The organism is Desulfovibrio sp. GTC20076 (genome assembly GCF_055385905.1).
This window is the reverse complement of the sequence record NZ_AP039366.1, coordinates 2247371-2362713: the sequence shown is the minus strand read 5'-3', so window position 1 is coordinate 2362713 and position 115343 is coordinate 2247371. Positions and strand designations below refer to the sequence as shown.

The window sequence follows — 115343 nt, the reverse complement described above, 5'->3', positions numbered from 1 at the left end:
AAACTGTTTAATCCCGGCAGCGACAGCCCTGTTTTGCAGGGTGAATACGGCCGCCTGACCATTGATCAGGCCACCGGCGAATACAGATATGAGCGCACGGCTGACCTGACGACTCTTGCCGAAGGCAAGACGGTTACTGACGTTTTTTACGTGCGCGTCAAGGATGCCGACGGCGCATATTCTGAAATCAAACCCATTGAGATTACCATCCACGGCAAGGATAACGCGGGTGTGCTCACCAACAACAGCCTGACCGTCACGGAAGACGGCGTTGCCGGCAACGTGCAGGGCATCCTCAACTGGAAGGGTGGTGCGGAAAAGCTGGGCGCTAATGAGGACGTGAGCGGCGGCAGCAGCATGAGCGGCAAGCTCGGCTGGCACGATGTTGATCAGGGCGATACGTATAAGGCCGATGGCTATACCTACGGCAATGCCGCCGTATCGGCAGGCGGCACCGGGGCAATTCCGGAAATGCCGGAAGTGGAGCGGAGCGGCAACACGTATGCCGTCAAGGGCTACGGCACAATTACCGTGGACGCAAACGGCAACTATGCCTTCACCAAAAGCGAAACGGACAATGGCGCTTTTGATGCCCTGCAGGCCGGGCAGTCCATCACCATCACCATTCCCGTAACGCTCGGAAAAGACACTGCCGGCGCTGATATCACGCAGAATCTTGTGATCACCATCAAGGGTACCAACGATGCTCCGGTGGTGACTGATCTGCCTGAAATCAAAGCGGGAGTTGATATCAGCGATATTGACTGGACATCTTCAGTCCTTGTGGATTTTATTCAGAAAGAAGCCCAGAACCAGCTTGAATACCAGAAGGCGCATGGCGGCGGCTGGGGCAATTTTGATCCGAACAGCTGGCTCATCAAGGCTATTACGGCCATGAACGCCGAGCATCCTCCCTACTGGCTTGTGGCAGGGTACAGCAAGGGTGATGCCGGTGAACTGATCAACAGAACGTGGTATAGCGAGGCCAGGGCTGAAAAAATACTGGATGCGATTCAGCAGGATTCTCACGCTTCCGATGCCCTGAAAGACAGCATGGCAGACTATAACACTGCCGTGGCCACCGATGTCAGCAAGACAGACTGGACGTCATCCGCTTTCGAGCAGTTCATCAAGCAGGAAGTCCAGAATCAGCTTGATTATCAGAAAGCACATGGCGGCGGCTGGAATACCTTTGACCCGAATAGCTGGCTCATAAAGGCCATCGGGAGCGATCTGTGGCTTGTTGAAAAATACAATGACCTTGGCATGGACGCCTGGTTGGCTACTGGAACCTGGTTTAATGCGGATATGGCGGAAAAAATGCTGCATGCCATTGCTGATAATCAGGCTGCCACCGATGCCCTGAAAAAACTTATTGCTGACAAGGTTTCAGACACTGTCATAGGTGAAGGCATTGCCGATACCGCCACCGTACTTGATCCCGCCACGGGCGATGTTTCTTCGTATGCCACTGACGTGGACGACGCTGCCGATTCGCTCAAGTTCTTCTTTGTGGATAAGGACGGCAACGTGGTGCAGAGCCACGAGGGCAAGTACGGCACATTGGTTGTTCAGCCCAACGGCCAGTACACCTATGTGCTGAATGATAATGTCGCTGAGCGTGTAACAGAAACCTTTGAAATCTATGTGCGTGACCCCCACAATGCCGTGGCCGACAAGACTATTCCCGTGGTTATTACCGCCAAGCCCATTCCGGGCGGCGGTTCGGGCGAAGGCCCGGGGGGCGGCACGGGCCATGACGGTATGGCGCTTACCCCCGGCGCGGCAGAAGTGCAGGAAGATGGGGTGCTCCACGTTTCCGGCGATATGGGTGACGGCACTGATCTGGCTCTGCGTCTGACGGGCTATACGTCCGCGGGGGCCGATGACAGCGCTTCGGGCCTCAGCGCCAGAACCATAGTCACCGATTACGGCACCATTACCCTGCTGCCTGATGGCACATATACCTATACCCTTAATAACGACAGCAGGGCCGTGCAGGAACTGACTGCTCACGACACGATCGAGCAGACGTTTACAGTCAGGAACGGTAAGGGCGAAGAGTCCACCATCACCATCACCATCAAGGGCGCCAATGACGCTCCGTATGTGGTTTCACAGGGCGATACGGTGGCCTTGAAGGAAGAAGATGGCGGCTGGACGCATACCGACCCCACAGGTTCCTTCACGGTGGCGGATATTGACGCGGGCGAAACGGAAAGCCTCACGCCAAGTGCCGGTAAAAGCTTCACTGACAATGGTGATGGCACATACACCGTTGAGGGCGAAAAGGGCGGTATCTTCACCATTACCAAGGGGGCAGACGGCCAGTTCACCTATACCTACAAGGCCGCCGAAGGCAACGACAGCACCAATTACAGGGGCATCGTCGAAGACACGGCAAAGCTGACCATTTCCAATGGTGATGGTGCGGAGAACCGGGTTACTGTCGACCTGAAAGCCAGGCTCGATTATGCCAATGATGCTCCCACGCTTACGGGCGAAGACGGCAAAATCCTGCTGGCGGAAGGCTCGGAACATGTGGTCATCGAGGACGGCGGCGCAAAAATGGTCGCCACGGGCAAGGTGCAGGCGACAGATCCTGATGTGGACAGTTCCGGCAGGCCGGACACGCTCACCTATGCCATCAAGGACAGCCCCACGGGCATGCTTGACTATATGGAAGGTGGCGAAAAGCTCGGCACCCTCATCCTGGGCAAGGACGGCACGTATGAGTTCCATCTCAATACCAGCAGTGAAGCCGTACAGTCCCTCGGTGCTGGTGAGACCAAGGACATCTCCTTTACCGTTGTAGTCAGTGATGGTCACGGCGGTACGGCTACGGCGCAACTGCCCATTACCATTACGGGAACCAATGACGCCCCGGTCATCAGCCTGCACAATGTGGACGGTAGCGGCGCTGCCGGGTCCGGTGGGCTGCGCGACCTCACCCACGGCGACTTTGATAAAGATTACACCGTGGGCGGCGAACTGAAGTTCAGGGATGTGGATGCCAAGGACACGGTGCAGCTCTCCCTTGGCGGCAAGATTGACGGGCATGACCTGCGGGGGGATGATGATACAGATCCCACCCATCTGGATGTCTGGGCCGTCAAGGACGGCAGCGGCTGGCAGCAGTGCGCTCCCGGCACTGAAGGCGCGATAAAGATGGGGCATATGGAGCTGGACAGTGCGGGTGGTTCAGGCAGCGGCAGCACGGGCTACAGGTTTGTGGGTGACAAGGCTGCCCTGGCCCTGATCAACAAGGGCGAAAAACTGGATGTCACCGTGAGCATCAACGCTGATGACGGCAATGGCGGCGAGACTTCCGCCGACTTTGCAGTCTCCATCACGGGCACCAATACCATCCCCACCATCACGACCGAACCTGTGGACGTGAACATCACAGACGACGGCAGCACCTATACGGCCAGCGGTTCGATCGTTGCCGCTGATGCCGATGGCGACACGCTGACGTACTCCGTTGAAAAGGACGGCACGGTGCTTGTGGCCGATGCTGAAGGCAAGTATGTGCTGGATGGTTACGGCACGCTGACCCTTGGCAGTGACGGCAACTACGTGTTCACGCTCAATGATGCAGGCAAAGAAAAGCTGGAAAAACTGGGCCTGAAGAATGATGGTACACCGGAAACAGAGCATATCGGCACATTCACCATCGTGGTGCAGGATCAGTACGGCGCAAGGGCCGAACAGACCCTGACGCTGGGCCTTACCGGCAGAAACGACGCGCCTGTGGCCGCCGCTGTTGCTACCGTAGGCCTGACTCTGGACAGCAGCCTTATCCCCGATGCTGACTGGGGTACGGGCAGCCATGCCTTTGAACTCGCTACGGATGCGGATGCAAATGACACGCTCGCCTATGCCCATGCCGGGACGAACGCTGTCATTGAAGCAGGCACAAGCATCTCGGGCAACTTTGGTACGTTGACCTTCAGCGATAACGCCGGACATCTCGCCTATGAATACAAGCTGGATACAAGTCATGACAATCTGGTCAGACTGGCTGAGGCGCATGCTGCCGGTCAGGAACTGAAAGACAGTTTTGGCTACACGGTGAGTGACAACCGAGGCGGTAACGACAGCAGCAGCATTGATGTCGGCATCACCTTCACTGCCGGGTCCGGTAATGCCGATGCCACAGAGAATCAGTTGATTTTCGGCAACAATGGCGGTGGTGCGGGCAACGACATCCTTTCCGGCGGCGCAGGTGACGATCATCTGTACGGCGGCGCAGGTGACGATTACCTCTTCGGCGGTGCGGGCAACGACTTCCTGGACGGCGGCGAGGGCAATAATCACCTGTACGGTGGCGACGGCAATGACGTGCTGGTCTTCCACCAGGGAGACACTATCGACGGTGGCGCGGGAACGGACATTCTGCTGGTCAGTGATAAAGAGGGCGAAGGTTTGAGCATTGATGACCTCTTTACGAATACAAGCGGCATTGAAGTTGTCGTGACCGGAACGGACGTGAACAGTCTGACCAACATGGGCAGCCTGGCTGACAAGGGCATCACGTTTAATGCAGATAACCAGGTGGTTCTTGACCATGCCAAGGGCTGGCACGTGGACACCACCGCCAGCTCCGGCGGCCATGATGTCTGGACAAATGATGCTGGTCTTGTTGTGACTGTAAAGCACGAAGATGAAGGCGATGCGGCTAAAAATGCCATGGTAACGCTTACGGCGTAACCGTCAATCGCTGACAGTATAGTGAGAGGGCCGTGCGCATTCCTGAATGCGGGCGGCCCTCTCGGTGTTTATGCCAGTGGATGCACCACAAAAAAATGTGCTGTTGCACCTCGCGTGGCTATCAATTTTTCGTATTTTGCGGTTCCGCACGCCTGCCCGCATGCCACAGTGGGCAATATGCACATGGGCGATAGCGTACCCGCCATGCACAACGGGCCGTACTCGCAAAAGAGTGCGGCCCGTTGTCGGCCACGGCGCAGGGCAGCGCCATTGCTGCAACAGATGGAAACAGGAATAAACGTTTTAGGGGGAGGGACCTTTTATAAAGATGCCCCTCCCCCCACAAAATATTTCAGGCGCCCATAACGCTAACGGCTCAGGCCAAGGTCGCGGAGCAGGTTGTCCACGGCCATACGCCCCATGGTCTCTGTGGCTCCGGCAGTGGAAGAAGAGCAATGGGACCCCATGACCAGATTGTCCAGCGCATACCAGGCCGGGTCCGCCGGGGGGTCCTGCTCAAAAACATCAAGGCCCGCGCCATAGATGCGGCCTTCCTGCAGGGCGGTCAGCAGGGCCGTTTCATCAATAAGGCCGCCGCGAGCGGTATTGATGATAACCGCGGTTTTTTTCATCATGGCTATCCGCCCGGCACTGATGCAGTTGCGGGTTTCGTCCGTCAGCACTGTATGCAGGGTAATAAAATCTGCTTCGCGGCAGATGCGGTCCATGTCTGCGCGCTCAACGCCTTCGGCACTGGCCCAGGCTTCGTCCCATGCGATGTCATGGCCGAGAATTTTCATGCCGAAGCCCTGCGCCCGTTTGACAACGCAGCGGCCGATGGCTCCAAGGCCTACGATGCCCAGGGTTTTGCCATACAGGTCAATACTGGTGATTTTGCCCCAGTCCTTTTCACGGCAGCGGCGGTCAATAAGCCCGGCCTTGCGCGCTACCATAAGCATGAGGGTCAGCGCATAGTCGGCCACAGCATTGCTGTTGGCCCCTACGGTGCGCGATACGGCAATGCCGCGCTGCTTGCAGGCCTCAAGGTCAATATTATCCAGGCCCACGCCGTACTTGGCGATGGCCCGAAGCTCCGGCGCGGCGGCCAGCACATCGGCGCTCATAGGGTCTACCCCCAGGATGACGCCCTGGCATCCGGCCAGTTTTTCACGCATCTGGTCGGCAGAAAGAATGCCGCCAGTATCGTTGCGCACTACTTCAAGACCGGCCTGCGTCAGGCGGTCAAACAGTTCGGGATTGGTTTTGCCAAAAGAACGGGGAGTAACAAGAATTTTCACAACAGTACCTCTTGGGGGCGGAGTGGGCGCAGGGCAGGGCAAAAGCCCGCAAAAATGCCGAGCGGCTGGCCTACAGGCTTACTCCAAGACCGTAAATTGTCAACGCGCCGTCATGCTGTGGCAGGGCAGCCCTGCCGCAAAACGCTTTGGGGGCCGCACACGACGCTTCGCGCAACCCTTACCGCGTGACAGCTAGCGCCGGGGATTGCGGTGGCGGCGATGGGGCGGAGTGCCCCTCAAAAACACGGCTTTTTATATGCATCTACCTGTCAGGGACCGTGTGGCGAATGCTTATGCAAAAGAGGCTCCGCTTCTGAAAAAGGAGCCTCTTTTGCAAAAGCGTTTTGCCGGAACGCTGCAATACGGCAATGGCCGGTATGGCGCAGATTGTGCCGCGCAATTTTTTGCAGAACCCGTATGGGATAGCCCGGCACGCCTGGCAGTGCACATTGCAGCCTTGCTCGGGGCAGCAGTAGCGTCCCACTGCTCCGGCAGGGCCGGACGTTATACTTCGATATTAAGCCTGTTGCCGATGCCCTGCGCTGCCAGACCGGCATTTTTATCCATGAGCGCCTGCATTTCCTGGCCTTTGCTGATGCTGCCGTTGATAACGGCGGCAGCCATGCTTGCCTGAAAATCCAGAGCCTCCCGGCTTATGCTCACGCTCATGCCCATTTGTACGTCATTCATGGCATGCTCCTTTGCGGGAAAATCCGCCCGCACTATTCTTATCGGATATAAAACCACAAGCCTTAGATATTTTTTGCCGGTAGTGATTTTGCCCTTTCACCGCGGGCAAAGCGCTGCCTGTATTGCGGCGGCGGGCGTGAACGTGTACAAGAGAAAAAACACAGGATATTGCTATGAGTGAATTGCGCGACCTCAAGGCCACGGCCATGCCCCTGCTTGACAGCGTGGTCGAGCGGCTCTGCCATCCGTCTTCTCTTGACGCGGTGTGGCATCGTCCAGCAGCGGGCGCGGCCATGCCGTCGCTGAAAGATCTTTCGGAAGTGATGGACAGGCTGCGGGCGGCCATTTTTCCCGGTTATTTCGGCCCCGCACGGGTATGGCGCGAGTCCATGCGTTATCACCTGTCGGCCAATCTCGACACCATTTACCGCATGCTGTGTGAACAGATCGTGCGGGGCTTCTGCTTTGGCTGCGAGGGTGAGGGCAATCCCTGCACGTCCTGCGAGACAGACGGCGAAAAAGCCGCCATCGCTTTTATGGACAGCCTGCCGGAGATCAGGCGTCTGCTGGCGGGCGACGCCAAAGCCGCCTACGAGGGCGACCCCGCGGCCACAAGCCCTGGCGAGACCATATTCTGCTATCCTTCCATGCAGGCCATGCTGCATCACCGCATCGCCCACGAGCTGTACAAACTCAACGTGCCGGTGATACCGCGCATCATTTCTGAAATGTCGCATTCGGCCACAGGCATTGACCTGCACCCCGGTGCGAGCATCGGTGAAGAATTTTTTATTGACCACGGCACTGGCGTGGTCATTGGCGAAACCTGCATTATCGGGCGCAACTGCCGTCTTTACCAGGGTGTGACTCTTGGGGCCTTGTCCTTTCCCAAGAATCCGGACGGCACGCTCACCAAGGGCATACCAAGGCACCCCATTCTTTGTGATAATGTCACGGTGTACGCCGGAGCCACCATTCTTGGTCGCGTGACCATCGGCAAAGGGGCCATTATCGGTGGTAATGTGTGGATTACCCAGGATGTGCCCGAGGGCGGACGCATCCTGCAGGAGCGGCCCCGTGGCTAACCTGTTACGCCTGATCACGAAACGCCGCGGCCTCTGCTGCCTTGTCTTGCTGTGCCTGCTGGCCGGATCGGCCTTGAGCGGCTGCGGGCAGGGCGTGCGTGTGCAGCCCAAGGGGCAGGCGCAGGTAGGTGTTGGCGTGGGCCGGTAGGCCGCGCTGCCGCCTTCACCAAGGGGGCGGGCGTTGCGCCTGATAATGTATGTTTTTCACTAATGATGCCCCGGCAGCAACGGCTGCCGGGGATTGTTTTTTCGGGCGATTCGTGCTCTGGCTTATATGGACATGGCCTGCGCTCTGTGGCATGCTGCCGCCTTCATCAAGAGGGCGGGCATTATCTGCGGCCCACTTTCCGCTTCATATCCGCGCTGCCGGACGAACCGGGCATGCCGGTATCTTTTTCCGGGCTGCCGCCCGAAAAGTGGCGGCAGACGTTTGGCATCAGGGCATTGCGACCGGCCGGACAGCGCCGGGTATATCGGGTATGTATCGCGTTTGTTTTACGGGCAGGGATGGTCTGGGTGTCCCATGCCCCGGTCGGCGTCGCACATAAGGAGGAAACGCCATGAGTGTGCTGGAAAAACTGTTTAATCCCGCTGCAAGGGGCAGCACGGTCAAAAGGGAAATGCTGGCAGGACTCACCAGCTTCATGGCCATGTGCTACCTTATTTTTGTGGTTCCCGGCATGCTGGCTGACGCGGGCATGCCCAAAGATTCCGCCGTGGCTTCCACCATATGGGTGACCATTATCGCCACCCTGGTTATGGGCCTGTGGGCCAGATTTCCTGTGGGGGTGGCTCCGGGACTCGGTATCACGGCATTTTTCGCCTACTATGTGTGTGGCCCGGCCGGATATTCCTGGCAGACGGGGCTGGGAGCCGTGTTTATTTCCGGTGTGGTTTTTCTGCTGCTCACGGTCACACGCATACGCCAGCTCATCATCAATGCCGTGCCTATGGATCTCAAATACGCCATTGTGGTGGGTATCGGGGCTTTTATCGCCTTTATCGGCATGAAAAGCTGCGGCATTGTGGCGGCTGACCCCGCCACCTTTGTGACGCTGGGCAATCTGGGCAATCCCGGAACCCTGCTTTCCATTGTGGGCATCTTTCTTATTGGCGGCCTGCTGGCCCTGCGCGTGCGCGGAGCCATGATCATAGGCATTCTGGTCATCACGGTGGCCGGCATAGCCCTTGGCGTGTCGCCCCTGCCCAAAGGGCCCATATTTTCTACCAGCCTGCCCATGCCCACTGAAACCTTCATGCAGATGGACATCAAGGGTGCGCTGCATCACGGGCTTATTTCCATTATCTTTACCCTGACGATGGTGGACCTTTTCGACAATATGGGCGTACTCATCGGGCTTTCGCAGAAGGCCGGGTTCATCCGCGAAGACGGCCATATCGAAAACCTCGACAAGGCCCTTATTACCGACTCTATGGCTACCATGGCCAGCGCCGTCATGGGCGCCACCACGGCCACGAGCTACCTCGAAAGCGCCGCCGGTGTTGCAGAGGGTGGCCGCACGGGGCTTACCGCCGTGACCATTGCCGTACTGTTTTTTCTGGCGCTCTTTTTCTCGCCTCTGGTGGGCATGGTTCCCGCCTACGCCACCGCGCCGGTGCTTATCATCGTGGGTGCCATGATGATGCAGGAAGTGGGGCGTATCTGCTTCAAGGACTTTACCGTGGCGCTGCCCGCGTTTTTGACCATCATCAGCATGCCGCTGACCTTCAACATTGCTACCGGCTTTGGTTTTGGCTTTGTGAGCTGGGTGGGCATCAAGGCCCTGGCCGGACGCTTCAAGGACCTGAACCTGGTCATGCTCTGCATTGCGCTGTGCTTCATCATCAACTTTGCCTTGCGCTTGCCGTAGGGACCAGTTACCGGAACTGCCGGCAGTATTGCCCCGGCGCCTGTGACACAGGCGCCGGGGCTGTTTGTTTGTCCGCCTGCCTGGCCTGCTTTATGAGCGTGACCTGTGTGATTCGCCTGTGGGAACGTACTGGGGGCCAGCATGTGTACCTTGCCTTTGGGCGCGCATCAGTGCATACTTTGCAACCGCGCATCACCGGGCCAAGGCAGCTTCGGGGCGGCCTTACGGGCTGTCGCCACACCGGGTACCTGTGGGTATTTTCCGGAAGGCGCACCTCAGCCATGACGGACCGCCAGACCTGCCAGAACTGGCGGTATCCGCACAGTGCAGCGTCCAGGAGAGTGGCGCGCGGGCTGAAAACAGCAGTAATACGCTGCCCCCGGCAGGCGTTTCAAGGTAAAATGCCCTCAACAAGGAACAGCACCTCATGACCACGCTTTTGAGATCGTCGCGCCCCAAGAAGCCCCTTTGGCGCGAATATGGCGAGGCCCTGCTTGTGGCCCTGCTGCTTGCCCTGGTTATCCGTACCTTTGTAGTACAGGCTTTTAAAATACCGTCTGAATCCATGCTGCAAACCCTGCTGGTGGGCGATCACCTGCTGGCAAGCAAGTTCGCCTATGGCATCAAGGTTCCCTTTACCAATCACTATATTTACAGGGGTGACGACCCGCAGCGCGGCGAAATCATCATCTTTGAATATCCCAATGATCCCAGTGTGGACTATATCAAGCGCATTGTGGGTGTTCCCGGCGATATCATCGAAGTGCGCGGCAAGCAGCTGTACCGCAATGGCGAAGCTGTCAAGGAAAGCTACACGCGTTTTACGCAGCCTGATCGTGTGGAGCCTGTACGCGACAATTTCGGACCGGTGACGGTTCCTGAAGGCAAGTACTTCGTCATGGGCGACAACCGCGACAACTCGCTGGATTCGCGCTTCTGGGGTTTTGTGGACCGCAGCGCCATACGGGCCAAGGCATGGCGCATCTACTGGTCCTGGGGCGGGCTTGACGACATGCGCTGGAACCGCATGGGCAAAAAAGTGGAATAGCCGCCCTGCGGCTCAAGCGTGGCAAGGAGGCCCTGTGGTGGTCCGGCTGAACAGCGGCGGCGTTGAAGGCGTTGATGCCTATCCCGTAGAACTGGAAGTGGACTATGTGCGCCAAGGGCTTCCGGGCTTCACTATGGTGGGCCTGGCGGAAACCGCCGTGCGCGAGGCCAAGGACCGCGTTTTTGCTGCCTTGCGGGCGGCAAACTTCAAGCTGCCCCCGGCGCGGGTAACCGTCAATCTTGCCCCTGCATGGCGGCGCAAGAGCGGGGCCAGCTATGACCTGCCGCTGGCAATGGGGCTTCTGGCCGCTTCCGGCGGCATTCCCGCCGAAGGTTTGCAGCGTTTTTTCATGGCCGGCGAGCTTTCGCTTTGCGGCGATCTGCGCCCGGTCAGCGGTATTCTGCCTCTGGCGCTGCTGGCGCGGCAGCGCGGCGCGGCTGGCATTATCGTGCCGCCGGGCAACGGGGCCGAGGCTGCCGTGGTACGCGGCCTGCCTGTGTATACCCCCCGTAATATTGCGCAGTGCGCCGCCTTTCTGGCAGGCGCGGAGCCTCTTGAGCCGGTAGCGGAACCGGAAGAGGCGGGTCTGCCGCCAGCGGAACATACCCTGGACTTTGCGGAGGTCAAAGGGCAGGAGGCTGCCAAGCGTGCCCTTGAGATCGCGGCGGCCGGAGGCCATAACGTGCTTTTGCTGGGGCCTCCGGGCAGCGGCAAGACCATGCTTGCCCAGCGCCTGCCTACCATCCTTCCTCCCCTTGATTTTGAAGAAGCTCTGGAAGTCACCAAGATTTACAGCGTGGCAAACAAGCTGCCCGGCCACGGGGGGCTTGTGCGCCAAAGGCCTTTTCGAGCGCCGCATCACACCATTTCGGACGTGGCCCTTGTGGGCGGCGGGGCCTGGCCCCGCCCGGGCGAAGTGAGCCTTGCCCATCGGGGGGTGCTTTTTCTTGATGAGCTGCCTGAATTTCAGAAGAGTGCGCTGGAATCACTGCGCCAGCCTCTGGAGGGCGGCACGGTGCATATAGCGCGTGCTTCGCACAGCGTGGTTTTTCCCGCTGCCTGCATGCTTGTGGCGGCCATGAATCCTTGCCCCTGCGGCTATTACGGCGACCCGACGCATGATTGCGTTTGCCGCCCGGACCAGCGGGCGCGGTATCAGGCCAGAATATCCGGCCCCATGCTGGACCGTATTGATGTGCATGTGGAGGTTCCCGCCGTGCCCTATGCTGATTTGCGCCAGAGCAGGGCCGGGGCCGGTTCGGCGGCCATGCGGGAACGGGTGCTGGCTGCCCGGGCCGTGCAGAAGCGCCGTTATGGTGCGGGCGGGCCGCGCTGCAATGCGGAACTTTCCGGCGCGCTGCTTGACGCCCACTGCGGCCTTGACGCCCCGGGGCATGACCTTATGGAGGCGGCGGTGAACCGCCTTGCCCTGTCGGCACGCGCCTGTGCGCGGGTGTTGCGCATGGCGCGCACCATTGCCGATCTGGCTGGCGCAAAAAGCATTGATGCCGCGCACCTTGCCGAGGCCGTATCCCTGCGGGTTCTGGACCGGGGGCAGGGCGGCATGGCCTGAGCAGGCCGGTTTTTTGTCCGCCTGGCCTGCGTTGGTCCCTGTTGCGTTTTACCCGCCGGGCTTCCGTTTTGATCTGGCCTGAATTCCGGTCCGGCTCACGCCCCGCCCAGAGCAATTAACGCTTCAAATGGTTGCTTGACGATCGGCAAAGCCGCCCTGCAATCATTTGGCGACAAGGAGTTGGAGACAAATCCCTGTAGAGCATTTCATACTTGAAAGACTCTAGCCGTACTGTAAAATGTTGTGCCTGAAATTTAAACTTCCGCCGGACAGATCTTGTCCGGCGGAAGTTTTTTGTTCGCATATGCGCAGATGTGGGATGCTGCGACATGACCACGTACAACAGGTTTTTTGTGCGGCAGCCTCTGCGGGGGAGCAATATTTTGCCAGCCCGGGGGAGTTGCCGCCGCCAGCCGTGCAGCGACCTGGCAGATACACAGTCCTTTAAGGCGCCTAGCCCGCCCGTCCAGAGCCGGATCTGGCTGCCTGGCCGGAATCGCGCTTTTGTCGCGCGGCCTTGTGGGCCTCTTTCTTTTTGGGCTTTGCTTTTGCCGTCTGCTTGGCCTGAGGGGCCTTGCCGGCCTTGGCCTTGCTCACGTTTTTGCGAGGTGCGGCATCGCTGCCTGCATACATACGCCGGGCCTCGCGGGCTGTCTTGCGCATGTCGGGGTTATAGCGTTCCGGGGGCAGGCAATCCAGGGCTGCCACCACCGATGCGGCATTGTTGCCGCATACCTGAAATCCGGCATCCAGCAGGCGAAACGCCTCAACCCCGCGCGTGCGCGAGTCGGGCGCGCCCAGAATGACGGCCAGCAGGCGTCTGGGCCCCTGGCTGGCCGTGAAGATAAGATTGTAGCCCGAGGCGTTGACCCAGCCTGTTTTAAGCCCGTCCGCGCCGGGGTACTGGCCCAGCAGGGGGTTCTTGTTCCAGGTGACGCGCCCTTTATGGCTGATGGTGTGGGTGTTGTGAAAACGCAGGGCCTGGGGATGGGCCTGCAGATAGGCCCGTGCCAGGGTGAGCATGTCGCGGGCCGTGGTGTACTGGCCTTTGGCGGGCAACCCGTGGGGATTGCGGAACTGGCTGTCGCGCATGCCCAGGGCCTGCGCTTTGGCATTCATCATGGCTACAAAAGCCGGAGTCGAACCGCCCACACATTCCGCCACAGCCATGCTGGCATCATTGCCCGAAGACACAGCCATGCCCATGAGCAGCTGTTCAAGGCTCACCACGTCATTTTCCCGCAGGCCCATGCGTGAACCGCCGGTTCCTGCGGCGGCACGGCTGACCGTTACGGTATTGTCCAGGCTCAGCTTGCCCTGATCCACGCTGTCCAGGGCCAGAAACATTGAAAGGACCTTGGTCAGTGATGCCGGGGCAATGCGCTGGTCGGCGTTTTGCTCAAAAAGAATGGCATCGTGGTCCAGATCGTACAGAATGGCGGAACTGGTTTCCAGAAAACCGTGTTCCGGAATGGGGGGGGCGGCCTGTCCGGGGCCGGGACGCAGCAGGCAGGCCAGCAGCAAAAACAGGAAAGGATACGCAAACACATTGAGGAAGCTGAACCTCTTGTGGCGGTAACGGCTGGGCATGGGGCATCCTTGGGCTAAGCCTGGCGAAAGGCAGGGCAGACCGCGCGGGCCGATCTGGATTGCGGGCCAGGCAGACATGTGAAGAAAAAGTTTAGAATTTTACTAAAATACTTCTGGCCTGTGTACTAAAGTTGCCCCGTCATGGCAAGAGATTGCGCATGTATGGGCAAAGCGGAGCAGGGGCAGTTTCTAAAAACATGTTGCCAGCGGCCAGACCAAAAAATTTTTCTGCCTGTGGCACAAATCCGGTTTAGAAACAGCCCCTGCACAGGACGATCTCCGCTACGATTCTTTAACTCCGTTCCAGCTGGTCGGTCAGGTTGTGGAGCGCGGCGGTCTGTCTGCCCAGTTCGTCCACAGCGGCGGTGGCCTCCTGCATGGCAGTCGCTGTTTCTTCAGAAATGCGGTTGATGTCCACGATGGAGGCATTGACCTCTTCCGTGGCGGCAGACTGCTGCTCGGCAGCTGTGGCGATGGCGCGGATCTGGTCGGTGGAATCCATAATCAGGGCCGAGATGCGGCGCAATATGTCTTCTGCCCCCTGCACATCCTGCATGGCCTGACCCAGAAGATTTTTTGTATTGTCCATGCTGACCAGGGTGCTTCCGGCAGCCTGCTGGATGTCTGTGATGGACTGCCCCACTTCCTTGGTGGCCGTCATGGTTTTTTCTGCCAGTTTGCGCACTTCGTCGGCTACCACAGCAAAGCCGCGTCCGGCGTCTCCGGCGCGGGCGGCTTCAATGGCGGCATTGAGGGCAAGCAGGTTGGTCTGGTCCGCAATGTCTTCAATGGTGCGGGCGATGGTTCCGATGGCATTGGCCTTGCCGCTCAGGTCGTCAACGGAGCCGTAGGCGGACTGAAAGTCGCGATGCACCGTGGTTACGTCACGCAGAACACGGTAGACCCGTTCCGTACCCTGTTCGGCTGCCGCGCGGGATTCTTCTGAAAGGTTGGCTGCCGTACCAGAATTATGCGAGATTTCCAGTACGGCGGCACTCAGCTGTTCCATGGCGGTAGCTGTTTCTGCCACGCGGCGGGACTGGCTTTCAGCCCGCTGGCTGGAGGCATTGACTTTTTGCGCAAGCTCCGCGGAGGCGCTTTCCGTCACGGCCACCACGGTGCGCAGGCTGCCCGCGGCTTGCCGCATGCCTTCGCTGCGGGCTTTTTGCGCCTGTGCAGTGGCTTCTTCCGCCGCGTGGCGTGAGGCTTCGGCATTCTGGGCGTTGACGCGTGCCTCTTCAGTGCGGCGTTCCGCCTCCTGCATCTTGTTTTTCAGGGTATCCAGCATGGCGACCATGGCGTTGCGCAGCACGGCGAATTCACTTTTATAGTTTTCGGCCACGGGTGTATCAAGCCTGCCCTCGGCCACCGAGCGTGAAAAGGCCGACAGGGACAGGATGGGGTTGATGATGATCCTGTTCAACGCAAGGCCAATGATGACAAAAAATATCAGCAAGGCCCCTGCCGCGCCCAGCGCGGTGTTGCGGTTGAACGCCGCCAGTGCGTGCACTTCGGCGTAAAGTTCCGCATCGGGAATGGCAATGCCAAGCCCCATACCTGTAGGGGAAACACTGTAAAAAATCGTGTTTGGTTGCCCGTTGATGCTTGCGGCAAAACGGATTTGCCCGTTGAGCGGCACAGAACCCAGCAGTTTTTGAGCATCACTGAAGGGCAGCTTTTCCATTGGCTTGAGCAGCAAGGCGTTGTCGGCGGGGTAGGCGGCGATCAGGCCGCTGCGCATGTCTACGGCGAAGGCGGTGGACGCCGGAGTGATTTTTATGCTGCCTACGGTCTTGCGCAGGTCTTCAATGCTTACGTCCAGGGTGGACATGCCGATGATACGCCCGTGCGGGCTGTACATGACGCCGCCCACGGTGATCATGAGCGTGTTTGAGGCCTCATCCAGATACGGGGCTGACCAGTATACCCGGTCGGGGCGTTGTTTGTTGCGGTCCCACTGGGCAGGGATAGCCTGGGTGTACCAGTCCTGTTTGTGGTAGTCGTAGTCAGCTTCGTTATATTCCATGGTCAGGGCCACTTTGCCGTTTTCCCAACGGGCATAGGAGCCGAAGTAGGCTTCACCGGGAGAAAAAACGTAGGGCTCGTACCACATGCCGCACCCCACGGCCTTGGGGTACCGGGCAATATTGAGCTTGAGGTAATCCTTGACGGCCTGGGCGGCCCCGGCCGTATCCTGCCCCCGCACCATCCACAGGGCCTCGCCGGCAATGGCAATACCCGCCGCGCCGTCCTGTGTGACAGTCATATAGGTATTGATTTTTTCAGCTTCTGTGGCGATGAGCCGTTCCACAGCAAGGCGTGTCTTGTCGCTGTAGCGTTCTTCCATATCATTCATGTTACGCAGCAGGATGGCATAGCTGATCAGCGCAATTATGATGGTAACACCGATCAGCAGTAACGCCTTGTAGCGGACTGACATATTCATGGGAACACTCCTGCAATGGTAATGATTATTGCTTTTGTTTTTGCAATGTGTCCTGTCTGTTATGGATGTGTTGTGTAGTTGCTATTGCCATCAGTACTATATAAAAAATGATAAAAAGAGAAGGGAAAAAATAATTAAGGTTATATTTTATATAGTTATGAGGAAAAACATTCTTGTATAGGGGAATGTTTATCGCATGTGTCATATTTAATACGCATTTTAATTTTGTAGCACCACACTGTTGCAGTATTTTTCCATACTGCATGTGTGCAGAAAAAAAGATACATAAAAAATCCGGCCCGTCTTTGTGTGGCAAAGGCGGGCCGGAGATACACGGACGCAGCAGGCAGGTTTATGGTGATTTTGTCTGGACTTGCCCTGCCGGGGGACGGGCGGTTCCGCGCCATCAGCGCATACACAGGGTAGTGGCGTGGCCAGCCGGCAATATGAATGTGGTGCGGCGCCGGAAATGCATGCCGCCAGCGTTACAATACCCTAGCTGTCATTGTCCATGCGGAAATCCACGCGGATCTTGAACAGCTTTGTGGCGGGCAGATTCAGAATGGGCACGCCCGTTGCCTGGGTGATGCCGTCAAGAATGGCCTGCGTTTCTTCCCGCGACGGGCTTATAAGGGTAAACCAGATATTGTAGTCGTGCTCGCGCAGGTAGTTGTGGGTAACGCCCGGTTTGGCGTTAACTTCGGCCACAAAGGCGTCCATTTTGTCCTGGGGTACCTTGGCCGCGCACAGGGTGGACACGAAACCCAGCTTGGCGGACTGAAAGTTGGCCCCGAGTCGCCTGATGATCTTGCGGGCCTTGAGACCGCGCACCCTGTCGAGCACTTCCTGCTCGTCCAGGCCCAGGCGCTGGCCGAGTTCGGCGTAGGGGCGGGGCGACAGGGGAAAGCCCGTCTGGATGATGTCCAGCAGTTGCCTGTCCATACTGTCCATGTCGGCAAGGGCGGCGTTATTTTGCTGTGTGGGGCTGCCGGTGGCGGCAGATGTTTGCGTGGTCATTATTTTTCCTCCCCGGACTTGCCGTCCCGGCCCTTTTTGCGCATTTTGGCCGGAATATAGGTGCACAGCGGTTCCTCGCCCATATGATCGCCGTCCATGCTGTGGGCGCGGGCGCGGCAGCCGCCGCAGACCTTGTGATACTCGCACTCGCCGCATTTGCCCGAATAGCAGGACTGGTCGCGGAACTGCAAGAAATGCTTGCTTTCGCGCCAGATTTTGGGAAAGGGCGTTTGGCGTACATTGCCGCAATCAAGTTCCAGATATCCGCAAGGCTGCACCTGCCCAACATGGCTGATAAAGCAGAAGCCCGTGCCGCCGAGGCAGCCTCGTGTGAGGGCATCCATGCCGAAGTTTTCGGGGGTGACGCTCACGCCTTCTTCTTTGGCCCGCTGGCGCATGATGCGGTAATAGTGCGGTGCACAGGTAGCCTTGAGGTGCATTTTGGTGGTTTTGCGGAAGTCGTACAGCCAGTGGAGCACGTCTTCGTATTCCTGGGCCGTGATCACCTGATCGGCCAGGCCCGCGGCCCGGCCCATGGGCACCAGAAGAAAGATGTGCCAGGCTGCCGCGCCGATACGCTCACACAGCTCAAATATCTTTTTAAAACTTGTGAGGTTGTTGCGTGTGACCGTGGTATTGATCTGAAACGGCACGCCCGCGGCCTTGAGGTATTCGATGCCGCGCATGGACGCTTCAAACGCGCCGGGAACACCGCGGAAGCTGTCGTGGCTGGCGGCATCTGCTCCATCAATGGAGATGGAGCAGCGGTTGACGCCCGCGTTTTTGATTTTTTGCGCGGTTTCCGGCGTGATAAGGGTGCCGTTGGGCGAAAAGGCGCAGGGCAGCCCCTTGCTGTGGGCGTAGGCCACCAGCTCATACACATCGGGCCGTATCATGGGATCGCCACCGGTGAAGATGATGATGGGCTTGCCCACCTCGGTGAAGGTGTCGATCAGGGCCTTGGCTTCGGCTGTGGACAGCTCACCGGGGTACGGTTCGGGGTGGGCCTCGGCGCGGCAGTGCTTGCAGGCCAGGTTACAGGAGCGCGTGACTTCCCAGGCGATGAGGCGGCAGGCGGGGCTGCCGTCTTCAAGGGTGCGCAGGGGTGCGCTCATGCCGTGCCCGCCCGGATGCCCGCGGTGCTTGCCGTCTTCTGCCTGGCCGGGATGACCGCTTATGGGGTTGCCCGCGCTGCCGGGCATACCGCCCGGGTGGCCTCCGGCGTGGTGCATGTGCTTGCTCATTATGCTTCCGCCCTACCTTGCCAGCTTTTCGCGCAGCAGGGTTTCTGTAAAGTAGGTGATGATCATGTCCGCCCCGGCACGCTTCAGCCCCATGAGGGATTCAAGCATGACGGCCCGTTCGTCTATCCAGCCGTTAAGCCCGGCAGCGCGTATCATCGAGTATTCGCCGCTGACCTGGTAGGCGCAGAGCGGCACGTCCACATGATCGCGCACAAGGCGGATGATGTCGGCATACGGTCCGGCAGGCTTGACGATAAGGGCGTCCGCGCCTTCTTCAAGGTCGGCATAGGCTTCACGCAGGGCTTCGCGCAGGTTGGCCGGGTCCATCTGGTAGGATTTTCGGTCGCCGCTGGAAGGCGCACTTTCGGCGGCTTCGCGGAAAGGTCCGTAATAGGCCGAGGCGTATTTGACCGCATAGGACATGAGCGGCAGCCGGGAAAAACCGGCCTGATCCAGCGCTTCGCGGATGGCGGCCACGCGTCCGTCCATCATGTCCGAGGGGGCCACCATGTCGGCTCCTGCCCTGGCGTGGCTCACGGCTGTCTGCGCCAGCAGGGGCAGGGTGGCGTCGTTGCGCACCACGCCCTCGGGCGTAAGGATGCCACAGTGACCGTGGCTCATGTATTCGCACAGGCATACGTCTGTCATGACAAAAAGTTTGGGCCAGCGGCGCTTGAGCAGCCGTACGGCCTCCTGCACGATGCCATCATCGGCGTAGGCGCCGCAGGCTTTTTCGTCCTTGGTGGCGGGAATGCCGAAAAGAATGACCGAATGCAGGCCTGTATCCACGGCCTGCTCCACCTGTTTTTCCAGCTGGCTGAGGCTCAGCTGGTACTGGCCGGGCATGGAGCCGATTTCTTTGCGAAAACCGGAGTCTTCGGTTTCAACCACAAAATAGGGCTGAACAAGGTCTTCCACGAGAAGGGGCGCAGTTTCGCGCACCAGGGTGCGAAGTTCGGGGGTGGCACGCAGACGGCGGCCGCGATGGAACGGAGTCATGGCTCTATCCTTGTTTTTCAGGCCAGGCTGCCTCTATCATAGCAATAACGCTTGTAAAATCTGGCAGAAAATGTAAAAGAGGCCCCTTTTTGAACAAGGGGCCTCCTCACAAAAGAAGCTACTTCAGGCCGATTTCTTCATCAGTCAGGTAGCAGGCCGGATCCTGCGCCCATATGTCATCATAATAGGCTTCGGCGCGGGCGCGGAAGTTGCCGCCACAGATGTTCAGGAACCGGCATTTGGCGCAGCGGCCCTTGACGTGGGCTTTCTTGTCCTTGAGCTTGTGCAGCAGTTCGATGGAGGGATCGTCCCATATCTGCGAGAACGGGCGCTCCAGCACATTGCCGAGCACATGGTTCCGCCAGAACTGGTCGGCATGCACCTTTCCGTCCCAGGAAATACAGCCTATGCCCCGGCCGGAACTGTTGCCTTCATTGTATTGAAGCAGCTCAAAAACTTCTTCCGCGCGTTTGGGGTCTTCGCGCTTGAGGCGCATCCACACATAGGGACCGTCGGCGTGGTTATCAACAGTAAGGATTTCCTTGCCCTTGCCCGCATCAAACAGGGCGCGGGTTTCATCCATGATGAGGTCCAGCACCTGACGGGTTTCCGCGTGGTCCAGGTCTTCCTTGATAAGTTCGGAACCTCGGCCGGAGTAGACAAGGTGGTAAAAACAGGCGCGGGGAATTTCCATGTCCTTGAGCAGACGGAAAATACCGGGAATTTCACCGGCATTGCGCTTGTTGATGGTGAGGCGCAGGCCCACCTTGAGACCTTCGGCCTGGCAGTTGGCGATGCCTTCCAGAGCCTTGCGGAACGCGCCGGGTACGGCGCGGAACTTGTCGTGTATTTCTTCCATGCCGTCCAGGGAGATGCCCACGTAAGAGAGGCCCACGGCCTTGAGTTCGCGCGCTTTTTCCTTGGTGATCAGGGTTCCGTTGGTGGAGATGACGGCCCGCATGCCCTTGGACGTGGCGTGGCTTGCCAGTTCAACCAGGTCTTTGCGCACCAGCGGCTCGCCGCCGGAGAAAAGCATGACCGGAGCGCCGTAGGCGGTCAGATCGTCGATCATGGCCTTGGCCTGCTGGGTATTGATGTCGTCCGTGCCGTCCACCTCAATGGCGTGGGCATAACAGTGCACGCATTTGAGGTTGCAGCGCTGGGTCATGTTCCAGACCACCACAGGCTTCTTGTCCTTGGAAAACTGCAGCAGGTGGGAGGGCAGCTTGCCCGACTCACGGCCATAACGCAGGGCGTCCGAAGGCTCCACCTGACCACAGTACAGCTTGGAAATGCCAATCATCACACAGTCCTTATTGTTCGATACATTTTTTCAGCGCGGCAAAGGCCTCGGCCAGCCCTTCAGGCTGGTTGCCGCCTGCCTGGGCCATGTCGGGCCTGCCGCCACCCGAGCCGCCGCAAGGCGCGGCCACGGTCTTGATAAGGGCGGGCGCCGTGAATCTGCCGTGCAGGTCCTTGGAAACATAAACAAGCATGCCGACCTTGCCTTCTTCCACCGTGGCAAGGCAGGCCACTGCATTTTCAGAAAGCCGCGAACGCACATCGTCCATAACTTCACGCAGCGCCTTGACCGGCACATTGTCCAGCCGGGCTGCCAACAGGCGCACACCGTTGACCTCAACTGCCCGCGCGACCAGTTCTGCGCCGGAGGCAGGGGCCGCAGCCGCTTTTTCCGACGCCTTGCGCAGTTTTTTCACTTCGCCGTGCAGGGTCTGCACGCGCTCGGCAAGCTGGCCGGGCTTGGACTTGAGCAGGGCCGCAAGGCAGCCCAGTTCGGCGCGCTGCTCCACGGCATGGCCGTAAGCGTTCCAGCCCGTGACGGCCTCAATGCGCCGCATGCCCGCGGCCACGCCGCTTTCGCTCACAATAAAGAAGGCCCCGGCTTCGCCCGTGCGGGCCAAATGTGTGCCGCCGCACAGTTCAACGGATTCAGGATCGCACATTTCTGCGCCTGCGACTGTGAGCACGCGCACAGTCGAGCCATATTTTTCGTTAAAAAGGGCAATGGCCCCGGCAGCCACGGCATCCGCCATGGGCATTTCCCTGGCGGAAACCTCAAGGTCGGCCAGAATGGCGGCATTGACCTGCCGCTCCACGGCGGCCAGTTCTTCAGGCGTGAGGGCTGCAATGTGGGAAAAGTCAAAGCGCAGGCGGCGGCCGTCAACCAGCGATCCGGCCTGTTTGACATGGGGACCGAGCACGCGGCGCAGGGCTGCGTGCAGCAGGTGGGTGCAGGTGTGGTTGCGGGCTGTGGCCTTGCGTTCGTCAGGGTCCACAGCCAGGCGCACTTCCTTGCCCTGGAGTATTTCGCCCCGGACGACTTCGATTTCATGCACCAGCAACTGGGGCGCAGGCTTATGGGTGGTAAGCACCCGGGCCTCGCCGGAGGTCGCGCTCATGAGGCCCGTATCGCCCGCCTGACCGCCGCCTTCGCCATAAAAAGGCGTGGCTTCGGTCACGGCATAGCCGCTTTCGCCTTCGCCGAGCACGTCCACAGGCTGGCCTGCAGCGTCCAGCAGAATGGTCACAGGGCTTTGGGCCGTAAGACCTTCATAGCCCACAAAGCGGCTTTCGGCGCCGCCGTCCGCCAGAGATTTGAAGGGGCTTTGTCCGTCTTCACCCTGACCCAGCAGGCCACCTTTTTTCTGGTGGTCGCGGGCGCGTTTGCGCTGCTCCTGCATATATTTTTCAAAGCCTTCGGCATCGGCGTGAAAGCCGCGCTTTTCGGCAACGTCGGTAACGATGTCCAGAGGAAAGCCGTACGTGTCGTACAGCTTGAAGCAGAAGTCGCCGGGAATCAGTGTGATGCCGCGCGCCTTGAGGGCGGCCAGTTCTTCTTCAAGCAGGTCCAGCCCCTTCTTGAGCGTGAGGGAGAAGCGCTGCTCTTCTTCAAACACGGCCCGGTCGATGAAGTCTGCGCTTTCTACCAGTTCGGGGTAGGCATCGCCCATAACTTCGGTGACCTTGCGGGCAACCTTGTGCATGAACGGCTCGTGCACGCCCATGAGCGTGGCAAAACGCAGGGCGCGGCGGATGAGGCGGCGCAGCACATAGCCGCGGTTTTCGTTGGAGGGCAGCACACCGCCTGCAACAAGAAAGGCCGCGGCGCGGCTGTGGTCGGCAATGACGCGCAGGGCCGTATCCACATCATTGGTGTCCGGGGCGCTGAAGCTGTACGTTACGCCCGCAAGCCCGGCCGCATACTGGATAATGTCCTGAAAAAGGTCGCAGTCAAAGTTGGAGCGCTTGCCCTGGGCCACGGCGGCCATGCGTTCAAGGCCCATGCCCGTGTCTATGTTGGGCCTGGCAAGCAGGGTGCGTGTGCCGTCGGCGCTCTGGTCAAACTGGGTGAACACGAGGTTCCATATTTCAAGGAAGCGGTCGCAGTCGCAGTTGCCGATGCCGCAGTCCGGGCCACAGGACATGTCTGCGCCCTGGTCCACGTAGATTTCGGAGCACGGCCCGCAGGGTCCGGTATCACCCATGGTCCAGAAATTGTCTTTTTCGCCCATGCGCACAATGCGTTCAGCGGGCAGCCCGGCAATTTCGGCCCACAGTACGGCGGCTTCGTCGTCCTCGCGAAAAACCGTGACCCACAGTTTTTCTTTGGGCAGTTCCAGTTCTTTGGTCACGAAATCCCAGGCCCATGTGATGGCTTCGCGCTTGAAATAGTCGCCAAAGGCAAAGTTGCCGAGCATTTCAAAAAACGTGTGGTGGCGCGCTGTGCGGCCGACGTTTTCAAGGTCGTTGTGCTTGCCCGAAACCCGCAGACATTTCTGGCAGGTGGTAGCGCGGCTGTAGGAGCGTTTTTCCTCGCCGAGAAAGAGTTTTTTGAATTGCACCATGCCGGAGTTGGCAAAGAGCAGCGAAGGGTCGTTGGGCGGGATGATCGGCCCGGAAGCGACAATTTCGTGCTGGTGGCGGTGAAAAAAGTCGAGATAGCGGCGGCGTATTTCTTTGGCGGTGAGCATACTGGCTCCTGATGAGGGCTGCGCGGTACGGGCCGTGCCTTCAGGCAGCGGCCTTTCTGGTCATTGCGATAACTGTTTACGGCACAGGCCCGGCAGCCGCATGCTTACGCAGCGGCTGCCGGGCCTGCCGGAAAACGTCAGTCTTCGAGAACGGGGTCTTGGCTTTCCGCAATATCTTCGGCGGTGGGGGTGAATTCCCGGGGGTGAAGGCCCAGAAATTCCACAACCTTGGCTTCGATCTGATTGCGCAGGTCGATGTTTTCGTCCAGCAGGGCACGCACCTTTTCGCGGCCCTGGCCCAGCTTTTCTGCGCCGAAGGCGAACCATGAGCCGCTCTGGTCGATGATTTTGGCCTCGATGCCGAGGTCAAGCAGTTCGCCCGCGCGTGAGATGCCCAGGCCGTACAGAATGTCGAAAACCGCGCTGCGGAAGGGCGGCGCGACCTTGTTTTTCACCACCTTGACCCTGGTGCGCGAGCCGAAGGATTCTTCCTTGTCCTTGAGGGTCTGTATGCGGCGGATGTCCAGGCGCACGGAAGAGTAGAACTTGAGCGCGTTGCCGCCCGTGGTGGTTTCGGGGCTGCCGTAGCCCGTGACGCCGATCTTCATGCGTATCTGGTTGATAAAGATGACCGAAGTGCGCGACTTGTGGATAGTGCCCGTGAGGCGGCGCATGGCGTGCGACATGAGGCGGGCGTGGCCGCCCACCTGGGTTTCGCCCATGTCGCCTTCCAGTTCGGCCTGGGGAATGAGTGCCGCCACAGAGTCCACCACCACAAGGTCCACAGCGCCGGAGCGGACCAGCATGTCCGCGATGTCCAGGGCCTGCTCGCCGTAGTCGGGCTGCGAGATCAGCAGTTCATCGGTGTTGACGCCCAGCCGTCTGGCGTAAGACACGTCCAGGGCGTGCTCGGCGTCCACAAAGGCGCAGGTGCCGCCCAGACGCTGGCATTCGGCAATGATGTGCAGGGTGAGGGTGGTTTTGCCCGATGATTCGGGACCAAAAATTTCAGATATGCGCCCGCGCGGAATGCCCCCCACGCCAAGGGCCAGGTCGAGGCCGATGGAACCGGTGGGGATAACAGGTATATTCACATGGGCATCGTCAGAAAGTTTCATGACGGCGCCCTTGCCGTATTTGCGTTCAATAGTGGCAAGGGCTGTGCCCAGGGCTTCAGCGCGTGCTTCTTCAGGGCTGAGGGCCGGTTTTCTGGCCATGATTTTATGCTCCGGGTAAAGATATCTTCAAGCGCATCATTATAGCAAAGGGCGTGGGGCAAGGCAAATGCGCGGGGCCTCGGTCCCTACCCCTGTGGACGTGATAGGGCTGCCATTGTTTTGCGCTGCGGGCAAAAGGCGGGTCCCATCCCGCAGCATGCGAAATTTTTTGTCGCAAGCGGATTTGTCGCCACTGCCGTGCTTCGCGCTCTGGCGTCCGCCCTGCGGGCGAACGTGCCTGGCCGCAGATATAATTTTCAATCAAAAATCCGCAAATATTGCGTGCCAGTGGTGTGCTTGTTGCCTTTTGTGGCATAATTCATTTTTGTATGCCTTTTGAATCTAATTACTGATAGGTGCTCTGGCAAGAAAATTCCCTTGTCCGCCCCTTGCGTAGTACGGCTTGTCTGGCATACAAGCGCGGCATGAGCACACCTGATATTATTGCGCTGTTTTCCGGCGGCCTGGACAGTATCCTGGCGGCCAAGGTTCTGGAGCGGCAAGGCCTTGCGGTGCGTTGCCTGCATTTTATCACGCCCTTTTTCGGTTCGGCCAAGGCAGTGCCCTACTGGCACAAGGTTTACGGGTTGGACATCGTAAGCCGTGACGTGAGCGAAGCCTTTGCGACCATGCTGCGGCAGCGTCCGGAGCATGGCTTCGGCAAGGTCATGAACCCCTGTGTGGACTGCAAGATCCTTCTGTTGCGCGAGGCGCGGAAATATATGGAATCCGTGGGCGCAGCGGGGCTTGCCACGGGCGAGGTCCTGGGCCAGCGGCCCATGTCGCAGCGGCGCGACACCCTGCATCTTATCATGCGTGATGCGGGCGTGGGTGGCATTCTGCTGCGTCCTCTTTCCGCCACCCATTTGCCGCCCACACAGATGGAAGAAAGCGGCCTTGTGGACCGCACCCGGCTTTTAAGCTTTTCAGGCAGGGGAAGGCGTGACCAGCTTGATCTGGCGGCGGAACTGGGTATTACGGAAATTCCCACTCCCGGAGGCGGCTGCCGCCTGACGGAAAAGGAAAATGCCCGTCGTTACTGGACGGTGCTGACCCTGCTGCCCGAAGCTTCGGGCGAGGATTTTGCCCTTGCCAATCTGGGGCGCCAGTTCTGGCATCATGAAGACGGGCGGCATTACTGGCTGTGCATCGGGCGCAACAGTGCGGATAATGACAGGCTGGCCGCCGCGGTTCGTCCTGGCGATCTGTTGTTGCGCCTGCGCGACCTGGCCGGGCCGATGGCACTGGCACGCTCCGGCACGGAATGGCCGCGCCCTGTGCTTGAAAGCGCTGCCGCGCATGTGGCTTCCTATGCGCCGAAGGCTATGGCCCACGGCGGGGCAGTTGCTGTGCGGGCGCGTCAGGGAATGGAAGATGAAGCCGCGCTTGATCTGGACGTGCTGCCGCAACGGCTGGGCGAAGCCTGGGGCGAAACGCCCTGGGACGATGTGAAGGCCGTCATCAGGGCAGAAGCCAGGGAAAGGTTTGCAGCAATGCCGCATGGGCGCGTAACAGACCGGGATGCTGTTGAAAATCAGGATCCTTCACAGATGTGACAGCTGTCGGCAAAGGTTGGGAGACGTCTTTACAAAGACTTCGCTTGAAGATATAGGGGTCCATTGCGTTAATAGTTTGTGTTTGCGCCCCCAGCGGCGTCCGCCGGAGGATTACATGGATCACAAGGATTTGGAATATTTCCGTAAACTTCTTTCAGGTATGCTTGAAGAAGCCCAGCAAAAGGGCGACAGCACCATTGAAGAGCTGACTGACAGTAACGAAGTGTTCGCTGACCCTGCCGACAGGGCCACTGCCGAATCCGATCGCGCTTTTACCCTGCGTATTCGTGACCGGGAGCGACGGCTTATCCGCAAGATTCAGGCCGCATTGACCCGTATAGATGATGGAACCTATGGCATCTGCGAGGATTGCGGCGATGATATCAGCATTCCGCGCCTCAAGGCCCGCCCTGTGACCAGGCTTTGCATCAACTGCAAGGCCAAGCAGGAAGAAGACGAACACCTCAGGGGAGACTAGGCACCCCGGGCGCAGGCCCGCCGCCCCCGTATCCGGTTTGTCCGGCGCCCTTCGGGGCGCCTCTCGCGGGGGTGCCGCCGCATGCGGCCTGCCGGTAACATGTCTTTGTCGGCTGTGTGTATTACTACCGCTTGCCTTCCGGGCCGCGCCACGAAAATGGCGCGGCCCGGATTGGCCCGGACAGGACTGCGCGCCGGACTGCGCGCGGCATTCACGTCAGGCCGGGGAGGCGCAGGGCCGCCCTTTGAGGCCGCACCCATTTACGTATTTATTTTTCCGCGTTACTTTTCCACTCTTTTTGTTCCGTTTGCGGCATGCGGCGCAGGGCCGTCCTTCCGTTCCGGACACAGCAACGCTCCCGCCCCAGGCGGGTTTTTTATATTATGGACGCTCATCTCTTTCGACGTTTTTGTGAGGACCTGACGCCCCGGCTCACCGGAGCGCGGATAGAAAAGCTGCAGGAGCCTTTTCCGGGTTTTCTTGTGCTTACCTGGTATGGTGGCGGCAGCAAGCGCCAGATATGCCTGCGGTACGCCCGTAAAGAACCATTCTGCTTTTCCGGCGCGAGTCGCATCAGCGCGGGCAAAGCCCCTTCAGCCCAGATCATGCGCCTGCGCAAATATGCGGCGGGCCGCCGCATCAATGCCTGCGTGGTCAGGTTTTGCGAGCGGCGGTTGTGGCTTTTGCTGGCCGGGGGCGAGGCCACGCAGGCCGATGGCCCGACAGAAAGTACGGGGCTGCCGGATGGCGTACCGCGCCTGACCTGGCTGCTGCTGGACCTGCGGGATGGTGCTTCGCTGCATTTTCTTGCCCACGATGAGGCACCGGAAGAGGAGGTCCCTGTCTGGCCGGAACCGGCGCAACTGGCCCAGGCACGGCAGAACTGGCGTGACTGGCCCGTGCTCACCCCGGCCTTGCGCCGTACATTGGCCTGCCTGGAAGAACCGGAGCAATGGGCCTTGCTTGAAGACCTGCGCGTCGGAGGCGGCGATGTGTTCTGCTACGGGACGGGCGCGCCGGAGTCTCCGAACGTGCCGGAATTGCTCCCTGCCTGCGACGCCCCATATATGCAGGAGGCTTCAGGCCGTGCCGTGCAGTCCATACGTGCCATCAGCGCATGGCCTCTGGCGTTGGAGCAGCAGGCAGCCCTGCTGAGCCTTGACGAACGGCATTCGGGTACGTCCATACTGGAAGAGTACAGCGCGGATGTGCTCCGCATGGTCGAGCGGGCCGGGCAGGACCTTGTGTTGTCGCGTCTTGCGGGCGACAAGGCCAGGGAAGCTGCCTTGCCTCTGGACAGGCGTGGGCGCAAGCTGGCGAAATTGCTGGATAAGCTCATTGAAGAGGAAAGGCGCCTCAGGGGCATGACCGAACTTCAGGCCGATGCTCTGGCCCTGCAGGCCCATCTGTGGCAATGGCCCGCTGAATACCGGGCGGCTTCCGTTCTGGTGGACGAAGGTCCCCATGGCCCGGCGCGCGAAATACGGCTGGACCCGCGCCGGAGCGTACGTGAGGAAATGGCGCGGTTTTTTCATACGGCCCGGCGCGGCTGGCGGGGGCTGGAGCATCTGGTTCAGCGGCGCAGGGCGCTTGAGGATGAACTGGCAGCCATACATCTTGCCCGGCGGGACAGCCTGCTGGGTATGGGGGCAACGCCTGGCGGCGAGGCCGGGGCCGCGAACGGCTTGCGCCCCGGAGGGGCGGCTGGCGGGGGCGTGTACGCGGCCCTGCCCAAAAATGTACAGCTTTTTATCAGCAGCGACGGCTTTGCCCTGTTGCGCGGGCGTGACGCCCGGGGAAACCTTGCGGTCCGTAAACTGGCAGCGCCGCATGATATCTGGCTGCATGCGGAAAACGGTCCCGGATCGCATGTTATTATACGTCGTGCTCACGGTGGGCAGGAGGTTCCGGCGCGCACCCTGGACGAAGCAGGTGCCCTGGCTGCCAATAAAAGCTGGCAAAAGGACGCGGCCCGGGCCGGAATCCAGTACGCGGAGGTGCGCCACGTCAAGCCTATGCGCAATGCGCCTGCGGGTACGGTGCGCATAGACAGGGTGCTGGCTTCGCGGGAGGTTCCGGTGGACGCCACGCTGGAAGAAAAACTGCTGCCGGAGTAGAGCGTGCCTGTGTATACGAACTGCGGTATCTGACGCATTTCAATTTTGCGAAGAGCTGTTTTCAAAGAAACACCGCTCGCTATGGAGTTTGATCGCGCAAATACGTTGTGCTTGCGCCTTGACGGCGGGCGGCGCTCACGCAGTCGCCAGATAACTGTAAAAGTTGCATTGCTCCAGGTGCTGCCCGGTAAAAACGGCGGCATGCTGCCGCCCGGTTCATATGACAGTAAGATGTAAAAACAGCCGCCCTTGGGCGGCCGTTTGCGTATGGTGTTTGCGCCATGCGTGCGGATTGGGGCAAAGCCCGCAACCATAGGCCTGGCAGAGCCGAAGCAGGTGCTTTCAGGCGGTCGTTTGCGTTTGTTTCGCTTGTCTGCGCTGGGGCGCAGGCGACAATGCCGTTACTTTTGTTTTTTCAAGACAAGGCAGGCCACAGCCCCGAAAACAAGCCCCCAGAAGGGCGCACCCAGGCCGAGCAGTTCCATGCCCGAGGCTGTGGCGAGAAAGGCTATGATTCCGGCCTCCATATTGTCACTATCCCTGAAAATGCCGTAAAAACCGGTGGTGAAGGCGCTCAGGAGGGCCAGTCCTGCCAGTATGGCGATGAATGCCGGGGGCAGGGCTGCGAAAAGCGAGGTAAGGGTGGTCCCGAACAGGCCGATGAGCACATACAGCCCGCCGCAGGCCAGTCCGGCCACATAACGCCGTGAGGGATGTTCATGCGATTCCTTGCCGGTGCAGATGGCCGCCGTCAGGGATGACAGGTTGATGGCGTGGGAGCCGAAAGGGGCGAACAGCAGTGAGGCCAGCCCGGTTACAGTCATGATGCCGTTGGACGCCACCGGATAACCCGAAGCATGCAAAACGGCCATGCCCGATATGTACTGGCCCGTCAGCGTTACCAGGGCCAGGGGCAGCCCGATGCTTATGATGGTTGCGCCGGACCATTGGGGCGCGGTGAATACCGGTTTTGCCAGTGAAAAATGGATGGCCTCAAAGTGCATCATGCCGGTGAGCGATGCAATGACAACGCCAAGCACCAGCACAGCGGCAACGGCATAGCGAGGGCACAGCCGCCTGAACAGGATGAAGCAGCACAGCATGGACAGGCCCAGCAGCGGGGAGGCCTGCACGGACGTGAAAATTTTGGCCCCGAAGCTGAACAGGATACCCGCGAACATGCCAGAACTGACGGCAACAGGGATGCGCCGCATGATGATGTCCAGCGATCCGGTCATGCCGATGACCGTTATGATGGCCGCACTTGCCAGATAGGCGCCCACGGCTTCGGCAAAAGGCACACTGGGCAGCATGGATACCAGCAGGGCCGCGCCCGGTGTTGACCATGCGGTAATGACGGGTATGCGCATCCTCCAGCTCAGTAGCAGTCCCGTAAGCCCGCTGCCTATGGATACTGCCCATATCCAGGAGGTGGTCATCTGTTCGGAAAGGCCCGCCAGATGCGCGGCCTGAAAAATAAGCACGGCGGAACCGGCGTATGACACCACTACCGCCAAAAAGCCCGCCACCACGGCTGTGGTGGAAAAATCTTTCTGTAACTGGCTCAACTCACTCTCCGGATGTGTGCGGCCATTGCCTGTCTTGTGATTTCAGAGCCTTTGTATACCGGCGATGTCCGGCAGGCAAACAAAAGGACGTTGTCCCCGGTCCGGCGCTGTGGGGCTGTCTGCATGGCCGCTTCGCGCATGGCCCGCGCTACTGCTGCCGGCGCAGGGAGAGAACGCCGTGGTTGGTCCGGCAGAAAAGCTGCGGGCAACAAACAGGCGCTGCGTGTGCAGTGTCGTCGGGGTGGGCGGACCTGAAAACCCTGCCCCTGCAGCAGCCCTGAACAGTTTTTTGTAACGCCCTGCACACAGAAGGCCGCTTCGTGGGAAGCGGCCTTCTGCATATTCCGGCGCGGATGCCGGCTACGGTGCGGCAGGCTTATTTGCCCAGCACTTCAACCGTGGCCATGGCGATCTGCAGTTCTTCATTGGTGGGAATGATCAGCACGGGTATGGAGCTGTCAGGTGTGGAGATGGCACGTGCACCGGCCTTGCGGGTGCCGTTTTCCTTGGCGTTGATTTTGATGCCGAGGTTTTCAAGCCCGGCGCACACTTCGGCACGCACGATGTCGTCATTTTCGCCGATGCCGGCGGTAAAGACCAGGGCATCCACCTTGCCGTCCAGCAGGAAGTAGTAAGAGCCAAGGGTTTTCTTGATGCTGCGGACCAGCATCTTGAGGGCCAGGGCGGCACGCTCGTTGCCTTTTTCCACTTCGGCATGCACGTCGCGCATATCGGTGTGGCCGCACAGGCCGAGCAACCCGGACTTCTTGTTCATCAGGGTATCCACCTGCTCGGGGGTGAGGCCCTTCTTTTCCATGACAAAAGGTACAATGGCGGGGTCGATGCTGCCGCAGCGCGTCCCCATGATGAGGCCTTCAAGAGGGGTCAGCCCCATGCTGGTGTCAAAGCACTTGCCGTTGCGCACGCAGCTCATGGATGAGCCGTTGCCAAGGTGCATGGTGATGGAGCGCAGATCGCTCAGGGGCTTGCCGAGGTACTTGGCAGTAGCGCCCGCAATGTACTTGTGCGACGTGCCGTGGAAGCCGTAGCGGCGGATGCGCAGGTCTTCATACAACTCGTAGGGCAGGGCGTACATGAAAGCTTCTTTGGGCATGCCCATGCCGAATTCCGTATCAAACACAGCCACGTTGGGCACGCCGGGGAAGAGCTTTTCAGCCACTTCAATGCCCATAAGGTTTGCGGGGTTGTGCAGGGGGCCAAGCACGGCGCATTCGCGCACAATGCCCTTCACGCGTTCGTCCACCAGCACGGGATCGCTGACGGCTTCGCCGCCGTGCAGCACGCGGTGGCCGATGCCCGCAATTTCGCTCTTGTCCTTGATGACGCCTTTTTCAGCATCGGTGAGCAGGGCGATGACCATTTCCATCGCCTGCACATGGGTGGGAAAGTGCGCGGTCTGGACGATTTTTTCTTCTTTGTCCGTATCAGGGGCGATCTTGTGGGTCAGACGGCCTTCGTCCTGTCCGATGCGTTCGGCAAGGCCGGAGCAGAGAACGGCGTGGGTGTCCATTTCCAGCAGTTGGTACTTGCAGGACGAAGAGCCCGCGTTGATGACCAGGATTTTCATGTGTCTTCCTTTCCTTGTTAACGAAATGTGGGGAGGGCCGTCCCCTCCCCTGGATAGCTGTTTTGCGGCTTCGGCCTGCGGGCGTCAGCCGTGGCGGCTTTCGAGCAGTTCAACTTTAAAAAAAGTTGGGATGCTCTGCGCGGATTTTTAAAAAATCCGCACCTCAAAATGGTTGCAGGCAAGCCGGCTTCGACCGTTATGACAAAACAGGTACGGACGAACGCAGCGAAGATCTGCCGTTACGCAACCATTTCAGGCGGTAAATGCTCTAGCGCCCGGCGGCTTTTTCTGCCGCGGCCTGAACAGCCGTGATGGCCACGGTGTTCACGATGTCGGGTACGGTGCAGCCGCGCGACAGGTCGTTGACGGGCTTGTTAAGTCCCTGAAGTACAGGCCCGATGGCTACGGCTCCGGCGGCCCGCTGTACGGCCTTGTACGTGTTGTTGCCCGTGTTCAGGTCAGGGAAGATGAAGACCGTGGCTTTGCCGGCCACCTTGCTGTCGGGCATTTTTGTCTTGGCCACGCTGGGGTCGATGGCGGCATCGTACTGCAGGGGACCTTCAAGGGCCAGGCCGGGGGCCATTTCTTTGGCGATCTTTGTGGCTTCCACAACAATGTCCACGTCCGCGCCCTTGCCGGACGTGCCGGTGGAGTACGAAAGCATGGCCACGCGCGGTTCAATGCCGAAAACTTCGGCTGTATGGGCCGAGGCAATGGCGATTTCCGCAAGCTGCTGGGCCGTGGGGTTGGGGTTGACGGCGCAGTCGCCGAAAACCAGCACACGGTCTTTGAGGCACATAAGAAATACCGAAGACACCACCGAGAAGCCGGGCTTGGTCTTCACAAATTCAAAGGCCGGGCGGATGGTGTGGGCCGTGGTGTTGACCGCGCCGGAAACCATGCCGTCGGCATCGTCCTGCTTGACCATCATAGTGGCGTAGTACGTCGAATCCGCCATGGTGTCGCGGGCCTGTTCGGGGGTAATGCCTTTCTTTTTGCGCAATTCGTAATAGGTATTGGCGTATTCGTCAAACTTGGGCGAATTGACCGGGTCGATAAGGGTGGCCTTTTCCAGATCCAGGCCGAGGGTGCTGGCCTTGGTGCGGATTTCATCCACATCGCCCAGCAGGGTGATATCGGCCACGCCACGGCGCAGCAGAATGTCGGTGGCGCGCAGGATGCGTTCTTCAGTGCCTTCGGCCAGCACGATACGCATCTTGTTGGCCTTGGCCCGTTCGATCAGCTCAAATTCAAACATCATGGGCGTAATGCGCGAACTGCGCTTGCTCACGATGCGGCTGGCAATATCCTTGCCGTTGACGTGCTGTTCAAAAAGGCCCAGCACGGTGTTGATCTTGCGCAGGTTGCCCGGCTCGATGGGAGCGATAAGTTCCTGCAGGGCCAGCATGGTATTGTAGGTGTGCCCCTTGGTCAGCAGGATGGGCAGAGGAGATGCCGTCCAGCCCTGAATGAATTCGCACACTTCCTTGGCGGGGCGGATGCCGCCGGTCAGCAGCACACCGGCGATGTCCGGCGTGGAGGAAGACAGGCGCGAGGCAATGGCGGCCAGCAGTACGTCGGCGCGGTCGCCGGGGGTGACGATAAGCTGGTCTTTGGCGATATAGTGCAGCACATTGTTCACGTGCATGGCCGCGATAAGGTAGTCGTCCACCAGGGCGTCCAGGCGGTCTTCGCCAAAAAGGACTTCGGCGTCCAGGCCTTTTTTCACGTCGCCCATGGTGGGCTGGCCGATGGTCGGCTCGTTGGGGACGGAGTAAATGAGGGCCTTGCGGTCTTCGGTGCTGAAATGGGTGCGCAGTTCGTCAAGCTCTGTCTGGGTGAGGTTGCGGCGGTTGATAATGGTTGCCACAACGTCCAGGGAATAGGGGGCCAGGCTGTCCATGGTGATCTGGAGAGATTCACGGATATCTTCGGCCGTGGACTTTTGCCCGCTGGTCACAAGAATGACGGGCGTACCCAGGTTGGCGGCGATTTCGGCGTTAAGCTCGAATTCAAACACCGGGTCCTTGCCTAGAAAATCCGTGCCCACGCACAGTACAAAGTCATAGGTTTCCAGCAGTTTTTTGTACTTCTGGATAATGTTTTCCATAAGCAGGTTGCGCGACCCCTGGTTGATGATCTGGCGCGCTTCACGCTGGGTGTAGGCGAAGGTGTCGGCGTAGTCGGAGTTGATCTTGAAGTACTCAAGCATCAGGTTGATGTCCGGGTCGCGGTCGTCCCATAGCGGTTCATTGATGATGGGACGGAAAAAAGCCACTTTGCGCATGCTGCGGCTGAGTAGCTGCATGGCTCCCAGGGCAATGGCGCTTTTGCCCGTCATGGGGCCGGTGGCCGTGATATAAAGTCCGTTGTACATAAGCTTCCCCTGATTTTTTCGGGCAGGCTGGCAGGATAACGCGAAAAGGGCGCAGGCCTTCACCCGCGCCCCGGCCTCAGTTTATGGCAACAACCGCGCCCGCCGCCTGAAGCCCCCCGGAGAGGAGGCTTGCCTGGTGGCGGGCGCGGTATTCATTCGTCAGGTCCCTACTTGGTTTCGTTGGCGTCCGGGTAGGGGAGGTCGGCCAGCTGCTTCAGCAGGGCGTAGCGTTCGGCGTAGGCATCAGCCAGTTCCGCGCGCAGCTGCTTGGAAGCTTCGGGATCGGTTTTTTCCAGCGAGGCAAAGCGGGTTTCGCCGCCCAGGAATTCCTGGATGTCCACTGTGGGGGCCTTGCTGTCGAGCTGGAAGGGATTTTTCTTTTCCTTGGCCAGCTCGGGATGGTAGCGGTACAGGGGCCAGTAGCCGGTCTGCACAGCCAGCTTGGATTCTTCCTGGCTCTTCCCCATGCCCTTGCGCAGACCCTGGTTGATGCAGGGAGCGTAGGCGATGATGAGCGAGGGGCCCTTGTAGGCTTCGGCTTCGCGGAAGGCCTTGAGGGTCTGCTGCTTGTCGGCACCCATCGAGATGGAGGCCACGTACACATAGCCGTAGGTCATGGCCATGCGACCGAGGTCTTTTTTGCCGGTGCGCTTGCCCGCAGCCGCGAACTGGGCCACAGCGCCAAGGGGCGTGGCCTTGGAGGACTGGCCGCCGGTGTTGGAGTACACTTCGGTGTCCATCAGCAGGATGTTGATGTCGTCGCCGGTGGCCAGCACGTGGTCCAGGCCGCCGTAACCGATGTCGTAGCCCCAGCCGTCGCCGCCGAATATCCACACGCTCTTCTTGGTGAAGAGGTCGTCCATGTGCCAGATTTCGTGAGCCAGCGGGCTTTCAAAGGAATCAAGGTTGGCAAGCACCATGTCGCCGTACTTGCGGGAGCCTTCGGCGTCGTCCTTGTTGGCGAGCCAGCCTTCCATGGCTTCCTTGAGTTCGGAAGAGATGCCTTCTTCTTTCAGGGCTTCTTCAATTTTCATGGCCAGCAGGTTGCGGCGCTGATCGTAGGCAAGGCCCATGCCGCAGCCGTATTCGGCGGCGTCTTCAAACAGGGAGTTGCCCCAGGCCGGACCAAAGCCGTCCTTGTTGGTGCAGTAAGGCGTGGTGGGCGAAGAAGCACCCCAGATGGAGGAGCAGCCCGTGGCGTTGGCCACGATCATGCGTTCGCCAAAGAGCTGGGTAAGCACCTTGACGTAGGGGGTTTCACCGCAGCCGGCGCAGGCGCCGGAGAACTCGTGCAGGGGCTGCTGCAGCTGCGAACCCTTCACGGTGTCGCGGGCCAGCAGCTTGTCCTTGAGGCTCACGTGGGCTTCGGCAAAGGCCAGGTTGGCCTTCTGGTCGTCCATCTGGGTTTCAAGGGGCTTCATGACCAGGGCCTTGTTCTTGGCCGGGCACACATCGGCGCAGGAGCCGCAGCCCAGGCAGTCTTCAGGGTAGACCTGGATGCGGAATTTGAGGCCCTTCAGTTCTTTGCCCATGGCGTCCTTGGTGGCAAAGGCGGCCGGAGCGCCTTCAAGCTCTTCTTCAGTCGCCAGCACGGGCCGGATGGCGGCGTGGGGGCAGACGAAGGAGCACTGGCAGCACTGAATGCAGTTTTCCACCTGCCATTCGGGAATGGCAATGGCCACGCCGCGCTTTTCGCAGGCGGCAGTGCCGAGCGGCATGAAGCCGGCCGGATCCATGGCCGACACGGGCAGCTTGTCGCCCTGCTGGGCCAGGATGGGACGCACCACGCTGCGGATGTAGTCATCGTCGTCGCAGTGGCACACTTCAGCGCCTTCGGTGGCATTGGCCCAGGTGGCGGGGTATTTGATTTCTTCCAGGGCGTCCATGCCCTTGTCCACGGCGGCAATGTTCATGTTGACGATTTTGTCGCCCTTGCTGCCGTAGGTTTTCTTGATGGATTCCTTGAGCAGGGCCACGGCCTTGTCAAAGTCAAGCACGTTGGCCAGCTTGAAGAAGGCGGTCTGCATGATCATGTTGATGCGGCCGCCAAGGCCCACTTCCTGGGCCACCTTCACGGCGTCCACGTTGTAGAACTTGAGCTTCTTGCGGGCGATGGTGCGCTTCATGGAGGCGGGCAGGTGCTTTTCAAGGTCGGCCAGCGACCAGTTGGAGTTCAGCACAAAGGTGCCGCCTTCCTTGATGCCTTCAAGAATGTCGTACTGGGTCACATAGGCCGACTTGTGACAGGCAACGTAGTCGGCACTGGTGATGAGGTAGGACGAAGTGATGGGGGCCTTGCCGAAGCGCAGGTGCGACACGGTGAAGCCGCCGGACTTTTTGGAGTCATAGGCAAAGTAGGCCTGGGCGTAGAGGTCGGTGTTGTCACCGATGATCTTGATGGCCTGCTTGTTGGCGCCCACGGTGCCGTCGGCGCCGAGGCCGAAGAACTTGCACTGCACGGTGCCGGCGGGCACGGTGTCGATTTCTTCTTCCACTTCAAGGGAAAGATTGGTCACGTCGTCGGTGATGCCCACGGTGAAGTGGTTCTTGGGCTGGAGGCCCAGCATGTTGTCGTACACGGCCTTGGCCATGCCCGGGGTGAAGTCCTTGGAGCCGAGACCGTAGCGGCCGGCCACGATGGTGGGAGCTTCGCCCTTTTCAAGGAAGGCGGTGCACACGTCCTGGTACAGGGGATCGCCCAGGGCGCCGCTTTCCTTGGTGCGGTCAAGCACGGTGATGCAGGTGGTGGTGGCGGGCAGGGCGCGCAGCAGGTGCTCGGCGGAGAACGGACGGTACAGACGTACCTTTACAAGGCCCACGCGCTGGCCCTGGCTGTTCAGGTAGTTGACCGTTTCTTCAGCCACTTCACAGGAGGAACCCATGGAAACAATAACGCGGTCGGCTTCGGGGTGGCCCACATAGTCGAACAGGCGGTACTTGCGACCGGTGATGGACTCCACCTTCTTCATGTTTTCAAGCACGATGCCGGGTACGGCGTCGTAGAAGAGGTTGGAGGCTTCGCGGTTCTGGAAGTAAATATCGGGGTTCTGGGCGGTGCCGCGAATGTGCGGATGCTCGGGATTCATTGCGGTGGCGCGGAATTCGTCCACCTTGTCCCAGTTCACCAGGCCACGGATGTCTTCGTAGTCGATGACTTCGATTTTCTGCACTTCATGCGAGGTGCGGAAGCCGTCGAAAAAGTGACAGAAAGGCAGGCTGGAGTCGATGGACGAAAGGTGGGCCACCAGGGCCAGGTCCATACATTCCTGCACAGAAGCCGAAGCGAGGAAGCAGAAGCCCGTCTGACGGGCGGCCATGACGTCCTGGTGGTCGCCAAAAATGGACAGGGCGTGAGAGGCCAGGGCGCGGGCAGACACGTGAAAAACGCCGGGGAGCAGTTCGCCGGCGATTTTGTACATGTTGGGGATCATCAGGAGCAGGCCCTGGGAAGCCGTATAGGTAGAGGTCAGTGCGCCGGCGGAAAGCATGCCGTGCACAGCGCCGGCGGCGCCGGCCTCGGACTGCATTTCACGCACGATCACTTTCTGCCCGAGCAGGTTTTTCATGCCCTTGGCAGCCATCTGGTCCATCACTTCGCCCATGACGGACGAGGGCGTAATGGGGTAAATGGCCGCCGTTTCCGACAGAGCGTAGGCAATGTGCGTAGTCGCGTTATTGCCGTCCATGGTTTTCATGTGAGCCATCTGTTCCTCCTTGGCGCCCTGGGGCGCACAAATAGTATTTCCAAATTTCTGCGTGGCCGGTCCGGCCGGGGTAGGTCCCGCACGAAAAAAGCGGTGCGGGCGCGACGTGTTCAGGGAACATAAGGTTTGCGCTGAAGAAAGCGTTTGGATTAAAAATACCGCATCAGGTCATGGGCGTCCATAAAAGAATACTGCTGTGGAGGCTCCGTGGGCGGCATCTGAAACCGCGATTTTTCGTTGCAGAGAGTCCTTACCATAAAGCTGGTTGTTTGAACAGTTAAATAAGGCATGGCTGCAAAATTTTTTCCGGCAGATCAGAGAAAATATTTTATCAGATATTCCCGGCACATCCCGTAATCTGGGAGCCGGGTGCATTTTTTACGCCGAAAAAATATGGAAAAGGCGGCAGCAAGCCCGCCGTTTTTTTGCTGCTCCGGCATGCAGGGCGTACCGGTGGATGGTGCCCGCCCGCTTTGCGGTACAGACTGTAACGCATATCCTTGTTTATTGCAGCCCCTGCGAACAGCTTTTTACGGCAATTGCCGGAAAGAACATAGGCGAAGCTGAATGATGGTATTTATTCCTTATGGTTATGAAGCATGCTGGAACAGCCGCGCGGCAAAAACATGACGCAATCAATACCAACTATGGGGTCTTTGTCGCTTGACAAGAGGCAGTCCTCCCCGTAGGGGTCATTTTACAAATAGTAACTGATGCGCCTGTGCAGCAACGCTGCGACGGGCAGAAGGGCAGCGCGCCATGCGCGTCGTGCTCGTGCTGGTGTGCCGGATTTTCCGGCGGCACGGTTTTGCCGCCAAAATTTCGGTAATGTGTTAAAAACAGGTTATATTTCCTGTAGTTATAGATAGCTAATATTTCCAGGAGGAATCATGTTCTGGAAAAATCTTTCCATCGGAAAGAAGTTGTGTTTTGGCTTCGGCATCAGCCTGGCAGGCATGATCTGTTTTGCCGTGGTGGCCTGGTATGCGTCCAACCTGGTCATGACCATGGCTGACAGCGCGTTGCAAAAACAGAGCAATGCCCTGGTTTTTGCCATGCGCGAGGCCGATCATCTGCACTGGAAAGAACGGGTCAGCAGTTTTGTCGCCATGCCGCCTGCGGACGGCAAGCTTGAAGTGCAGAAAGACGGCCACAAATGCCTTTTCGGCCAGTGGTTTTATAATGGTGGCCGTGAAGAGGTGGAAGCCATTCTGCCCGGCACGTCGAGCTATTTTAAAAGCATGGAGGCTGACCACCTGGACCTGCACCGCAGCGCTTCGGATATTGAGCGGCTTGTGCAGGCCGGTGACCTGCAGGGGGCCAGAGCGCATTTTAATGCCGTTACGCTGGCCAAGTCATCGGCGGTGGTGGAAACCCTCGCGCAGCTGCGTAAAATGATGTTGCATGCCGCCGAAGCTGACAGGGAAAGCTACAAGCAGATCATGGCCCGTGAGGAATATGTGGTTGTTGCCCTGCTGCTGGTCGTGCTGGCGGGCATGCTTGTTTCCGGCGTAGCCATTACGCGGTCTATCCGCAATCCGTTACGCGGGCTTGTGGACAAATCGGCCGAAGTGGTGGCGGGAAATCTGGATGTGGACCTGCGTTTGCGGCGTCAGGATGAAATCGGCGCGCTGTCGCGTGCCTTGGGCGCCTTGCTGGATAACCTCAAGCTCAAACTGGCCGAAAACGAGAAAAAGTCTGAAGAAGCGCAGGCCAGCGCTGAGCATACCCGCAATGCTCTTAAAGATGCAGAGGAAAAAGAAGCGCGCATTGCCAGCCTGCTGGGCGATATGAACGCCATCGCCACGCAGGCCGACGTTATTGCCGCCGACCTTGCCGACCACTCCGCCACCCTGGCCCAGCGCGTGGAAACTGTCTACCGGGGCAGCGAAGACCAGCATGATCTCATGCGCAGCAGCCTTGATGACCTGGAGCAGCTTGCCTCTGCCGCCGGCGAAATTGCCGTCAGCGCGGAGCATTCGGCCCACGGGGCGCGCAGTTCCAGGGAGCATGCCGGCAGCGGTGTGGATGTGGTGACCCGCTGCGCCCAGGCCATCAGCCGGGTCAACGATCTTGCGGCCAAGCAGAACGGGCAGGTTGCCGAACTGGGCGAAATGGCCCAGGGCATTACCGGCATTATGAGTGTTATTACCGATATTGCTGACCAGACCAACCTGCTGGCCCTGAACGCCGCCATTGAAGCAGCCCGGGCAGGTGAGGCCGGACGCGGTTTTTCCGTGGTTGCCGATGAGGTGAGAAAACTGGCAGAAAAAACGGTCACCGCTACTCAGGCCGTAGGTGCAAAAATCACCGGCATTCAGGAATCCATTCATGCCAGTGTGGCCTTTATGGGGCAGACCAGCGAGGCTGTGCATGAATCCAATGATCTTGCGCAGCAGTCCGGAGCGGCGCTTTCGCAGATTCTGGATCTGGCTGCCGCCAACGTGGACAGCGCCGCCGGCATGGCCGTGGCCGCACAGCAGCAAAGCGATACCGTGGTGCATGTGGCGCAGGGCATGAAAAATGTGCAGGACATTGCTGAGTCCAGCCGTGCAGCCATGAGTGAAGCCGACCGCCAGGTGCGGGCTGTGGCCAAGATGGCCGGCGAACTGCGGGAACTTATCGACAGGCTTAAAAGCAGGGCCTGATTTTACAGACGGCGTGCTTTTGTAAGCGCCCTGCCAGACGGAAAATGTTTTTCCGTCTGGCAGGGCGTTTTTGCCATATGCGGCTCCGCAAGCACGCGATGTAGCTGCAGCCGCTTTGCCTGCCGTGTCGTCGTGTGGCGTGCCGCCGTTTGCGGGGGAGGCGCATTTTTGCATCCTTTATGTGCGGCCTGCATGCACGAATATTTTTTTTGTGCCTCCTCGTCTGGCTGCTAAAGCTAACCGAATAAATTACCGAAAAGCTTTATGCGACCACTGATGTTGCGCGTGCGTTTGCGGCTGGAAAAAGAAACTGTTGCCCTGCTAACCAATGGAGTCTTTATGTTCGCCTGGTACCGATCCTTGCGCATGACGCCCAAGATTGTGATTCCCGTAGCCCTTGCTCTTGTTGTGTGTCTGGGGCTGCTGACCTGGCAGATTCAGACGCGCAGCAGCGCCGCTATTGAAGATATTGCCCGCCGTGAACTGGCCGCTCTCGGCGGGGCCGAGGGAAATTCCATGTCCCGGTTCCTGAACATGGCTGTTGACGAGGCGTCGGCCCTGGCTGCCGCCCTGGGGCAGAGTGTGGCCCAGAACGAAGCGCCCACCAGGCAGGGTGTCATTGCCATGATCAAGGGTATGCTTATGGGCAATGCCGATATTTTCGGGGTGGGCATTATCTGGGAGCCAGGCCTGTTCGATAACCGCGACATGCTGTATGCGGGTGCGCCGGGCAGTGACGGCAAAGGACGCTTCATGCCCTACCTTTCCAGAGGGGCCGAGCTTGTGGATCTTGGCGAGCAGGTCGACCAGCCTTACTATGTCATTCCCCGTAAAACCCGCCAGACCTACGTTTCCGACCCCATTCCCTTCAAGGTCAGCGGGCAGGACGTGCTTATGTCCACAGTGGCCTGCCCTATACTGCGCGGCAATGACCTTCTCGGTGTGGTGCTGGTGGATATTTCTCTTGCCCGGCTGCAACAGATGGTTGCGGCCGTCAGCCTGTATGGCAGCGGCTACGCTTCGCTTGTCAGTGAAAAGGGTGATATTCTGGCGCATCGCGAAGAATCCCTGGTCGGCAAGAGCATCTTCGACCTTGGCGTTGTCAGGCGCAAAGGGGCGGTTACAGAAGCGTTTACCGCCGGCAAGTCGTATATGGAAGACGTGAGCGACGCGCAGGGTGTGCTGCTGCGCTACTTTCATCCCGTTGATTTCAGGGGCGGCAGCCAGCACTGGTATCTCAGCGTGACCGTGCCGCAACGTGAAGTGCTGGCGCAAGCCAGGGATATCAGCCGCATTACCGTCATTATTTCGGCCATAACTCTGCTGGTGTTACTCGGCATAAGCTATCTTGTCATCCGCAGCGCGTTGCGCCCGGTGAACTATCTGGCGGAAACAGCCGGGATCATCGCCGGGGGCAAACTGGAGCAAAATATTGAAGACAGCCGCTTCGGCGGTGAAATGAAGGTGCTCAGCACGGCTTTGAAAAAAATGATCGCCTCTTTGCTGGAGGGCATAAGCAGGGCTGAAGCCCTTACCGGGGCGGCGCGTGAAGAATCGGAAAAGGCCCGCCTGGCCATGATGGAGGCCGAGGATGCCCGCCGGGCTGCTGAAAGCGCCCGCCGGGACGGCATGCTGGCTGCTGCGGGGCAGCTTGAAGAGGTGGTGTCGGTGCTTTCATCTGCTTCCACAGAGCTTTCGGCCCAGATCGAGCAGTCAGACCGGGGCGCTGCGGACTCCGCCCAGCGCCTTGCCGAGGCCGCTACGGCCATGAATGAAATGAACGCCACCGTGCAGGAGGTCGCCCGCAATGCCAGCCAGGCTTCAGAAGCCTCGGCGGAAACCAGAAGAAGAGCGCTGGCGGGCGCGCATATCGTGGAGCAGTCATTGCAGAGCATACGGCAGGTGCATGAGGTTTCGGGTGCGTTGCGGCAGGATATGGCGCTTCTGAACACGCATGCCCAGGACATCAGCCGGATCATGAGCGTCATCTCCGACATTGCTGACCAGACCAACCTTTTGGCACTCAATGCGGCCATTGAGGCGGCCCGTGCAGGAGACGCAGGGCGCGGATTTGCCGTGGTGGCCGATGAGGTGCGCAAGCTGGCGGAAAAAACCATGTCCTCCACCACCGATGTGGGCAATGCCATCAGGGCCATTCAGGAGAGCACCGCAAAAAGCATGGCCGGTATGGATGAAGCCGTGCGGCAGGTGGAGCAGGCTACGGATTATGCCGGTCAGTCCGGTCAGGCCCTGAGCGAGATCGTCGGCACGGTGGAGGCCACGGCGGACCAGGTAAACGCCATTGCCACGGCCAGCGAAGAGCAGTCTGCCGCCAGTGAAGAAATCAACCAGACCATAGTACAGATCAACAGCATGTCGCGGCAGACGGCCGAGGCCATGGCCGAGGCCGCCAGGGCTGTTACTGATCTTGCGGCTCAGGCTCAGGCGCTGGACAGCCTCATAGACAACATGAAGCGCGGTTGACGCGCCACGGCAGACGCCCGAACGGGCGGCTGCCCCATGCCGCCCGAAGGCCGTGTGCAGCCAGGGTCGGGCAGGCCTGCCCCTGAAACCCATCGTACCAATGGAACCGGCCGGATTTTCCGTATCTCGTCAGGAAAATCCGGCCGGTTGATTTTTGTCTAACATGGGAACAGGCACAGGCGAAAGGGCCACTGGTCCGGCTGCGGCATGCGCACGGCAGTGTTCCGGCCGGTAGCGCCGCAGGGGTGCCCATTTCGGCGGCAGCCACAGGCTGTATGTCTGATCGCTGTTCGGTCGTGCGGGCTTGCAGCCGCATCTGCCCCCGAAGCGTGGCCTATTGTGCTGCTCCGGTTCCGGCGGGGGCGGCCTGGTCAGCGTTTTTGTTGGCCGCGTGAATGGCGGTTCCGATTTCGCGGGCCAGAGTTTCTGTAAACAGGGTGGGTGCTCCGGCATCCATGCGTACCTGCCCGGGCAACAGCACGGCTATGCGCATCTGGCTGTTGGAAAGGGCATTACGGCTGGAGATGTTCTTGAGTTTGGCCCTGCTTGGCCTTTGGGCGCTGGGAACGCGGCGCTGCACCAGCAGCACGTCGGCCATGACCGTAGCGCCGCCGCTGCCCTTGAGCGCGGAAGGCGTGTCGTAGCCTGCGTCAACCATCTGCCGCAGATGTGCCGGATCTGTATTTCCGGCAGACAGCACCGTAAGCTGTACAATATATCCGGCCTCGCTGGGGTTGCCCACAATGGTGAATCCGCTGCGCTGCAGCCAGGATTCTGTCTGCGCGCGCAGACCGAAAACACGGTTGGTGTTGTCGCGCACGCTTACATAGACAGTATCCGCAATTGTATCATCGTCTTGTGCTTCCTGCAGCTTGCCCGAACGCAATACTTCCAGCTTGTCCGGGTCAGCGGCCTGACGCACGCAGGCCGCAAGCGGCACAAGGCTCAGGCAAAGCAGCAGTGCAATAAAACGTAGTCCTTTCAAAGTCATAAGAAAACCTCGGTCCTTGCCGCCAGAGGCGCGGCTGGTATTGAATGCGAAAGCGTAGGGCTTTCGCCATGCATGTTCCCGGCGGATGCATTTTTCGGGCCAGTGAACAAGTCTGTAAAAATATTTTCGTGCGCCAGGGCCGCTGTCCGCCCGGGCGCTGTCTGTTGTAAATCCTCGGAGTATGGTATGTTTCAGGAGGATTGAAGGTGGCTGCGGGCAGAGACGTCTCGCTGTCTGTTATATGTGTTGCAGGCAATTTTTCAGGGTATGCAGAATGACCGGCGTGTCTTGCCAGGCTGCAAGGCGTGGCTTCTGCCACAGCGCAGCCTGGTCATGTGGGGGAACGGTCTTTTCTCGTCCGGCAAGGGGGAACCGGCAGGCTTGGGGCTGTAACTGAAGCAAAAGGACTGTCCGCTGCGGCATCCTGACAGGGCGGCGGGCTTGTCAGGGCTTTACGGCCTTGACGATTTCACTGCTCAGCTTGTCCTCCAGGGCGGGAAGAATATCGTCGCGCCCCATGCCGGCGCCTTCGGCGCTGACGCTTACCGTATACATCTCCTGGGGCTGCTTGCCGTTACGGCCTGCGCCCACGCGGGCGCGCATGCCCCAGATGTTGCTTGTGCCGCCGTCAAGCATGCTGACGCCAAGGCCCAGCAACAGGCCGCCGCCAACGCCCCAGGCCGCGCCGCGGCCGCCGCCGGTAGCGCCGCCCACGAGCGCACCCAGCATGGCGCCGGTAGCGGTATGCCCCAAGGCTCTGCCCGCATCGGGCGGCGTACTGCGCGAACCCAGGGGGACTACCTCGTCCACCGCAACACGCAGCAGCAGGTCAGACCCCTTGGCCGAATCCGCGGGTACAAGCTCCCGCTCACTTTGCAGGTAAGCCGTCAGCATCGACTGAAGGTCGGCGTTAAATGTGGCGCTGCCGCCGCTCACGTCCACAAAGACGCTTTGCCCGGGGCTTGCCTTGATGGCGGGCAACGGTCCGGGCCTGGCTTCGGCCTGGTTGGAGCGCGGGTCAGCAGGCGAGCCGGGCGGAAAATCCGAACTGCCGGGCGCATCCGGGCCGGTATTATGGCGCGACGAGCAGCCCGCAGCCAGCAGGCAGAGCATCGTCAGGCAGATTGCCGCTACAAGGCGGTATGGTATTGGACATATGAGCATATATCCCTCATTTTGACTGGAAATTACTACTATACTACCGCAAGTGACGCACCCCTGTCCAGTTGGGTATGTCATGCTGCCATGCTTGTGGAATTGATGTGTCATCTGCCCAATAATCCAATATATTTTTCTTTTGCACCTGCCTGCCGGCCATGCGTTGCGCCGGGCATTTTTTTGCTCTTGCCGGTTCCGGGCAGCAACCCCGGCTTCACGGCCCGCACTTGACGCCTTCGGGTTTTATCGTATCTTGCCGTTACATAAAGGGCGCGCAGGACATTTTTGGCGCAGCCGGAAAGCCAATTGAGGGCAGCATGGGCAAACAGTTGATAATAGTGGAATCACCGGCCAAGGTTAAGACCATCAAGAAATTTCTGGGACCGGCTTATATGGTGCAGGCCAGTGTGGGCCATGTACGCGACTTGCCCGCCAAAACGCTTGGCGTGGACGAAGAGCATGACTTTGCGCCTCATTATGAAGTTATAGAAAATAAAAAAAATGTGGTCAGCGACCTGCGCGCCGCCGCATCCAAGGCCGAGACCGTATATCTGGCCCCCGACCCCGACCGCGAAGGTGAGGCCATTGCCTGGCATGTGGCCGAGCTGATCCGCGACAAGGCCAAGGATATCAAGCGTATCCAGTTCAACGAGATTACGGCCAAGGCCGTCAAGGAAGCGTTAGCGCACCCGCGCGAACTCAATGCCGACCTTTTTGACGCCCAGCAGGCCCGCCGTATCCTGGACAGGCTTGTGGGCTACAAGATTTCACCCCTGCTATGGAAAACCATCAAGCGCGGTATATCCGCAGGCCGTGTACAATCCGTGGCCCTGCGCCTTATTGTGGAGCGTGAGGAAGAGCGCGAGGTCTTCAGGCCAGAGGAATACTGGCTGTTCAAGGCCCTGCTTTCGGGCGAGGTGCCGCCTCCATTTAAGGCCGATCTGCTCAAGGTCAACGGCAAGAAGGCGGTCATCGGCAATGCCGAAGAGGCGCAGGCTCTTGAGGCCGCCCTCAAGGGGCAGCCCTTTGTGGTGGAAAATGTGGAACAGAAGGAGCGCGAGCGCGCGCCCCAGCCGCCGTTCATCACCTCCACGCTCCAGCAGGCGGCCAACCAGCGTCTTTCCTATTCGGCCAAGCGCACTATGAATATTGCCCAGCGCCTCTATGAAGGCGTGGAGCTGGGCGACCGCGGCCTTACCGCCCTTATCACCTATATGCGTACGGACTCCACGCGCATTGCCGATGAGGCCCGGGACGCGGCCAAGAAATTTATTGGCGAACACTTCGGCAAGGATTACCTGCCCAAGCGCGCCCGTGTGTACAAGACCAAGGGCAGCGCCCAGGACGCCCACGAAGCCATCCGCCCCGTGGATGTGTCCATCACGCCCGATGAGGTCAAGCAACACCTGCCCCCTGACCAGTACAATCTTTACCGGCTTATCTGGTCGCGCTTTGTGGCTTCGCAGATGGCCGGAGCGCGCTTTCACGACACCACTGTCACCATTGCCTGTGCTCACAGCCAGTGGCGCGCCAAGGGCGAACGTCTGCTTTTCCCCGGTTTTATGGCGGCCCTGCCCCGCGCCGGAGAAGACGCCGATTCCGATCTGCCGCCTGTGGAGGTCGGGCAGACCCTCAAGCTGGAAAAGATGGACAAGGAACAAAAGTTCACCCAGCCTCCGCCGCGCTACAGCGAGGCGAGCCTCGTGCGCGAGCTTGAAGAGCGCGGCATCGGGCGTCCTTCCACCTATGCGGCCATTATATCCACATTGCAGGACAGGGAATATGTGAGCCTGGCCGAAAGGCACTTTGTGCCTACAGATCTCGGGCGTGTGGTTTGCGGCCAACTGACCGAACATTTTTCGCGGTTGATGGACGTGGGCTTTACCGCCCAGATGGAAGAAGGGCTGGACAAGGTGGCCGAGGGCAAGGAGCACTGGGTAGAGCTTTTGCGTGCCTTTGCCGACGATTTCAATCCTACCCTTACGGCCGCTGCCAAAAACATGCAGAGCGTCAAGGGCGGCATCCCCGCCGATCTAGCCTGCCCGGAATGCGGCAAGCCGCTCATGATCAAGTTCGGCAAGGCCGGCGCTTTTCTGGCCTGCTCCGGCTACCCCGACTGCAATTTCACCAGCAACTTCTCCCGTAACGAGGAGGGCAAGGTGGAGGCCGTGGCCGCTGAAAAGCCGAAGTATGAAAAGGTGGGGCAGTGCCCCAAGTGCGGGCGCGACCTTGTCATCAAAAAAGCCCGCACAGGCAGCAGCTTTATCGCCTGCACGGGCTATCCCGAATGCAGGCATGCGGCCCCCCTGTCCACGGGCGTGCCCTGTCCGCGCTGCGAAAAGGGGCAGCTGGTGGAAAAAAGCACCAAGCGTGGCAAGATATTCTATTCTTGCGACCAGTACCCGCAGTGCGACTTTGCCCTGTGGGACAGGCCCGTACCCGGCCCCTGCCCGCGCTGTAACTCCCCCTATCTGGTGGAAAAGAAGAGCCGGGACGGCCTGAAGGTCATATGCCCGGTCAAGGGCTGCGGCTATGTGAAGGAGGAAGATCATGAGCAGGAGTGACGAACCTGGCGGCGGGGCCGTCAGTACCGGCCCTGCGGGGGCCTGTTCCGCTGACGCTGCCGGTTCCGGCGGCATGAGCGCCCCCTGGCCCGACACGCTGGAAGCCCGCGTGGCCCGGCTGCTGGGCGAAGGGGAAAGCGTGGTGCTGGTGACGGTTATCAGCCGCACAGGCTCGGCCCCCCGTGATGCCGGAACCCGTGCCCTGTATACGCAGGCCGGGCCGGAAGGCACGGTGGGCGGCGGCCTGCTCGAGGCCCGGGCCATGGAGGCCGCCGCCCAGAGTCTGTTCATGGGGCGTTCTGCCCGGGTCAGCTGCGATCTCAGCGGCTTTACTCCTGACAGCGACATGATCTGCGGCGGCGGCATGGAAGTACTGTGTGAAGTGCTGCTGCCGGAGCAGGCGGGCCTGTTCAGTCTGGCTGCTCTGGCCCTGAGCGAAGGCGTGGGCGGTGTGTGGGTGGTGGACGTGAGCCACGAAACGCCCTCGCGCAGCCTATGTCTCGACAGCCTGCCCCAGGGCGGAGAGCTGGCCGCCGGCGCGAGCCTGGACACGGCAGCAGCACGAGAGCTGGCCGCCCGGCGCAAGGGCCGTGCCGGACTGGTGGAAAAAGGGGAGTCCAGCGTTTATGTGGAACCTCTGGCTGCCCCGACGATCCTGCTGCTTTGCGGGGGCGGGCATGTTTCGCTTGAGGTGGCACGCCTGGCGCATGCCTGCGGCTTTGTTGTAGACGTCGCGGACGACAGGCCGGAGTTTTCCAATCCGCAGCGCTTTCCCATGGCGCGCCGTTGCTACGTGCTGCCGGAATACGAAAACCTGGTAAACGCCTGCGGCATCGGCCGTCACCATTATGTAGCCATCATCACGCGCGGACACGGCTTTGACCGTGAAACTCTGGCGCAGGCGCTGACCAGCCACGCCCAGTACATAGGTATGATCGGCAGCAGGACCAAGCGCGACCAGATTTATGCCCTGCTGCGCGCCCAGGGGGTTCCCGCCGCCGAACTGGCCGCCGTATGTTGTCCCATCGGCCTGACCATCGAGGCTGAAACTCCGCAGCAGATAGCGGTATCCATTGTTGCCGAACTGCTGGCCGCGCAGGCGGGCACGCTGAAGCGACTGCGCTTTGAGGAATAGAACTTCTTCGCGCCTCTGCCCGTAACGCAACTGTTCTTTTGCCGTATCCGGCGCGCCGCGTGTACAGGCATGCGGGTGCTGTTCCAGTCTTTTTCTGCTTGCCGCACTGTCAGGCGGCTCGCCTGGGTGGCAGGATTTTGCCTTCGGCCGGGTCGGTCTCCGGTTTTTTACAGGGTTTTCCACGTCAGGGGGCGCACTCTGCGTCCTTCCTTGACATTTTCTGACGCTCGAGACACTGTGAGCATGCGGAGGCGTGTTGTATGAGTTTTACCATTGTCGCCGCGCTCATTGTGTTTTTGGTCTTCATTTATGTGGATGCCAGGCGCAGAACAGCGCAACATCTTCAATGCATTGCCGAAGAAAAAAGCAGTGTCGCCACTGCTTCGGGCATGACGGCCAGTGTGGGCGTTTTTTATCCGGATGTGCGCACGGCTGTGGTCATGGGGGCTTCGGAAGATACCGGAGCCTGCTATTATAGAGTGTTGCGCGAAGGAAAGGTCATCAATCGCAGTAAAATCAATCTTGCCAATATTGTGCGGGTTGATCTGCTGCTCAACGGCTCTCCCCGGGATTTGCCGCTGGAGTCCCAGCAGGCCACCAGTTTTCTCAAGGCCACAGAAATCGCCGGTAAAGGCATCAGTACATTTTCCACAGCAGAATTGCGGGCGCTGCAAAAAGCAGCTCTGCGTCTGGTCTTTGTGGATGGAAACGGCGCAGAAAAAATGTTGGAAATCACCGTGTTGCGCATGGGCGATGAACGGCACAGGTTCAAGAGGCTGGAATTGCTCAAAGACGGCATCTGGTGGTATGCCTTTCTGAACAGTGCTGCCCGTAATGCCAGGCTGTGGCATGATGAGCACGAATTGGCGGAACACGACGGCAACATTGGGCAGGAATAGGGTATAATTTTTTATCTAATAAAATCAGTATGTTGCGAGAAAATAATACGGTGTTACAACATGCTGATTTCATTAAGTATTTTTGCAGTCTTGCTCTGACCCCCTTGCGGGGCGGCTCGATTGCTTTTTGCAATGAACTGTGTTTTTTACATTGATGCTTCGCCCGATTTTGTATGCCGGGCGGTTTTTTCAGCGTGCCGAGTCACGCGTCTTATGGAGTAGTTCATGACAAGCAGACAGCTGTTCTCTCTTCCTCTTGCCCTGGCGCTTTGCCTCGCGCTGGTCGCCTGCGATAGTGAAAAAAAAGCCCAGCAGGGGGCCATGCACCTGCCCGTGGCAATTTTTGATGTTGTAGCCCGCGATGAACCGTGGCCTGCCGAATATCAGGCGCAGGCATCCGGCTCGCGGGCTGTTGAAGTGCGCGCGCGGGTTGAAGCCATTATTGAAAAGCGGCTGTATGAAGAAGGCGATTATGTGGAGCAGGGCCAACTGCTTTTCCAGTTGGAACGCGACCATTACGAAGCGCTCATGCAGCAGGCTCAGGCCCAGTTCACCAATGCCGAACGGGAATGGCGGCGGGTGCGCCCGCTGTATGAAAAGAATGCCGTGTCGCAGAAAGAGCGCGACAATGCCCTGGCCGCCTATGAAAGCGCCAAGGCAGCCATGCGCCAAGCCAAGATCAATCTGGATTACTGTCAGGTGACGGCCCCGGTCTCCGGCTACAGCAGCAAGGAAAACTACACCCCGGGCAACCTCGTGGGCAACAATTCCCTGCTTACCTACGTGAACCAGACCGACCCGATGTACATCGATTTTTCCATTGCCGCTCCCGAGCGCATGACACGCCAGAACCTGGCCGCCGAAGGCCGCCTCGCGCTGCCTGCCGAAGGCCGTTACAAGGCGCGGCTGCGGCTGCTTGACGGCAGCATGTACAAGGGCGAGGGCGAAGTGACTTTTATTGACAGCCAAGTACAGCCAAGCACCGGCGTCATCAAGGCCCGTGCGGTTTTTGCCAATGCTGACCGCAGCATCATGCCCGGTCAGTATGTCCGGCTGTATATGGATGGCGATATCCTTAAAAACGCCGTGCTTGTTCCGCAAAAGTGCGTACTGCTGACCCAGAAGGGTTCGCTGGTTATGGGCGTGGACAAGGACGACAAGGTGTATCCCATTCCCGTGGTCGTTGGTGTGTCCGTTGGCGACAAATATCTTGTGCTTGAGGGTCTCAAGGGCGGCGAACGCATTATCAGCGAAGGCATCATCAAGGCCCGTCCCGGCACACAAGTGAGCATAATGCCCTCCGGGGGCGAACAGCCCCGGGATGGCGCGGCTAAGAAGTAGGTAAGTATGGCTGTTTCCACAAAGCCGAATTTCTTTTTACGCAGACCAATTCTTTCGGCGGTCATATCCATTGTCATCACTCTGGTGGGGGCGCTGGCCATGCGGGCATTGCCCGTGGCCCAGTACCCCGACCTGGTGCCTCCCACGGTCAACGTCAGCGTGGTGTATCCCGGTGCTTCCGCGGAGACCATCGCGTCTACCGTGCTGGCCCCTCTGGAAGTCAATATCAACGGCGTGGAAAACATGCTCTACATGACTTCCACGGCGGCTTCCGGCTCTGGCTCGGGCAGCATCAACGTCTACTTTTCGTTGGGTACAGACCCGGATATGGCCCTTGTCAACGTCAACAACAAGGTCAACCTGGCCCAGACGGTGCTGCCCGAAGCGGTGCGCCGCCAGGGCGTAAGCGTGCTCAAGCGTTCGCCGGCCATGCTGCTGGTGTTTTCGTATTTTTCGCCTGATGGCCGCTACGACCAGGTGTTCATCAACAACTGGGCGCAGATTAACGTGGTGGACGCGCTCAAGCGCGTGGAAGGCGTGGGTGACGTAACCATATTCGGCAGCATGGACTACGCCATGCGCATCTGGTTGCAGCCCGACAAGCTGGCGAAGTATGGCGTGTCCGTCAATGAAGTTGCCGCCGCCATTCAGGAGCAGAACTCGCAGTACGCTCCCGGACGCCTGGGCGAAATGCCCTCACCAGATTCCACACAGCTTACCTGGCAGATCGACACCCAGGGCCGTCTGGTCACGCCGGAAGAATTCGGCGAGATCATCGTGCGCAGCGGGCCTGACAGCGCCATGCTGCGCCTCAAGGATGTGGCCCGTGTGGAGCTGGGCGGCAAGGACTACAGCGTCACCTCGCGCTATAACGGCATGGTGGCGCGTATGGGCGCCGTCTATCTGCTGCCCGGGGCCAACGCCATCGCCACCGGCGACCGTGTGCTGGACAAGCTGGCCGAAATCGGCCTGACCATGCCTGACGGGCTTGATTACACCATTCTTGTGAACACCAACGACTTCGTGCTTGAATCCATCCGCGAAGTGGTCTCCACCCTGGTGGAAGCCATGATACTGGTGTTCATCGTTGTGTATGTGTTTCTGCAAAGCTGGCGCGCCACCATCATTCCCTGCGTGGCTGTGCCGGTCTCCATTATCGGTACGTTCGCCGGGCTGTACGCCTTTGGCTATACCATCAATACTCTTACGCTTTTTGCCATGGTGCTTTCCATCGGCATCGTGGTGGACGACGCCATCGTGGTGCTGGAAAACGTGGAGCGCATCATGACCACGGAGCACCTGCCGCCCAAGGAGGCCACGGCCAAGGCCATGAACGAGGTCACGGCCCCCATTGTGGCCATTGTGCTCGTGCTGTGCGCCGTGTTTATTCCCGTATCCTTTATGGGCGGCCTGGCAGGGCAGATGTACAAGCAGTTCGCCATCACCATTTCGGTGTCGGTGGTTCTGTCGGGCGTGGTGGCGCTGACGCTCACCCCCGCCCTCTGCGCCCTGCTGCTCAAGCCCCACGACCACAGCTACAAACCGCCCAAACCCTTTGTGTGGTTCAACAGGTTCTTTGACAGTGTAACTACAAACTATGTGAACATCGTTAACTACCTCAAGGCTTCCAGCCTGCGGGCCTTGTCGCTGTTTGCCGTCATGATCCTCATTTGCGTGTGGCTGTTCAGGGTCGTCCCCGGCGGCCTCGTGCCCAATGAAGACCAGGGGTATATCCTGGGTATGGCCATTCTGGACGACGGTGCCTCGCAGCACCGCACAACGGCCGTCAACAAGGTTCTCAACGACTTTCTGCTCAGCAACCCCGCTGTGCAGAGCATGGGTACCCTGTCCGGTCTGGACATCACGTCCATTTCGGTCAAGAGCAACTACGGCACCTTCTTTGCCCTGCTCAAGCCCTGGGGTGAACGTAAAAAACCCGAAATGTCGTCAGACGCCGTGTTGCAGACTGTGGGCGCGGTTACGCTCATGCAGCCCGAAGCGGTGGTTATGGGCTTTGCACCGCCGCCCATCAGCGGCATGAGCACCACGGGCGGCTTTGAAGGTTACATTCAGATGCGCGGCACCGGCAGCCTTCAGGACCTGGAAAATGAGACCAACCGTCTTGTACAGGAAGTTATGGCTGTGGATGCCGACGGCAAACGCAAATATCCGGCCATCGGCATGCTGCGTAACCTGTTTTCCACCGGTTCTCCCCAGTTGTACGCCAACCTCGACCGTGATCGCTGCAAGGATATGGGTGTTCAGATCAGCGACGTGTTCACGGCTATGGGCGGCACCTTTGGCGGCGCGTACGTGAACGACTTCAACTATATGGGCCGTACCTTCCAGGTTCGTCTGCAGTCCGAGGCCCAGTACAGGGTTCTGCCCGAAGACCTGGGCAACGTGTACGTGCCCAACAACAAGGGCGAGATGATCCCGCTGACCGCCGTCATGACCCTTGAACGTCGCACCGCCCCCCAGGTGGTGGAACGCTACAACGTCTTTCCTGCGGCCCACGTTATGGGTGCTCCCGCCCCGGGCTTTTCATCGGGGCAGGCTCTGGACCAGATGGAAGCCGCAGCCAAGGCCATTCTGCCCACAGACTACAGTCTGGGCTGGGTTGGTTCAGCCCTTCAGGAAAAGCTCGCCAGTACGGACACCACGGTGATCTTTGTTCTGGCTCTGGTCATGGTCTTCCTGATTCTGGCGGCGCAGTACGAGTCGTGGTCCCTGCCGCTTTCGGTGCTCACGGCCGTGCCCTTCGGCGTGTTCGGCGCTTTGCTGGCAACCTGGGCGCGCGGCCTTTCCAATGACGTGTACTTTCAGGTGGCTCTGGTCACACTGGTGGGTCTGGCAGCCAAAAATGCCATCCTTATCGTGGAATTCGCGGTAGAGGCGTGGCGCGGCGGCCGTAGCCTTGACGCGGCGGCGAGCTTTGCCTCGCGGCTGCGCTTCAGGCCCATTGTCATGACCTCTCTGGCTTTTATTCTTGGCTGCGTGCCTTTGGCAATCAGCACAGGCGCGGGCGCCAACAGCCGCCACGCCCTGGGTACGGCGGTCATTGGCGGTATGCTGGCGGCCACGTGCATAGCCACGCTTTTTGTGCCGTATTTCTTTAAGATAATCATGCAGATATCACTGAAAATACAGGGCAAGACAGATCCCAACGCCGGTAAGGACTTTACCGGGGATGGACAGGAGGATCTATGAGTTCCATCAGTAATGCCGGTCGCATGCGTCTGACGGGGGCAGTGTTTGTCCTGTCGGTATTCATGCTTTCGGCCTGCTCCCTTGCGCCGCGCTACGAACGGCCTGAAATGGATATGCCCGCCCAGTGGCGCACGGTGGATATGGGCGCCGCCCCGCTGAACACTGACTGGTGGAACCGCTTCAATGATCCGGTGCTTACCGCCCTGGTGGACGAGGCGCTGAAGAACAACCAGGATATTGCCGAATCCCTTGCCAAGATCGATTCAGCGGCCTCGCAGGTGGGTATAGCCACTGCGGATCTGCTGCCCTCGGTCAGCGGCTCGGCTTCGTCCATGGCTCAGGGGGCTTCGGAAAAAACGCCCAACACCATGCCCTTTGACAAGAGCGGTCTTTCCCGCACCACGGCCACCAATCAGGCCGCGCTCAGCGCCTCGTGGGAGTTGGACCTCTGGGGCAAGAACCGCAATAACTACACCATGCTCAGCGATGTGCTCATGAGCACGGTCATCGGGCATGAGGCCCTGCGTCTTTCGGTGGCAGGGCAGACGGCCCAGAGCTACTTTGCCCTGCTGGCCCTGGACATGCAGCTGGATACGGCCCGCCGTACGCTTAAAACCCGCGAAGATGCCTTCAGCATCTACAGCAGCCGTTACAAGCAGGGTGACATTACCGAGCTTGACTGGCAGCGCGCCCGTGCAGAGGTTGAAATCGCCCGTGCCCAGGTGCACACCAGCACCGTGGCCGTGGACAGGGCCGAAGCCGGACTGGCCGTGCTGCTCGGGCGTTCGCCCCGTGATATTATGGAACGCGGCATGCCGCGCGGGCAGGCCATCGGCATGCTGCCGTCGCCCCCCGTGCTGCCTGAAGGTCTGCCTTCCGACCTGCTGCAGCGCAGGCCGGACGTGCGTGCCGCCGAATTCATGCTCATGGCCAATAACGCAAATATCGGCGTGGCCCGTGCCCAGTTCTTCCCCTCGGTGTCCCTTACGGGTATGCTGGGTACGGTCAGTGCGGCCGTGGGCAGCCTGTTTACCGGCCCTGCCGGAGCCTGGAGCTACGGCGTCACCGGTTCCATGCCCCTGCTAGATTTCGGCCGCACCTGGTACAACGTCAAGGATGCCGAAGCACGTAAAAAGGCTTCTGTGGCCGTATACCGCAAAACCGTGCAGACGGCGTTTGAAGACATGCGCACATCGCTGACCGCCCAGCGCGAGGCCGACGCCATCGTGCGCAGCATGCAGATCCAGGTGGAAAGCCTGCGCCGTGCCACTACCATTGCCCGTCTGCAGTACGACAACGGCTATACGGACTACCTGACCGTTCTGGATGCGGAACGCCAGCTTTTTGCTGCCGAACTGCAACTGGCATCGGCCCTGCGTGACCGCCTGGACAACGTCGTGAGCGTTTGCATGGCCCTTGGCGGCGGCTGGAACGACCCCGGCGCCAGCCCGAGCTTTCCCGTGGTCAATACCGAAAAACTGCTGAATCAGGAAACAAGCGCCGGGGCATCCGGCAAGTCTTCGGGCAAGGCCGCGGCCGAATCCGCGTCTGCCGCGCCTGAGGCCAGACCACAGGGTGGCGTGAGCCTGTAGGGCTGCCTGGCAGACTGCGCTATGAATGTAATGCCCCCCGGCCAAAAGGCCGGGGGGCTTCGTTTTTTGCGTATTCACTTTTTGTTTTGAACCGGGCTGTTCGGCGGGTCGCCATATTTTCTGCAAGGCCGACAGCCCGGTGGGCTGCTTCGCCCTGTGCCGTTTCGGCCATTTTTTATAAAAAAATGTACCCCGCATTCTGGTTTGTATTTTTGGGTAAAAATATTTCCACAGTTTTGCGGTCAGCTTTACAAGCCTGGGGGACTATCGTAAGAGCAGGTATGGTCAAGCCGGTAATCACCATCATTTTTTTGTGCGGTGTCTTGTTGGCCGCCCCTTTGACGGCCTCTCGCGCTGCTGCCGCTTCCAATCAGGGGGCAAAATCCCAGGTGGCCGACAAGGCAAAACAGGGGGTTCCCTGTGTGGACAGGTCAAAGGCGCGTGCAGACCAGAACCGCACCGTTACCGTGAAAAAAAGAAAGGATGCCGTCCACGCCAGAGCCTGGACTTTTCGCGAGGGCAGCAGTCTTGATGCCTGGCAGGCCCAGGGCACGCCCGCAGACAATCTGCACAGCCGCGCGGTTGCCCCTGCCGGGGGAAAGGCCGTAGACACGGCCAAGGGGATTGACAGCGCCCTGAATGCGGCTTCCGGAGCACACAAAAATAAATCCGCCCTGGCCCTGAGCGTGGAAGACGAAAGTTCATCCTGGCGTGAGCCGGGACCGGGCTGCATTACCCCTGACGAAAACCTGAGCATGGAAAGCAGGCATGTGGTGCGGGCCTACGCCGATACCACCGTTGGGGATGACCTGAGCATCGGTCTGGGGCCGGAGCTTATCCTTAGAAACGAGCAGCGCGAACGGCCATCCAGCAACAAGCAGCCGGACTCCGCCCTGGGCTTGGGCATGCAGTTCAAGCTCGATTTCTAGTTTTTTCTCTTTCTTTCCCGTACCGTTCTCCGAGGTAGGCCTTTTGCCGTGTACGCAACGCGTGCCGAGGTTTTGCCTGCGTTTCCGGGGCATGCAAGGCTTGCCTTCTCTCTCATTGTCTTCATGTATCCCGTCGGGCTGCCCGCACGTGAAACCGGCTTTTCTGAACCGCGCGTGTCGGCATTCTGGCGCAATGCCTGCCGAATTGCGCCGTTTTTTCGGCTGCGCCGCGGGCCGGCTGCCTTACTGCGGATTCAACTCGCTGCAATGCCTTGGCTTTGGCGTCTTGGCACTGTACTTGCTGTCCCTTCTGTGTGGTATCAGATCAGCCGCTCAGGAGGAACACATGGCGCTTTCCAATTTTCTCATACGCCCCCCCAGCGAGGCCCAGCAGGGGCAGGCCGCCGGCCAGCGCCGCGCCGCGCCGGTCGCGGGCGGAGCCAGTTTTGCCGCAGTCATGCAGGGGCAGGCGCGTCAGGCTGAAGGGACAGCCCCGCTTCCGCAAGCCGTACAGGCCATGAGCGGCCAGGAATCCCCGGCACAGGTGCGACCTGCGGAACTTGCGGGCATGCAGGCTCCCGCGCGTAATCTCGTGCTTGCGGGGCGCAGCCCCAGCGACCTCATGCGAGCCCAGGTCTTTGGCAAGGCTCAGGCTGATCTGCGCCAGACGCAGGCTATTGAAGGCCTTATGCAAAGTGTTTCCGGCAACGGCTCGACCCTTGATCTGGCCCGCAGCATGGGGGCGGCGCGTCAGTTGCACTCGCTCACCAGCACTGTGGGGGAACGGCTTGGCGGTCTGAACGGCGGAGACTTCATTCATAGCCGTCCTGCAGCCCCGGGGCAGGGCAAGGCCCGGCAAAAACGGCAGCAGCCGGATGCAGCCGAGATGGAGCTGGGCAAGCTTTCCGCCCAGTTTGAATCCGGCCGCGATGGCATAGCGGCCATAGGCTATGATCGTAACGGCGGAACCTCATACGGCAAGTATCAGGTATCGTCACGCGCGGGCAGCCTTAATGATTTTCTTGCATTTCTGGATGGAGAAGCGCCGGATATCTCCAAGAGGCTGCGTTCGGCAGGGCCGGGCAATACCGGCAGCCGCAAGGGAGCGATGCCCGACATGTGGCGCGCCATTGCCGATGAGCAGCCGGAACGCTTTGAAGCGCTGCAGGAAGCCTATGTGCGCGAAAGCCATTACAAGCCTGCTGTGGAGGGCATAAGCCAGCGGACCTCTCTGGAGGCAGACAGCCTGTCGCCTGCCATGCGTGAGGTCATCTGGAGCACATCCGTGCAGCATGGCCCCACAGGAGCCACGCGCATTTTTGCCCGCGCAGAAGCCATGAGCGGTGACCCCGGCGACCCGGCCTATGAGCGCAGGCTTATCACCAATGTATACAAGGTGCGGTCCGGCCAGTTCGGCTCGTCCACCAGCGAGGTGCAGGCCGCTGTGCAAAACCGCTTCCGTCAGGAACGCACCCTGGCCCTCAATCTTCTGGATGGCGGACACAAGGCCAATCTGGCCTGACGGCCTGAGCGCTCATGAAGACAGAACCCTTCCACGCCCATATCCAGCAGCCACACGCTCTTGCGGCCGGCGAACATCCGGCAGGCGGGCGTGATGTTGTCATCATCAATCTGACCCGTTTTGGCGATCTGCTGCAAGGCCAGGCGCTCATACACGACCTGCACCATGCCGGGTTGCGCGTGGGGCTTGTCTGTCTGGAAAACTTCGCTTCGGCCCTGCCGTTGCTGCAACATGTGGATGTGACCTGGCCTCTGCCCGGCGCGCGCATCATGGCGGATGTGGAAGGCGACTGGCGGCGGGCCGCTCTGCGGCTGCTGTCTTTTGTGCGCGAAATCCGCAGAAGCATGCCCGATGCCCGGGTGATCAATCTTACTGCCACGCTGCCCGCACGTCTGCTGGCCCGCCTTGTGGCCTCGCACCCCGGCGATATCACCGGGTTCGGCATGGATGCCGAAGGTTTTGGCTTCAGCGGCGGCGTATGGGCCTCCTTTCTTGCGGGAACAGTGCTGCGGCGCCTGAACACGCCCTTCAACCTTGTGGACACGTTCCGTATGGTGGGGGCAAACGCCATGACAGGTACGGAAAAAGCGCGGCTTGCGGCAAATAGTACGATGCCCGGCAGCAGGCCAGGTTTGCAGCCGCCGCCCGAAGCGGAACGGGCATTTGCCCGCGGCCTGCTCGAAGAGGGCGCGCCGGCGGCAGGCATTACATCGGCCTGCAAAGGCTTTGTGGCCTTGCAGCTGGGGGCCAGCGAAGCAAAAAGGCAGTGGCCCGCCGCCTCCTTTGCCGCCCTGGGCGACAGGTTATGGCGCGAGGCAGGGCTTTGTCCGGTCTTGCTTGGCAGCAGGGCGGAACAAGCCCTTGCCGAAGAGTATGTGCAGGCAGCCCGCGGTCCCTGCATCTCTGCCGTGGGGCGCACCGATATCGCACAGCTGGCGGGCCTGCTCGCCCATTGCCGTCTTCTTGTCACCAACGACACCGGAACAATGCATCTGGCCGCGGGCCTGGGGGGGCCGTGTCTTGCCATATTTCTGGCCACGGCCCAGCCCTGGGATACCGGACCGTATTTGCCGGGTTGCTGCTGCCTTGAACCTGCCATGCCATGCCACCCCTGTCCCTACGGGCGCGCCTGCCCGCACGGGCATGCCTGCCTCGGGCGTATCAGCCCCGAGGGTGTGGGCGATCTTGTTTGCGGCTGGCTTGCAACCGGGCGGTGGAATGCGGCGCTTGAGAAAGGGGCGTCCTGCATCGGCCGTGAGGCCCGCGTGTGGCAGACGGAAACGGACAGTTACGGCTTTGCCGCCTTGCGTTGCCTTTCGAAGCACGGCAGTGAAGACCGCAGCCAGTGGCTTGATGCGCAGCGCTTTTTGTGGCGTCAGATGTTTGACAAACTGGGCGAGCGTGTGCCTTCAGACGGGCAGGGCCGTGCCATACCTGCAAAAATAGCTCTCAGCCCGTCATTTGCAGCAGCGGTGGGGGACGTTCTGCCCCAGGCGCTGCAACTGCTGGCCTTGCTGGAAGAGCAGGCAGGCCTGGTGGGTAAAAGCACCATGGCCGGGCAACTCTTTTTGCGTAATTGCGAGCGGTTGCAAAATCTGCTGGACGCCAGCCCGGCGTTTACCGCCCTGGGCGGATTCTGGCGCGAACTGCGGCAGCAGAGGGGCGGCGATATGGCAGACCTGACCCAACTGATACAGTGTTTACGCTCTGCCCTAATGGAATGGAAAAACAGTATATAAATAAAATGGCATACAGTTTGCTTTAACTGGTGCAGCCCTATGACGGCAAATTCTTCCCCGTGGGGACAGGAGGAACACTATGATAATCGTTGATGGTAATGAAAGCGTCAAAAGCATATCCGCCTTTGAAAACCTTGAGCAGGCGCTGACCAGCATCATGCGGGACGAGGAAATGGAAGGACGCGTGATTACCGACGTTCTGGTAAATGACGAAGCCTTTTCGGAAATTTATCCGCATCAGGCAGAAGACATCGCGTGCGACTCCATTTCGCGCCTTGAGGTGCGCTCTGTACCCAACGGCGAACTGGCCGTGGATATAGCCGGAGAAATGGGCAAGGTCACCCTGATGATGGAGCACGGCGCCCGCCAGGTTGCCCGTCTGTTTCGTGAAGCATCGGATACGGACGCCCTTGAGCTTTTGCAGGACCTGCTGGACGTTACCCGTGATTTCATGAATATGCTCGGCGACCTGCGCGGACGCTATGCCGAAGGCGACTCCGAAGCTTTTGCTGAAAAGACCGAAAAGCTTTCGAGCCTGATTTCAGAAATGAGCGATGGCCTGGAAAACGAAGACTGGATTCTGCTTTCCGACCTGCTTGAATACGAATTTTTGCCCATCTGCGCCGAATGGCGTGAAGTGAGTGAACAGCTGCGCCAGCAGATCATCCAGCGTGTCGCCCAGTAGGGCGCAAGGAGTTATTATGGCCCAGGGACTCAGCTTGCTGGATCAGGCCCTTGATCTCGCCCGGCAGGAAATGAACGCCCTTGAAGACGGGGCGTACGACAAAGCGGTGATTCTTGCAGAAAAACGCAACGAGGTCACCAGCATGGCCTGGTATATGCTTGAAGACGGGCGCGCCGAAGAATACCGCGGGCACCTTGTGGAGCTTGCCCGTGTGCAGGAACACCTGACTGGGCTTGCCACCAGAGCGCGGGATGCCCTGCGGCAGGATCTGCAGCGCTCCCGTCTTGAGCGGCAGCGGATGAACGGCTACCAGCAGTCCATAGGGCAGGCCCTGCAATAATATCCTGTTTCTGTCAGGGATGCTTGCGCATCATGCGCAGGGTAATCCGGGGCTGCGCGGGCGGACGCTTGGCGTAAGGTTGGCCGTCGTTGTGCTCTGTGTGGTAAAAAAGCCGGAATCAACGGGCAACTGCCCGTTCTCAAGGCTGCAATGTTTTCAAAGAACGCGTACCGGGACTGCCGGTGCGCGTTCTTTCATTAGAGCAATTGACGCTTCAAATGATTGCGTAACGGTCGGCAAAGCCGCCCTACAATCATTTGGCCACAAGGAGTTGGAGACAGATCACTGTGGGGCATTTCAAGTGTGAAATGCCCCAGTCTTGCGACTGCAGCAGGCATGTGCGCAGGCGGGCACAATGCCGGTTCGGGTATGGTTCGGGGTCTGCGCCGGGATGCCCCTTGCTTCAAGAAGAACTTGCGGAAAAATTTGTAATTGGGCAGCATCACTTTCGCGTGGACGGCAGGAAGTCGCGTCAGGGTGTGCATGCCTGCAAATTTTTGGCAAGGCCTGGGGCTGCCGCGCAAACCGGCCCACCGGGATTTCCGGTGGGGGGAGCGCCGCCTTTGCGCCTGCGAAGTTTACATAAAGAAACCACGCCATAAAAATGGAGAGTAGAGCATGAACCTGGTGTACCGTGGCAAAACCAAAGACGTGTATGACAACGGCGAAGACGGTTTGCGTTTGATTTTTTCAGACCGGGTGACAAAAAATGCTGCGGGAGAAATCGATCCCGGCGGAAATACGGTGGCGGAAAACACCGAGCCTGGTCAGGGAGAGGCCTGTCTGCTCATGGCTTCGGCCATATTTGAAGAGCTGGCTGAAAAAAACGGCGTCTCCACGCACATGATCGCATACGATCTGCCTTCACTGTCGATGGATGTGCGCAGAGGAACCATGTTCAATCCCGGTATCGAGTGGATTGCCCGCTGGGTTTGCACCGGGAGTTTTTTGCGCCGGTACGGCATGGTGCCGGGCGTGTATGACGGAATGCGTTTTGCCGATCCCGTGTTTGAGATAACCCTCAAGGATGATGCCGCCGGCGACCCGCTTGTTGTCCCTTCCGCCCTCGTGGCCCTGGGGGTTGTGGATGCCCGGACCATGACTGCCCTTCTGGACAGCAACGCAAAAGCCATGCAGGCCATACAAGCCATGTTTGCGGCGCGGGATCTGGATCTCTGGGATATCAAGATCGAGTGGGCACTTGATGCAAAGGGCGCGCCCATGCTGATTGACGAGGTTTCGCCCGGTTGCTGCAGGGCCTTTGACATGAAGACCAAAAAACGTGTTTCAGGTATAGCACTGGCAGAGCGCTTTCGTCGTTAAGCAGGCTTGCGTAAGGTAAGGGATGCTTTCCGGCAAGCCTGCCGGATGCGTTTTTGATGTTCCAGCCGCCTGAAATCCGGAATGCGAAAACCGGGCTTCAGGCGGCTGGCTGTTCAGGCAAAGTGTACAGGCAGATGACAATTGCCCGGCCGTACGCTTTTTACCGGTGTTTTTATGGCTGTTCACTCTTTTTATTGCCTGACCTGTTGCCGCGGCGGCGTGATGGATCAGGAAAAGAGTGAACAGCCTTTGCAGTTACTTGCCTAGCAGGTTGTCATTTCTCTTGCGGCGCTATCCGTGGCTTCCTGGCAGGAATCCATAACGCTGGGAATATCGCTGACTTCGCTGGCAGCGGCAGCAAGACCACCGGCTGCGGCGGCAGGGCCACTGGCTGCCTCAGGCCCGGCGAGGGGATTCTGGTCAAGAGCCGTACTCATGTCCGTCAGGCCCATGTCATGCAATGCATCACTTTCAAGGCCTGTTCCGGCCAGTTCTGTGTTTTGTTCGCCGGCGGCTGTGAACAGGCTGTCGAGACTTTCATCGCCGTATGTCAGGGTGATGGGGGCATGAAGCCCGGCAGAATTCCCGCTGTTTTCTCCTTCATTGCCAAGATAGCCGTTATGCAGGGCGTCATCTCCCCCTTCAAGGGGCATGCTTGCGGACGTATCTGTGGTATGGCCGTCCAGAAAGGCGAAAAGCGGCTGAACCTGTTCTTCGGCGTCTTCACTGAAGTGCGCCAAGGCTGTGGCGTCAGGCCCAGGCACATCCGTATGCGTTCCGGCATTGTCCGTCGGTGCATTGAAAGCGGTATTCAGGCCATCGTCCGTCAGGAGCGTCGGGCCATCGTGGGTAGCCAACGTTGCATCCTGCGCCGAGTCCTGCGCGGCATCATGCCCGGCGGCATGCTGCGTATCCTGCGTGTGATGCCCCGCATCGGTTTCCGCAAGCGTTGCGGCCAAAGGCGCGATAGTGGGCGCGGCGGGATCGTGCAACTGGTGGACAAGATCCGGCGGCTGAATATCGACGAGCTTATCCTTCAGGTACCAGAGAACGTCATTAAACACATCCAGGAAATCAGCCAGATCCGAGCCGTCCAGCCCTTCAAAATTGATGGCCTCCAGGCCACCGGAAAAAAGGACGCTGGCGCGGATGGCATCGAGCCATCCACCATACTGCGCGATAAAGCCTTGTGTGTCAGCGGCTTGCAGTATCAAGGTGTAGGTTCCGCCAGTAGCAAGGACATTCAGGCTGCCGGGCTGCACCAGCCCGTTGATGGTGAGGATATTGCTGCCGCCGCCCAGATTGATTTCATTAGGCGGTACCCGAAGTGCCGGTGGTTTGAGCGCTAATGTGTATGGAGCATTCTTTTCCGCCGAGGACAGAAGAGGAGGCCTGTCCACTGTTTTCATATGTGGCAAGTCCGTAGGCATTCCCGGTATTGTGCCGGGCTGTGATATTGACTGCTCCCGTTGCGGAAGCCGTGATGTCAATATCTGAATTCCATACGCCTATGTTGCCTGCGCCGCCCGCATCGGACCGGTCAATGTCCACCTGATTGTAGCGCGTGCCACCAAGGGGGACGTTCTCACCGTTCACGGTTCTGGCGTCAGAGGCGTACCATTCGTCCTTGAGATCGCCGCCAAGCTGGACTCGGTTTTCTTCAGCAGCCGCATCATAGCTTTGCCCCGCACTGCCGCAGAAACTGTGACGACCTGCCCCTGAACAGGGCGCGAAAGGGTAATAGCGGGCATGGAGCCTCCATGATGTACTGGATACGTTGATATAGCGGCAACGTTTTGCGCGTACCGAAAGGCATAGGAAGGAGAGAACGTAGGCGTATGCTTACTTCTCTGGGGTAAATTCCCCTCTGCCTCTATTAAGAGTGCATCTGCGGAAGTACATGGGTGAATCTGTGGGGGCTGTGATTCACGATCTGGGTTTGACCAATCAAGTTTTTGATAATGTCTATTTTATCAATTTCAATGGATGTAGTATCATGTAAATTGTGATGCTTTATGTCGTTTTTTATCTAAAATAAGATCTGATACATCATATATACGATCATTATATAGTTAATAAAACAAAATGTGTATCATATTGCCTTCAATATTCTGCTATCCTGCATATGGGACTGAAACCGCACGAAAAATTATATGGTTTTGCCCTGATTTGCGTGGGACAGCTCTTTTTTTATGACTGCCGGATACGGGCAACACAATTTTTATTTTGCTCAACACTTTGAAAATATGGAATGTTATCCGGCTGCCCCATATGGACCCCTGACGGGGCCTGCCCGTAATATAGATTGGCATTATGAACGTAAATATCTGAGGGCTTAACTGGCTTTGCCATACTGATCAGGAAATTTTTTTGCAGCAGCGGAAAAAATATCCCTGAGGATCCAAGGCCGGATATGCAGGCGGATATACAGGGCGTCAGGCGGCCATACCGCAGGGAGACGTGCGAGAAAGGCAGCGCGCCGTATATAAAGAAACGGCAAACACGCAGGCTTCCGAGGCGCCCTGCAAGACTGGCGGGAGAGGCGGGAAGAAGCAAAGAGAAAAGCCCTTACGAGTTATCGTAAGGGCTTGATTTCTATGGTGCCGAGGGACAGAATTGAACTGCCGACACGGGGATTTTCAGTCCTTCGGTACTTTCTTTTATTTCAACTAGTTATGTATTGTGCGCACCAAAACAATTGGTGCAACACAGTTTTACACCCCGTTTTGTCCCCCGACCTCCACCCACCTCCGCCCGTCCGGGCATCTCTTCCCTCACCACACGAAAAAGCCGCCCATTCCTGAGCGGCTATCAATTTATCGTCTTACTCCACGCTCGGCAGTTCCGGCCACGGCGTCAGTTCGCCGCCACCGTCCCACGGTGCGCCGGGTTGCGCAGGGAGATCGCGCAAGGCTTGAATGTAGGTCAGTAGCGCGGTGTATTGCTCCGGTGTGAGTGATGTTTCCTTGCCAAGTTCCAGTTCATCTGCGTGTCGTTCACGCATCCATCCCACAGACTGAATGCGGTTGTCGCGCACTGAGCGGAGGGCGTCGAAATTAGCTTTCGTTTCAAACGCAGCATAGGCGACGCATATATCCCCCCAAGATGGTTTGGTGCGTTCATCTTCCCATACAACAGCGTTCCAAGCGGATTCAGTGTTATCTGTAACACTCCCGCCAAATTTCCAACCTGTCCCCATTTGGTCGAGGGCGATGCGGATATCAATTACATTTTCCATATACGAAGCTCCGAATAAATTTCTGCCACGGTGCTTGGTGACGTATTGATTCCCATACCAGACGCATTTCCAGCCGACACCCACATCCGAAGTTCTAGAGTTGATGTTGTGCTCAGAGTTATTTCCCCCTCTATGGGCTGCAAACAAAAACCATATCCAGCGTTACTGGAAAAACATGACGGACTGTACATCAAGTATTTTGAGTGTGTACGGTCATACAATGCAGCCCGGCTATACACGCCAATATATACAGGGACAGACGCCCTGATATAGTATTTACCAGCAGGCAGAGTAACAGCATTACCGGATAAAGAAGCCCCTGCGATGTAGTTTTTTACTGTGGTGTTTAAATCGCGTGTTTGCCATGTTGCTGTAGACGTAGACCCTCCATCAGTCCCGGCCGCTTTTTCATCTCTAAAGTAAGCATAGATGCCAACAGCATTCCCGGTGACATTGCCCAAGCTGATATCGGCCTTGCCCGCTAACGACACCCACCCATCCAGCTTCCCACCCGCATCAGCCTGCGGCACAGCGTGCGCCGTGGGGGTGGTGGTGATCACGCCGCCCTTGACGTCCAGAAACGCCGGGCCATTCTCAATAATAGCGTCCGGCTCCATGTCAGCCAGCGTGGAAACCCGGCCAATGCCGCGCGAAGTGGTGGTGGCGGGTATGCCTACGCCTATCATGCCGTTCTCCTTTAAAAGGTTTAGGTCAGTGTACACCCCTTCCATCGCTGGGGTCAGCCTGTCGTCAAAGCCCTCTTGCACCGTGTCGCCGTCCGGAGTTGAATCGACGATGGTTGATGGGGCTTGGTAAAACTCCTCAGTCTCAGGATTGTAAGGCATCTCCTATACTCCGTGCTGCCGTTCCCCGATGCACGGTATGCCATGTTTTTCGCCGCCTTGATGGCTCAAGTTCCCGATGCGGCTTGCTCTGGTGAGCCAATAAATATATAGGTTTGGAAAGGAATATTTAAATGAGAATTGTTATTCTATTTTTTATTTTATTGCTGCCAGCGCAGGTTTTTGCGTGGCCAGCACAGATTATTTCTGTTCACGACGGTGACTCTCTGCACGTCGTAAAGTCGAGCACTGGTGAAAAGGTTAAAATCCGCGTCTTTGGCGTCGATTGTCCTGAGATAGGGCAGCCCTTTGGCGATCAGGCCCGTGACCTCACGCGCTCCATTGTCGAGGGGCATCAGATCGAAGTTGTGCCAACCGGGCAGCGCCAAAGCTACGGGCGGGAGGTGGCCGGCATTGTGGTGCCGGACAAGCTGATCGTACTACAGGCCGCATTAGTGTCCGCAGGATTGGCCTGGGTGGACGGGCGGTATTGCAAATCTGCGGTGTGCGACCAGTGGCGCGTTTATCAAGAGGACGCCAAGGCCGCACGCCGTGGGATGTGGCAAGATGATAACCCTGTTCCGCCGTGGACGTGGCGCAGAATGAAAAAGTGAGGGGAGAGTGAAAAAGCTGTTGGTCGCGTTGGTGGTGGTTGGTGCTAATAGTGTGGCGCTATTTTAACAGCACAGCATATATTTACGGAGAGAGACAATGGCAGACAAAAATGAGCAAAACGTCCATGATTTTAAGAAAAAATATGAAATGTTTGACCTTTCATACCTCTCATCCACAAGAAGGATGAAAACAACCGGACTTGTTGTGTTTTTTTATGCAGCATTAATATCATCAATATATTTCTTCATGTTGAACGAAAAAAGTGATTTAAATCTGCTCTTGGCTGGCGGTATTGGAATCAGTATTATGTCTATAATTGTTCTTTTTTTTATGAATAAAGGTATTTTTTTCTACGATGCTATAAAGGCGATAGCTTTTTCATACGGAATCGCAATAACATGGGCCATTTTTATAATTTTATGTTTTTTTCTGTTTGATTGGATGTCACCCTTTTGGGGAAGTGAATATAAAATAATTACAGTCACGGATAAATTCTTGATTGGCATTAGCGGGACATGCAAGGCGCTATTTTTTGGTGTAATAGCCTTCTATGTCTTAAAATACCCGTATATAATATGCAGAGATACTCAAAAAAAACACCAGGGCCTTGTAATGGCGTACAAGATGCAGAAAGAATATGAAACCAGAGGGAGAGGCGCAAAAAGCGTAGAAGAATATATATCTAACAACAGGCATATTTGGGACAATGATATTTGCATTTGACAAATTTATAGTTTTGTGGCGTTCTCTTTCTACGGAGCTTGAAAACTCCTCTGCGAGCGGATGCCTATCCCGAAAGTCAAGGCTTTTTTTATGCCCAATTTAGGGTATAATGCGCCATTAGTGGCCGGGAGTAGGCTAATAAAATACCCGAAAGGGGAATATGCTTGCCGCCTCGCAGCGGTTTTCAGCTCCCGGCTTTTGCTATCCTGCAAGAGCCAATGAAAAAATCTGCGAGGCTTTATCATGTCCCAGGCTCAACTTATCCCTACCGCGTCACCTTCTTCCCTTCCTCCCATCACCTACAAGGGCTTGCCAGTCGTCACCACAGAAATGCTGGCGAAGGCTTACGGCTGCCCGGTTGCTAACATCCGAGTTAACTTCAATAATAACCGTGAGCGGTTTGTTGAAGGCAAACACTTTTTCGTTTTAACCAACGGCGATTTAAGGCAATTTCGTGACTGCGTAAAAACTTTTGATGCAGTCGTTCCGGCTCGGACTCGCAATCTCACTCTTTGGCTTGAGCGTGGAGCAGCCCGCCATGCCAAGATGCTGAACACAGATCAGGCATGGGACGTGTTCGAGATGCTGGAAGAAACTTTCTTCCGCGTGGTGAAGCCGCAACCTACCGCCCTCACGCCCTCCACAGCCGACGACAGGAAGCCCCTGCGCTCATTAGTTGCCGCATGGGCGCAGGTCAGCGGCACTCCGCATCAAGCCTTGTGGCCGCAGGTTAAGGCGCACTTCCAGCTTGCGAGGATTGATGATCTGCCTGTGGAGTGGATTGGTGACGCGCTGGCCTTTGTGCAGGGGAAGATTGACGGGCAGCCCAAAGCCTTACCCGAGGCCAAGCCCGTTCACATCTTCCAGCGCATGAGCCTGACGCCGCTCGAAGAATTGCAAATGGGGTCGCCCATCAAGCGCATGTTCGACGGGCTGGACATGGACAAGATCGGCCCGCGCACGATGGAGGCTCTTGTTCTCAAGGCGAAGTATGTCAATGCCATTTCCGAGGTGTACAGGCTCAACCGCCATCTTTTGAAAGACATGGACAGGCTTATGCACGACATCAACGGCCCGGCCATGAAAGCTCTGAATAAAAGCGGCTGCTTTTCCGACCCTGTTGCCGACACGCTGCACGAACCACGCGAACGCCTCGACCGCATCAACGAAGAATATCGGGCGGCGGCACGGGCTGCCCTGAATGGTAGCATATGCCTGGCTATGATGGTTGGCGTGTAAACAAGCAACCATAATAGTTCCTACGCCGCTCCTTCGAGGGCGGCTTTTTTGTTGATGTATAGTCTCGGTCTTCGTTTTGGATACATAGTGACCCCATGATTTTTGAAAACCGAAGGGTAGCAGGGGGACGTTTTAAAATTGCTTTTAGTCCATAGATGCCTTATTTTCACTGTACGGGTAATGCCACTGAGGCTTGCATAAGCCCTGAAACATGTGAGGTGGGATATGCCTACAGCGAAAGACGTAGCCAACTATTTTCTCTCGAAAACTCGTGAAGAAATTGGCGATAATATTACACATTTGAAGCTTCAAAAGCTTGTTTACTATGCTCAGGGATTCCACCTCGCGGTGTATAAGACCCCTCTGTTTGATGAGCCAATTGAGGCGTGGGATCATGGCCCCGTAGTTCCTGCGCTCTACAAGGAATACAGGGTGTATGGATCAAGCCCTATCCCCGGCACAGTTGAGGCAGAAGCCGTTTTGCCTTTTACAGAAGAGCAACTTGCCCTTTTGGATGATGTGTATGAGGTGTACGGGCAATTCTCGGCTTGGAAGCTACGCGCCCTGACACACAGTGAACCGACGTGGGAAAAGGCTTATCCTAATGGCATCATTACGCATCAAGCAATGGAAAAGTTTTTTAAAACACAGATTGACGACTAGCGATGAAGATCAAAAAAACTCGCTACACAAAGAAGTCTGGCAAGATAAGTCCGTCTAACGTATCCAACACTCAATCCATAATGGACAAACGCCCCAAGTTTTCATTGAAATATCTTGGAGGACAGCACTGCTTGTCACGCTGCACCAAAGATGAGAAGGCGGCCTTTGCTGACCGCATACATCGGCTTTCTCAACAGACTTGGAGCCAAATATTCCAAGGTGACAGGCATGGCGGCGGCTTTGAAAAAATAAACGAACCCCTGCCGTGGATGCCGGACAAATTCTCTGAAAAGCAAATTATCGCTTTCCGTTTTGCTGGCATGAAGGCTATGCTTGGTTTCTCCGACAAAGAGATATTTTACGTCTTGGGTTTGGACAGGGATTTTACCAGCTACGGACATTAGTGCCACTTAACATGTTGCCCACCGGGCCGGGGATTTTCACCCCGGCCTTTTCTTTTCCTTTCCATCCCTATGCAATTGTCAAAGACCTGTGGGCTATTTGCCCAAGGTGATCTTAACGCCGTGCCTGCGCAGCATGTCGGCGTAGGACTCCTTGGCGCGTTCCCCAGCATACGCCCCAGCCGTGGCGGGCGGGTGTATCTCTGAAAACACTTGCTCCATGAGCTGTGCCGTTGGGCTGTTCATGGCGTTGCGTGCGGAGTCAAGGGCGAAGGCTGCGCGGGCCTTTGTGCCTGGCTGCCGACCTATTGCGCCAGCAGCAGCACCCAGTGCCGCGCCAGTTGGCCCACCCAATGCCCACCCAAGCCCACCACCCCCACCAAGCCCAGCAGAAAGCCCCATAACGTCCCAGTTACCACTTCTGGCAGCAGCCTTTTCAACCGGGTCAGCAAGTGCATTAAGCCGCGCCAACCGCTCGTTAATAGGCCCGACCTCTGGAACGTTCTGTTCGATTGCCACGCGCAATTGGTGGGCAATGCCCTTGTTTGCCTCCTGCGCAGGTGTGGTCATTGGCTCACCAAAGGCCTTTTGTGATTCAAGCTGCGCCCGCCGTTTGATCTGCTGCGCCGTAGCCGTATCCAGATTCCCTGCGCCCCAGTTATCCAGAAAGTTTGCGTATGCGGTGTCAGCACGTCCAAGCAGGCTTGCGCTATTCGGGCTATATCCGAGTTTGCTATCAGTATAGTCCATGGCTCCGCGCACGATGGATTCTGGATCTATGGTGCGAGGAACCGCGCCAGATGCTTCAAGCTGCGCCCGATCACTTATCAAGCTGCCAACATCGGAGCCGAGCTGCTGCTTGAGCACGTTTATTTGGTCGTTTCCTGCGGCATTGGGCAGGATTCGTTCTTGCAACCCCGTTTCAATGATTGCGGCTCGTTCTTCTGGTGAAAGCGTGGTTGAGGGCTTCAAGGCAGACCCATACAGTTTTTCAGGCGTAACCTTTAGCGCATCCGGCGTGATTGCGCTTACACCACGCCCAACAGCCCCAACGCCTTTTCCAGCAAGGGATATGGGGTCAGTCATGCTTGCCGCTGTTCCTGCCAATTCTGCGGCCCTACCAAGCCCTTCAGCCAATCCAGACTTCCCTGCGAGTTGCGCACCCTTGGCTATGCCCTTTGCCGCGCCTGCGCCCCCGGTGAACACTGTGGACATATCAGCCAGCACGCCTACCGGGTCATACGAAAGCGCCCGCTTGAATCCGTCCATGCTGCCGTATCTGTCAGAAAAATACTGGCCCACGGCATCAGCATATTTTTCGCTGTCCTGTTCGCCGGGTATCAACTTTTGGGCCGCACCAATGGCAACATTACCCATGGCCTTTGCCGTTTCGATAGGGCTGCTGAAAGCATCGACCATATCCCCGGCAAAGCGCTTTGCAGACGGAACAATATTGCGCATGGCATTGCCTGGAACGTCAGACCACGATGGCGACAGGTGCGAAGAAATAGCACCCTCCATAACATCGCGTGGCGTACCATCGGGGAACTGGGCAATACTTCCATCAGGGAGGCTTACTTCAATCATTCTAGCCTCCCGGTTTTGGGGTTGAAGGTGAAGCGTTTACTTGAAGCGCCAGCCAGAGATTGCGATTGGGCAGGCGCACCGGCTGGTTGAATCCCGCTGCCCGTCTGAATATCTGCTAGCGGCTTAATATCTCCGTACACAGACCGCCAGCTTGCGCTCTTTGTTGCAATATAATCTTTATATCCTTCAAGTTTTTTGCGAATAGTTGGCAGGTCGTCTGATGCCGTGGGAAGGAATCCTTCAAGTCTCACGCGCTCTTGATCTGATACTGCTGCGCCAGAAAGTGCGTTCATAATCACACTGGACATCTGAGAGATTGCAGAACGGAGGTTTGTGCCGCCGGGGTCTATGCGGTTCTGGATAGTTTGCGGAAGCATGCCAAGCAAAAGTCCTGTCCCGCCTGCACCACCGCTAGCCGCAAAGGCATCCAGTTGTTTCTCTACTCGCATCGCCTCGTCCCATTGGCTTCTCAGATCGAAAGCATCTTTTTTTGCCGCAGTGTCGATAGGCATATGGGTAGATTTGCCAGTTTTTTGTGCAGCCTCAAAGGCTCCCATGTCCATATTGTAGCGCTTGATGTTGGCTTCATCGCGGGACTTAAGCCAGTTAAAAATGGCTTGGCCTTGCTGTGACCCCAAAAGCTGTGGAGGGAAATTGTCTACTGTTATTTTTACACCATTGACGTCAAGACTTGCAGGCTCGGGCATTTGCGGCATTTCCGGCCCGGCAGAAGGGGAAGGCGCACTCTCGCCAGTAGTTGGTGTAGACTCTGCCTGTAACGGCGTTGCGTCAGGCTGCACTCCAAACATCGGCGCGAGACCGGACAAGACGCGGTCAGTTTCAGTTTGCTGGTTAAGAGGGACTCCAAGGCTCTGCTTCATGGCATTGAGCACAAGCCCCATTGTGGCGTTTTTGTCACCTTGGCTACCGGGGGTCGGGGCATGGCTCGATTTAAGCGGCCACAGTCCGGCGCGTTCCATCAATTCCCCGGTTGTAGGCTGTGGCTTCGGGGGCCACAGCCCGGCCTGCTCCAAAAGTTCCTGATCGGTTCGGCGGTTAAGATCAAGTGCAGAAGCATCGGCACGAACACTCACAGCATCGGGCAGGGATAGCATGTTGCCTGATTGACCACCCATTCCTTCTGATGACATTGGAGACCAGCCAGGGGAAAGCACTTCATCTGCCGCCCTACTGGCTGCCGCATCCAAGCCGGGTATACTGCCACCAGCGCCGCCAGATGCAGGAGAAGACATGCCATTGAGTAGATCGTTCAGCCTTTTGCGGGCGGCTCTTTCATCAGCATCTTTGGCGTAAGCCATGCCAAGCCGCTGCTTTTGCAACGCCAGTTGAGCCTCCTTCCACTTGTCCTCTTGCGCAAACCTGCGCTCCTGCATGGCGGTGTTTTCTTTCCACCGTCTGTCGTCGCGTGCGTTGGCGTCAGCCAGCCGCCGTTCCTGCATTCCGAGGCCCATCATCTGCATATTTTGCGCATTCTGCTGCTGCGTCATGGCAAGAGTGTGCTGGATGAAGTTGTTCGCCAGCTCCTGCATAGACTGTCCGGCCTGCTCAAGCCCGGTGGGCTGCCTACGGATATGGATGACGTTTGCCATTGGCTACCTCCAGCCGGGGAAAAGACCGTTCATAGCGGCCATTTCATCTTCCGTTGGCAGGTTGGCTGCCCCTGTTTTCATGCCAGGCAAAGAGGAGCCGAAGCCTATGACATTGGCAGTAGTGTTGAATGCTGGGAGGTTGCCACCGGCCTGTATGCCACCACCATCCGCTCCCCACATGCGTTCAAGCAATTTGGCCCATCGGTCGTTGTTTTCCTTCATCATGTTCATCTGCTGCCCGCCCATGTAGCCTGCGCCAAAGCCCGCCATGCCCTGACCGAGAGCGCCGAGGGTGTCTCCAAGCATATTCCGCTTGTTTTTCCTGATAACCTGCACACCAGCCATTACGCGGCCCTCCTTTCATTTTCGAGTTCTTCAACGCGGGCCGCAAGCTCCTGCACGGCCTTGAACAGCACGCCTGCCATGTCCATCAGACTGATTTTCTTATCACTGCCGCCGAATCGTGCCGAAAAATCTTCGGCATACGGTCCGATGTGTTCAGCCTCGTCAGCAATACCTTCCTTGTATTTCCAGCGCTCCACAGGCAGGCTTTGCACCTTTTCAAGCACGGATTCTGCGGGACGTTTGTTTTCCTTGAAGTCGCGCGATGACGCCGCAAGCATCATGCCGCCCATTTGCGCCGCACCGCCAAGAGCAGAACCCAGCCCACCCTTGCCGCCGCCGCCTTCATCCTGCACAACGGTCTGACCCTGCATGATCGACGGTATGGAAATGCCCATGCCGCCGAGCAGGTTGCTAATAATCTGCTGCTGCATGGTGTTGCCGTAGTTCAATTTGCCCAGAGCATTCTGGTTGTCCCAATTCTGCGCCAGTGAAGACAGGTTGTAGTCAAGCGCCTGCGCTGCCTGTGCCTTTTGCTGCGCGTCGGCCATTGATGTTGCGTAATTCCCTGCCGCGCTGGACATCGCACCAGACATAAGACCATTGCCAACGCTTCCATAAGTGCCCCTGGCCCCGAACAGATTCTTTGTGTCAGTCAATGCCTGATCGTATGCAGCCTTGGGGGCCGCACTGAAGCTCTTCAGGTAATCCTCTCCCGTGCCGCCGCCGAACAGGCTTTTGTACTCGCCGTAGGGGTTGGTCATGTCAGGGTAGGGGGAGTAGTTCTCCTGCCTGCCGAGAGCATTCTTGAACTTGCCCGCACTCCATTCGCCCAGGTCCATCAGCCACTCCGGAGTGGTATTGATTACCTCCGTACCGCCGCCGCCATCTTTTCCACCGCCGCCGCCCATATTACAACCTCCTGCCGCATGTGCGGCCAAGCTCATTCCACCCATATTTTGCCAGCGCCCGCACCCAGCCGGAGCGGCCAGAGCAGGTGATATATTCGCATCCGTTCGACACCGCGTAGGCTTCACACAGGGCTACAACATCGTCGATCATGGACATAAGGCCCTTGCCGCCGATTGCGTACACGATAGCCGTGCGGTTTGCGCTATTTTCGACACAGCCAAGCACCAGCCAAACAAAACTATTGCCGTCAACGCAGCGCAGCAGAATCTTTTTCCCCTGCGCAATAGACAGGCCCATGTCAGACAGTGGATAGTTTGAGTTGCCGCGCAAATTGGCCTTCTCAATCCATTTTGAGGCATGCGGCCATGCCTGTTCAAGTTTGTCAGGTGTTACGTTGATTACGCGCATATATTACCCCACCAGGGCCAGTAGGCCGTTTATATTGCCGATAACAACGCGACCACCGACTGTCCGCACTTGAAGCGACAGGGCAGAGCGGCGGACATTTGTTTTTACGTCGAAATACTGCGCAATCGGCTCACTGCCGCCTGATATTTTCCAGTTGGCGTTGGCTATTTTGTCGTGCGCGTCGTAAATTTTCTGCGAGCTACTGCCCGTTTCTGCGGTGTCCATCTCTGCTACCAGGTAGCGCCCGCCGCCTTCGTCCACCGCCTCAATGCGTACATTGGTTGGCAGAATGCGCCCCAATCCGAGCTTGACACCCTTCAAGATCACATCGCCGCCCATCTGCTCGTACTTCTTTGTGCGCAGCGTGGCGTAAATCGGCTTTCCGCCGTCTGCCGTCCAGTCTGTGCCTGTGGCTGAGAGCATATAGAGACGCCCATCATCGCCACCGATGTACACACGTTCGCCCACTTCACACAGGCTGCGCATGGCAATCGGAAAGTGCATTTCAGTCCAGGCGCCACCACCCTGCATAGGGTGATACAGAACTACCGTGGCAGCGGCTCCACTGCGACTTATCCACCAAAGCTGGCCGAGATTCCTGACCCACTGCACATTCCCGTGCGTCGCTTTGCGGGCAGAGGCGGCAATCATTGGGCGAATCTTCGGCCCCATCTTGGGATCAACGGCGATGTCACCATACGCACCTGCAGATGATGGTGAGAGGGATTGAGCGCCGTCAGAATCGAGAAAAAATACTTTGTCAGCCACGCCTGCCATACAGTCCAGCGCTACGGCTGCCGACGTCTGCGAAAGCTGTATGCCTTGCCATTCTGCGGGTGTGCCGGTGGTGGAAATCATGTGCAGGCGCTTTTGCGTCACTGCGCCTGTGGTGTCGTGATGCACTTTTGACACCACCAGATAGCCATACAGCGCCGCCATGGCGTTAATGATCATGCCCTCACCAAATCCTGCCGGGACGATCACCGCCGCACCGCCCTCAGTCACGCTCCACTTATCGTACTGTTCCGGCTCACTGAAAAACACTGCGTCAGGGCTGTCTAGACTGTTGCAAACAACGCGATCAGCAATGGTCGTCACAACCGTGGGGCGCGTTGGGCTGCCCTGAATCTCGTTGATTGTGGTTCCGTCCCACGCAACCAATCCACCGTTGCGGCCATCAGCAATGAGCAGTACGCCGTCAAACGACAGCAGGCCCGGTGCATTGCCGTTGTGTGTCTCAAGATCAAGAACCTTGGCCCAGGTTGGCGTAGGTCCGCTTTCATCTAGCCGATAAAGCGCGTCTGCGCTGGTATTTGTGCAGGTCGTTGCGAGTAAGTGCGCCGTTCCGTCAGCCATTACATGATAGTGCAGCTTCGATATGCCAGCCGGCAGGACAGGCGCTGCTGTCACGGCCAGGCCGTAGCGCGTAACCAGGCCATTTATGTTCGGCTCGTACCACATATTATAGGCCCGCGTGAGGGCGTTATCATGCAACGCAGCCGGGGAAGTGGACAGATCAAGGCCGCGATCCGGCACGCACTGCACGGCCTTCACCGTCTGCTGTTTACGAGAGCGCACAGGCATGGCTATAACCACCCTCGCGGCTGTATCACTGGCGGATTGCGCGAGATAGCCAGCACAAGCATGTTGTTTTCCAGGTCTTGCAAAAATTGCACGTCCTGTGTCACCGTCATTTCATCATAGTTCGCCAATCTCAGGCGCACATAGTCAGAGAGAGGGGCGTCAAAAACACCGTTCCACGGCATCTTTGATGCAGCGGTGGTAAGGGGAGCAGGGGCTTGCCAGTAGCGCAAGGTCAACACGGCCTCGCTCGATGGCGGGCGCTTTACAACGCCTTGGCTACCTTCAACGGCCCACACGGCCAGCGGAGAGGTGGCCGTTATGGTTTCAAGCTCTTCAATGCCCTTTAGCTGCACAAGCTTCCCGTCATGGTACAGGCCAACAACGCCGCGAAAATCATCAGGCAGGGCGAAAGTGCCCACATCGGCAGGCAGCAATACCGTAGCCCGGCCCATGCCGTAATCAAGCATATTTCGCTTGAAAATTGCCAACATACGCTCGGCGGCGCGGTTCAGTTCACTCAGAATAAACGTGTCGCTCCACCTGTTTTGCATCTGGTCGCCCAGGCCGCCGCGAATGGCATATATGACGTCATTGGCTACGCTCATGTCAGTTCACCCGTATTTGTGCGTTGCGCTGGTTCCCGCTGTCCAAGTACTGCACCGTGCGGTATTCGGGGTGTTCGCGCAGGTACTTTTGAATATCCTTGCCCGTCAGCACTTCGCCACGCTCTTCATAGGAGCGCATGAGGTCAAAATAAACCGCAGCTGGTATTTCACCCACAACGCGGTGGGTTCCCCCCTTGCTCATGCCGTTTCGTGACGCTGCCTTGACCTGCTGGGCGTACGTTGCAACGTCCATCACGATAGCGGCATCAGGCCCTGTGATTCTGCTCATGTTCTCCCCCAGGTTCGGCGGCCCCCGATGCCGCCTACACCGTATTGAATCGTTACGCGGCGGGCATGACGCGGGACAGGTTCACGATGGAACCAAGGCCCTTCTGCGTGCTGCATTTGAGCGTCATTTCAGCCACCAGCATGCGCTTTTCGCTGTCGCCGGTCTTGGCCAGGGTTTCTTCCTTCACCGGGCGCAGGGTCAGGCGCTTGAAAATGTCCTTCTTGTAGACAAGAAGCTTGTCGTACTTCGTGCCGGAAACGTCGGTCGGCTCAATGAACCGTTCAGCCAGTACAGCCACGGTTCCCATGTCGGTCTCGATGACGCGAACGGACATGGTGACCTTTTTGGCATCTGCATTCTGGTTGATTGTCAGTCGGCCCGCATCGGTGAACTTGCTGATCTTACGTTTCTGCGTCATGGGACACAGAACGGTGTCAGCCTCGACGCCCTGATCCCAGATACCCTGAAGCACACCCAGGAGGATGTTTTCAGTGATGTGGTTGGTGTCCGCAGGCGTGGCCGAAAAATCGTGGTAGCGACCGTCCGTAGCGCCATTCACGGTGTCAACCCACGCGAAAGCACCCTTGAGCTTGCGGGGGGTGCTGCCAGAGCCAGCATTTTGCACGCCGTTCAGGAGGTTCCATTCCATATCCCGGGCCAGCTCTTTGGTCTTAAGCATGCGCAGGCGACCAAGCTCAGAGGTGCGCCCGTACTTGGCAACCTTTTCAACGGTGGCACTGACTGAGAAGTCCTTCTCGAAAATCTGGCAGTAGTTGCCAGCCCTGGCCGGAGCGACGCCTTCGGTGGTCGTGACGTCAAAGCCTTCAACATGCGCGTTTTCTGCGGCAACAGCCAGTTCATCTTCCAGCCATTCCTCATAACGCTGAATGGCTTTTTCCTTGCTCATGTTCGCCATGAACGGGGTGTCAGTGGGGCTGAAAAGCCCGATATTGTCGTCTACCGAGGGCTTGAGCGAGTTGCTATAGCCTGTGGTGTAGGTATTGGTGACGACCGAAGCGAGGGAAGTAGACATAAACTGCCTTCCTTTGGGTTATTGGTTTTCAAAAAGGTCGTTAAAGGCTTCGGCGTCACCGCTCAAGGCCTTTGCCATTGCCTGTCGTGCGCGCTCCTCCTTGGCTGCGACAGCGGTTGCCGAGCCCTCAAGCCGTGGCGCATGGGGAACAGTTTTGACGGCCTGCGCGGGAGTATCGGCGGGAGGCTGCTTCGACTTCTGCAATGCCGTCTTAAATTTGCCAAACCACTGGCCGAACAGCTCGGGGTCTGCCCGCAACTTGGCGTCAATTTCCGCCGCCTGCTGCATGGTGATCGCGCCTTCGGCAACCTTGGCTTGAAGGTTCTGTGTCATGAGACTGCTGACGTCGCTGTAGTCAGGGTCAGACTGGTACTTGGCAAAAGCCTTTTCCCGGCGGGCCTCGGTAGCGAAGTTGTTCACGTCGTCGACGAAGGGTTTGTACTTTTCTTCAACCGCCTTCATGATCTGAGGGAGCAGGGAAGGTAGCGCTTGCGCAAGCACCTGCTGTTGGAGTAGAGACATCGCTTCTTCAGGCGTCCCAGGCTGAGGCATCTGTGCCTGCCCGGCGGTATTATGTCCCGCAATCTGCGGAAGGGGCTTGCCCTCGCTGTACGCCTGCAAGAGTCCCTGCAACTGCTGATCGCTCTGAACGGCCTGAAAAAGCTGCATGGCCTTTTCCACCTGCGGACGGTTCTGCATGAACTGGATGCCGGTTTCTGCGGCCTGGATAAGCTGATCAGCCGTCAGCTTCGCGGGCTGCCCGAACAGTGGAATTTCATAGGTGTCCGGCTGTTCATCGGCCTGCGGCTCTTCCGTCGGGGCTTCCTCCGGTGCGGCCTCTTCCTGCGGCTGTTCGGCAGGCTGCTGCTCACCCTCTGGCGCATCAGCATTGAGGGCTTCGCCGTCGGGTTCGTCGCCTTCCGCTTTGTCCGCATCCAGCATCGCCGAGAGCATGTCCTCGGTGAAGCCGTCCGCGTAAATATCCGGCTGTGCCTGCTCTGTGGGCGTAGCCTCATGTTGCTCAACAATCTGACTCATGGTTCCTCCCCGAAAGGTTGTTATTCGGACTCGCGCGGCGTGTACTCAAGATACCCAGCGCCGCCCTCTGGCAATTCGGTGCCAGAGATGGTTGCAATGTTGGCAGACAGCACGGAATATGCTTCCAGCGCATCGAGACGGGCCAGAATGCTTGCCATGTCTGCGTCATAATTCGTCTGTAGTACCCGGCTGTCAGCGTTGGCATTCGCAGCATCAATGGCATCTGCCGTACTCAACGCCTCCGCAGCGCCGATTGCTGCCGGGGTAATGGGGTCGCTGCCGTCAGTCGCATGTGTCGCGGCATGCGGCGCAGGGGGCATGCCAGCAACTCCAAACGGAATATCATTGACGTACAGCCATCCATCAGTTGCCACGCGGATATTCACCGGGTCGCCCGCCGCCGTGTACAGCACAAGGCACTGCGACCCGACGTCAAATGTCGTCCGGTTCTTATCGTCCGTGTACTGTTTCGGTGCGGTCAGGTTTCTCATGGCTATTTATCCCTGCTAGCTTCGCGTTCCTGGGCGGCCTTGCCCATATTAATATCGCGCGTGGGCATGCCCCTGATCTCGTTCAAAAGGTCAATCTCTGTGCACAGCTGCGCCAGCCGCGTCTCCTGACCTGTGTACAGGTTGAGCTTTTCCCACATGCGGGCATTAATCATGCGGTCAAGCACGCCCATCCAGTAGCCGCCGTCCTCACCGTGCTCGAATTCATTGGCTTCATGCCCGGTTTCGATCAGGGTATCGTTGCTCTGCGCCTCAGGCTTAGAGGGCAACGCCTGCTTCATCTCTTTCGTTTTGCGCGCCATTGATGGCCTCCACTGCTTTTATTTGCTGTTCACTGGCCGCCATTTCCTGCATCATTCTCTGTTGCTCTTGGGCCTGGGCGGCTTTTTGTTGCTGCATCTGCTGAATTTCTTCTTCGGAATAGTGGTAGCTTTCCAACTGAATGCCAGACAATTGCCCGATGCGGTCAATCATTTTCGCGACATGTCCAACGCTCATTAGTCCAGCCTGGATGCCGCCGCCCTGCGCCAGCGCCACCATTTCACGCAATACTGCTGCCTGCTGTGCCTTTTCCTGCGGGCCAATGCCTAGCTCGATGGTAACGGTGAAATCGTTGGCGTAATCCTGCGGATTGATCTCGTTCCCTTTGGAGACGAAATACTGGATATACGGCGGACCAAAAAGCTTGAAACACTCCACCACATCTTCCAGAACGTCTTTCCAGCACTCGGCAATCACGTTTGCCATGTATTTTTGGCGCTGTTGGGCGAGGGTTGCTATTGTAGCTATGCCAGTTGCCGTTTTATTCAGGCTGTTGGCGTCAATCCCCTGATTGTATCGCGTAACGCCAGATACTCGTTCTGAGCGACCTTCGAGCATCTCAATGGCCTTGAGTATCGACGGGTCAGGCTGTGCGCTGCGGGTGATTTCAAACTTTTTCTGATTCAGCGTGCCTGCACTGGCCATCATCACGTCACCGATCATGCGATTAGCCCAGCTTGTGGCCAGCACAGCATCATCGGTGATCAATCCGCCTTGCACAGAGTCGGCGCATGCATCGTTCCACAGGCGAGTCTGCTGTGTTAGTTCGATCTGAGACTGTTTCAGTGTTTCTGGGTATGGCACCCCCTCGAATTTCCACGGACTTTCAATAGCTCTGGCAACACGGAACGGCGGGCGCTTGTATGTGTTTTCCTGCACCGACAGAATCACATCACCGGCTGCCATGTGGATAACCACAGGTTCGAGCAGGCCGTCATTGTCGATATCAAGAGAGGTATAGACCTCCCACACTTCAACGGCGCGGCCTGGCTGTGCGACCCTGATAGCATCGCCGGGGTCGTCAGATTCTGGTGTGGGCAGATTGGCAACGTCATAGCGATACGACGAGTCCCCAAAGGAGTCAGAATTATCGCTGCCTGCCAGATTTTCTTGCACACGGGCATAGCTGCCCTTGCGGTATACCCCTGCGTCTTCACCCCTGCGAATGTCTTCCAGACGCTTACTGACCCGGTGAGCCACAACCCGGCACTTGTCGAGGTCGTCACTGTCGGGTGAGTAGTAAAAAGTCTCAGGGTCAACGGCGAGAATACGCGGGCCAATGAACGTAGGTGTCATTTTGACCGCTTTCACGCTTTCAAGGCCCGCCAGGTACGGTTCGGACACAGGCTGCCCGGACTCGTCCACCACCGGGAGCCCGGTAATGGGATCAACCACTGGCCGCTCTGCCACCACTTCCTTGTACTTCGTCAGCTCCCACCCGGCTGCAAGCACCTGCTCGGCCTGTTCCTGACTGAGCGCGTCAAACTCCTGTGTGTCTTCGCGGTATTCTTCGTCCCAAAACGTTTTTACGATGCCGTAGTGGTTCTTGAGGCAGCAATCCAGCCAGTAGCGAATCTGCCGCGCACCGTACTGCGCCTCAAATATGTTCCAGCGCACCAGCTTACGGATACGCTCCCCGGCGTCAGCGTCTTCGCCAACCTTGATGTCGAAAAAGTCCGGCGAGGTGAAAAGCTGGTCAAGCCCGACTTTCATTCCCTCTACAGACTCATAGACCAGCGGCGCGACAACCTGTGACCAGCCATCACGGTTCAGATGGGCAATACCGTCAGCGTCTTTGCTCATGGCGTAGAGCATCGCGTACTGCTCGCGCTGCGGTCGCAACTCGTCCTGCCACGCCTTTGCGCGGTCAAGGTCAGGCTTGACGATCTGCTTTATAATTTCATCGCTGATGCTTATTTTCTGTGGCATTGCGCCCATTCCTTGTTATTTTCCCCAGCGGCAGCCCCTCGGGGTGGGGTTTTCGGGGATCAGCCTAGCCGCTGGAAATTTATACGACCCTGCTTCGCTGCACTGGCCATCGTGCAGCCTGCGCCTCTTGCGGATGCTTCGCTACGTCAAGCCCGCTCATGCACAGGTAGCGCATGGCGTCGCAGCAGTGGTCGTCCTTCTTGACGATCCGGCCCTTTTCGTCTCGTACGTAGCCGCGCAACTCACGGAGCAGGTTAGTGCAGTTTGAAAAAATCTGTAGTTTGCCTGTGGAGAGCAGCGTCCATACCCGCATAATCCCGGCCTCAACAGAGTTGTCGGCGGGGGTCAGGTCAAGGCCAAGCGACTGATATTCTCCCAGCAGAGTTGTGCCGTCCTTCTGGTTCGCACCAGCGCTGGCCGGATCAATAACGCCGGGAATCCATGAGCCACGAGATTTGATGCCGTGCGAGTTTTCGAGCGGGGTTGCCTGTTTGGCGTAGTGCTCTGACCAGATCACCCAGCGGTCTTCCCTCTCGCTGTACGCACCGAACACGGCAGCCGTGCAGTTCCAGCCTACATCTAGTCCGTAGGCGCGTTTCCAATCATCGGTTAATGTAAACGGCTCGATCACATAGCGGGATTGCTCAACCGGGTAGATCACACCTGCGCCCATCTGCGGGAGTCCACGGCTACGGGCGAGGCGCATGAAGGGCGGATAGGTGGCAAGCATTTCCTGCTTTGCCTGCTCGGTCAGGTGTGGAGCATCGTCCCACCCGGCCATGACCACAAAACGCCCGTTGCTCTCGCCTTCCTCAATGTCGTTGTCGGGGAAGAAACTCAGCACCGTTTCGGACATGCCCTTGAGCGGGGTGAACGTGAGCATAATCATGCCCTCGTTGGTCATGGTTCGCGTCAGGCACTCGATATACACGTCAAGCGGCGGCTCTTCGTCGAGGAGGATCACGTCGACTTCCGTGCCTTGGAATGCCTCGCGCCCCTGGTCGTAGCTCTTAAAATGCAGCGTCGACAGGCCACCTGATGCGTGGCGCACTTTGACGCTCGAAAAACTGTCTGTAATAAATCCGGCAGCGGTGTGTTTAATCAGCGAGGGGTGAACCAGCGCCAGGGCTTCCAGCAGCTTTCCCTTCTCTCCGATCACCTTTTTTTGCAGAATATCGCGTGTGGTTTCGCGGGTATCGCCCGACGCCCAAGCAGTTATTGCCGTGTCAAACCGGCGGCCCTGCCACCAGTCTGGATAACGGCCGGTCAGGTGCAGGGCCAGCTCATAGCCGCCCGCGCCCTCCGTCTTGCCCACGCGGTTGCCAGCCATAAACAGGCGCTGGCGATACTTCGTTCCAGCCGCCATAAAAGCCATATGCTTGGCGTACCCGGCCCGCTCTTCCGCCGTCTGATACATCCTGTCGATAAGACAGGGCTGCCTGTCCAGCCGGATAGACTCCAGCAGGGCCAGCAGGGTATCAGGGGTGGCGGGCAGAGCGCTCACTAAAATTCAGCTCCAAGTTCTCTGGCCATGCGCAGGGCTTCGGCCATCTTCTCTTCAGGCGACATGGCCGCGATGCGCGCGTTCAGGTCGACATGCACCTCTTTGGGCAAAACTTTCCCGACCAGCGACATGAACGCGGTGGGGTTCTCTTTGGCCTGCTCAACGAGGTAGTCTTTCCCGCCAACGTCAGACAGGGCCGTTAAAATCATGCCCTTGAGATCGGCGTTTACCTTGTTAGGTACGCCTTTCTTGCGTCCGCCCGTCTTTGGTTGTCCCTTGCCTGCCACGTCTACTTCCCTCTGTTACAGACGTCCGATAACGCCACGGATGCGCTCTTCGATGGCACTCACCATGCACTGCATTCCATCGATTCGCCCGTACAGACCAGGGACACTGTTGCACTCGATGCCCTGCGAAGAATCACACGGGGTAAATTTGTCTGCTATGGCTTCCAAGTTTTTCACCGTATTCGACAGGCCAACGAGCCTCATCTCCAGTGCTTCAACCAACCTTTCAAGACTGGGACGCTCGTCATTGACTGGCATAGAGGTTGCTGTGCTACTCATGGAGTTTGTCAGTCCTTCCCTCGCATAGTCTGCAATGGTCTTCATAAGATTTCTCCTTGCCCACCATCGGGCACTCAATCTGTTCATTGCCGCACGCCACGGTGCAGCCGTTTGGCCCTAGCAGCGGGCAGCCAGTGGGGCAGTACGCTTCTCTTGCTTTTCTGCCCGCTTGCATCTCTCTTCCGCTGGGGTGCTCAGTGTCGTGTCGATGTCCCACGGCATTGTCCTTTGCTTACGTCTGGTAGGACGCTGGTGTCCTATCAGATGGGACACAGGTGTCCGCTCCACTATTCCACTATTCTTTCCACCCTCTACTGTATCGAGCGGGATCAGGATGGACGCTCGGCCCGTTACCTTCGATCTAAACAGTCCAGCGGCAACAAGGCCACTGACTGCACGTCTGATGCTTCGGGCAGATAGCCCGCACTCGTGCGCCAGTGTTTGCTGCCGAATACGGATCGTCATTGACAATACCGAAAGGTGCAGGGCAAGGGCCATGCCCACCAGCTTTTCGGTGGGCGTCAGGTCTGCGGCCAAAATGCGACGTTGTATGCTGTACGTGTCCATTCATCTTTTACTTTCCGCCTAGCGTGTCGAGCTGACGCTGAATGTGCTCACGGTGCGCGCGGCATGTTTCCTGTCGCACGTACTCTTTCATTTCCGCGCGTTGCGCACGGACCTCGCCCAAAATGAGCCGTGCGAAAAAACCGACAACCGCGATCAGGACGGGGGAAGCGATTTGAAGAATGTCCCAAATGTTGACCGTCACGGATTCATGCCCTCGACAATTTTCCCGGCCTTGTGCATCTGCTCGACCACATCATCAGTCACGGACGGATCACCCGTAAAAAGGGCGACCACGATCAGGATTGCGAACATCACGTAAAGAAAAACCTTGGCATAACCGAGCAGGTAGCGCGGGCTGACGCGGCCAGCCTTAAACGCTTCGGCCTCAATCTTTTTCGTTTCAGCCTCAGCCTTTTCAGCCTCGACATTGCGCGTAGACCAGGAGGAAAGCAGCTGGGCGATCAGCGGCCCAAGCACAGGTACAAAACCGATAACTTTTGGCAAGATAGCTCCGAGCCAGCCCATCACTTGCCCTCCCGCAGCCCTTCGAGGCACATTTGAGATTCGTAATTGCGACGGCGCACAAGTCCGGGCAGTTCTTTGCCCTTGGCCGTCTTGTAGATTTCGGCAATGCGCTCACAGCCCCGCTTGTAGTCCCCGGAATTAAAATATCGGGCTACGGAGGAACGGCAAAAAGCTCCGGGGCCTATGTTGTAGGCCATCGAAGCTGCGGCAGCTATCACCTTGTCGCTTTGATTGCGCAGAGACGGTACACAGCGCATGATAGGGGCTGACGTCTCATAGAGATGGTCGTTGAGCGACTTGACGCACTCATCAAAGGAGTAAGACTGTCCGGGCACAACGTCAGTGGTGTCGCCCCAACACTTTGTCCAAATCCCAACCGGGTCTTGGTAAGCCTCCGGAACGTAGCCCTCAAATTCGGCTACGGTGTCCATTGTGAGTTGGTGCGCGCCAAAACCAAGAAGCAGCGCGAGGGCAATGCCTGCAACTGCCTTCTTGGGAGGTGTCTTATAATTAATGCGCGCCATACCATGCCCCTTTTGGGATGTAGTATAGCGCAGATAACAAGCATTATCCTATATGAATCTCTGTCAGTTTCTGTGAATCTCTGTCAGCACATCTTTTGTGCGGCACAGATACACCTAATTCGTGATTGTCCAGTTCGCACGAGTAGGCGAACACAGAGCCGCCAATGCCCTGTTTGTGGATGGGGTATCCATGTGCAAGAATGGTGTTGCGTGACAGTCCAAGGTAGTTCTCGATCTGCCCCCACCCCCTCAGTCGTTTAACGCTGCCCATACCCACCTCCCGCGTCGTGTTTAACCCTGTCTTTCAGCTCCTTGAGCTTTGCGTTGTTCCAGCGGTCTATGGTCCCAACCAAATACCCGCAGATGCGCCTTGTCCGTTCAAACCCCACGCCCTTCCCGACTGTGCGAGTGGTCGTCAACTGATGGTTTACAGCCACTAGACTATCCTCCCCTCGCCGATCTTCAGTCCTTCGCGCTGGCTCATCACTCCACCTCCTGCACCAGCACGTAGCTAGGCGCTGTGGTTTTTGTGCCGGAGATGGTATCCACAGTTTTCCGTGTCGCCCTGCATTTTCCCTCTCTCACGGCCTGTTTGACGAGCTTGCGCACCTTATCCACGCCGCACCCCATGGCCTCGGCTATTTCAGTTGTCGTTGCGCCTTCTCCGGCCGACGCCGTACCCAGGCGCGAAAGGAGGGCGACAAAATCCACGGTTACCCCTGCACGGGAACCGGGCGCATCGAATTTATGTTGAGCAGATGTGCTTTCCATGAAAAACTCCCGTCCTCGTCTATGTCAAAGTGAATTAATCCGAAATCTACCACGCCAGAGCATTGTCGTATGCCATACGAACTTCCCGGTCCCTGTAGCGCTGGCGTCGTCATGGCGAGGTGCGTCGGATTGCCGCTGAATTCGTGATAGTGGACATGACTGCGAATGATAACGCGAGACAGTGGTGCCCAATCGCGCTCATGCCACAGCACATTCCACATGCGTTCCCGGCTGATGGCGGTGTGGCGCCCGTGCGGTACGCTGGAGCTTCCCACCTTGTGCTTGAAATCGAAAACGCAACCGTTGATGTCGAGCCATTCATGCCCGCCGAAGTGGGCGCCAAGACGCTCTGCAATGATGGCCTCCCACGCCTCGCCATCGGGGTCTGAATGGTATGGCGTACCACCAATGAGCAGATATTTACCGGCCCGGGCCTCTTCCAGAGCGGCAGTTGCCATGTCCGCCTGCTGGCTCAGGTCTGGCGTGATCAGCTCCACGCCGTTGTTTCGGCTGCCCCTGCCGTCAATGGCGTCGCCGTTGCACACCAGCCAATCAATGGGCTGTAGGGCGCGAAGCGTTGCGGCGTACCACTGCCACAATTCCCGCTGTAACTGCGCCCATGCCCTGCGCGACTCGCTGGCGTCCTGCAAGGCGTACTGATAGCCAGGGCAACACAGCCCGGCCCTGTGTCCGCAATGCAGGTCGGAAACGATTACAAGGCGCTTCATTCGGCCTGCTCTTCATTCATGTCTGCTGCCAGAGCGATATAGCCCGCCGCGTCAACCATGTTGTCCTTGCACCCAGCGCCGTTGATTTCCCGCCCGATCTTGAACAGCACCATCATGAGGGCAACGTCTTTGGGGTCAAGTTGCGACAAATACATCGGCTGCCCTTCTATACACCCAAGCGTAACGCCCTTCGCCCGCATGTACCCATTCCACAGCTCAGCAATCACCCCGTGCGTATCTTCGGGGTTGCCGTAGCTCTGCTGCCTGTCGCCGTTGATGATCTTGTGTGCATCAAGCAAAACCTGTCCGCGTTCCGTACTCATTCCGTCCGTCCTTTCCGCAGCCGTACGCTACGGGCTACTTGTATTCCTCGCCCAAGAACCGCACCAAAGTTGCAATCACGTCCAGCGCTTCATCCATTTGGCGCGATTCCGTCTCATGCTCCACGGCCTTCTCAAGTTCATGAAACTCTGAGCCGATAACTCCCAGGGCATGGTATGGCCCTTCGGCGTACAGCGGGTGCTTGTCTCGTGCCTGTTCCAGCCGCAGCGCAATGGCCTGCATTATCGCGCGGCCCTTGGCTTCGTTGCCGTTGCCGAAAGCCCGACGCATGCGGCGGTATGTTGCTTTGTCGAGATCGTTCATGCCGCCACCTGTTCGTCGGCACACACCGCAATCCAGCGCGCATCTGCCTCGTTGTCGTCACCGTCCCACCCGGGCCACTCACGCCGTGCCGCGTCCATCATGTCGGGCTTCCCGGCATTACCCTTGCCAGTTGCTCGCTTTTTGATGGTGCCCACAGGTATGCCAGTGTACGGCACATTTCGGCGCTCACACTCTTCTGTGACCACCGCGATAATTCCGCCGTAAATGTGGGCCGCGTCTACGCCCTGGTGGCGGCGAACCTCTTCAAACGCGACCAGTGCGGGTTTGGCTGTGTCGAGCAGTTCAGATATGTGCTGACGCATCCGAAGGAACCGCATGCCGCCACCCTCAAACCTGCCGCCTTTCAAGTTCCAAGTGCCGGAGTCAATACCGCCACCCGGGTGCCTGACGCACCAGCCGCACTTTGTGCCGGGGTCTATGCCGATTACTGCTGACATTTCCGTTCCTCCTTCATCGTCTTGATCGCCTCCTGCACACCGCCGATCAGCGCCCTCTGGTGCCCACGGCACAGCCAGAAATGGAACGGCGGGTCCCACCCATCGTCGGTGTAGTGCAGGGTGAAATGGTCAGCAGGCTCGCCGCAGATAACGCAGGGCAGGCTGGTCATCGGATGGCCTCGCGGGCGGCTTCAGCCGAGAGCACCGCTTCAAGGAACGCCACATTCCTGTTGGAGCCAGACATCCACATAGCGAAATCGCGACACTCCACGAACCACTCCAACGCCTCGCCCCTGTCCCTCAACCTGCGCACCTCGGCTACGAGCGCTGGGATGGCGCTTAATACTTCGCCAACGCAGTCAATGAATTCAGGTGGATATTCTAAAACTTGCAGAGCATGGTTTACTCCAGCCGCAAATATCCCTGCCTTGTCCAGCCTCGCCAGATCGGCGTCGGTCAGTTTCATTTCGCTCATATCCCTCTCCCTGCACACTGCACACGCGAGTTCGCCGGCCCATGACCCCGCGCAGTCGGTGCGGTTACACATTACAGGCCGTTGTCCTCAGTAGAAATTTTCAACTTTACCAGTGCGGGCCTTGTCTGTGAGATGTTTGCAATAGCACTCGATCTCATTGACAATTCTGTCCCGATCCTTTTTAGGGTAAAATGAAAAGCCACGTGTGAAGCCGATCCCATCGATTGGGCTATTGTCGTAGTAGTAGCCGTTTGTAAGCGTATAGAATTGCTCTTTGCCGTCTGGGTTCCTACCCTCAATAAAGTTCTTTGCCTTTGTGACCTTTACGCTGCCTACAATGCCGTTAGGCTTTCTTCCATGCGTAAACAGGGACAATCCAAGACGTGCTTTTTCCAGGGTGAACTCTCCACCACGGCCAAAAATCTCCCCGGTGCGCTTCTGGATTGCGATGAACGCAACCCCTGTTTTTAGGGCGTCGAAAATCTTTTTAATTTCACCACCAACCGCATAAAAATTGTCATGAACTTCAAGGAAGTCGATTACATTTATTCCGTCTGGATCTATGGCGTCAGCGTAGTTTGAGCTGCGCTCTATGAATTCGACTCCTTTCTCCCATTCCTCGCGGGGCGCGCCGAATGCATCAATGCGACTCTTGATTTCGTTTGGCGTCATTTCAGACGACAAATAGCGGAATTTATGTGTTTTTAGGTTCATAAACACAAGGTTAAAAAGAAGCCCTGTCTTGCCACTGTTCGTTTCGCCAGCCACAACAATGATATTTTTGGGCTGAATAATAACGTCACGGTGCAGATTGAACGGCAGCCACATGTCTATTTGGGGGGATTCAGGAGCGTTCAAGTCTATGCGTTCAATTGTCTTTTCAACCTTGCGGAACCACCCGGTGCGCTTCCCGCAACGCTCAATAACCCTCCGAGAAAGCAGGTCTTGTACGGTCTGCTGGCATGCGTTTTTGTCTTCTGGCTTCTGAATGCCCAAATCGCGGTAGATATCAGCAATTGTGAACTCTCCGCATGACAACTGCACCCACCTTTCAACGCCACCGCTGTTTATGGCTTGTGGGTTCCTGTGGGCGTGCGTCTTTGACATACTGTGAACAGTTGTCTCAATTTCCTTTTGAGCCAACGGGGGCTTGCAGAAAGCAGAATTCCATCCAATGGCAAAGGCCAAAACTTCATCTGAGCTACAGCCACGAGCGAACATGCGCCCGCAATGGCTCGTTAAAGCTTGATTCCTTTCGCCAGCGTGGGCCTCAAGCCTGTTGCTATGTCCTGTCGTCGCAGTGTCGTCGTATTCAGTCTTTCCGTCTGGCGTTCTTCTGAGCTTGACGTCCGGAACAGGGATCAAGGAAGCCACCCCGGTAAATCCGTCCAAACTTTTCAAAGCGTATTGTGCGCCAGATGGGTGGATTGATGGGGCAAAAACGACATAAGAGCCGTCCCCACGCACATCAATTTCATCCGTTATTCTTACCGCAGGCGGAATAACCACACTGCCCCTAGGGTGCTTATAAAACGCATGGAACTTGTGATTTGAGCTGGTGTACTGAAACCAGTTGGGCTTCGGCATGTTTTCTTTGAACCACGCCTGACCGTTTTTCCCGTCCACATCCACGGCCACAATTCCTGAAATTGCGCCACAAACCAGACCAATGTTTGCGCTAGGTTCAACCTCAAACCACCTACGAACCTCTTCCTCCGTAGCGATCCGTTTTGAAAATTCACCCCACGCACCTTTTGGCAATACTTTCGCCAGTGGGCGCTTATCCCTTGGTGCTAGCGGTATCACGCTGCACCCCTGATTTATGAGCCACAGGGCCATATCTTGGCATGTTTGCATATTACAACCCCGCCGCATCAAGTTCAGCGTTCATAGCCTTGTCCCTGGCCAAAGCATCTTCATGCGTGTCACCAGGTTGAGGCATGCCGAAGTTGTATTTTGCCATGATCTCATTACGCCTTTCATCTTCTGGCGTGTTTCTCGGCTCATCTGAACTCTCGCATCCGCCATCCTCCCATCCACGGCGATGCAGCCATGTGGACATATGCGGGATATAGCGCTCGTCGTCTGGATTCTTTATCCCGCGCTGCCAATCAGGCTCAAAGCAGCGGTTTTTAATGCGTTGCACCATGTCCTGGGGTATTTCGCCCAGCGCTTCCAACTCGTAGAATGCGCGCCATGCGTTAGCCTTTCCGCTGCGTCTGGGGTATGCCTTCCAGCACTCCTCAAACCATGCGGTGTAAGGCGGAAGGTCTGCACCCTTGACCCTGCGCTTAGAACGCTGCGCCCCTTTTCCAGTTGCGTCTGACTGCGAAGTTCCCTGAACACAATCGTGTTCGGCACTCGCTACGGAAAGGAGTGAGGACTCGCCCCCCTCAAGGGGGGTAAGGGGGGTATTAATAATATTATTACGAATACTAATATTATGGGTTTTTGGGTTATCGGTTGGGTTTTCAAAAAAAACCGTTGGGTTTTTGGGTTTTTCGCTCGGTTTTTCTGGGTTTATTTTGTCGTCTTCTACAGGCTTTGCTGGCCGTCCACCTTTTTTGCCATTCTCCCGATTTGCCGCCACTTTAGCTGCATATTTTTCTTGTGCTGCGACGATACGAGGGCGGATAAGAAGGAAGGCCATCTTGGTACTTGTGTCCATTTCAGGCATTGCGCATTGTCCAGTTGACGCGGAAAACATCGCCTGAAACAGCACACCTTTTTGCTCATTCGAGAGCATAGAAATCGCTTCCCACCACTCAGCGTAAACGACAAAATTTTGTGCGTTGCTATTTTTCATTGATTGCCGCCTCAATATCTTCCTCATGGTGGAACTTGCGCCAACTGGCCCACGCCCTGAAAAGTGACGACATATGCCCGTTGAGGTAGGTTTGGTTGTGATGAATTTGCTTGTGGCATGGGGTGCATACAACCAGGAGGTTGTAGGGTTTATCTTCGCCACCATCGCGGATAGGTTTGAGGTGGTGGGCTTCTAAGCTCTCACCGCACCCCTCAATAAAATCTCGTGAGCGGCGGCAAAGCTGGCACTCGTCAATGCCAAGACGTTTCGCCGTCCATTGTGTGCTGATAGCTCTTTCGCCATCTTTTGTTTTCAGGGGTTTTACCTTCCCACCCCAGGCTAGAAACATGCCGCACTCTGGACAAACAAGCTTGTGCCCATGAGTTTCATTGGGTTCACCTTGTGCGACAGGTTGACCTGCCCATTTGCACCTTTTACATTGGCGCTCGATAAAGGTTGTGTTGAACTCCATGCAAGCGGACATTGACCCTCCTTTATTTTGCCACGGTGGTGTTACAGCACCACTGTGGTTTTCTGTTTCGGCTGCCATTCCGGTAACTGGCACCTCGCCCTGAACCCCACCAGTTCGCCGGTGACCGAACACACCCCGCGCCACCATGAATGGTCCTTGGCGCGTTGCCAGCAGATGCAGTGGATGCAGCGGGGGCGATTCATGCCATCACCCCGTACATTTCATCAGCCGTGGGGCCGTCGCAGCTATCCCGATACGTAGCGCGACGTTTCGCCCAACACTCAGGGCAGCGGTAATCTGTCGTTGGCTGGCTACAGTCGTGGCAGAGCCGTGCGTTGTGGATTGTGGCCGGTCCGAGTGGTTCAGCACAGTTGCGAGGCTTTGAAATGCCGATGCGATTTGCCTTGTTTTCAACGCTGTCGATGGTGCGGCGCAGCTTTGTCGCGCACCACGCAGCGCCCATTGCAGCGTAGTTGTGGCGCAGCGTGGCAACGTCCTGTGCTCTCCATGGTCTACGCTTGTTCATGTCTGTCTCCCCTGCCCGTGATTTGCCCGCTAGCCAGCGGCTCCAATGCATCGCGCAGTTTTTTTAGGTGGCACATCATGCCGTCAATCATGGCTTGGCTGACGCGAGCTTCATCCTTGTCAATTCTGTTATCCTCAACCTGCTCTCGAACTGTTTCGCAAAACGTGCCGACACAGCCTGTGATCGACATCGCAGCATCCGTAAGGTCTTTTGCATTCAAAATGACTATTTCAGGAAACATTTCCTCAAGCTGTGCCACTTGCCAATCAACGAGGATGCTGTTTTCCAGAGCGCTGCATAGCGCAGGGATGTTGCACGGGCTTGGATAATATGCTTCGTATTCCTTGAAATATTTTGCTACGTTCGCTGGTGAGAGTCCCGACGCCTCGCATATCTCTGCATTTGTTTTGCCGGAGTGCATTTTTGCAGCAACTAGCGCCTGCTTGAATGTTATGTGCCGTAGATTTATGGGCAGCATTGTCTTATTTTTAGACTGCATTGGGCAAAACCTCTTGATAATAGTCCATTGTTGCTGTTCATCGCATTGGTATTATGTACCCATGCCCGATTGTGATTCTGTTCCAATCCAAACCGTCCGCGTCTACCTGAAGCGCCTTCCGTCCGGCGCTTACCGCGTTACCGTCCTATCGCCGTCTCTGCCTCGCCCTGTGTTCCGCTCGTACCCTGCTGGAACCAGCGAGGCGGATGCGGTGGCGCGTGCCGTTGGGCGGGCGTTAAGCCTCAGCAGTGCAGAGAAGGGCGATCAAAAAGACTGCGACGCAAATCCAGAAATCCATGTGCTAGCCCTCGCCTCTCATGAAGTCTTGAGCAAAAATCAACAGCCACATTGCGAGACAGAATCCATCACCCCATGTGGTGTTAACGATGCTGTAGTATGTGTAGACGCCAACCATCGTCAGCAGGAACGCAGCCCGCGCCTTGCGCCGCAAAATGTTGCGCCACAGCTTACGCAGCATCGCCGCCCCCCTCTTCGCTTGAGGGTGACGTGGCAGGGGCTGCTGTAGGCGGCCAGAGGTCAGGACGAAGCTCAGAGCGGGGGATGCCCAAAATCTGCTCGTAAAGGATGGCAGATGCTGGCCCTACGTTTCTGCTGCCATAGAAGTGCTTTTGAACAGTGGTCAACAATGCTCCCTTTTGGGCAACATCTGCCGGGGACAACCCACGCTCTTTAAGGGCAAGTTTGAATTTGTTCATGAGGGCATTGTACAAAAGTGCGTGATAAAAATCAAACTAAAACGCACAAAAGAGAGTATTGTCTTGAGCGCACAATTGTGCAAAAGGTAGATTATGGGAAAGAACCTTATTGAACAGGCGCTGGACATCCTCGCGAAGCACTTAGAAAAGGAATATGGCGGGAACAAGACTGCCATGTCTGAGGCGTTCGGGATGAATCCAAAAACAGGAATGCTTGGGAAGTGGCTTAACGGCACGCGAGTCCCTAGCATGTCAAGCCTTTCGCCAATCCTTGAAAAGATTGGCGTAACGCTAAATCAAAAGTCTAGTGAGGCAGACCGCGATGTCTGTTTCGTTAACGCGAAGGTCGTGCCAGCCGGTGAGCATATTCGCCCACCCCAGGCCGAGGATTATATAGCTGCCCCTCTGGTTGGCGAGGTGGGAGCAGGGCCGGGCTACGTGGCACAGGACGATGTAGAGAGCTGGTTTCTGGTGTACAAGCACGTTCCAGCAATCATGCACCGCAGAGACCTGATTGCCGTCGAGATCGGGCGGCACTCCACATCAATGTCACCGCTGCTGAACCCTGGTGATATCGTGCTGGTAGACAGAGACGACCACAGCGTAGAGCGGCCAGGTCACATTATGCTCGTGCGTGATCCTGACGGGTCTGGGATGATTAAGCGCGTTGCCATGAATAAGGATGGCGATGATTGGGTTATCCAGTTTTACAGCGACAACGCCGCCAAAAATCCGCCGATGATTTACAGGCTGAATGAGGATTTTGACGGCGATATAACCAAGGCTGTTGTGGGCCGCGTCATCTGGGCGTGGACGGACGTGCGGGGGAAGTGAGGGGAGCATGGGATTTGGAGAACAAGGGGGAGGTATGGTTGGACTTTTTAATCTTTGGGATCAAAAGACGCCTTCGTACAGGAAGGTTTTTCCGTCATATGACTGGGATGATGTGTGGTACGTCAACCAAATTATAAATCTCCCTGTCATCCTTGGAAGAGAAAGTGTTGGGTTTGTAAAGAATGTCCCAAACGAAGAAGTTAAAAAGAGTGATGCTGCTATAAAGGCGTGGATAGACCGCCATATGCATGGATGTTCGTGTTTGGTTTTATTCTGTGGTGAAAAAACCCATCAGAGTAAATGGGTTAAATATGAGCTTGAGAAAGCAAATCGTGATGGCATGGCAAGGTTGATCGTACGTCTTGACGGAATGTTTTCGCCAGTTGGGTCATTTTGCAGCGGGAGTGTAGACCCATATGCTCACCACGGCATGTATGGTGCTACGGCGTCTGGATATGTCATAAAACAGTATCGGTGGATTTCCGACAATGGGATACAAAACATCGGCTCATGGATTAATGATGCCTGTTTACGAGCAGGGAAATAGCAATAATAAATAAGCCACAATAGCAATAAGAATTGCGGATGGGTATATCATAAGAGAAAACGAGAACATAACTTTCAGTATGCAGTCTTTGCTATACTGCTTAGGATTGAAATTCCATTGTTCCAAAAAGCCAATTGATCCTGAAACAATCGCCATGTGATGCTTCCTGAATTGACGCTCAAGCTGAAGATATTTAGCGTCCATTGTCCAAAAAACGATGGCAATAGCCATGAATGCCAGCAAGAAATAGCAAGTTATCTGAGCCTGCTGTTTTCCCATAAGCGCTGCGACAATAGCGCACATAGCAAGAAAGAAGTTTTTGATTTTTTGTGAATTGTCTGCCATTCGCTTGATGATGTCTTGATTTATTTTTATGGCATCTATCTCATTTTGCTCAAGAATGGCATTTTTATCTCTTTGTATCATGGCTGTTCTCCATTTTTTTTATTCTATCTTCATGCCTCGATAAGCTCAATCGCTTGCAGCTTGTAATCCTATCTCAATATTTTTTGCCTTTATCTCTTAATTCCTCTCTAGATTCTCCGGTTTCTGAAAAGCCCCCTTTATCCCCCACCCATAAGTAGGAGATAATCGGCTTTTCAGGGTGTGTAACTCCTCTCTGAGTTCCCACGGCCCCTTTCATGTCCCCGGCTCCATTTAACGTCTGTCCGGTTTCCGCCCTAGACGATATTTCCCACCGTGCTTTCACGGGCTGGTGTCCGCCCCGTTATCGCGCCGTTTTCCCCGGCGTGATTTTTTTATATCAAAATGCGGACATTTGTGCAAGACGCCTATTGACTCGTCACGCACATTTGTGCATACTGACTTTGCGAACGGGGAATGGCGGCGAACAAAACCCACGGGTGGAAGTAGCCACGGAGCCAGGAACCGGGAGCAAGCCGCTGCTGAGTAGCGAGGGCCGGGAAGCGAGGCAGACCGTAAGCGATGCCGAACAAGTACGGACACCTAGACCGAACAGCACAAGGCGGTTGGAGCAGGACAACAGACACGGCAAGCCCGGCCATAAGAAGGGGTGCTCGAAAAACCACGGCGTGACGCGCCGGAGCCTGTGAAGGGCGAGAGGAACATTTTAAATGGTTACAGCAAATTTTGTTTCTGACCTGCCTTCGGTGACGGGGGCAGGGATTGGAGCAGAATTTACAACCACAACAAACCAAGGAATAGCAATGGATATCAATAACTTGACCATCGGACAGGCCAAAGAGCTTGCCGCCATGTTCGGAAGCCAGAAGGCCTTGGAAGGCATCAACAATTTCTGCATCGGAAGCACCGTCATTGTCCGCACCTATTCTGCTGGCGTGTGGTGCGGTACGCTGGATCATAAATCCGGCAACGAGGTAATTCTGACCAACGCCCGCCGCATGTGGCGCTGGTGGTGCAAAGAGAGCATTAGCCTGTCAGGTGTGGTGCGGTACGGCATTGACCGCAGCAAGAGTAAGATAGCCGCTCCTGTTGACAGTGTCTGGCTTGAGGCCATTGAAATCATGCCGATCGATGGCGAATCAGAAACCTCGATTATGGAGGCTGACATTGTCCAGGCTGAATAACGGCTTCGGCGACGGCTCCGGCTTCGGCGACGGCTCCGGCGACGGCTTCGGCGACGGCAACGGCTAAACGAATTTCTTTTGACCGCTGGCTACCATATTCCCAACGATGGGAAAATGGTTGTCGGCGGAATTGAAGAGGTTCAAATCAAGCACCACGGCTGGCAGTGGCTAAGGTGCGGGGGCCGTGGCGTTGGGCTGCGGCCTTTAAATTTGGTTGTGCCGGGCGGTGCTGAGAGCAGAAGCACCCGGCAGATTGACGTAAAGAGCCGCATGACGCGGAAATTCATCTGGGCCGTAAACGCGGAAGCCAGCGTAGCGCCTGGCCCCGGCACAGCCAATTCATTAACCCACCACTCCCGGCGCTCGTCGGGTTTTCATATACACAGGGCGGCTTCGGTCGCCCTTAACTTTTTGGGAGTTGTGATGAATGGCGGCGCGAGGAGCGGGCATCCTACATGCTGGCCACATGATGGATGAAATAGAGGTTCGGCACCTATCCGCCATTCATCACAAAGCCCAAAGGAGGCGCATATGACCGAATGGAAACTTTGGAGCGAAGAACGCCCCACGGACAATAAGGCATTGTACCGCTGGCGCGTTTCAGAACGTAAAATTTTAGGAATGATGCTGCGCCCTGAATGGAGCCAGAAGCTGGACCTGTGTGGCATGGGCTATGCTGACTCGGAATACTGGCCCATTTTTTCTGACTGGAACGGGTATCGGCGATCTGTAGACCAGTCTCTTGAGTGGCGTCTTGCCACACCACAAGAGACTGAAAAGGAAAAGGACACCTATTGGGGTGGGCTTGATCTTCTGCCTTGCCCGTTTACCGGAGTAATGCCCGTGGTCGTGTATATGGGCAAATTCATCGGCGCACCGCCGTATATACTTGAGTGGATGGGCATTAAGTCACATATGGTGAACAGCTTGGGATGGACGTCTGCCAAAGCAATGCGCACGGCATGGAACACCCGCCCATAAATAACAAAGGAGGCGCATATGTCTGACGAAATCACCAGCTTGAAGGCCGAAATTGCGGCATTGCGCCGCCGGATAGGCAGCCTTGAATTTGACCTTGAAGCGGCCCGCACTGCCCTGACAAACGCGGCGCTGGAAGGGGCAGGCTTTTACGTTTTCAGTGATGATGGCGAATACAACAGGTTTGACGGGCAGCACGAGGCGTATTTGTTCCAGCGTACCTTGCAGGATGAAGGAACCGGGTCAGTCCTTATGCGCATGCTGTCGCGTCTTGATGGCGTTGACGCAGACGTGGAAGGCGGAACCTACACGCCGCCCCCGCGCCCGTCACATGACCCGCAGGACGTGCGCAATGCTGCGTAGTCACAACATCATCTGGACAATCCGAGCCGTCTACATCGCACTGGTGTGGGCGGTTTTTCAATCTCTGGAGGTAGCGACATGGCCGTGATTCAGTTCAATCGGCAGAAGCGCCGCAAGCGTCCGATCAAGTGCATCTTCAAATTTCATCACCGCCCGTGCGTGGTTGCATATTGCTACACAACGGAAGAAATGATTGACGCATTCAGGGCGGCGGGGGGGGGGCGGCATGAACCGTCGTGAAGCACTCCGCACACAAAGGGCTGCGTATCACCGCCAGCGCTACGCCACACTACGCGAACACGGCCTATGTGTCCGCTGTAAGCGGCCCACGCAACACGGCATGGCCCTGTGCTGGTCGTGCCAACTGTACAACAACCAGCGCCGCAGTGGCGCACGGCAAGCGCCGAGGGGGTAGGATGAACGAAGCAGAACTTAGAGCAGAGAACGCCAGTCTGAAGCAGCAACTTGAAGCAGCATTGAATGTTAATATGTTGTCTCAAGCCGAGCTGATCGTAAGGGCAATGGACAATATCGCATCAAGCGTGATGGGTGATGATGGCCTTGCTAAGATTTCAATGGCCTGCACTTGCGTCAACTGTGGTGCGTCATTCCATAATGCCGAAGAAGCAATGGCCCATGACGAAGTATGCCCAAAACACCCGGCGGCGATACGGGCGACGAAGATGCAAGAAGCTCTTGCGGCAGCCGCAGAATATATTGGTGAAGAAAGCGCTGGCAGCATGGAGTTTTGGGAGCGGTATTACGAAGCCATCCCAAGAAAGCGCGGAGGATAGCCATGTGCCGCCACCTCGCGCTTTGCCCAACAGCAGCACCACGGTGCTGCAACGTAACGGTATGCCCCGATTCAGGGGCGTTTGTCGGCCCAGTGGAAGGGCCATTTTTGTTTCAACACAATGAGGACTTTTATCATGACACAGACAGCGGGGCAGCTTTCGGAGCAGGCCAGCCCACCCGCGCCGAAGTATGCGAACAACAAAGAATTTGAGGACACTTGGGGCTTTAACCCTAACCCTTTTTCTCTGGATAGCGTTGTGAGCAGCAAAAATTTCTCGCCGCAGAAAGTGGTTGTTTACGGCGTACCTGGCGTTGGAAAGACAACCTTCGCCGCAACATGGCCGAAGCCCATAATACTGCGTACGGAAGACGGCGCAGGGGCTTTGGATATACCAACGTTCCCACAGGTAGCCAAAACCACAGAAGAGATTCAGCAGGCCATTACAGCGCTGAAAAAGCCCGGACACGGCTTCAAAACACTTATTGTTGATAGCCTTGATTGGGCAGAGCCGCTTGTGTGGCGAAGGGTTTGCGAACAAGAGCAAAAGAAAAACATTGAAGATTTCGGCTTTGGCAAGGGGTACGTAAAAGTTGACGACAAGTGGCGCGGATTGCAACGCATGCTTGACGATCTGCGCGAAGCCGCAGGTATGCATGTTGTGTGCATTGCGCACGCTGTCCCGGTCATGTTTGACCCGCCGGACTCAGACTCATACCAGCGCTACACTCTCAAGCTGCATAAGCGGGCCGCAGCCCTGTGGACTGAATGGGCTGAAATGCTGCTGTTCATGAATTACAAGAGCCGCGTAGTTGAAGCCAAAGACAATGGAAAATCAAAGGCAAAGGGCAGTGGTGAGCGCGTTATATACACGCAAGAACGACCTGCATATCAAGCCAAAACGCGCTGGCCCCTGTCAGACGAGATATACATAGGCAACGACCCAACATGGGGCGCTTTCCACGAGGAACTTAGCACAGCAAGCGAAGGAGCTTACAGCAATGGCAATTGATTTCAGTCGCGAGGAAGCACAGAAAGAACGTAATTATGGCCCTGTGCCTGCTGGTAGCCGGGTGTTGGTAAAGCTGCACCTTGAACGTACCAAATATCCCAGCCGAGAAGACCCCGACATTGCCGAAGCTCAAAGCGGCCTTCTGCAACTGCCATGCAAGATCGAAGTTGTAGACGGGACATATGCAGGCTGCTCGTGGTTTGAAAATATCACGCTGCAAGTCGGCATGCAGAAAATCAGGCTTACAGAAGGGCAGGAAACGGCAGCAAAGCGCGGTGGCTCCATTCTCAAGGCTATAATTGAGTCTGTGCGCCGCATTGACCCTGCCGACACCAGCGCGCGGGCTGATTCACAGCGTCAGGTAAACAAATGGACAGACTTTGACGGCATGGTCTTCCCGGCCCGCCTTGGAATCAACAAAAAGGGCTATGTTGGCAAGGACGGCAAAACCTACTGGAACAACAGCCTTTCCCGTATCGTTGCCTGCACCGACAAAGAATACAATGATTTGATGCGCGGTGTCGAGTTTATCACTGACGGGCCCACGCGAGGTGAAGCCGCTGGAACCGATGCCCCAAGAGGTGGCAACGGACGGTTGCCGTATGACGACGCACCGCCTCACAACGATTCTGACGTTCCATTCTAGCTTAACACTCTCCTCCTCACCCCATACGACAGGCGGCATCTGGATGGTGTCGCCTGAAACTGTGTGGTGAATCACGGTAGCAACCCCCAACCCCTGCCCGTGGGGCGATACGCGGGCCATATTTGTGCAACCGCCGCCCACTGAGGCGGCTTTTTATTTCTCAGCCATACATCCTCAGGTGGGCCGCGCATACCGACAACGCGGGGAGTTTTTTATGAGTGATACGACAACCACGATCACGCCGGAAGAGCGGGCGGAAATACGCGCCGTGGCTGCGGGTGAGGGTGAGTGATGTGTCTTCGTACTACAACGAAATCGACCCATTCGCTGCCGCATGGCTGCGTGAGCTAATCAAAGCCGGGCATATCGCTCCAGGCGAAGTTGATGAAAGGAGCATTGCCGATGTTATGCCAAGCGACCTTGCCGGGTTTACACAGTGCCATTTTTTTGCGGGCATCGGTGTCTGGTCGTATGCCCTGCGCCAAGCCGGATGGCCCGATGATAGATCCGTCTGGACAGGAAGTTGTCCCTGCCAGCCGTTTAGCAGCGCAGGAAAGGGAAAAGGATTCAAAGACGAACGCCACCTGTGGCCTGACTTCTTCCGTCTCATCGACCAGTGCCGCCCTTCAGTCTGCTTTGGAGAACAGGTTGCGTCAAAAGACGGCCTCGCTTGGCTCGACCTTGTACAAGCTGACATGGAAAACGCGGGTTACGCCTTCGGGGCGATTGATACCTGCGCTGCGGGCTTCGGTGCGCCGCACATCAGGCAAAGATTATACTGGGTTGGAACTGACACACTGGGCGACACCTCGCTGTGGAGATGTGTCAGAGGAGAAGTGGGAAACGAAGCTGGCACGCAATGCCCGGCACTTGGAAGCAGGGAAAATGAAGGGTGTGGGCGGTATGACGCTTCCAATGATGGCGCATGCCTGCGGTTGGCCGACACCAACGACACGAGACCACAAGGACGGTGCAGAGTGTGTCAATGTACCACTAAACGCACTGCTTGGGAGAGTTATGTGGTTGGTGGGCTGGCCTACACCGACAACGCAGGACGACAACTGCTCACGCATGCCGAACCCGCAGGAATATGCAGAAAAACGCCTACAGAGGGCGAACAAATGCAGCAATTTGGCTCAGACAGCCCAAGCGCTTTCGGGTTGGCCCACGCCGATAGTGAACGATGCGTTGGGGAGCGGGTACTGCTACGGGAAAAAGAAGCCAGATGGAACGAGGAACATCTTTCTGAAGCTTCCGGGGGCAGCAGAGCTAGCCGTAGGCCCGGCCCGACTAACGGCTTCTGGCGCGATGCTGACTGGCTCTTGTGCAAAGATGGAAAGTGGCGGGCAACTCAATCCCTCGCTATCGAGATGGCTGATGGGCTTGCCCATCGGTTGGGATATAGCCGTTTTGGCGCTCTTTTCTCGCTTAACCCACTCAAAGAAACGGAAAAAGAAGACATGCGCGTAGGACGCCTGCGCGGTTACGGCAATGCAATCGTTGCCCCGCAAGCGGCGGCGTTCATAGAATCTTTTATGGAAATAATAAAGGAGCACCAGCCATGCCCGAACTGAAGCCCTGCCCGAACCCAAAGTGCATGGGCAAAGCACCCATAATAAAAGAAGGTGCGCGGATAGATATTGTCTGCCCTAACTGTCTGCTTGCCTTGCCAGCACCGTTGGGTAGCCTCGAATGGCTTGTTGATCAGTGGAACGCCCTGCCCAGCGCCCTTCGCTGGACGCACGAGCCGCCGAAGGTGGCGGGATGGTACTGGTGGCGGGACGTGTCTCACAAAGGCGAAGCGACAATTCAATACATGTCTCAATCCCAAGTTGAGCGCCTCAAGACCTATCCAGGCGAGGAATGGGCTGGCCCCATCCTCACACCGCGCGAATTGGAGGAATCATGACGACATCACCTATCCCCCATGCCATCCAGCACCGTGACACCCTGCTGGCGCTCACAGTTATGGAAGCGGCACTGGGTATCCTCCTCAGAATTGGCAAGCCTGGAAGCAAACTCGCTACACGATGCGCCACAGTGCGCCGCTGGATTGACGAATGTTCCCCGGCCCTGACGGTCAAGCGGCTGTCCTCTGGTGCGCAACGCGACCTCGATGCCGCGTGTGAATCCCTGGCCGCGCACATGCTGACCGAAGGAACCGGGCCGGAGTTGTTGCGCAACTGGTCGGCGCAATACTGGACGGGCTTCACAATGCTCCTTGACGCCCGGCGGCGCTGCACAGACTTCACCGTCGGCCGGCCGTGGGGCTGGCTTGAACGCACGGGATGGTCGTTGGGATACCTGCTGATGGAGATAGCACCCGGCTGCGATGAGGCCGGGACGGATGTATTTTTGGAGGTGGCGTAGTAATGACAGAATCCGAGCGCTTGGCAGAGGTCGCGGCGCTCCACCATGAGCGCAAGCGCAAAGCAGAAGAGTTGGCGGCTATAGATCGTCGCATTGAGCTGGTTCTATTCCCAGGGGAAGGCACAAGCCGCAAACAAAAACCTCGCTCTGGTAAGGAGTGGGAAAGGATAATGGATTCAGGCCATGAGTGTGTCCCAACGAGCCGACGGGCGCTGGCTGGTTAAGCACAGGCGCGAAGGTAAATGGGTACAAAAGTCTTTCCGTGATGAAAATACCGCACGGGCTTTTGACGCCGAGCAGGCCGAAGAAACGCAGGACAACCGCCCATCCATGATGGAACTGGCGGCTTCTTTTTTTCATTCTCATCCTGACTACCACCATGAAACGCGAAAGAAAATTTTGCATTTTATTAATGGATATACCTCTGCGAGAGGTGTGTGGGTTGATGGAATAGGGCAATTCATTCGCGACAAATATGCAGAAGACTTGACCAGGGCTGATCTTGAAATGATGCGCGAAGTTATGCGCAAGCGCGGCAGCGGAAATTCTACTATCAACAAGATGCAGGCATACATTCGCGCAATATTGGCATGGGGCGTTGACCAGCAGCTTATCAGGCTAAATCCGTGGCGAGACTACAAGCGGCTGCCAGTCAAGAGAATGGAGATCACAGCCACGCTGGACGATTTTCAGCACATCCTACAATTCTGCCCAGACTGGCTGCGATGGGCTTTAGCAACAGCATACGCACTGGCAATGCGCCCCGGTCATGTCGAGTTGTTCAGCCTGACATGGTCAGCCTTCAACTGGCGTCACGGCTACGTGCAGTATGCGCAGGGGAAGAGCGGACGGATCAAAAGAGTGGTTCCGCCTCCTGCTTATTGGATGGAAGCTCAGCGTAGGTTTGAAGAAGACAGCGCCGCAGGTATACCGTTGGTGTGTCATCGCCTTGGCAGGAGAGTCAACAACTACAGGTCAGCCTGGGAACGCGCCAAGAAGAATGCTGGTTTTGCTGGTCGCTGTATACGTCCATACGATATCAGGCATGCTGCTGCATCTGAAATGCTAGCAGCAGGGGCAGACCTCGCAGCGGTAGCTGCACAGATGGGCCACGCTAGTATTCAGACCACTGCAACGACATATGCCCACGTCACTCCTGGAGGCCAAAAACGCGCCGCAGGCTTGTTACCAAGCTTGGTGCAGTTTGGTGCAGAAAAAAGCCCCCACGATGACTCGTAAGGGCTTGATTTCTATGGTGCCGAGGGACAGAATTGAACTGCCGACACGGGGATTTTCAGTCCCCTGCTCTACCAACTGAGCTACCTCGGCTCGCGGCAGACGTGGTTTGTGTTCCACATCGCTGGAAAGGTCTTGTACCTATTTGCCGCGACCTTGGCAAGCTTTTTTTACAAATTTTATGCAATAACTTGAAAAGCCTCCCTGTTCCGGCCATACTGCCCATGCTGGCATCGGACACCGGGCAGGCGGCTTTTTAGTGCTGTAGACAAAAGCGGGCAACCATGCGTGTTCGGCCTGCTGTTATTCTGCCGCCGGTCTGTTGTCGGCCTGTCATTGTTTGGCCGTCGGCGTGTCGCGAGTCCGGCCCCGGCAGGGCGAACGCTTTTTTCCATCCCCGCGGCGGATACGTGGTTTTCGGCTGGCTCCATCAATGTGCGGCGCGTTTGTCCGGCCGCAGATTCTGCAAAAAATGCCTCGAATAAGGGTATGTTAGTGAAAACAGGCAATCCTTTTCTCCAGATCAAGCACGACGTTACAGAAATGGGTGTTTTCGGTCTGGGCAAGATTATTGTGCAGGCCCTGCTTGTGGGCAGCGCCACCGGGGCTGTGGTTGGCCTGTTCCGGCACCTGAATGACGCCATCACCCTCTGGCTTGTGGGGGCTGTGGGGCAGCGCGGTCTTGCAGATCACCTCATGGTGCTGGCCGTTTTTGGCGGTCTTTTGCTTTTGGCCGTCATTTCGGTGCTGCTTTTGCGCGCGGAGCCGCTCATCAGCGGCAGCGGCATCCCCCAGGTGGAGTTGATGGTCAAGGGCAAGCTGCGCATGAACTGGCTGCGCGTACTGCTGTGCAAGTTCGCCGGTGCGCTGGCCGCCCTTACGGGCGGCCTTTCTGTGGGACGCGAGGGGCCGTGCATCATGATGGGAGCCTCTCTGGGCGTTGGAGTGGGGACCCTGTGGAAGGACAGCACCGCTGCCAATAACCCCCGCTACCTCGTGGGGGGCAGTGCCGCCGGTCTTGCCGCCGCCTTTGGCGCGCCGCTGGCAGGCATGTGCTTTGCCTTTGAGGAAATGAAAACCCCCCTCAGGGCGCCCATGGTCATAACCTGCGCCATCACGGCCTTTGCGGCCATCTATGTGATGCAGGGCATTTTCGGCTTCGGGCTGGTCTTTCCCTTTGGGGTGCACTCCATGCTGCCGTGGCGCGAATGGTGGCTCGTGCCCGTTGCCGGTGTGGTTATGGGCGGGCTTGGCGTACTGTATAATACCGTGCTCATACGCATGACCCTCTGGGCGGATAAGACAAGGTTGCTGCCCTTGCATTTACGGGTAGTCATACCCTTTATGTGCGCCGGTCTGTTTTTGTATTTTTATCCCACAGTGCTGGCTGGCTTCGGCATAGGAGCGCTGGATCTGGCGCGCCTGTTCATCCCGCTGACCGCGCTTTTGCTGCTGCTGGGCGTCAAGATGCTTTTTTCCTGTGCCAGTTTTGCCACGGGCGTGGCAGGGGGGCTGCTCATGCCCATCCTGTTTATGGGCGGGATGGCCGGGGCCTGTCTTGCATCCACCATGCTGCTTTTTGACCTGGTAGCGCCGGACAGGGCCGCCACCATACTCATCCTGTGCATGGCAGGGCTGTTCGGCTCATCCGTGCGCGCCCCCCTTACAGGCGCTTTTCTTATGCTTGAAATGACAGACTCGTATCATAACATGGTCTTTGTTATCCTTGCGGCGTACATTGCGGCCTTTGTGGCCGACAAGCTCGGCAACGAGCCTGTGTATGACAGCCTGCGCCGCCGCTGTGTCATCCAGGGCGGGATCAGGATGCCCCGGCGCAAGCCCCGCCGCCCGCAAGGCCCGCAAGGGGGGGCAGGGGGCGCAATGGCGAAGCGGGCTTTTTCGCAACCTGGCACATAGCACAAAAGTGTGCTATAATATTTTGATATTATTAAACTTAATAAATAGTGCTTGCACTTTGCTGTGGGAGTGGCTATTTTGACCCTTCAATGTAAATCAGGCCATGTGGAGTAGGTATGACCCGTAAAGACCGCACAGAAGGCATATACAGCCGCCGCGAAGTTCTGGATGAAAGCGAGCGCCGCCAGTACTGCCTTATCCAGCTCAAGGACTTGCTCTCCTATGCGTACCGCTATTCGGAAGACGTGAAGAAACGCTTCGACCGTGCGCAGTTCAATGTGGAGAAATTCAAGACCCTTGCTGACATCAAGCATATTCCCATTCTCAAAAAGAAAGAGCTTATCTTTCTTCAGTCCATGGGGCCGCGTCTGGGCGGACTGCTGACCAAGGATATCGGCGAACTCAAACGCATTTTTCTTTCCCCCGGCCCCATTTTCGACCCCGAAGACCGTGGCGAAGATTACTGGGGCTATACTGAAGCCTTTTATTCTGTGGGCTTTCGCCCCGGCGATGCAGTGCAGAATACCTTCAACTACCAATTGACGCCTGCGGGCCTCATGTTTGAAGAGCCTTTGCGCAATCTGGGCTGTGCGGTCATTCCCGCAGGGCCGACCGATGCCGCCACTCAACTGGACATCATGCAGAAGCTGCGCGTGTCCGGCTATGTGGGGACGCCGAGCTTTTTGATGCACCTGGCGCAAAAGGCCGAAGAAAAAGGCCTCAATCTGCGCAAGGATCTCTTTCTGGAGGTGGCTTTTGTCACCGGCGAGCGTCTTTCCGAAAAAATGCGCTCGCAGATGGAAAAGAAGTACGACCTTGTCATGCGGCAAGGCTACGGCACGGCTGACGTGGGCTGCATCGGCTATGAATGCTTCCACAAGACCGGACTGCATGTGGCCAACCGCTGCTTTGTGGAAATATGCCACCCTGATACGGGCATTCCGCTCAAGGACGGCGAAGTGGGCGAAATTGTGGTCACGGCATTCAACAAGACCTATCCGCTCATCCGTCTGGCTACGGGCGACCTTTCGTACATCGATCGCAGCCCCTGCGCCTGCGGCCGCACCAGCCCGCGCCTGGGCAGCATTGTAGGCCGCGTGGACACCACAGCCCGTATCATGGGCATGTTTGTCTACCCGCATCAGGTTGAGCAGGTCATGAGCCGCTTTGAAGAAATCAAGCGTTGGCAGATCGAAGTCACCAACCCCGGCGGCATCGACGAAATGACCCTTTTTGTGGAAACAAGCGCCTTCAAGCGCGAAGAGGAACTGCTGCACCAGTTCCGCGAAAAGATCAAACTGCGCCCCGAACTGCGCGTGCTGGCTCCCGGCAGCCTGCCCCCGCAAATCCGGCCCATCGAAGACAAGCGCCACTGGGACTAGTACGCTTTGCCCTTGAGAATGCAGCCATTCTCAAGGAGAGCACAAAGCTGTTCCGGCGTTTGACAGCAGTTTACGTTTCTGGCAGCGGGCAATGGCACAGGCCGTTGCCCGCTGCCCACATTTTCAGGCCCGGCAAGGCGACTCTGCTACGGAACCGCCTTGCCGGGCCTTTTTATTGCCCTTTTGCCCCTGTTTCGGCCGTTCTTCCTTCATTTTTTTCCTCTTTACCCGCGCCTGCGGCATGTTGCAGCATTTGTGCGGCGTACGCTCATTGGCGTTAAGCCCTTACCTCCCGGCTTAAAAGATGTTATGTGGGAATTGAACCGGATACCCGCGTGGTGCGTGCCTTACGTCCGCGCGTGCCGGGAACCGCATGGCAGGCGCAAGGCCGCCGGAACCCCTGACCGCAAGGAGCGCGCAATGCAGGAACTTGTCAATCAGACGCAGAAACTGCTGGATCTTCTGGGCCATAACGAAGCCCCGCTGGGAATATATTATACGGATGTAAAGCCGGAAGGCTTTGGTCCCAAAGCCGGAGAAACCTTCAGCCGTGAGCGTGAGGCCGCCGGAGAGATTGACTGGCAAAAGGCTTTCGGCGCTTTTTCATGTATCATCGGCAACATCCGGCTGGCGCGTAAAAAGCGCACGGCGGCGTGGATAAGTCACAAGGAGTGCGGCTGTATGGGGGGCGGGTACTATTCCGGCATGTACGCCCCCTACCTTGACATGAACGTCCGCTACGTCTCCACCGGAATGCCGGGAACGCCCATCGAAGGGGAGCATTATCTGCCTTCGCCCGAGAGCATGGTGGCTTTTATGGAAGACTGCGCGCCGCCCCTGCAGGAGGGCAAATACTGTGTGATCAAGCCGCTTGAACAGTTCAGCCCCGCGGAGCCGCCACTGGTGGTGGTTTTTTTCGCGCGGCCGGAGGTCATGACGGGGTTGCACAACCTGGCCTGCTATACTGTGGGCAGCCACACCGGTGTTGTCTCACCGTTCGGGGCGGGCTGTACCAATATCATCGCCTGGCCGCTGGTGTACGAGCGCCGCGGGCAAGCTTGCGCCGTCATCGGCGGCTTTGATCCCTCTGCCCGCAAGTACATGAAGGCTGACGAACTCAGCTTTGCCGTTCCTCTGGGATTGTACGGCAAGATGCTGGACCGGATGGACTCATCGGCCCTGACGCGCGAAACCTGGGCCGGTGTACGCAAAAAAGTGCTTAAAAGCCGGAGAATATGGGGAGAAGGGGGAGAAGAGGGCGGAACGGCTTCCTGAAAGCGGCGTGCCTGACAGGGGGCAGCCCCCACCTGCGTCACGGAGAGAAGCGCGCGTGGCGGCTTTATGAAAGCGATGCCAGATGCAGATATGGATGCAGGGCCGTTGCCGTTTGCAGTGCTCTCACCATTTTTACCCGGTTCGCCTGGGTGGCGGGCAGCAGGGGGGACCTGTCTGGGGCTGCGCTCCGTCGAGGTCCCTTCTACATCCCTGCGAAATGATTGCAAGACAAACCGACGCGCCGGTAAGCAACCGTTTCAAGCGTTCATTGCCCTAGTCTGTTTCCTGCGCCAGAATCAGGTCTACCTCATCCACGCTCAGGCCTGCGTTGCGGGCGATCTGGCGGCTTGAAAGGCCTTTGCGCCTGCCGTTGAGGATGATTTCGCGCAGGAACTGGGGCGAGCGGCTGATGCCTTCAGCCTGTTCCAGCAGGCGGCGCAGTTCCTGCGCGCGCTCTTCAAGCTTTGCGTCCAGATTCTGCAGTTCGGCCTGGCGCTGGGCAAAGGTTGCCACAATTTCCCGCTCCAGCCGGGCGTTCATTTCGATGCGGGCCAGCAGCGCTTCCTGATTGCCCTGCAGGGCGTTGAGCATGGTTTCCGAACGCCGCAGGCGCAGGTAGAAAAAGAGCACACCGCCGAGAATAGCCAGTTCAAGAATGGAAAAAGCGATAATGAGGGCAAACACGAGATTGGCATTCATACTTTGACATTCAGAAGTTTGCCCACCAAGGGGGATTCCGGCTCGCGCGGGGCATCATTGGCTTCCGGCGGCGGTGGCGGCGGGCGTTTGCGGCGGCGGCTGCCGAACTGCGGCACGGGTGGGCCGCCATCTGCATCAGGCGACAGGTGGGCCTTGTCGCCCGCCTCGCTTTTGGCGATCTGCTGCCGCTCCTGCCGGGCCATTTCAGCGGCAAGCACCCGCGACATGGCAGCAGCGGCCTGTGGGCCTACAGCTGCCGCATTGGCCATGGAGGTGGCCATGCCTGTCTGGGCATACAGCACGGCCATGGTGGCGTCAACGCTCATGGCGGTCTCCGTGGGCTAGAGCAGGTTAGTCGAGTGCTTTTTGTCTCCCCGCTTCGGCGTGCCGTACGGGCGTGATGCACCCGGCCCTTGTTACGGACGGTTGCCCGTACGGCTGTCGGAACAATGTTGTGGCAAAGTGTTCCGCCGTAAAATTCCGGATGCTGCCGGGCGTCAGCGCAGTTCTGTCTTATTCCGCAAGATAGCTTTCAAAAAGCACATCATCAATACGACCAGAGGACAGGTAGTCATTAAGGATGCTCGTCAGGTCTCTCTTGATGGTGACAGCATTGCCCGGGTTAAGCAAGTAGTCGTCACTCTTGCCGCTCAGGTAGAAAAACAGGGCGTCGCGCAAGGATATCATCTTGTGATCCATCTCGCCGCTGACGCTGGGGCTTTTGCTGATTGTCGAAAACTTGCACACCAGAAAGCGAGCCGTGCCGTCCACCTGGCGGGGAACCACAAAGGGAGCCAGCTCTTTTACATAGTCGGCGGGCGGCACATCCACGGGCTGGGACGGAACCACGATGACTTCGGGCTTGATTCCAGGAGGAGGGGGCGGCGCTGTGCGCAGAAAAAACCACCATACGGCGGCGCCAAGAATCAGCAGAATGGCAGCGCCCCCGGCACCAAGAATAAGAAGTTTTTGCTTTTTTTCTGCTTTTGGATCAGGGGCAACCTGGGCGGGAAGCTTTTTGTCATCCTGTACGGCCGGGCTGGCTGCTTCCTGCTCTTCTTTCAGAAACGGGGCATCGTCAAGATCCAGCTCCACCTTGCGCACGGCCGGGTCCGGCCCCAGTGAAATCTGTACTTCATCCCTGGCGGGAGCGTCTTTGACGTCAGTCTTGTTTGCCACAAGGTTCTCCTGGCCGCCACGCAGGGGCCTGCCGCCCGCAGGAACGCCCCCGCACCGGATCAGCCGAAGATTTTGTCGATCTTCTGTTTCATCGTGTCAGCAGTGAACGGCTTGACGATATAGTTGGAAACCTTGGCCTGCACGGCCTCGATGATATTTTCCTGCTGGGCTTCGGCCGTAACCATGAGAAAGGGAATGTGCGCAAACTGCTCGCTGGCGCGCACTTTGCGCAGCAGCTCAATGCCCGTCATGTTGGGCATATTCCAGTCTGACACGATAAAGTCTATTTTTTCGCGGTTGAGGACTTCCCATGCGGTGGTGCCGTCATCGGCCTCCACCACGTTCTGAAAACCGATCTGGCGCAGGATGTTACGCACAATGCGGCGCATGGTGGAAAAGTCGTCAACCACAAGAACACGCATATTGGGATTGTAAGGCATGTTGAAAGCTCCTTAACGCCTGCGGGGCGCCGTAGCGGGGCTTGCCGCGATGTTCGCGCCTGCCCGTTGCATCGTTATATGTCAGCGTCCTCACCATACAGGCTGACGAATTCTTTGCGCAGGCGGCTCAGGGCCTGTGAATGCAACTGTGAAACACGGCCTTCTGTGATGCCCATGACTTCAGCTGTTTCACGCATATTCAACTCATCAGTATAGTAGAGTGACAGTACCAGCTTTTCTCTTGGCGTCAAGCGATCTATAAGAGGGGCAACCCTTTCCACCAACTCACGAAAGGCTGTTTTGCGGTAGGGTTCTCCTCCGGGTTCCTGGGCATCACCCGAGATGGTGTCCTGTATGGCGTCCAGTGAAAGCCAGAGCTGGTTTTGCAGTGCTTCAAGCCCCTGGCGCACGTCCCGCAGGGGAAGGCCGGTAATGGCCTGAAGCTCTTCTTCCGTGGCTTGGCGGCCATGCTCGTGCTCCACCTTGCGGATGGCTTCATCAAGCGTGCGCACCCGTTGCCGCAAAGAGCGGGGGAACCAGTCCAGCCTGCGCAATTCGTCCAGCATGGCGCCGCGTATGCGGCTTTCCGCGTAGGTTTCAAAGCGTATGCCCAGTTGTGGCCGGAACTTGCCCAGAGCCTCCATAAGGCCGAGCGTTCCGGAGCTGATGAGTTCGCCCAGTTCCACGCTGCGCGGCAGCTTGGCCTTGAGACGCAGGGCCAGAAAGCGGATTTTGGGCGCGTAATGACGCACCACGGTTTCCTGCTCTGCCGGAGAAAAATTTTCCCAAGCGGTTGCCCCGGTTTCGAGCGCTTCCCAGGGGCCGGGGGTATGCGCTTGAGCTGTTCCGGTTTTCATGTCGCTATCCTTCCGGTTTTGCCTCTTCCACCCCGTGGCATGCTGAATGCCGGTTGTGCGCCGCCGCCCTTGCCCGCCAGGCTGTGCAGGACGCGTTATTCCACGTTAAGGTTGCTGTTGGGGCGGAACATGCGCCCGCCTGCCTGGGCCGAAATATGCATACTAGCGGAAAAGCAGTTTTTTCCAGAAAAATTTGATGTTGCCGTCAAGATTCTCGGGCACATCCCACTGCGTTATGCCCCGCGCCAGATCCATGACGGCGCGTGATGCCGGGCTTTGCGGTTCGCTGACACAGAAGGGCAACTGCTGCACCACGGCCTTGCGCACACCCGTATCGCGCGGGATGACGCTCACAAGCTCCAGTGAAACGCCGCTTAAAAAATGATCGCAGGCCTGGGCCAGCCGCACAAACATTTCCTTGGCGGTCTTCTGGTCCGGGGCCATGTTGACGCATACCCTGAAGCGCTCCACGCCGTGGTTGGTCTTGAGCACCTTGATGAGGGCGTAAGCGTCTGTAAGGGAGGTCGGCTCGGGGGTGAGCACCACAAGGCGCTCCTGGGCGGCCATGTTGAAATAGAGAACATTGTCGCTGATGCCCGCCCCGGTGTCCACGATGAGGTAATCAAGGTCGTCTTCCAGTTCGTCCACGGCGTCCAGCAGTTCCAGCTTCTGGCCTGTGGAAAGGGTGAGCATTTCGCTCATGCCCGAAGAAGCGGGCAGAATGGAAAATCCGTAGGGCGTGGGAAAAAGGATGTCGCCCACGCTGGCGCCCTCGTGGAAGAGGTGAAAGATGTTTTTCTGCGGCGTAAGGCCAAGCACCACGTCCACGTTGGCAAGGCCCAGGTCCGCATCAATGAGCACCACCTGTTTGCCAAGCTGTGCAAGGCATATGGCCAGGTTGACCGAGATATTGGTCTTGCCTACCCCGCCCTTGCCGGAAGTGACGGAAAATACCAGGGGGAATGTGCCGCTCATCTGTGTGCTCCGCATAGTTTAGGCCGTGCTTAAGCCGCCTGGCCGGGGATTTGCCTTTTGAAAATCAGTCGCCACACCAGCGGCTCCGTGGCCGGGGCAAGGCTCTCCTTGAGTTCCGCGCCGTAAGACAGTGCCGATATGGGCAAACCGGCGGCGCAGGCCACGTTGACTATAGTACCAAAGCTCACGGCTTCGTCCAGCTTTGTCCATACCAGGGACCCCGGGCCGTCGCATTTGTAGCGGTGCAGAAATGCCTGAATCTGCACCGCATCGCAATAGGGTGAAAGCGTCAGATGCGTGGCGGCGTCCACCTGTGCCAGCCCCATTTCTTCGCGCCATTGCGCGAGGCTTGTGGTGCGGTCAAGCCCGGGAACGTCGATGAACACGGCATCGGCGTCGGCCGTGGCCTTCAGCGCTTCCTGCATGGCTGCCCTGTCCGGGGCTTCGAGATAGCTGAAGTTTGAAAGTTCGGCCCAGTGCCGCAGCACCAGGCGGCCGTTGCCGCGCAGGCAGTCGGCATTGATAAAGGCTACGCGCGCCTCAGGCTCAGCCTTGCGGCGGTGCAGGGCAAAGCGCAGGGCAGTAGTGGTTTTGCCGAAGCCGAACGGCCCCGCCATCAGGTGCAGCCGCTGATCCCAGTACGCCGGTCCCCATCCTTTGACCGGAACCATGCCGCACAGGCATTCCAGCACTGATGCGCCGGGCTGTGACACCAGACGCTGGTACAGGTCCACGGCTACAGCGTCGGAAATTCCCTCACGCTGAAGATACTCAAGGGCAACGCGCTGACGGGGGGTCAGGCGCTCAAGCTGAATGGCGGGTTTCATAAGGGCAAAGAGCTGATCCTTGATCTGCTGCCACTCCTTGTGCCATTCGCCCCATCCGCCGGGCGTTCCGCCGGGCGCGCCGCCGGCGGACTGGGGGCGTTCCATCCCCGCCGTGATTTCGTGGCAGACCGCGCCGTTTTTGCGATAGGTACGGTTGCCCAGGATGACGGCATCTGGCCCCATTTCGGCCTTGATTCTTGCCAGAATCTCCTGCGATGTGGCGCCGGTGAACGTCTTTACCTGCATGGCCTTTCCTTTGACTGACGGCGGTTGCGCCGCCCGTTATTGCCGTTGTGCCGTATGTTTGACAGCACACTGACTAAATGCAAATTAGGGGCCAAGCTGGAAAATGTAGCGGAATAAAAGGGGGCATGCCCTATGTGCATGGGGCATGCATCGTGGTGTCCTGTTCAGGCAAAAGGTGCGGCCGGGCAAAGAAAAAGCCCCGCCGGAATCTGTACGGACGGGGCGGCTCTGTACGGTACAGGCAAGGTCCCCCTGTGCGAAGTCGTGGCGCTTCGCACAGGGGCCGGGGCGGTAAGGGCATTCGGGCCGGTTCCGGCGGACTGGGGAGTACGCCCGGCAGGGGCCGGGTATGCCGCACAGTGTTACGGCCCATGTACCGCCCCGGATTCAGGAAAAAAAGCGGAGCCGATTTTTTGAAAACTTGTTGAGATATTTTTGAATATTTCCCGGTTTTCGTAAAAACATTCAGCTACAACAGGGTCAAAGAGCACACCCCTGTTGTCCATAATGTACTGGGTAGATACGGAATGAGGCCACGCGCCCTTGTAAACGCGGGCAAAGCGGGTAGCGTCGTAGACATCTGCCACCGCCATGAGCCGCCCTACATATGGAATTTCATCGCCCCGCAGGCGCAGGGGATAACCGGACCCGTCCCAGCGTTCGTGGTGGGTGCGCGCGATCTGTTCGGCGAATTCGAGAAAGCGGGAATCGGAAATAAGCCGGAGGCTGTGAAGCAGGTTGCCCCCATGCAGGGTATGGGTTTTGACGGTATTGAATTCTTCGGCAGTCAGGGGGCCG

The 115343-nt window shown here is 57.6% G+C and carries 104 protein-coding genes and 2 tRNA genes (2 of these 106 running past the window's edge); 44 read left to right on the top strand and 62 right to left on the bottom strand.

The genetic code is table 11. The features are described 5' to 3' along the window. A protein-coding gene (locus tag ACZ495_RS10525; protein WP_464262238.1) for a VCBS domain-containing protein crosses the window boundary here: on the top strand, positions 1 to 4713 show its 3' portion. 4560 nt of this gene lie to the left of the window's left edge; the window shows 4713 of its 9273 coding nt (coding positions 4561-9273); its start codon lies beyond the left edge, outside the window; it ends in the stop codon at positions 4711 to 4713. 368 nt (positions 4714 to 5081) lie between these two features. On the opposite strand, the gene ACZ495_RS10520 is transcribed toward ACZ495_RS10525, so the two are convergent. Further along, positions 5082 to 6011: a phosphoglycerate dehydrogenase gene (locus tag ACZ495_RS10520; RefSeq protein ID WP_464262237.1), complete on the bottom strand. Its 930-nt coding sequence runs from the start codon at positions 6009 to 6011 to the stop codon at positions 5082 to 5084. 504 nt (positions 6012 to 6515) lie between these two features. Then, entirely contained in the window at positions 6516 to 6701 is a 186-nt protein-coding gene (locus tag ACZ495_RS10515; protein WP_012623923.1) for a hypothetical protein, read from the bottom strand. Positions 6702 to 6874: 173 nt separating this feature from the next. Here ACZ495_RS10515 and epsC point away from each other — a divergent pair, with 173 nt between their 5' ends. The 5 genes from epsC (at position 6875) to ACZ495_RS10490 (ending at position 12278) form a co-directional block, all read left to right on the top strand. Continuing rightward, the gene (gene epsC, locus ACZ495_RS10510) at positions 6875 to 7786 is read left to right on the top strand and encodes a serine O-acetyltransferase EpsC (RefSeq protein ID WP_072311392.1); all 912 of its coding nucleotides are present in this window, start codon (positions 6875 to 6877) and stop codon (positions 7784 to 7786) included. Then, complete coding sequence (locus ACZ495_RS10505) at positions 7779 to 7934, top strand: hypothetical protein (protein ID WP_157735204.1); 156 nt, start codon at positions 7779 to 7781, stop codon at positions 7932 to 7934. The genes epsC and ACZ495_RS10505 overlap by 8 nt, the downstream gene beginning before the upstream one ends. Positions 7935 to 8346: 412 nt before the next feature. After that, positions 8347 to 9657 (top strand): NCS2 family permease, encoded by a 1311-nt coding sequence (locus ACZ495_RS10500; RefSeq protein WP_012623926.1) that lies wholly within the window; start codon positions 8347 to 8349, stop codon positions 9655 to 9657. A 427-nt stretch (positions 9658 to 10084) separates the two neighbouring features. After that, complete coding sequence (gene lepB, locus ACZ495_RS10495; RefSeq protein ID WP_012623927.1) at positions 10085 to 10705, top strand: signal peptidase I; 621 nt, start codon at positions 10085 to 10087, stop codon at positions 10703 to 10705. A gap of 34 nt (positions 10706 to 10739) precedes the next feature. After that, the gene (locus ACZ495_RS10490; RefSeq protein WP_464262236.1) at positions 10740 to 12278 is read left to right on the top strand and encodes a YifB family Mg chelatase-like AAA ATPase; all 1539 of its coding nucleotides are present in this window, start codon (positions 10740 to 10742) and stop codon (positions 12276 to 12278) included. A gap of 453 nt (positions 12279 to 12731) precedes the next feature. Here the strand turns inward: ACZ495_RS10490 and ACZ495_RS10485 are convergent, their stop codons facing one another. The 8 genes from ACZ495_RS10485 to recA all read right to left on the bottom strand — a co-directional run bounded on the left by ACZ495_RS10485 (position 12732) and on the right by recA (position 24783). Next, positions 12732 to 13868 carry a D-alanyl-D-alanine carboxypeptidase family protein gene (locus ACZ495_RS10485; protein ID WP_012623929.1) on the bottom strand — a complete coding sequence of 379 codons (1137 nt, stop codon included), beginning with the start codon at positions 13866 to 13868 and terminating at the stop codon, positions 12732 to 12734. Between the two features lie 292 nt (positions 13869 to 14160). Beyond that, on the bottom strand, positions 14161 to 16314 hold the full coding sequence (locus ACZ495_RS10480) for a methyl-accepting chemotaxis protein (protein WP_464262235.1): 2154 nt from the start codon (positions 16312 to 16314) through the stop codon (positions 14161 to 14163). Positions 16315 to 16809: 495 nt separating this feature from the next. Next, complete coding sequence (ahbA, locus tag ACZ495_RS10475; RefSeq protein ID WP_012623931.1) at positions 16810 to 17331, bottom strand: siroheme decarboxylase subunit alpha; 522 nt, start codon at positions 17329 to 17331, stop codon at positions 16810 to 16812. Next, on the bottom strand, positions 17331 to 18575 hold the full coding sequence (gene ahbD, locus ACZ495_RS10470; RefSeq protein ID WP_012623932.1) for a heme b synthase: 1245 nt from the start codon (positions 18573 to 18575) through the stop codon (positions 17331 to 17333). The genes ahbA and ahbD overlap by 1 nt, the downstream gene beginning before the upstream one ends. 12 nt (positions 18576 to 18587) lie before the next feature. After that, positions 18588 to 19574, bottom strand: a complete 987-nt coding sequence (gene hemB / locus ACZ495_RS10465) for a porphobilinogen synthase (RefSeq protein WP_464262234.1) — start codon at positions 19572 to 19574, stop codon at positions 18588 to 18590. A 118-nt stretch (positions 19575 to 19692) separates the two neighbouring features. Then, positions 19693 to 20877 carry a 12,18-didecarboxysiroheme deacetylase gene (ahbC, locus tag ACZ495_RS10460; RefSeq protein WP_464262233.1) on the bottom strand — a complete coding sequence of 395 codons (1185 nt, stop codon included), beginning with the start codon at positions 20875 to 20877 and terminating at the stop codon, positions 19693 to 19695. 10 nt (positions 20878 to 20887) lie between these two features. Continuing rightward, on the bottom strand, positions 20888 to 23566 hold the full coding sequence (alaS, locus tag ACZ495_RS10455) for an alanine--tRNA ligase (protein WP_072311398.1): 2679 nt from the start codon (positions 23564 to 23566) through the stop codon (positions 20888 to 20890). A gap of 137 nt (positions 23567 to 23703) precedes the next feature. Further along, positions 23704 to 24783: a recombinase RecA gene (gene recA, locus ACZ495_RS10450; RefSeq protein WP_012623936.1), complete on the bottom strand. Its 1080-nt coding sequence runs from the start codon at positions 24781 to 24783 to the stop codon at positions 23704 to 23706. A gap of 425 nt (positions 24784 to 25208) precedes the next feature. Here recA and ACZ495_RS10445 point away from each other — a divergent pair, with 425 nt between their 5' ends. From ACZ495_RS10445 to ACZ495_RS10435, 3 genes are all read left to right on the top strand, one after another. Next, complete coding sequence (locus ACZ495_RS10445; protein WP_072311399.1) at positions 25209 to 26339, top strand: adenine nucleotide alpha hydrolase family protein; 1131 nt, start codon at positions 25209 to 25211, stop codon at positions 26337 to 26339. Between the two features lie 115 nt (positions 26340 to 26454). Further along, positions 26455 to 26817, top strand: coding sequence for an RNA polymerase-binding protein DksA (gene dksA / locus ACZ495_RS10440; RefSeq protein ID WP_012623938.1), 363 nt, complete (start codon positions 26455 to 26457; stop codon positions 26815 to 26817). 383 nt (positions 26818 to 27200) lie between these two features. Then, complete coding sequence (locus ACZ495_RS10435) at positions 27201 to 28934, top strand: NFACT RNA binding domain-containing protein (protein WP_464262232.1); 1734 nt, start codon at positions 27201 to 27203, stop codon at positions 28932 to 28934. Between the two features lie 401 nt (positions 28935 to 29335). On the opposite strand, the gene ACZ495_RS10430 is transcribed toward ACZ495_RS10435, so the two are convergent. The 4 genes from ACZ495_RS10430 to nifJ form a co-directional block, all read right to left on the bottom strand. Then, positions 29336 to 30502 carry a benzoate/H(+) symporter BenE family transporter gene (locus ACZ495_RS10430; RefSeq protein WP_464262231.1) on the bottom strand — a complete coding sequence of 389 codons (1167 nt, stop codon included), beginning with the start codon at positions 30500 to 30502 and terminating at the stop codon, positions 29336 to 29338. Positions 30503 to 30878: 376 nt separating this feature from the next. Next, the gene (locus ACZ495_RS10425) at positions 30879 to 32090 is read right to left on the bottom strand and encodes an acetate kinase (RefSeq protein WP_464262230.1); all 1212 of its coding nucleotides are present in this window, start codon (positions 32088 to 32090) and stop codon (positions 30879 to 30881) included. Between the two features lie 268 nt (positions 32091 to 32358). Continuing rightward, complete coding sequence (gene pta, locus ACZ495_RS10420; protein ID WP_012623942.1) at positions 32359 to 34467, bottom strand: phosphate acetyltransferase; 2109 nt, start codon at positions 34465 to 34467, stop codon at positions 32359 to 32361. A gap of 167 nt (positions 34468 to 34634) precedes the next feature. Next, positions 34635 to 38171: a pyruvate:ferredoxin (flavodoxin) oxidoreductase gene (nifJ, locus tag ACZ495_RS10415; RefSeq protein ID WP_012623943.1), complete on the bottom strand. Its 3537-nt coding sequence runs from the start codon at positions 38169 to 38171 to the stop codon at positions 34635 to 34637. Between the two features lie 890 nt (positions 38172 to 39061). On the opposite strand from nifJ, the gene ACZ495_RS10410 reads away from it, so the two are divergent. Both ACZ495_RS10410 and ACZ495_RS10405 read left to right on the top strand, forming a co-directional pair. Then, positions 39062 to 40819, top strand: a complete 1758-nt coding sequence (locus ACZ495_RS10410; RefSeq protein ID WP_464262229.1) for a methyl-accepting chemotaxis protein — start codon at positions 39062 to 39064, stop codon at positions 40817 to 40819. A 339-nt stretch (positions 40820 to 41158) separates the two neighbouring features. After that, positions 41159 to 43303: a methyl-accepting chemotaxis protein gene (locus tag ACZ495_RS10405; protein ID WP_041724594.1), complete on the top strand. Its 2145-nt coding sequence runs from the start codon at positions 41159 to 41161 to the stop codon at positions 43301 to 43303. A gap of 334 nt (positions 43304 to 43637) precedes the next feature. Here ACZ495_RS10405 and traT read toward each other — a convergent pair whose 3' ends face one another. Both traT and ACZ495_RS10395 read right to left on the bottom strand, forming a co-directional pair. Next, the gene (traT, locus tag ACZ495_RS10400; protein ID WP_012623947.1) at positions 43638 to 44294 is read right to left on the bottom strand and encodes a complement resistance protein TraT; all 657 of its coding nucleotides are present in this window, start codon (positions 44292 to 44294) and stop codon (positions 43638 to 43640) included. Between the two features lie 444 nt (positions 44295 to 44738). Beyond that, the gene (locus ACZ495_RS10395; RefSeq protein ID WP_464262228.1) at positions 44739 to 45458 is read right to left on the bottom strand and encodes a hypothetical protein; all 720 of its coding nucleotides are present in this window, start codon (positions 45456 to 45458) and stop codon (positions 44739 to 44741) included. 311 nt (positions 45459 to 45769) lie between these two features. Between ACZ495_RS10395 and topA the strand changes: the two genes are divergently transcribed. The 12 genes from topA to ACZ495_RS10335 all read left to right on the top strand — a co-directional run bounded on the left by topA (position 45770) and on the right by ACZ495_RS10335 (position 62731). Then, complete coding sequence (gene topA, locus ACZ495_RS10390; RefSeq protein ID WP_012623949.1) at positions 45770 to 48016, top strand: type I DNA topoisomerase; 2247 nt, start codon at positions 45770 to 45772, stop codon at positions 48014 to 48016. Continuing rightward, positions 48003 to 49151 (top strand): XdhC family protein, encoded by a 1149-nt coding sequence (locus tag ACZ495_RS10385; RefSeq protein WP_012623950.1) that lies wholly within the window; start codon positions 48003 to 48005, stop codon positions 49149 to 49151. Before topA ends, ACZ495_RS10385 begins: the two co-directional genes overlap by 14 nt. A 260-nt stretch (positions 49152 to 49411) precedes the next feature. Further along, entirely contained in the window at positions 49412 to 50050 is a 639-nt protein-coding gene (locus ACZ495_RS10380) for a hypothetical protein (RefSeq protein WP_012623951.1), read from the top strand. A 225-nt stretch (positions 50051 to 50275) separates the two neighbouring features. Further along, complete coding sequence (locus tag ACZ495_RS10375; RefSeq protein WP_012623952.1) at positions 50276 to 51391, top strand: efflux RND transporter periplasmic adaptor subunit; 1116 nt, start codon at positions 50276 to 50278, stop codon at positions 51389 to 51391. 6 nt (positions 51392 to 51397) lie between these two features. Then, on the top strand, positions 51398 to 54601 hold the full coding sequence (locus ACZ495_RS10370; RefSeq protein WP_072311409.1) for an efflux RND transporter permease subunit: 3204 nt from the start codon (positions 51398 to 51400) through the stop codon (positions 54599 to 54601). Continuing rightward, on the top strand, positions 54598 to 56193 hold the full coding sequence (locus ACZ495_RS10365; protein WP_296984180.1) for an efflux transporter outer membrane subunit: 1596 nt from the start codon (positions 54598 to 54600) through the stop codon (positions 56191 to 56193). The genes ACZ495_RS10370 and ACZ495_RS10365 overlap by 4 nt, the downstream gene beginning before the upstream one ends. A 281-nt stretch (positions 56194 to 56474) precedes the next feature. Beyond that, positions 56475 to 57122: a hypothetical protein gene (locus tag ACZ495_RS10360; protein WP_012623955.1), complete on the top strand. Its 648-nt coding sequence runs from the start codon at positions 56475 to 56477 to the stop codon at positions 57120 to 57122. Positions 57123 to 57468: 346 nt separating this feature from the next. Continuing rightward, on the top strand, positions 57469 to 58644 hold the full coding sequence (locus ACZ495_RS10355; RefSeq protein ID WP_072311447.1) for a VgrG-related protein: 1176 nt from the start codon (positions 57469 to 57471) through the stop codon (positions 58642 to 58644). A 14-nt stretch (positions 58645 to 58658) separates the two neighbouring features. Further along, positions 58659 to 60383, top strand: coding sequence for a glycosyltransferase family 9 protein (locus ACZ495_RS10350; RefSeq protein ID WP_464262227.1), 1725 nt, complete (start codon positions 58659 to 58661; stop codon positions 60381 to 60383). A 79-nt stretch (positions 60384 to 60462) separates the two neighbouring features. Next, positions 60463 to 61068 (top strand): hypothetical protein, encoded by a 606-nt coding sequence (locus ACZ495_RS10345; RefSeq protein WP_012623958.1) that lies wholly within the window; start codon positions 60463 to 60465, stop codon positions 61066 to 61068. A gap of 16 nt (positions 61069 to 61084) precedes the next feature. Then, the gene (locus ACZ495_RS10340) at positions 61085 to 61408 is read left to right on the top strand and encodes a hypothetical protein (protein ID WP_012623959.1); all 324 of its coding nucleotides are present in this window, start codon (positions 61085 to 61087) and stop codon (positions 61406 to 61408) included. A 618-nt stretch (positions 61409 to 62026) separates the two neighbouring features. Beyond that, a complete protein-coding gene (locus ACZ495_RS10335; RefSeq protein WP_012623960.1) occupies positions 62027 to 62731 on the top strand; it encodes a phosphoribosylaminoimidazolesuccinocarboxamide synthase in 705 nt (234 codons plus the stop codon). A gap of 263 nt (positions 62732 to 62994) precedes the next feature. Here ACZ495_RS10335 and ACZ495_RS10330 read toward each other — a convergent pair whose 3' ends face one another. The 4 genes from ACZ495_RS10330 to ACZ495_RS10315 form a co-directional block, all read right to left on the bottom strand. Further along, complete coding sequence (locus tag ACZ495_RS10330) at positions 62995 to 64140, bottom strand: hypothetical protein (RefSeq protein WP_464262226.1); 1146 nt, start codon at positions 64138 to 64140, stop codon at positions 62995 to 62997. Positions 64141 to 65329: 1189 nt separating this feature from the next. Further along, a tRNA-Leu gene (locus ACZ495_RS10325) sits at positions 65330 to 65485 on the bottom strand. 70 nt (positions 65486 to 65555) lie between these two features. Beyond that, a complete protein-coding gene (locus ACZ495_RS10320; RefSeq protein ID WP_464262225.1) occupies positions 65556 to 65969 on the bottom strand; it encodes a phage tail assembly chaperone in 414 nt (137 codons plus the stop codon). Continuing rightward, complete coding sequence (locus ACZ495_RS10315) at positions 65957 to 66814, bottom strand: hypothetical protein (protein WP_464262224.1); 858 nt, start codon at positions 66812 to 66814, stop codon at positions 65957 to 65959. The genes ACZ495_RS10320 and ACZ495_RS10315 overlap by 13 nt, the downstream gene beginning before the upstream one ends. 131 nt (positions 66815 to 66945) lie before the next feature. Here ACZ495_RS10315 and ACZ495_RS10310 point away from each other — a divergent pair, with 131 nt between their 5' ends. The 5 genes from ACZ495_RS10310 (at position 66946) to ACZ495_RS10290 (ending at position 70455) form a co-directional block, all read left to right on the top strand. After that, complete coding sequence (locus ACZ495_RS10310; protein ID WP_464262223.1) at positions 66946 to 67425, top strand: thermonuclease family protein; 480 nt, start codon at positions 66946 to 66948, stop codon at positions 67423 to 67425. Between the two features lie 97 nt (positions 67426 to 67522). After that, on the top strand, positions 67523 to 68149 hold the full coding sequence (locus tag ACZ495_RS10305; RefSeq protein ID WP_464262222.1) for a hypothetical protein: 627 nt from the start codon (positions 67523 to 67525) through the stop codon (positions 68147 to 68149). Between the two features lie 243 nt (positions 68150 to 68392). Next, positions 68393 to 69388 carry an ORF6N domain-containing protein gene (locus ACZ495_RS10300; protein WP_464262221.1) on the top strand — a complete coding sequence of 332 codons (996 nt, stop codon included), beginning with the start codon at positions 68393 to 68395 and terminating at the stop codon, positions 69386 to 69388. 225 nt (positions 69389 to 69613) lie between these two features. Continuing rightward, positions 69614 to 70051: a Panacea domain-containing protein gene (locus ACZ495_RS10295; protein ID WP_464262220.1), complete on the top strand. Its 438-nt coding sequence runs from the start codon at positions 69614 to 69616 to the stop codon at positions 70049 to 70051. Positions 70052 to 70053: 2 nt separating this feature from the next. Beyond that, positions 70054 to 70455, top strand: a complete 402-nt coding sequence (locus ACZ495_RS10290; protein ID WP_464262219.1) for a hypothetical protein — start codon at positions 70054 to 70056, stop codon at positions 70453 to 70455. Between the two features lie 93 nt (positions 70456 to 70548). Here the strand turns inward: ACZ495_RS10290 and ACZ495_RS10285 are convergent, their stop codons facing one another. The 16 genes from ACZ495_RS10285 to ACZ495_RS10210 form a co-directional block, all read right to left on the bottom strand. Continuing rightward, positions 70549 to 72039: a hypothetical protein gene (locus tag ACZ495_RS10285; protein WP_464262218.1), complete on the bottom strand. Its 1491-nt coding sequence runs from the start codon at positions 72037 to 72039 to the stop codon at positions 70549 to 70551. Further along, positions 72036 to 73649: a hypothetical protein gene (locus ACZ495_RS10280; RefSeq protein WP_464262217.1), complete on the bottom strand. Its 1614-nt coding sequence runs from the start codon at positions 73647 to 73649 to the stop codon at positions 72036 to 72038. Before ACZ495_RS10280 ends, ACZ495_RS10285 begins: the two co-directional genes overlap by 4 nt. Positions 73650 to 73652: 3 nt before the next feature. Next, positions 73653 to 73994: a hypothetical protein gene (locus ACZ495_RS10275; protein WP_464262216.1), complete on the bottom strand. Its 342-nt coding sequence runs from the start codon at positions 73992 to 73994 to the stop codon at positions 73653 to 73655. After that, positions 73994 to 74902 carry a tail fiber domain-containing protein gene (locus ACZ495_RS10270; protein ID WP_464262215.1) on the bottom strand — a complete coding sequence of 303 codons (909 nt, stop codon included), beginning with the start codon at positions 74900 to 74902 and terminating at the stop codon, positions 73994 to 73996. Before ACZ495_RS10270 ends, ACZ495_RS10275 begins: the two co-directional genes overlap by 1 nt. A 1-nt stretch (position 74903) precedes the next feature. Beyond that, positions 74904 to 75311, bottom strand: coding sequence for a hypothetical protein (locus ACZ495_RS10265; RefSeq protein ID WP_464262214.1), 408 nt, complete (start codon positions 75309 to 75311; stop codon positions 74904 to 74906). Positions 75312 to 75314: 3 nt separating this feature from the next. Further along, positions 75315 to 76895 (bottom strand): hypothetical protein, encoded by a 1581-nt coding sequence (locus ACZ495_RS10260; protein WP_464262213.1) that lies wholly within the window; start codon positions 76893 to 76895, stop codon positions 75315 to 75317. Positions 76896 to 76897: 2 nt separating this feature from the next. Further along, the gene (locus ACZ495_RS10255; protein WP_464262212.1) at positions 76898 to 77500 is read right to left on the bottom strand and encodes a phage adaptor protein; all 603 of its coding nucleotides are present in this window, start codon (positions 77498 to 77500) and stop codon (positions 76898 to 76900) included. Between the two features lies 1 nt (position 77501). Beyond that, positions 77502 to 77789 carry a hypothetical protein gene (locus tag ACZ495_RS10250; RefSeq protein ID WP_464262211.1) on the bottom strand — a complete coding sequence of 96 codons (288 nt, stop codon included), beginning with the start codon at positions 77787 to 77789 and terminating at the stop codon, positions 77502 to 77504. Positions 77790 to 77841: 52 nt separating this feature from the next. After that, the gene (locus ACZ495_RS10245) at positions 77842 to 78822 is read right to left on the bottom strand and encodes an SU10 major capsid protein (protein ID WP_464262210.1); all 981 of its coding nucleotides are present in this window, start codon (positions 78820 to 78822) and stop codon (positions 77842 to 77844) included. A gap of 18 nt (positions 78823 to 78840) precedes the next feature. Next, complete coding sequence (locus ACZ495_RS10240) at positions 78841 to 79860, bottom strand: hypothetical protein (protein WP_464262209.1); 1020 nt, start codon at positions 79858 to 79860, stop codon at positions 78841 to 78843. A gap of 20 nt (positions 79861 to 79880) precedes the next feature. Continuing rightward, on the bottom strand, positions 79881 to 80351 hold the full coding sequence (locus ACZ495_RS10235; RefSeq protein WP_464262208.1) for a hypothetical protein: 471 nt from the start codon (positions 80349 to 80351) through the stop codon (positions 79881 to 79883). 2 nt (positions 80352 to 80353) lie between these two features. Then, positions 80354 to 80671, bottom strand: coding sequence for a hypothetical protein (locus ACZ495_RS10230; protein WP_464262207.1), 318 nt, complete (start codon positions 80669 to 80671; stop codon positions 80354 to 80356). Then, a complete protein-coding gene (locus ACZ495_RS10225) occupies positions 80628 to 82619 on the bottom strand; it encodes a portal protein (RefSeq protein WP_464262206.1) in 1992 nt (663 codons plus the stop codon). Before ACZ495_RS10225 ends, ACZ495_RS10230 begins: the two co-directional genes overlap by 44 nt. Positions 82620 to 82698: 79 nt before the next feature. Beyond that, positions 82699 to 84123, bottom strand: coding sequence for a terminase large subunit domain-containing protein (locus tag ACZ495_RS10220; protein ID WP_464262205.1), 1425 nt, complete (start codon positions 84121 to 84123; stop codon positions 82699 to 82701). Beyond that, positions 84123 to 84410, bottom strand: coding sequence for a hypothetical protein (locus tag ACZ495_RS10215; RefSeq protein ID WP_464262204.1), 288 nt, complete (start codon positions 84408 to 84410; stop codon positions 84123 to 84125). Before ACZ495_RS10215 ends, ACZ495_RS10220 begins: the two co-directional genes overlap by 1 nt. Positions 84411 to 84425: 15 nt before the next feature. Then, positions 84426 to 84734, bottom strand: a complete 309-nt coding sequence (locus tag ACZ495_RS10210) for a hypothetical protein (protein ID WP_464262203.1) — start codon at positions 84732 to 84734, stop codon at positions 84426 to 84428. Between the two features lie 207 nt (positions 84735 to 84941). Here ACZ495_RS10210 and ACZ495_RS10205 point away from each other — a divergent pair, with 207 nt between their 5' ends. Next, on the top strand, positions 84942 to 85109 hold the full coding sequence (locus ACZ495_RS10205) for a hypothetical protein (protein WP_464262202.1): 168 nt from the start codon (positions 84942 to 84944) through the stop codon (positions 85107 to 85109). Positions 85110 to 85454: 345 nt separating this feature from the next. Here ACZ495_RS10205 and ACZ495_RS10200 read toward each other — a convergent pair whose 3' ends face one another. The 16 genes from ACZ495_RS10200 to ACZ495_RS10125 all read right to left on the bottom strand — a co-directional run bounded on the left by ACZ495_RS10200 (position 85455) and on the right by ACZ495_RS10125 (position 94163). Continuing rightward, the gene (locus ACZ495_RS10200) at positions 85455 to 85760 is read right to left on the bottom strand and encodes a hypothetical protein (protein WP_464262201.1); all 306 of its coding nucleotides are present in this window, start codon (positions 85758 to 85760) and stop codon (positions 85455 to 85457) included. 20 nt (positions 85761 to 85780) lie between these two features. Next, complete coding sequence (locus tag ACZ495_RS10195) at positions 85781 to 86305, bottom strand: lysozyme (RefSeq protein WP_464262200.1); 525 nt, start codon at positions 86303 to 86305, stop codon at positions 85781 to 85783. 257 nt (positions 86306 to 86562) lie between these two features. After that, positions 86563 to 86694 (bottom strand): anaerobic ribonucleoside-triphosphate reductase, encoded by a 132-nt coding sequence (gene nrdD, locus ACZ495_RS10190; protein ID WP_464262900.1) that lies wholly within the window; start codon positions 86692 to 86694, stop codon positions 86563 to 86565. A 94-nt stretch (positions 86695 to 86788) separates the two neighbouring features. Continuing rightward, positions 86789 to 87016, bottom strand: a complete 228-nt coding sequence (locus ACZ495_RS10185) for a hypothetical protein (protein ID WP_464262199.1) — start codon at positions 87014 to 87016, stop codon at positions 86789 to 86791. Between the two features lie 2 nt (positions 87017 to 87018). Then, entirely contained in the window at positions 87019 to 87804 is a 786-nt protein-coding gene (locus ACZ495_RS10180) for a hypothetical protein (RefSeq protein WP_464262198.1), read from the bottom strand. Then, positions 87801 to 88127, bottom strand: a complete 327-nt coding sequence (locus ACZ495_RS10175) for a DUF6378 domain-containing protein (protein ID WP_464262197.1) — start codon at positions 88125 to 88127, stop codon at positions 87801 to 87803. The genes ACZ495_RS10180 and ACZ495_RS10175 overlap by 4 nt, the downstream gene beginning before the upstream one ends. A 34-nt stretch (positions 88128 to 88161) precedes the next feature. After that, positions 88162 to 88449, bottom strand: a complete 288-nt coding sequence (locus tag ACZ495_RS10170) for a hypothetical protein (RefSeq protein ID WP_464262196.1) — start codon at positions 88447 to 88449, stop codon at positions 88162 to 88164. Then, on the bottom strand, positions 88446 to 88907 hold the full coding sequence (locus tag ACZ495_RS10165; protein WP_464262195.1) for a crossover junction endodeoxyribonuclease RuvC: 462 nt from the start codon (positions 88905 to 88907) through the stop codon (positions 88446 to 88448). Before ACZ495_RS10165 ends, ACZ495_RS10170 begins: the two co-directional genes overlap by 4 nt. Continuing rightward, a complete protein-coding gene (locus ACZ495_RS10160; RefSeq protein ID WP_464262194.1) occupies positions 88895 to 89077 on the bottom strand; it encodes a hypothetical protein in 183 nt (60 codons plus the stop codon). The genes ACZ495_RS10165 and ACZ495_RS10160 overlap by 13 nt, the downstream gene beginning before the upstream one ends. Beyond that, complete coding sequence (locus tag ACZ495_RS10155) at positions 89074 to 89382, bottom strand: hypothetical protein (RefSeq protein WP_464262193.1); 309 nt, start codon at positions 89380 to 89382, stop codon at positions 89074 to 89076. The genes ACZ495_RS10160 and ACZ495_RS10155 overlap by 4 nt, the downstream gene beginning before the upstream one ends. An 87-nt stretch (positions 89383 to 89469) precedes the next feature. Next, entirely contained in the window at positions 89470 to 91239 is a 1770-nt protein-coding gene (locus ACZ495_RS10150; protein ID WP_464262192.1) for a bifunctional DNA primase/polymerase, read from the bottom strand. A gap of 1 nt (position 91240) precedes the next feature. Then, on the bottom strand, positions 91241 to 92188 hold the full coding sequence (locus ACZ495_RS10145; protein ID WP_464262191.1) for a DUF6291 domain-containing protein: 948 nt from the start codon (positions 92186 to 92188) through the stop codon (positions 91241 to 91243). Next, positions 92178 to 92672, bottom strand: a complete 495-nt coding sequence (locus ACZ495_RS10140; RefSeq protein WP_464262190.1) for an HNH endonuclease — start codon at positions 92670 to 92672, stop codon at positions 92178 to 92180. Before ACZ495_RS10140 ends, ACZ495_RS10145 begins: the two co-directional genes overlap by 11 nt. Positions 92673 to 92701: 29 nt before the next feature. Continuing rightward, positions 92702 to 92863 (bottom strand): hypothetical protein, encoded by a 162-nt coding sequence (locus tag ACZ495_RS10135; protein WP_464262189.1) that lies wholly within the window; start codon positions 92861 to 92863, stop codon positions 92702 to 92704. A 309-nt stretch (positions 92864 to 93172) separates the two neighbouring features. Further along, on the bottom strand, positions 93173 to 93685 hold the full coding sequence (locus ACZ495_RS10130) for a hypothetical protein (protein ID WP_464262188.1): 513 nt from the start codon (positions 93683 to 93685) through the stop codon (positions 93173 to 93175). A 301-nt stretch (positions 93686 to 93986) separates the two neighbouring features. Beyond that, positions 93987 to 94163: a hypothetical protein gene (locus tag ACZ495_RS10125; protein ID WP_464262187.1), complete on the bottom strand. Its 177-nt coding sequence runs from the start codon at positions 94161 to 94163 to the stop codon at positions 93987 to 93989. A 331-nt stretch (positions 94164 to 94494) separates the two neighbouring features. Between ACZ495_RS10125 and ACZ495_RS10120 the strand changes: the two genes are divergently transcribed. Continuing rightward, entirely contained in the window at positions 94495 to 95235 is a 741-nt protein-coding gene (locus ACZ495_RS10120; RefSeq protein WP_464262186.1) for a S24 family peptidase, read from the top strand. A 7-nt stretch (positions 95236 to 95242) separates the two neighbouring features. Next, positions 95243 to 95782: a TIR domain-containing protein gene (locus ACZ495_RS10115; protein ID WP_464262185.1), complete on the top strand. Its 540-nt coding sequence runs from the start codon at positions 95243 to 95245 to the stop codon at positions 95780 to 95782. Here ACZ495_RS10115 and ACZ495_RS10110 read toward each other — a convergent pair. Continuing rightward, a complete protein-coding gene (locus ACZ495_RS10110) occupies positions 95765 to 96208 on the bottom strand; it encodes a hypothetical protein (protein ID WP_464262184.1) in 444 nt (147 codons plus the stop codon). The two genes, ACZ495_RS10115 and ACZ495_RS10110, sit on opposite strands and share 18 nt — an antisense overlap. A gap of 761 nt (positions 96209 to 96969) precedes the next feature. Between ACZ495_RS10110 and ACZ495_RS10105 the strand changes: the two genes are divergently transcribed. The 10 genes from ACZ495_RS10105 to ACZ495_RS10060 all read left to right on the top strand — a co-directional run bounded on the left by ACZ495_RS10105 (position 96970) and on the right by ACZ495_RS10060 (position 104751). Beyond that, complete coding sequence (locus ACZ495_RS10105) at positions 96970 to 97350, top strand: DUF6948 domain-containing protein (protein WP_464262183.1); 381 nt, start codon at positions 96970 to 96972, stop codon at positions 97348 to 97350. Between the two features lie 531 nt (positions 97351 to 97881). Next, positions 97882 to 98331 carry a hypothetical protein gene (locus tag ACZ495_RS10100; RefSeq protein ID WP_464262092.1) on the top strand — a complete coding sequence of 150 codons (450 nt, stop codon included), beginning with the start codon at positions 97882 to 97884 and terminating at the stop codon, positions 98329 to 98331. 18 nt (positions 98332 to 98349) lie between these two features. After that, entirely contained in the window at positions 98350 to 98691 is a 342-nt protein-coding gene (locus ACZ495_RS10095) for a hypothetical protein (protein ID WP_464262093.1), read from the top strand. A gap of 416 nt (positions 98692 to 99107) precedes the next feature. Next, positions 99108 to 99485 (top strand): hypothetical protein, encoded by a 378-nt coding sequence (locus ACZ495_RS10090; RefSeq protein ID WP_464262094.1) that lies wholly within the window; start codon positions 99108 to 99110, stop codon positions 99483 to 99485. A gap of 135 nt (positions 99486 to 99620) precedes the next feature. Next, a complete protein-coding gene (locus ACZ495_RS10085) occupies positions 99621 to 100496 on the top strand; it encodes an ATP-binding protein (protein WP_464262095.1) in 876 nt (291 codons plus the stop codon). Further along, positions 100486 to 101142 carry a hypothetical protein gene (locus tag ACZ495_RS10080; protein ID WP_464262096.1) on the top strand — a complete coding sequence of 219 codons (657 nt, stop codon included), beginning with the start codon at positions 100486 to 100488 and terminating at the stop codon, positions 101140 to 101142. The genes ACZ495_RS10085 and ACZ495_RS10080 overlap by 11 nt, the downstream gene beginning before the upstream one ends. 293 nt (positions 101143 to 101435) lie before the next feature. Then, positions 101436 to 102716, top strand: coding sequence for a DNA cytosine methyltransferase (locus tag ACZ495_RS10075; protein WP_464262182.1), 1281 nt, complete (start codon positions 101436 to 101438; stop codon positions 102714 to 102716). After that, a complete protein-coding gene (locus ACZ495_RS10070; RefSeq protein ID WP_464262181.1) occupies positions 102704 to 103051 on the top strand; it encodes a hypothetical protein in 348 nt (115 codons plus the stop codon). Before ACZ495_RS10075 ends, ACZ495_RS10070 begins: the two co-directional genes overlap by 13 nt. Further along, positions 103048 to 103512, top strand: a complete 465-nt coding sequence (locus ACZ495_RS10065; RefSeq protein ID WP_464262180.1) for a hypothetical protein — start codon at positions 103048 to 103050, stop codon at positions 103510 to 103512. Before ACZ495_RS10070 ends, ACZ495_RS10065 begins: the two co-directional genes overlap by 4 nt. A 183-nt stretch (positions 103513 to 103695) precedes the next feature. After that, the gene (locus ACZ495_RS10060) at positions 103696 to 104751 is read left to right on the top strand and encodes a tyrosine-type recombinase/integrase (protein WP_464262179.1); all 1056 of its coding nucleotides are present in this window, start codon (positions 103696 to 103698) and stop codon (positions 104749 to 104751) included. Positions 104752 to 104765: 14 nt separating this feature from the next. On the opposite strand, the gene ACZ495_RS10055 is transcribed toward ACZ495_RS10060, so the two are convergent. Beyond that, positions 104766 to 104841: transfer RNA gene (locus ACZ495_RS10055), tRNA-Phe, on the bottom strand. A 396-nt stretch (positions 104842 to 105237) separates the two neighbouring features. Between ACZ495_RS10055 and ACZ495_RS10050 the strand changes: the two genes are divergently transcribed. From ACZ495_RS10050 to ACZ495_RS10040, 3 genes are all read left to right on the top strand, one after another. After that, a complete protein-coding gene (locus ACZ495_RS10050) occupies positions 105238 to 106665 on the top strand; it encodes a chloride channel protein (RefSeq protein ID WP_464262178.1) in 1428 nt (475 codons plus the stop codon). A 116-nt stretch (positions 106666 to 106781) separates the two neighbouring features. Further along, entirely contained in the window at positions 106782 to 108047 is a 1266-nt protein-coding gene (locus ACZ495_RS10045) for a phenylacetate--CoA ligase family protein (protein WP_012623964.1), read from the top strand. Positions 108048 to 108467: 420 nt separating this feature from the next. Continuing rightward, positions 108468 to 109322: a DUF169 domain-containing protein gene (locus ACZ495_RS10040; RefSeq protein ID WP_072311534.1), complete on the top strand. Its 855-nt coding sequence runs from the start codon at positions 108468 to 108470 to the stop codon at positions 109320 to 109322. 273 nt (positions 109323 to 109595) lie between these two features. Here the strand turns inward: ACZ495_RS10040 and ACZ495_RS10035 are convergent, their stop codons facing one another. The 8 genes from ACZ495_RS10035 to ACZ495_RS10000 form a co-directional block, all read right to left on the bottom strand. After that, positions 109596 to 110021 carry a hypothetical protein gene (locus ACZ495_RS10035; RefSeq protein ID WP_012623966.1) on the bottom strand — a complete coding sequence of 142 codons (426 nt, stop codon included), beginning with the start codon at positions 110019 to 110021 and terminating at the stop codon, positions 109596 to 109598. Next, positions 110018 to 110347 carry a hypothetical protein gene (locus ACZ495_RS10030; RefSeq protein WP_012623967.1) on the bottom strand — a complete coding sequence of 110 codons (330 nt, stop codon included), beginning with the start codon at positions 110345 to 110347 and terminating at the stop codon, positions 110018 to 110020. Before ACZ495_RS10030 ends, ACZ495_RS10035 begins: the two co-directional genes overlap by 4 nt. A 187-nt stretch (positions 110348 to 110534) precedes the next feature. Further along, positions 110535 to 111200: a flagellar basal body-associated FliL family protein gene (locus ACZ495_RS10025; RefSeq protein ID WP_464262177.1), complete on the bottom strand. Its 666-nt coding sequence runs from the start codon at positions 111198 to 111200 to the stop codon at positions 110535 to 110537. A 59-nt stretch (positions 111201 to 111259) separates the two neighbouring features. Continuing rightward, positions 111260 to 111640 (bottom strand): chemotaxis response regulator CheY, encoded by a 381-nt coding sequence (locus ACZ495_RS10020; protein ID WP_012623969.1) that lies wholly within the window; start codon positions 111638 to 111640, stop codon positions 111260 to 111262. Positions 111641 to 111714: 74 nt separating this feature from the next. Then, positions 111715 to 112497, bottom strand: coding sequence for a FliA/WhiG family RNA polymerase sigma factor (locus ACZ495_RS10015; RefSeq protein WP_464262176.1), 783 nt, complete (start codon positions 112495 to 112497; stop codon positions 111715 to 111717). 162 nt (positions 112498 to 112659) lie between these two features. Beyond that, positions 112660 to 113472, bottom strand: a complete 813-nt coding sequence (locus ACZ495_RS10010) for a MinD/ParA family protein (protein ID WP_012623971.1) — start codon at positions 113470 to 113472, stop codon at positions 112660 to 112662. 29 nt (positions 113473 to 113501) lie between these two features. Further along, the gene (locus tag ACZ495_RS10005) at positions 113502 to 114545 is read right to left on the bottom strand and encodes a flagellar biosynthesis protein FlhF (protein ID WP_464262175.1); all 1044 of its coding nucleotides are present in this window, start codon (positions 114543 to 114545) and stop codon (positions 113502 to 113504) included. 362 nt (positions 114546 to 114907) lie between these two features. Then, a protein-coding gene (locus tag ACZ495_RS10000) for an HD-GYP domain-containing protein (RefSeq protein ID WP_464262174.1) crosses the window boundary here: on the bottom strand, positions 114908 to 115343 show its 3' portion. It continues 53 nt past the right edge of the window; the window shows 436 of its 489 coding nt (coding positions 54-489); the start codon falls outside the window, past its right edge; the stop codon is at positions 114908 to 114910.

Coding starts and splice junctions, on each gene's coding strand:
- ACZ495_RS10175 (WP_464262197.1), bottom strand. CDS start 88,127: ATGAGTACGGAACGCGGACAGGTTTTGCTTGATGCACACAAGATCATC.
- ACZ495_RS10010 (WP_012623971.1), bottom strand. CDS start 113,472: ATGAGCGGCACATTCCCCCTGGTATTTTCCGTCACTTCCGGCAAGGGC.
- ACZ495_RS10335 (WP_012623960.1), top strand. CDS start 62,027: ATGAACCTGGTGTACCGTGGCAAAACCAAAGACGTGTATGACAACGGC.
- ACZ495_RS10140 (WP_464262190.1), bottom strand. CDS start 92,672: ATGTCCGCTTGCATGGAGTTCAACACAACCTTTATCGAGCGCCAATGT.
- ACZ495_RS10040 (WP_072311534.1), top strand. CDS start 108,468: ATGCAGGAACTTGTCAATCAGACGCAGAAACTGCTGGATCTTCTGGGC.
- ACZ495_RS10280 (WP_464262217.1), bottom strand. CDS start 73,649: ATGGCAAACGTCATCCATATCCGTAGGCAGCCCACCGGGCTTGAGCAG.
- epsC (WP_072311392.1), top strand. CDS start 6,875: ATGAGTGAATTGCGCGACCTCAAGGCCACGGCCATGCCCCTGCTTGAC.
- ACZ495_RS10395 (WP_464262228.1), bottom strand. CDS start 45,458: ATGCTCATATGTCCAATACCATACCGCCTTGTAGCGGCAATCTGCCTG.
- ACZ495_RS10240 (WP_464262209.1), bottom strand. CDS start 79,860: ATGAGTCAGATTGTTGAGCAACATGAGGCTACGCCCACAGAGCAGGCA.
- lepB (WP_012623927.1), top strand. CDS start 10,085: ATGACCACGCTTTTGAGATCGTCGCGCCCCAAGAAGCCCCTTTGGCGC.
- ACZ495_RS10135 (WP_464262189.1), bottom strand. CDS start 92,863: ATGAATCGCCCCCGCTGCATCCACTGCATCTGCTGGCAACGCGCCAAG.
- recA (WP_012623936.1), bottom strand. CDS start 24,783: ATGGCCAGAAAACCGGCCCTCAGCCCTGAAGAAGCACGCGCTGAAGCC.
- ACZ495_RS10310 (WP_464262223.1), top strand. CDS start 66,946: ATGAGAATTGTTATTCTATTTTTTATTTTATTGCTGCCAGCGCAGGTT.
- ACZ495_RS10290 (WP_464262219.1), top strand. CDS start 70,054: ATGAAGATCAAAAAAACTCGCTACACAAAGAAGTCTGGCAAGATAAGT.
- ACZ495_RS10020 (WP_012623969.1), bottom strand. CDS start 111,640: ATGCCTTACAATCCCAATATGCGTGTTCTTGTGGTTGACGACTTTTCC.
- ACZ495_RS10285 (WP_464262218.1), bottom strand. CDS start 72,039: ATGATTGAAGTAAGCCTCCCTGATGGAAGTATTGCCCAGTTCCCCGAT.
- ACZ495_RS10345 (WP_012623958.1), top strand. CDS start 60,463: ATGATAATCGTTGATGGTAATGAAAGCGTCAAAAGCATATCCGCCTTT.
- dksA (WP_012623938.1), top strand. CDS start 26,455: ATGGATCACAAGGATTTGGAATATTTCCGTAAACTTCTTTCAGGTATG.
- ACZ495_RS10100 (WP_464262092.1), top strand. CDS start 97,882: ATGACCGAATGGAAACTTTGGAGCGAAGAACGCCCCACGGACAATAAG.
- ACZ495_RS10270 (WP_464262215.1), bottom strand. CDS start 74,902: ATGGGCGGCGGCGGTGGAAAAGATGGCGGCGGCGGTACGGAGGTAATC.
- ahbA (WP_012623931.1), bottom strand. CDS start 17,331: ATGACCACGCAAACATCTGCCGCCACCGGCAGCCCCACACAGCAAAAT.
- ACZ495_RS10445 (WP_072311399.1), top strand. CDS start 25,209: ATGAGCACACCTGATATTATTGCGCTGTTTTCCGGCGGCCTGGACAGT.
- ACZ495_RS10015 (WP_464262176.1), bottom strand. CDS start 112,497: ATGAAAACCGGAACAGCTCAAGCGCATACCCCCGGCCCCTGGGAAGCG.
- hemB (WP_464262234.1), bottom strand. CDS start 19,574: ATGACTCCGTTCCATCGCGGCCGCCGTCTGCGTGCCACCCCCGAACTT.
- ACZ495_RS10320 (WP_464262225.1), bottom strand. CDS start 65,969: ATGGAAAATGTAATTGATATCCGCATCGCCCTCGACCAAATGGGGACA.
- nifJ (WP_012623943.1), bottom strand. CDS start 38,171: ATGGCTCACATGAAAACCATGGACGGCAATAACGCGACTACGCACATT.
- ACZ495_RS10065 (WP_464262180.1), top strand. CDS start 103,048: ATGACGACATCACCTATCCCCCATGCCATCCAGCACCGTGACACCCTG.
- ACZ495_RS10260 (WP_464262213.1), bottom strand. CDS start 76,895: ATGCCTGTGCGCTCTCGTAAACAGCAGACGGTGAAGGCCGTGCAGTGC.
- ACZ495_RS10125 (WP_464262187.1), bottom strand. CDS start 94,163: ATGCTGCGTAAGCTGTGGCGCAACATTTTGCGGCGCAAGGCGCGGGCT.
- ACZ495_RS10385 (WP_012623950.1), top strand. CDS start 48,003: ATGAGCAGGAGTGACGAACCTGGCGGCGGGGCCGTCAGTACCGGCCCT.
- ACZ495_RS10165 (WP_464262195.1), bottom strand. CDS start 88,907: ATGTCAGCAGTAATCGGCATAGACCCCGGCACAAAGTGCGGCTGGTGC.
- ACZ495_RS10115 (WP_464262185.1), top strand. CDS start 95,243: ATGGGATTTGGAGAACAAGGGGGAGGTATGGTTGGACTTTTTAATCTT.
- ACZ495_RS10210 (WP_464262203.1), bottom strand. CDS start 84,734: ATGAAGACCATTGCAGACTATGCGAGGGAAGGACTGACAAACTCCATG.
- ACZ495_RS10170 (WP_464262196.1), bottom strand. CDS start 88,449: ATGAACGATCTCGACAAAGCAACATACCGCCGCATGCGTCGGGCTTTC.
- ACZ495_RS10315 (WP_464262224.1), bottom strand. CDS start 66,814: ATGCCTTACAATCCTGAGACTGAGGAGTTTTACCAAGCCCCATCAACC.
- ACZ495_RS10095 (WP_464262093.1), top strand. CDS start 98,350: ATGTCTGACGAAATCACCAGCTTGAAGGCCGAAATTGCGGCATTGCGC.
- ACZ495_RS10045 (WP_012623964.1), top strand. CDS start 106,782: ATGACCCGTAAAGACCGCACAGAAGGCATATACAGCCGCCGCGAAGTT.
- ACZ495_RS10375 (WP_012623952.1), top strand. CDS start 50,276: ATGACAAGCAGACAGCTGTTCTCTCTTCCTCTTGCCCTGGCGCTTTGC.
- ACZ495_RS10105 (WP_464262183.1), top strand. CDS start 96,970: ATGGATATCAATAACTTGACCATCGGACAGGCCAAAGAGCTTGCCGCC.
- ACZ495_RS10425 (WP_464262230.1), bottom strand. CDS start 32,090: ATGAAAATCCTGGTCATCAACGCGGGCTCTTCGTCCTGCAAGTACCAA.
- ACZ495_RS10225 (WP_464262206.1), bottom strand. CDS start 82,619: ATGCCACAGAAAATAAGCATCAGCGATGAAATTATAAAGCAGATCGTC.
- ACZ495_RS10245 (WP_464262210.1), bottom strand. CDS start 78,822: ATGTCTACTTCCCTCGCTTCGGTCGTCACCAATACCTACACCACAGGC.
- ACZ495_RS10005 (WP_464262175.1), bottom strand. CDS start 114,545: ATGCAGGTAAAGACGTTCACCGGCGCCACATCGCAGGAGATTCTGGCA.
- ACZ495_RS10050 (WP_464262178.1), top strand. CDS start 105,238: ATGTTAGTGAAAACAGGCAATCCTTTTCTCCAGATCAAGCACGACGTT.
- pta (WP_012623942.1), bottom strand. CDS start 34,467: ATGTACAACGGACTTTATATCACGGCCACCGGCCCCATGACGGGCAAA.
- ACZ495_RS10365 (WP_296984180.1), top strand. CDS start 54,598: ATGAGTTCCATCAGTAATGCCGGTCGCATGCGTCTGACGGGGGCAGTG.
- ACZ495_RS10030 (WP_012623967.1), bottom strand. CDS start 110,347: ATGAGCGTTGACGCCACCATGGCCGTGCTGTATGCCCAGACAGGCATG.
- ACZ495_RS10480 (WP_464262235.1), bottom strand. CDS start 16,314: ATGAATATGTCAGTCCGCTACAAGGCGTTACTGCTGATCGGTGTTACC.
- ACZ495_RS10330 (WP_464262226.1), bottom strand. CDS start 64,140: ATGAAAACAGTGGACAGGCCTCCTCTTCTGTCCTCGGCGGAAAAGAAT.
- ACZ495_RS10295 (WP_464262220.1), top strand. CDS start 69,614: ATGCCTACAGCGAAAGACGTAGCCAACTATTTTCTCTCGAAAACTCGT.
- ACZ495_RS10265 (WP_464262214.1), bottom strand. CDS start 75,311: ATGCGCGTAATCAACGTAACACCTGACAAACTTGAACAGGCATGGCCG.
- ahbC (WP_464262233.1), bottom strand. CDS start 20,877: ATGATTGGCATTTCCAAGCTGTACTGTGGTCAGGTGGAGCCTTCGGAC.
- ACZ495_RS10120 (WP_464262186.1), top strand. CDS start 94,495: ATGGGAAAGAACCTTATTGAACAGGCGCTGGACATCCTCGCGAAGCAC.
- ACZ495_RS10250 (WP_464262211.1), bottom strand. CDS start 77,789: ATGAGCAGAATCACAGGGCCTGATGCCGCTATCGTGATGGACGTTGCA.
- ACZ495_RS10515 (WP_012623923.1), bottom strand. CDS start 6,701: ATGAATGACGTACAAATGGGCATGAGCGTGAGCATAAGCCGGGAGGCT.
- ACZ495_RS10160 (WP_464262194.1), bottom strand. CDS start 89,077: ATGACCAGCCTGCCCTGCGTTATCTGCGGCGAGCCTGCTGACCATTTC.
- ACZ495_RS10090 (WP_464262094.1), top strand. CDS start 99,108: ATGAACGAAGCAGAACTTAGAGCAGAGAACGCCAGTCTGAAGCAGCAA.
- ACZ495_RS10300 (WP_464262221.1), top strand. CDS start 68,393: ATGTCCCAGGCTCAACTTATCCCTACCGCGTCACCTTCTTCCCTTCCT.
- ACZ495_RS10485 (WP_012623929.1), bottom strand. CDS start 13,868: ATGCCCAGCCGTTACCGCCACAAGAGGTTCAGCTTCCTCAATGTGTTT.
- ahbD (WP_012623932.1), bottom strand. CDS start 18,575: ATGAGCAAGCACATGCACCACGCCGGAGGCCACCCGGGCGGTATGCCC.
- ACZ495_RS10130 (WP_464262188.1), bottom strand. CDS start 93,685: ATGCAGTCTAAAAATAAGACAATGCTGCCCATAAATCTACGGCACATA.
- traT (WP_012623947.1), bottom strand. CDS start 44,294: ATGACTTTGAAAGGACTACGTTTTATTGCACTGCTGCTTTGCCTGAGC.
- ACZ495_RS10235 (WP_464262208.1), bottom strand. CDS start 80,351: ATGAGAAACCTGACCGCACCGAAACAGTACACGGACGATAAGAACCGG.
- ACZ495_RS10500 (WP_012623926.1), top strand. CDS start 8,347: ATGAGTGTGCTGGAAAAACTGTTTAATCCCGCTGCAAGGGGCAGCACG.
- ACZ495_RS10085 (WP_464262095.1), top strand. CDS start 99,621: ATGACACAGACAGCGGGGCAGCTTTCGGAGCAGGCCAGCCCACCCGCG.
- ACZ495_RS10255 (WP_464262212.1), bottom strand. CDS start 77,500: ATGAGCGTAGCCAATGACGTCATATATGCCATTCGCGGCGGCCTGGGC.
- ACZ495_RS10180 (WP_464262198.1), bottom strand. CDS start 87,804: ATGAAGCGCCTTGTAATCGTTTCCGACCTGCATTGCGGACACAGGGCC.
- ACZ495_RS10155 (WP_464262193.1), bottom strand. CDS start 89,382: ATGAGCGAAATGAAACTGACCGACGCCGATCTGGCGAGGCTGGACAAG.
- ACZ495_RS10150 (WP_464262192.1), bottom strand. CDS start 91,239: ATGCAAACATGCCAAGATATGGCCCTGTGGCTCATAAATCAGGGGTGC.
- ACZ495_RS10060 (WP_464262179.1), top strand. CDS start 103,696: ATGAGTGTGTCCCAACGAGCCGACGGGCGCTGGCTGGTTAAGCACAGG.
- ACZ495_RS10435 (WP_464262232.1), top strand. CDS start 27,201: ATGGACGCTCATCTCTTTCGACGTTTTTGTGAGGACCTGACGCCCCGG.
- ACZ495_RS10080 (WP_464262096.1), top strand. CDS start 100,486: ATGGCAATTGATTTCAGTCGCGAGGAAGCACAGAAAGAACGTAATTAT.
- ACZ495_RS10275 (WP_464262216.1), bottom strand. CDS start 73,994: ATGGCTGGTGTGCAGGTTATCAGGAAAAACAAGCGGAATATGCTTGGA.
- ACZ495_RS10350 (WP_464262227.1), top strand. CDS start 58,659: ATGAAGACAGAACCCTTCCACGCCCATATCCAGCAGCCACACGCTCTT.
- topA (WP_012623949.1), top strand. CDS start 45,770: ATGGGCAAACAGTTGATAATAGTGGAATCACCGGCCAAGGTTAAGACC.
- ACZ495_RS10380 (WP_012623951.1), top strand. CDS start 49,412: ATGAGTTTTACCATTGTCGCCGCGCTCATTGTGTTTTTGGTCTTCATT.
- ACZ495_RS10305 (WP_464262222.1), top strand. CDS start 67,523: ATGGCAGACAAAAATGAGCAAAACGTCCATGATTTTAAGAAAAAATAT.
- ACZ495_RS10035 (WP_012623966.1), bottom strand. CDS start 110,021: ATGAATGCCAATCTCGTGTTTGCCCTCATTATCGCTTTTTCCATTCTT.
- ACZ495_RS10195 (WP_464262200.1), bottom strand. CDS start 86,305: ATGGCGCGCATTAATTATAAGACACCTCCCAAGAAGGCAGTTGCAGGC.
- ACZ495_RS10405 (WP_041724594.1), top strand. CDS start 41,159: ATGTTCGCCTGGTACCGATCCTTGCGCATGACGCCCAAGATTGTGATT.
- ACZ495_RS10070 (WP_464262181.1), top strand. CDS start 102,704: ATGCCCGAACTGAAGCCCTGCCCGAACCCAAAGTGCATGGGCAAAGCA.
- ACZ495_RS10230 (WP_464262207.1), bottom strand. CDS start 80,671: ATGGCGCGCAAAACGAAAGAGATGAAGCAGGCGTTGCCCTCTAAGCCT.
- alaS (WP_072311398.1), bottom strand. CDS start 23,566: ATGCTCACCGCCAAAGAAATACGCCGCCGCTATCTCGACTTTTTTCAC.
- ACZ495_RS10355 (WP_072311447.1), top strand. CDS start 57,469: ATGGCGCTTTCCAATTTTCTCATACGCCCCCCCAGCGAGGCCCAGCAG.
- ACZ495_RS10370 (WP_072311409.1), top strand. CDS start 51,398: ATGGCTGTTTCCACAAAGCCGAATTTCTTTTTACGCAGACCAATTCTT.
- ACZ495_RS10360 (WP_012623955.1), top strand. CDS start 56,475: ATGGTCAAGCCGGTAATCACCATCATTTTTTTGTGCGGTGTCTTGTTG.
- ACZ495_RS10145 (WP_464262191.1), bottom strand. CDS start 92,188: ATGAAAAATAGCAACGCACAAAATTTTGTCGTTTACGCTGAGTGGTGG.
- ACZ495_RS10110 (WP_464262184.1), bottom strand. CDS start 96,208: ATGATACAAAGAGATAAAAATGCCATTCTTGAGCAAAATGAGATAGAT.
- ACZ495_RS10410 (WP_464262229.1), top strand. CDS start 39,062: ATGTTCTGGAAAAATCTTTCCATCGGAAAGAAGTTGTGTTTTGGCTTC.
- ACZ495_RS10340 (WP_012623959.1), top strand. CDS start 61,085: ATGGCCCAGGGACTCAGCTTGCTGGATCAGGCCCTTGATCTCGCCCGG.